We start from the raw sequence: 82,928 nt of genomic DNA, 5'->3' as shown, positions 1-82,928 counted from the left end.
AATCCGGTAGCGGCGTAAAAATCGCGGAAGGGATGAAAAAAACAGCGCCTGACGGCGCTGTGTCTGGCATGCCTGCAATCCGGGAAACCGGACCAGGAAAAAACTTGCAGGCCATAACAGTATCTACTTAGAACGATGACCTGATGCTGGTCAGCCAGGCGTAGCGCCAGTGAAAGTCCGGCTGCGCCGCTACCGATAATCAACACGTCACATGAATGTTCTGGGAGAGTATTCATTTTCTTTGTTTAATTTACTAAACACCGTTTGGTCAGCATAGCATCATGTTGTGCGAATAAACACCTGCTATTTTAATATTTGTTACAGTGGCTAAACACGCTGACGCAGGGCGGCGAGAAAAAGAGAAGTTACTGGCTGGTGGAGGATTAGGTGGTGAAATAAAAAGGCCGTTGGGTTACTCTTCAGGCAGTTAAATGGGCATTTCTACACAGATAATGCGATGTTCAGATTCTGTAGACTTATAATGATAGATAATGATCCGTCTACAGCATGACAAACAAAAACAGATGCGTTACGGAACTTTACAAAAACGAGACACTCTAACCCTTTGCTTGCTCAAATTGCAGCTAATGGAGTGGCGTTTCGATAGCGCGTGGAAATTTGGTTTGGGGAGACTTTACCTCGGATGAGCGAGCAGTTAACGGACCAGGTCCTGGTTGAACGGGTCCAGAAGGGAGATCAGAAAGCCTTTAACCTACTGGTAGTGCGCTATCAGCATAAAGTGGCGAGTCTGGTTTCCCGCTATGTGCCGTCGGGTGATGTTCCCGATGTGGTACAAGAAGCTTTTATTAAAGCCTATCGTGCGCTGGATTCGTTCCGGGGAGATAGCGCTTTTTATACATGGCTGTATCGGATTGCTGTAAATACAGCGAAAAATTACCTGGTTGCTCAGGGGCGTCGTCCACCTTCCAGTGATGTGGATGCCATTGAAGCTGAAAACTTCGAAAGTGGCGGCGCGTTGAAAGAAATTTCGAACCCTGAGAACTTAATGTTGTCAGAAGAACTGAGACAGATAGTTTTCCGAACTATTGAGTCCCTCCCGGAAGATTTGCGCATGGCAATAACCTTGCGGGAGCTGGATGGCCTGAGCTATGAAGAGATAGCCGCTATCATGGATTGTCCGGTAGGTACGGTGCGTTCACGTATCTTCCGAGCGAGGGAAGCTATTGATAACAAAGTTCAACCGCTTATCAGGCGTTGACGATAGCGGGATACTGGATAAGGGTATTAGGCATGCAGAAAGAACAACTTTCCGCTTTAATGGATGGCGAAACGCTGGATAGTGAGCTGCTTAACGAACTGGCTCATAACCCAGAAATGCAGAAAACCTGGGAAAGCTATCACTTAATCCGTGACTCAATGCGGGGTGATACTCCCGAGGTGCTCCATTTCGATATCTCTTCACGCGTGATGGCCGCCATTGAAGAAGAGCCAGTACGTCAACCGGCGACATTGATCCCGGAAGCCCAGCCTGCGCCGCATCAATGGCAGAAAATGCCATTCTGGCAGAAAGTACGTCCGTGGGCGGCACAGCTTACCCAAATGGGCGTAGCAGCATGCGTATCGCTTGCAGTTATCGTTGGCGTCCAGCACTATAATGGACAATCTGAAACGTCCCAGCAGCCCGAAACGCCGGTATTTAATACACTGCCGATGATGGGTAAAGCCAGCCCGGTAAGCCTGGGAGTACCTTCTGAAGCGACCGCAAACAATGGTCAACAGCAGCAGGTACAGGAGCAGCGTCGTCGCATTAATGCAATGTTGCAGGATTACGAACTGCAACGCCGACTCCACTCTGAACAGCTTCAGTTTGAGCAGGCGCAAACCCAGCAAGCCGCTGTACAGGTGCCAGGAATTCAAACTTTAGGAACGCAATCGCAGTAATGAAGCAACTTTGGTTTGCCATGTCATTAGTGACAGGTAGCCTGTTATTCTCTGCTAACGCCTCGGCCACTCCCGCGTCCGGGGCGTTATTACAGCAGATGAACCTGGCCAGTCAGTCACTGAATTACGAGCTGTCATTCATCAGCATCAATAAACAGGGTGTTGAGTCTCTGCGTTATCGACATGCACGCCTCGATAACCGCCCTCTTGCACAATTGTTGCAAATGGATGGCCCGCGCCGGGAAGTGGTACAGCGCGGCAATGAAATCAGCTATTTTGAACCGGGACTTGAACCGTTCACGCTTAATGGCGATTACATTGTTGATTCTCTGCCATCGCTTATCTATACCGATTTCAAACGCCTTTCTCCTTACTACGACTTTATCTCCGTCGGGCGCACGCGTATTGCTGATCGTCTTTGCGAAGTCATTCGCGTGGTTGCCCGAGATGGTACACGCTACAGCTACATCGTGTGGATGGACACCGAATCGAAATTACCGATGCGGGTTGATCTCCTTGATCGCGATGGTGAAACGCTGGAACAATTTCGCGTGATTGCTTTTAACGTCAATCAGGATATCAGCAGCAGTATGCAGACGCTGGCGAAGGCAAATTTGCCGCCGTTGCTTTCTGTTCCTGTAGGTGAAAAAGCTAAATTCAGCTGGACGCCAACCTGGTTGCCACAGGGTTTTAGCGAAGTTTCCAGTAGTCGACGTCCGCTACCGACGATGGACAACATGCCTATCGAATCACGTCTCTATTCCGACGGATTATTCAGCTTCTCGGTAAACGTTAACCGCGCTACGCCATCGAGCACCGATCAGATGTTGCGCACCGGACGCAGAACCGTCAGTACAAGCGTACGTGATAACGCCGAAATCACCATTGTCGGTGAACTGCCGCCGCAAACGGCGAAACGCATTGCCGAGAATATTAAGTTCGGGGCAGCGCAATGATCAAAGAGTGGGCTACCGTCGTCTCCTGGCAAAACGGGCAGGCGCTGGTCAGTTGTGATGTTAAAGCTTCATGCAGCAGCTGCGCTTCACGCGCCGGTTGCGGTAGCCGCGTGTTAAATAAACTTGGCCCGCAAACCACGCATACCATTGTCGTACCCTGTGATGAGCCGTTAGTGCCGGGGCAAAAAGTGGAATTGGGGATCGCCGAAGGCAGCCTGCTTAGCTCCGCATTACTGGTTTATATGTCGCCGCTGGTGGGATTATTCCTCATCGCTTCGCTATTTCAGCTACTCTTTGCTTCTGACGTCGCAGCATTATGTGGTGCGGTCCTCGGCGGTATTGGCGGGTTCCTGATTGCGCGCGGCTACTCGCGTAAGTTTGCTGCCCGGGCAGAATGGCAACCGATCATCTTAAGCGTGGCATTGCCGCCTGGCCTTGTGCGATTTGAAACATCTTCGGAAGACGCGAGCCAGTGATTTCACTGGCTTTGTTGCATTTTGCATAACAAATGCGAGGACGTTTCCAGATACCACAATCCATACGGTATGAACATTTCCTCGCCTCAATGTTGTAGTGTAGAATGCGGCGTTTCTATTAATACAGACGTTAAGCTCAGAACAGCGACTTCTAAAAGCCTGGTTAACCGGGCATTAAGGCACAATAATCATACTTTATGAAGAATATACGTAACTTTTCGATCATAGCTCACATTGACCACGGTAAATCGACGCTGTCTGACCGTATTATCCAGATCTGCGGTGGCCTGTCTGACCGTGAAATGGAGGCGCAGGTTCTCGATTCCATGGATCTTGAGCGTGAGCGTGGCATAACCATCAAAGCGCAAAGCGTGACGCTGGACTACAAAGCGTCTGACGGCGAAACCTATCAGCTGAACTTTATCGACACCCCGGGCCACGTTGACTTCTCCTATGAAGTTTCCCGTTCGCTGGCTGCCTGTGAAGGTGCATTGCTGGTGGTCGACGCCGGGCAGGGCGTAGAAGCGCAAACCCTGGCAAACTGCTACACCGCCATGGAAATGGATCTCGAAGTGGTGCCGGTACTGAACAAGATTGACCTGCCGGCAGCCGATCCTGAACGCGTGGCGGAAGAAATTGAAGATATCGTCGGCATCGACGCCACCGACGCGGTGCGCTGTTCAGCGAAAACCGGCGTTGGCGTGCAGGACGTTCTCGAACGTCTGGTGCGCGACATTCCGCCGCCGGAAGGCGATCCGGAAGGCCCGTTGCAGGCACTAATTATCGACTCATGGTTCGACAACTACCTGGGCGTTGTTTCACTTATCCGTATTAAAAACGGCACCCTGCGTAAGGGCGACAAAGTGAAAGTCATGAGTACCGGGCAGACCTATAACGCCGACCGTCTGGGCATCTTCACGCCGAAACAGGTTGACCGCACTGAACTGAAATGTGGCGAAGTAGGCTGGCTGGTATGTGCGATTAAAGATATCCACGGCGCTCCAGTCGGCGATACCTTAACGCTGGCGCGTAATCCGGCAGAAAAGGCGCTGCCTGGCTTTAAGAAAGTCAAACCGCAGGTATACGCCGGTCTGTTCCCGGTAAGTTCCGACGACTATGAAGCCTTCCGTGACGCGCTGGGTAAACTCAGCCTGAACGATGCTTCACTGTTCTATGAGCCGGAAAGCTCCAGCGCGCTGGGCTTTGGTTTCCGCTGCGGCTTCCTCGGCCTGCTGCACATGGAGATCATCCAGGAACGTCTGGAACGTGAATACGATCTGGATCTGATCACCACTGCGCCGACCGTAGTGTATGAAGTTGAAACCACGTCAAGAGAAGTTATTTACGTCGACAGTCCATCCAAGCTGCCAGCGGTAAATAACATCTACGAACTGCGCGAGCCGATTGCCGAATGTCACATGCTGCTGCCGCAGGCATATCTCGGCAACGTTATTACGCTGTGCGTAGAAAAACGCGGCGTGCAGACCAATATGGTTTACCACGGTAATCAGGTGGCGCTGACGTACGAGATCCCGATGGCGGAAGTGGTGCTCGACTTCTTCGATCGCCTGAAATCTACCTCGCGTGGTTATGCGTCTCTGGATTACAACTTCAAACGCTTCCAGGCGTCCGACATGGTACGTGTAGACGTATTAATCAACGGTGAACGTGTTGATGCGTTGGCGCTGATCACCCACCGTGATAATTCGCAAAACCGCGGTCGCGAGTTGGTGGAGAAGATGAAAGATCTGATCCCACGCCAGCAGTTTGATATCGCCATTCAGGCAGCGATTGGTACGCACATTATTGCGCGATCCACCGTGAAACAGCTGCGTAAAAACGTACTGGCTAAATGTTATGGCGGCGATATCAGCCGTAAGAAAAAGCTGCTGCAGAAGCAGAAAGAAGGTAAGAAACGCATGAAGCAGATCGGTAACGTCGAGCTGCCGCAGGAAGCGTTCCTCGCCATTCTGCACGTCGGCAAAGACAACAAATAACCCTTAGGAGTTGGCATGGCGAATATGTTTGCCCTGATTCTGGTGATTGCCACACTGGTGACGGGCATTTTATGGTGCGTGGATAAATTCTTTTTCGCACCTAAACGGCGGGAACGTCAGGCAGCGGCGCAGGCGGCTGCCGGTGACTCACTGGATAAAGCAACCCTGAAAAAGGTTGCGCCGAAGCCTGGCTGGCTGGAAACCGGTGCTTCTGTTTTTCCGGTGCTGGCTATCGTATTGATTGTGCGTTCGTTTATTTATGAACCGTTCCAGATCCCGTCAGGTTCGATGATGCCGACTCTGTTAATCGGTGATTTTATTCTGGTAGAAAAGTTTGCTTATGGCATTAAAGATCCTATCTACCAGAAAACGCTGATCGAAACCGGTCATCCGAAACGCGGAGATATCGTGGTCTTTAAATATCCGGAAGATCCAAAGCTTGATTACATCAAGCGCGCGGTGGGTTTACCGGGCGATAAAGTCACTTACGATCCGGTCTCGAAAGAGCTGACGATTCAACCGGGATGCAGTTCCGGCCAGGCGTGTGAAAACGCGCTGCCGGTCACCTACTCAAACGTGGAACCGAGCGATTTCGTTCAGACCTTCTCACGCCGTAATGGTGGGGAAGCGACCAGCGGATTCTTTGAAGTGCCGAAAAACGAAACCAAAGAAAATGGAATTCGTCTTTCCGAGCGTAAAGAGACACTGGGTGATGTGACGCACCGAATTCTGACAGTGCCGATTGCGCAGGATCAGGTGGGGATGTATTACCAGCAGCCAGGGCAACAACTGGCAACCTGGATTGTTCCTCCGGGACAATACTTCATGATGGGCGACAACCGCGACAACAGCGCGGACAGCCGTTATTGGGGGTTTGTGCCTGAAGCGAATCTGGTCGGTCGGGCAACGGCTATCTGGATGAGCTTCGATAAGCAAGAAGGCGAATGGCCGACTGGTGTGCGCTTAAGTCGCATTGGCGGCATCCATTAATAGCTCATCTTCGTTCACGTTGTCGCCGTTATGGCGACAACGTGAATTATTTATGAGATAAATCTCCCGTGGCTAACGACATCCCCCGTCGTTGTGTATAGAATATTCCCCCGAAGTTTAAGGTTGGCACCTCCAGGTTGCCACGGCACACGAAACAGCGTTGGTCCCCATATACCGGTAAACTGAAACTGCAGCGAAGCAGTTAGCAGAGCCATGTATATCAGGTCTGTTTCGTGTGCTGAATTGTTGACGCATTTATTTATTGGTATCGCATGAACCCCATCGTAATTAATCGGCTTCAACGGAAGCTGGGCTACACTTTTAATCATCAGGAACTGTTGCAGCAGGCATTAACTCATCGTAGTGCCAGCAGTAAACATAACGAGCGTTTAGAATTTTTAGGCGACTCTATTCTGAGCTACGTTATCGCCAATGCGCTTTATCACCGTTTCCCTCGTGTGGATGAAGGCGATATGAGCCGGATGCGCGCCACGCTGGTCCGTGGCAATACGCTGGCGGAACTGGCGCGCGAATTTGAGTTAGGCGAGTGCTTACGTTTAGGGCCAGGTGAACTTAAAAGCGGTGGATTTCGTCGTGAGTCAATTCTCGCCGACACCGTCGAAGCATTAATTGGTGGCGTATTCCTCGACAGTGATATTCAAACCGTCGAGAAATTAATCCTCAACTGGTATCAAACTCGTTTGGACGAAATTAGCCCAGGCGATAAACAAAAAGATCCGAAAACGCGCTTGCAAGAATATTTGCAGGGTCGCCATCTGCCGCTGCCGACTTATCTGGTAGTCCAGGTACGTGGCGAAGCGCACGATCAGGAATTTACTATCCACTGCCAGGTCAGCGGCCTGAGTGAACCGGTGGTTGGCACAGGTTCAAGCCGTCGTAAGGCTGAGCAGGCTGCCGCCGAACAGGCGTTGAAAAAACTGGAGCTGGAATGAGCATCGATAAAAGTTACTGCGGATTTATTGCCATCGTCGGACGTCCGAACGTTGGCAAATCCACATTGTTGAACAAACTGCTGGGGCAGAAGATCTCCATCACCTCCCGCAAAGCGCAAACAACTCGTCACCGCATTGTGGGGATCCATACTGAAGGCGCGTATCAGGCGATCTACGTTGATACCCCTGGCCTGCATATGGAAGAAAAACGCGCTATTAACCGCCTGATGAACAAAGCGGCGAGCAGCTCTATTGGCGACGTTGAGCTGGTGATTTTTGTCGTTGAAGGCACCCGCTGGACGCCGGACGACGAAATGGTGCTCAACAAACTGCGCGATGGCAAAGCGCCGGTGATCCTCGCGGTGAACAAAGTGGATAACGTGCAGGAAAAAGCCGATCTGCTGCCGCACTTACAGTTCCTGGCAAGTCAGATGAACTTCCTCGATATCGTGCCGATCTCTGCTGAAACCGGGCTGAATGTCGACACTATCGCAGCAATCGTGCGTAAGCACCTCCCTGAAGCGACCCATCACTTCCCGGAAGATTACATCACCGATCGCTCACAGCGTTTTATGGCGTCTGAAATCATCCGCGAAAAACTGATGCGTTTCCTCGGCGCTGAACTGCCGTACTCCGTGACCGTGGAGATCGAACGTTTCGTCTCTAACGAACGCGGTGGTTATGACATCAATGGTTTGATTCTCGTTGAGCGTGAAGGGCAGAAGAAGATGGTTATTGGCAACAAAGGGGCCAAGATCAAAACCATCGGGATTGAAGCGCGTAAAGACATGCAGGAAATGTTCGAAGCGCCTGTCCACCTTGAACTGTGGGTAAAAGTGAAATCCGGTTGGGCCGACGACGAACGCGCACTGCGCAGTCTCGGTTACGTTGACGATCTTTAAGAGTCACTCCGATGGAAGGCTGGCAGCGCGCATTTGTCCTGCATAGTCGCCCGTGGAGCGAAACCAGCCTGATGCTGGACGTCTTCACGGAGGAATCGGGTCGCGTGCGTCTGGTTGCCAAAGGCGCACGCTCTAAACGCTCTACTCTGAAAGGTGCATTACAGCCTTTCACCCCTCTCTTGCTACGTTTCGGCGGGCGTGGCGAAGTCAAAACGCTGCGCAGTGCTGAAGCTGTCTCGCTGGCGCTGCCATTAAGCGGTATCACGCTTTACAGCGGTCTGTACATCAACGAACTTCTCTCCCGCGTACTGGAATACGAGACGCGCTTCTCTGAACTCTTTTTCGATTACTTGCACTGCATTCAGTCTCTTGCAGGTGCCACTGGTACGCCAGAACCCGCGCTGCGCCGCTTTGAACTGGCACTGCTCGGGCATCTGGGCTATGGCGTCAATTTTACCCATTGTGCGGGTAGCGGCGAGCCGGTAGATGACACCATGACGTATCGTTATCGCGAAGAAAAAGGGTTTATCGCAAGCGTCGTTATCGACAATAAAACGTTCACCGGAAGGCAGTTAAAAGCGTTAAACGCGCGGGAATTTCCTGACGCAGACACACTACGCGCCGCGAAACGCTTTACCCGCATGGCGCTTAAGCCGTATCTTGGCGGTAAACCATTAAAGAGCAGGGAACTGTTCCGGCAGTTTATGCCTAAGCGAACGGTGAAAACACATTATGAATGATGAGGATTGTCATGGCTGAATTACTGTTAGGCGTCAACATTGACCATATTGCAACGCTGCGTAACGCACGCGGTACTGCTTACCCGGATCCGGTGCAGGCGGCGTTTATTGCTGAGCAGGCGGGAGCGGACGGCATTACCGTGCATTTACGTGAAGATCGCCGCCACATTACTGACCGTGATGTGCGCATCCTGCGTCAGACACTGGATACCCGCATGAATCTGGAGATGGCGGTGACCGAAGAGATGCTGGCGATCGCCGTTGAGACGAAGCCACATTTTTGCTGTCTGGTACCGGAAAAGCGTCAGGAAGTAACAACCGAAGGCGGCCTGGACGTCGCAGGGCAGCGTGACAAAATGCGCGATGCCTGCAAACGTCTGGCAGATGCCGGGATCCAGGTTTCTCTCTTTATCGACGCCGATGAAGAGCAGATCAAAGCTGCGGCAGAGGTTGGCGCACCGTTTATCGAGATCCACACCGGTTGCTATGCTGATGCCAAAACTGACGCCGAACAGGCGCAAGAGCTGGCGCGTATCGCCAAAGCCGCGACCTTTGCCGCTAGTCTCGGTCTGAAAGTTAACGCTGGTCACGGTCTGACCTATCACAACGTGAAAGCTATTGCCGCCATCCCTGAGATGCATGAACTGAATATCGGTCATGCCATTATTGGTCGTGCAGTGATGACCGGACTGAAAGATGCGGTGGCAGAAATGAAGCGTCTGATGCTGGAAGCGCGTGGCTAATGGCAATATTAGGTTTAGGCACGGATATCGTAGAGATCGCTCGCATAGAAGCAGTGATCGCCCGATCCGGTGAGCGCCTGGCACGCCGCGTATTAAGCGATAACGAATGGGCAATCTGGAAAACGCACCACCAGCCGGTGCGTTTTCTGGCGAAGCGTTTTGCTGTGAAAGAAGCCGCAGCAAAAGCGTTTGGCACCGGGATCCGCAATGGTCTGGCGTTTAATCAATTTGAAGTATTCAATGATGAGCTCGGCAAACCACGGCTACGGCTATGGGGTGAGGCATTAAAACTGGCGGAAAAGCTCGGCGTTGTAAATATGCATGTAACGCTGGCAGATGAACGCCACTATGCTTGTGCCACGGTAATTATTGAAAGTTAAAATAATACCGTTCTCTTTAAAAAGTAAAACCCCCGAACTGGTAAGGAACGGGGGTTTTACTTTTTAACTTTAATTTTGTGCAGCATGCACCCTCAACAACAGCGATTATGGATCAGTGTACTTATCTTTTACAAGCAACTTGCAATCTTTAGCATAAAAACTCGAGCCTTTACGAAGAAAGCAATATTGATGGAAAGATTAACGTGACCGCCAATTCGTAAGTACATTAAAATTGGCTTCGTTATTGAAGATTTTGCTGTGCTTTACACCATGCCACAGAATTCCCCCATTGAAACGAGTGGTGTCGTCAAAGCTCTGGTGTGGAGTGCAGCATGCACCCTCAATAACTCGCACGTTCAGTTTTGGGGAGATGTAAGGGCTAATCTGAACAGCTGCATTCCTTGTTTAAGGAAAAACGAATGACTGATTGCCGATACCTGATTAAACGGGTCATCAAAATCATCATTGCTGTTTTACAGCTGATCCTTCTGTTCTTATAACACAAGGAAACGTACTTAAGGTGCGTCCGGTGAGCCAATCGGACGCGCCTTTAATAACTATAAATAAGTGTCTTGGCAGATACTATATAAATTAACTTAGTGAATGATTATGCTAATGTCATCAATTAAATAAATATAATGGCGTTAAGGCTTCCCAGTAATATAATTAATACTCTACTTCCAGAGTAGAATATTAAATTTTATCCGCGTGGTGCATCAGCACAAATTTATCCCACAACTGTTCTTCTGTCTCGACATGCGCCGGATCTTTCACAATAGTATTGGGGATCGGGCACACCTTCTGGCAGGTTGGTGTCTCGTAGTGCCCTACGCATTCGGTACACTTATCGCTGTTAATCTCGTAGATATGATCTCCCATTGAAATCGCCTCATTCGGGCATTCGGGTTCACACATATCACAATTGATGCATTTTTTAGTGATTAACAACGCCATAAGGAAACTCTCAAAACAACACAAACCGGGCGGGCATTATACGCGCATTCTTTACTCAGACCAGTTTTTTCACCAGCGCTTCACTATGACGAATACGTTCTGGTGCCAGTTCCAGATCCTGCTGAATCAGCGCAATGAACAGCAAATCCGTTAACATTCCCTGAGCGTGACAAGCAGAGATTGAAGCACTGTTTGTCGCTTGTTCTTCGGCAATGGTATACAGGCAATGAGAAGCACGCTGTTGCAGGGCATTCGGAGTAAAGCCGGTAATCGCCAGCACTTTTCCGCCCACTCGCAGCATCTCATCTGCCGCCAGGTTTAACTCGCGTCGTACACCGGTGTAGGAAATGGCTAATAACAGATCGTCAGGGGACGACGCCTGTACTGTTGCGAGTAGCGCATGCATATCGCGCACTGCGGCAGCATTGAAGCCAATCTTCATCAGCTTCCAGGCAAAGTTTTGCGCCACCAGACCCGAAGCGCCAATACCGGTCAGAATTATCCGCCGCGCAGAGCGCAACATTGTTACGCATTCATGCAGTTTCTCTTCACTATTAACGTTTAGCGTTGCGTACATAGCGGCAGTATTTTCTTTAATCAGTTTTTCGCCGACCAGCCGTAACGGATCATCACCGCGGATTTGGTTATGAATGGGCACGGAGGGCGATTCCGGCTGGCTTGCCAGCGCTTCACTCAACGCCAACTTAAGCGCCGGAAAACCTTTATAGCCGAGTTTTTGCGCGAACTTCACGACGCTGGACTGACTGACTCCGGCTTCGTTGGCCAGTTGCTGAGAGCTTAAATGGCGCGCCGTATCAGGTTGTAGCAGCAGATAATCCGCCAGTTTTTTATCACTCTGGGCAAGCCCCTGGTAACGCTGACGGATACGAAGTAAGCCGTTCATATCTTTCCTCGCGATGAAATAGTGGCGACAACAGGCAATATGAGAGACACGCGAGTGAATTTTATATTCCATTGCCGCTAATTGCCATGAATTAAAAATTCCAGTTAGCCATGATGCGGTCGATTGTTGCCGGAAAAGTGATGATCTATCTGTTAGGCTATGTAGTAGCGAAAATTAATCAGGATGTTTCAGTCCAGAGGAGTATGGTTTGGCAACTCACGAGCGTCGTGTGGTGTTTTTTGACTTAGATGGAACATTGCATCAGCAGGATATGTTCGGCAGTTTTCTGCGCTATTTACTGCGTCGCCAACCGCTGAATGCGTTACTTGTCCTGCCGTTGTTACCGATTATAGCCATTGCGTTATTGATAAAAGGTCGTGCGGCACGCTGGCCGATGAGTCTGCTTCTGTGGGGGTGCACTTTTGGTCACAGCGAAGCACGTTTACAGACGTTGCAGGCCGATTTCGTGCGCTGGTTTCGCGACAATGTTACCGCCTTTCCGCTGGTTCAGGAGCGATTAACCACCTACCTGTTAAGTTCCGATGCTGATATCTGGTTGATTACCGGCTCTCCGCAGCCGCTGGTTGAAGCGGTTTATTTCGATACGCCCTGGCTGCCGCGGGTTAATCTTATCGCCAGCCAAATTCAGCGTGGCTATGGTGGTTGGGTATTGACGATGCGTTGTCTGGGACATGAAAAGGTCGCACAACTGGAGCGCAAAATCGGCACTCCGCTGCGGCTGTACAGTGGCTATAGCGACAGTAATCAGGACAATCCGCTGCTTTATTTCTGTCAGCATCGTTGGCGAGTAACCCCGCGCGGTGAACTCCAGCAACTGGAATAGAGTAAAGCATAGCGTCCGTGTATAATGCGCCGCGCTTTTATAACCGGAGTTTTCTTTTTGTCTGAAGTCGAATTTAGCCACGAATACTGGATGTGTCACGCGCTGACGCTGGCGAAACGTGCCTGGGATGAGCGGGAAGTGCCGGTCGGCGCGGTATTAGTGCATAACAATCGGGTAATCGGCGAAGGCTGGAACCGCCCGATTGGTCGCCATGATCCCACCGCACATGCAGAAATCATGGCCCTGCGGCAGGGTGGTCTGGTGATGCAAAATTATCGTCTGATCGACGCCACGTTGTATGTCACGCTTGAACCATGTGTAATGTGTGCCGGAGCGATGATCCACAGTCGCATTGGTCGCGTGGTCTTTGGTGCGCGTGACGCGAAAACTGGCGCTGCGGGATCTTTAATGGATGTGCTGCATCATCCGGGTATGAATCACCGAGTGGAAATTACGGAAGGAATACTGGCGGATGAGTGCGCGGCGTTGCTCAGTGACTTCTTTCGCATGCGCCGCCAGGAAATTAAAGCGCAGAAAAAAGCGCAATCCTCGACGGATTAATTTTGTTTCTCTTCACTCCCTTTCCTGGAAAACAGCAGAGAGGGAGAATGGGTCAAATAGTTTGATGACGACTGGGAAAGAAACGAGAGAAAAGGAAATTTCTCTTTGCCCAACTCCGTAGGCGATACCGCCGGATAATCCTGCGCCAGTTGCATCGCCGCTTCTGTAGCCTGCTTCTCTTTCTCTTGCAGATAACCCACCAGGCTAATCTGATACTTACGAATATTTTCGACATAAGCGTAGGCTTCATGTCCACGAGCGTAGCCGTAAGTCAGCTTGCTGTAATAGGGTTTCTGGCTAAGTAAAGGCAGACGCTGTTTTACGTCAGCCCAACTGTCAGGATTCCCTTTGGTTTTTGCCGTCAGGGCGCGGGCATCCAGCATATGCGCATAGCCCATATTGTACGCAGCGAGGGCAAACCAGATCCGCTCGTTCTCCGGCACACTTTCCGGCACTTTACTCATCATATCCTGCAAATAACGCACGCCACCGCTGATGCTCTGTTCGGCATCGGTACGATCCGTAATGCCGAGGCTTTGCGCGGTATTTTTGGTTAACATCATCATGCCGCGCACACCCGTCGGTGAAGTGGCCTGTGCATCCCAGTGCGATTCCTGATAAGCAATAGCGGCCAGCAAACGCCAGTCAATTTCTTCGGCGTATTTCTCAAACAGGGGCTTTAACTGCGGCAGTACCGCATCGACGGCGCGTAAAAATGTGCGCGTATCGACGTAATCAAAATCATCGCCATGCCCCAGGTATTTCTCTTCAATGCGTGCCAGCGTACCGTCTTCATTCATTTCGTTGAAGAAGTCGAGCAGGGCGGCGGAAAGGGTATTATCGCCATCTAACGGGCTAAACCAAGTCACCGGTTGTTCATCGGTGATATCGAGCGCTACGGCGAGCTCCGGGTGAACGCGCTGAAACAGGCTGATGGCGACAGAATCAGCAATGGTGTAATCGAGTTTTCCTTCGATGACATCTTCCATTAATTCCGCAGAGCCTTTTTTGTCGTCTACCTTCCAGCTTAATTCCGGGAATTTTGTGTCTTTCAGGGTTTGGAGATCGTTAACCACCACGTGACCCGGTGCAACGGTGAGTTGCTCCGCCGTCAGGTTGCCCAGTGTGCGCGGGCGATACTGACCCACTTTATAAACCAGTTGTTGTGACACGGAATAATAGGTAGGGCCAGGCTGATAATTTTTTACCCGCTCACTGTTATAGACCAGTCCTGCCGCCAGCAGGTCGGCGTTACCATTATCGAGGTCGTCAAACAGCTGGCTGATATTCTGCCGCACGGTCACTTTCAGTTTTACACCGAGGTAATCGGCAAACTGTTTCGCCAGTTCGTAATCCAGGCCAAAAGGTTTCCCGTTGATTTCGTTATAAGTCAGGGGAGTATGAATGGTGCTCACACGCAACTCTCCCCGCGCTTGAATGGCGGCGATACGGTTGTCGGCTTTACCAAACCAGGGAATGGATGGCCAGAGAGCGACCGCGAGCAGCAGTGCCAGAATGCCGATGAACAGATAATTAATCTTTAATTTTTTCAATTAGTTAATTCTCTGTGTCGTGCGCGTCCCAGCTTGAAAAAACGTAATAATAGTGAAAGGTTTACTCATAAATGAGCGGCATTTTGCGTAAACCTGCGCCAGATGGCAACTTATTACAGCCATTGGCGGCACGCGTTGCTAATTCACGATGGTGATTTTATTTCCACGCAAACGGTTTCGTCAGCGCATCAGATTCTTTATAATGACGCCCGTTTCCCCCCCTTGGGTACACCGAAAGCTTAGAAGACGAGAGACTTATGATGGAAATTCTGCGTGGTTCGCCTGCACTGTCGGCATTCCGAATCAACAAACTGCTGGCACGTTTTCAGGCTGCCAGGCTCCCGGTTCACAATATTTACGCCGAGTATGTCCATTTTGCTGACCTCAATGCGCCGTTAAACGATGATGAGCACGCACAACTTGAACGCCTGCTGAAATATGGCCCGGCACTCGCCAGCCACGCCCCGCAAGGCAAACTCCTGCTGGTGACCCCGCGTCCTGGCACCATCTCTCCCTGGTCTTCGAAAGCGACCGATATTGCCCATAACTGCGGGCTACAACAGGTAAACCGCCTTGAGCGCGGCGTTGCTTACTATATAGAAGCCGGTACGCTGACCAATGAACAATGGCAGCAGGTTACCGCTGAACTGCACGACCGCATGATGGAAACGGTCTTTTTTGCTTTAGATGATGCAGAGCAGCTGTTTGCACACCATCAACCGACTCCGGTCACCAGCGTTGATTTGCTGGGGCAGGGCCGTCAGGCGCTAATCGACGCTAACCTGCGTCTTGGCCTGGCACTGGCGGAAGATGAAATTGACTATCTGCAGGATGCTTTCACAAAGCTTGGTCGTAACCCGAACGACATCGAGCTGTATATGTTCGCCCAGGCGAACTCCGAGCACTGCCGCCACAAGATTTTTAACGCCGATTGGGTTATCGACGGTGAGCAACAGCCGAAATCGCTGTTTAAGATGATCAAAAACACCTTCGAAACCACGCCAGATTACGTTCTCTCTGCTTATAAAGATAACGCCGCCGTAATGGAAGGTTCTGAAGTGGGCCGCTACTTTGCTGACCACGAAACGGGCCGCTACGATTTCCATCAGGAACCGGCGCATATTCTGATGAAAGTCGAAACTCACAACCACCCGACGGCGATTTCTCCGTGGCCGGGCGCGGCGACCGGTTCCGGCGGTGAAATCCGCGATGAAGGTGCCACCGGGCGCGGCGCGAAGCCGAAAGCGGGTTTGGTTGGTTTCTCCGTTTCCAACCTGCGAATTCCTGGCTTCGAACAGCCGTGGGAAGAAGATTTCGGTAAGCCTGAGCGTATTGTCACCGCGCTGGACATCATGACCGAAGGCCCGCTGGGCGGCGCGGCGTTTAACAACGAATTTGGTCGTCCGGCACTGAATGGCTACTTCCGTACTTATGAAGAAAAAGTGAACAGCCACAACGGCGAAGAGCTGCGCGGTTATCACAAACCGATCATGCTGGCGGGCGGGATCGGCAACATTCGCGCCGATCACGTACAAAAAGGCGAGATCAACGTCGGTGCGAAGCTGGTCGTTCTCGGCGGCCCGGCAATGAACATCGGTCTTGGCGGCGGAGCGGCGTCTTCCATGGCGTCAGGTCAGTCTGATGCCGACCTCGACTTTGCTTCCGTACAGCGCGACAACCCGGAGATGGAGCGTCGTTGCCAGGAAGTGATCGACCGTTGCTGGCAGCTTGGTGATGCTAACCCAATTCTGTTTATCCACGACGTCGGTGCGGGCGGTCTTTCTAACGCGATGCCGGAGCTGGTGAGCGACGGCGGACGCGGCGGTAAATTTGAACTGCGCGATATTCTAAGCGACGAACCGGGCATGAGCCCGCTGGAAATCTGGTGTAACGAATCCCAGGAACGCTACGTGCTGGCGGTTGCAGCCGATCAATTACCGCTGTTTGACGAACTGTGTAAGCGTGAGCGCGCACCCTACGCGGTGATTGGTGAAGCGACCGAAGAACTGCATCTTTCTCTGCACGATCGTCATTTTGATAATCAGCCGATCGATCTGCCGCTGGACGTCCTGCTTGGTAAAACGCCGAAGATGACCCGCGATGTACAAACGCTGAAAGCGAAGGGCGATGCGCTGGTCCGTGAAGGGATCACCATTGCAGACGCGGTGAAACGCGTACTGCATCTGCCGACCGTGGCGGAGAAAACTTTCCTGGTGACCATCGGTGACCGCAGCGTAACTGGCATGGTAGCGCGCGATCAGATGGTGGGTCCGTGGCAGGTGCCGGTCGCTAACTGCGCGGTCACTACCGCCAGCCTCGACAGCTACTACGGTGAAGCGATGGCGATTGGCGAGCGTGCGCCGGTTGCGCTGCTGGATTTCGCCGCCTCTGCCCGTCTGGCGGTCGGTGAAGCGTTAACCAATATTGCCGCAACACAGATTGGCGATATCAAACGCATTAAACTTTCCGCCAACTGGATGGCGGCGGCAGGCCACCCTGGTGAAGATGCGGGCCTGTATGAAGCCGTTAAAGCCGTGGGCGAAGAGCTTTGTCCGGCGCTGGGCCTGACGATCCCGGTGGGTAAAGACTCTATGTCGATGAAAACCCGCTGGCAGGAAGGTAACGAAGAGCGCGAAATGACGTCGCCGCTGTCGCTGGTGATTTCTGCATTTGCCCGCGTGGAAGATGTACGTCACACCATCACGCCGCAGCTTTCTACCGAAGATAACGCACTGCTGCTGATTGATTTGGGCAAAGGCAATAACGCGCTGGGCGCAACGGCGCTGGCGCAGGTTTATCGTCAGCTTGGCGACAAACCGGCAGATGTACGCGATGTCGCGCAACTGAAAGGCTTCTATGACGCGATTCAGGCGCTGGTTGCACAGCGTAAGCTGCTCGCATACCACGACCGCTCTGATGGCGGCCTGCTGGTAACGCTGGCGGAAATGGCCTTTGCTGGTCATTGCGGCATTAACGCGGATATTGCCTCTCTGGGCGACGATCGCCTGGCGGCGTTGTTTAACGAAGAACTGGGTGCGGTGATTCAGGTTCGTGCCGCTGACCGTGAAGCGGTCGAGTCCGTACTGGCACAGCATGGGCTTGCTGATTGTGTCCATTATGTAGGGCAGGCGGTTTCCGGTGACCGTTTTGTGATTACCGCCAACGGGCAGACTGTATTCAGCGAAAGCCGCACCACGTTGCGTGTCTGGTGGGCAGAAACTACCTGGCAGATGCAGCGCCTGCGTGACAACCCGGAGTGTGCTGACCAGGAGCACCAGGCGAAATCAAACGACGCCGATCCGGGCCTGAATGTGAAACTGTCGTTCGATATCAACGAAGATGTGGCAGCACCGTATATTGCCACTGGCGCACGTCCGAAAGTTGCTGTGCTGCGTGAGCAGGGCGTGAACTCGCATGTTGAAATGGCGGCAGCTTTCCACCGTGCAGGCTTCGATGCAATCGATGTGCATATGAGTGACCTGCTGACTGGACGCACGGGCCTGGAAGATTTCCACGCCCTGGTCGCGTGCGGTGGTTTCTCCTACGGTGATGTGCTGGGTGCCGGTGAAGGTTGGGCGAAGTCAATCCTGTTCAATGACCGTGTACGCGATGAGTTTGCAACCTTCTTCCACCGTCCGCAAACGCTGGCGCTGGGGGTATGTAACGGTTGCCAGATGATGTCTAACCTGCGCGAACTGATCCCAGGTAGTGAGTTGTGGCCACGTTTTGTGCGCAATACCTCCGATCGCTTTGAAGCGCGTTTCAGCCTGGTTGAAGTGACCCAAAGCCCGTCGCTGCTGTTGCAGGGGATGGTGGGCTCGCAAATGCCGATTGCTGTCTCTCATGGTGAAGGGCGCGTGGAAGTGCGTGATGCGGCGCATCTGGCGGCACTGGAAAGCAAAGGGCTGGTGGCACTGCGCTATGTCGATAACTTCGGCAAAGTCACTGAAACCTACCCGGCTAACCCGAACGGTTCACCGAACGGTATTACGTCGATTACGACTGAAAGTGGTCGAGTCACCATTATGATGCCGCACCCGGAACGTGTTTTCCGTACTGTCAGCAACTCCTGGCATCCGGAAAACTGGGGCGAGGATGGCCCATGGATGCGCATTTTCCGCAATGCGCGTAAGCAGTTGGGGTAAGTCATCAGTTCATTGGTTTTGCAGCCCGGATGCGGCATTTACGCCGCATCCGGCATTAAGCACCAACCACTATCATAAGCTCCCAACTCCGGGAGCTTTTTTGTGTCTGTAAATCACGACAATGGGTGGTTTACCGTGTCGCTTTCTGGCGACACTTAACTCATTGATTTTAATATTATCTAATAAGTTTATCTTAAGTTGTCTCTTTTTAGCGACACAGTGGCTGATTTACATTCAAATAACGGAGAAGCCATAAACCCCTCAAAGCGACGTATAATCAGTACGTTACCAAACTATTTTCTTTATTGGCACAGTTACTGCATAATAGTAAGCAGTGGCTCATTCACCGACTTATGTCAGCCCCTTCGGGACGTGCTACATAAAATTCGAATGACGCACAACAAGGTGCCTGCCGTCCAACTTCTGATATCAGCGTAGCTATATCAACCATCGGGCGAAACGTCGAGTTAGGCACCGCCTTATTCCATAACAAAGCCGGGTAATTCCCGGCTTTGTTGTATCTGAACTTCCCCTCGGTTAGCATCAGGCTATTCGCGTCTGACGAGAGTAACACCTTGAAACGCTGGCCTGTTTTTCCCCGCTCATTACGACAACTGGTAATGCTGGCATTTTTGCTAATTCTACTACCCCTGTTGGTGCTGGCATGGCAAGCCTGGCAAAGCCTGAATGCGCTTAGCGATCAGGCGGCGCTGGTTAACCGCACTACGCTTATTGATGCCCGGCGTAGTGAAGCGATGACCAACGCGGCGCTGGAGATGGAGCGTAGCTACCGTCAGTATTGCGTGCTGGACGATCCTACGCTTGCGAAGGTTTATCAAAGCCAGCGCAAGCGTTACAGCGAAATGCTCGATGCCCACGCAGGCGTACTGCCAGACGATAAACTTTACCAGGCATTGCGTCAGGATTTGAACAATCTGGCCCAACTTCAGTGTAACAACAGTGGTCCCGATGCTGCCGCCGCCGCGCGTCTTGAAGCCTTTGCCAGTGCCAATACCGAAATGGTGCAGGCCACGCGCACAGTGGTGTTCTCTCGTGGGCAGCAACTTCAGCGTGAAATCGCCGAACGTGGGCAATATTTTGGTTGGCAATCGCTGGTGCTATTTCTGGTGAGTCTGGTGATGGTGCTACTTTTCACGCGGATGATTATCGGGCCGGTGAAAAATATCGAGCGCATGATCAACCGTCTGGGGGAAGGGCGTTCTCTGGGCAATAGCGTTTCGTTCAGTGGACCGAGCGAGTTACGCTCGGTTGGGCAACGTATTCTTTGGTTAAGTGAGCGCCTGTCATGGCTGGAATCCCAACGCCATCAATTTTTAAGACATTTATCTCATGAATTAAAAACGCCACTGGCGAGTATGCGCGAGGGCACTGAATTACTGGCTGACCAGGTTGTCGGGCCGCTTACGCCAGAGCAAAAAGAGGTGGTGAGCATTCTTGATAGCAGCAGCCGCAATTTGCAAAAACTGATCGAACAACTGCTTGATTACAACCGTAAACAGGCGGACAGTGCGGTGGAACTGGAGAATGTTGAATTAGCACCGCTGGTGGAGACAGTGGTTTCTGCTCATAGCCTGCCCGCACGGGCTAAAATGATGCATACCGACGTCGATCTCAAAGCAACAGCTTGCCTGGCGGAGCCAATGCTGCTGATGAGCGTACTGGATAATCTTTACTCCAATGCGGTGCACTACGGGGCTGAATCCGGTAACATTTGCCTTCGCAGCAGCTTACATGGTGCACGGGTTTATATTGATGTCATCAATACAGGCACACCCATTCCGCAAGAGGAACGCGCCATGATCTTCGAACCCTTTTTTCAAGGAAGCCACCAGCGAAAAGGGGCGGTGAAGGGCAGCGGTCTGGGATTAAGCATTGCCAGGGATTGTATTCGCCGTATGCAAGGGGAACTGTATCTGGTCGACGAGAGCGGGCAAGACGTTTGTTTCCGCATTGAATTGCCGTCGTCGAAAAACACGAAATAATGCTAACAGCCTATCCCATCAGGCTATTTTATTTGCCAGTTCGGCCCCGGGCAGTGCTCGAAATCCTCACGTACGACGTGTACGCTCCGGTTTCTCCGCGCTGTCCATGTCCAAACTGCCTGCAATAATTACGCCCACTGGGATAGGCATTAAGTCTGGTGAATATGCGACACATTTTTCAACGATTATTGCCCCGACGGCTGTGGCTGGCAGGGCTGCCATGTCTGGCATTGCTGGGTTGCGTGCAGAGTCACAATAAGCCAGCCATTGATACGCCAGCAGAAGAAAAAATTCCGGTTTATCAACTGGCTGACTATCTTTCTACTGAATGTAGCGACATCTGGGCGCTGCAAGGTAAATCAACCGAAACCAATCCGCTTTACTGGCTGCGGGCGATGGATTGTGCTGATCGTTTAATGCCTGCGCAGTCACGTCAGCAAGCTCGCCAATATGACGACGGCAGCTGGCAAAATACCTTTAAACAAGGGATTTTGCTCGCCGACGCCAAAATTACGCCGTATGAGCGCCGCCAGCTGGTCGCGCGCATTGATGCGCTAAGTACCGAGATCCCGGCACAGGTTCGCCCTCTGTATCAACTCTGGCGCGACGGTCAGGCGCTGCAACTGCAACTGGCGGAAGAGCGCCAACGCTACGGCAAGCTCCAGCAGGCCAGCGACAGCGAGCTGGATACATTGCGCCAGCAACATCACGTTCTACAGCAGCAACTGGAACTCACCACCCGCAAGCTGGAAAACCTGACTGATATTGAACGCCAGCTCTCGACCCGCAAACCGGCTGGAAATTTCTCGCCGGATACGCCGCACGAGGGTGAAAAGCCCGCGCCATCCACCCATGAGGTCACTCCTGATGAGCCATAAACCTGCGCATTTATTATTGGTCGATGACGATCCGGGATTGCTGAAACTGCTTGGCCTGCGCCTGACCAGCGAAGGCTACAGTGTGGTCACGGCGGAAAGTGGCGCTGAAGGATTACGGGTACTGAATCGCGAAAAAGTAGATTTAGTTATCAGCGACCTGCGGATGGATGAAATGGACGGTATGCAGCTGTTTGCTGAAATCCAGAAAGTGCAGCCGGGAATGCCGGTAATTATTCTTACTGCGCATGGTTCTATCCCCGATGCCGTTGCTGCAACACAGCAGGGCGTTTTTAGTTTCCTCACCAAGCCTGTCGACAAAGACGCGCTATATCAGGCAATTGACGATGCGCTGGAGCAATCCGCGCCAGCCACCGATGAACGCTGGCGCGAGGCAATTGTCACCCGCAGCCCGCTGATGCTGCGTTTGCTGGAACAGGCGCGGCTGGTGGCGCAATCAGACGTCAGCGTGTTGATTAATGGCCAGAGCGGCACCGGGAAAGAGATTTTCGCCCAGGCTATCCACAACGCCAGCCCGCGTAACAGCAAACCATTTATTGCTATTAACTGTGGCGCATTGCCCGAGCAGTTGCTGGAGTCGGAGCTGTTTGGTCATGCGCGTGGCGCGTTTACTGGCGCTGTCAGCAATCGCGAAGGTTTATTCCAGGCGGCGGAAGGCGGTACGCTATTTCTCGATGAGATTGGCGATATGCCCGCACCATTGCAGGTCAAACTGCTGCGCGTGTTGCAGGAGCGTAAAGTGCGCCCGCTGGGCAGCAACCGCGATATTGATATCGACGTGCGGATTATTTCCGCCACTCACCGCGACCTGCCAAAAGCGATGGCGCGCGGGGAATTCCGTGAAGATCTCTATTACCGCCTCAACGTTGTCAGCCTGAAAATTCCGGCTCTGGCAGAGCGCACAGAAGACATTCCGCTTCTGGCAAATCACCTGTTGCGCCAGGCGGCAGAGCGACATAAACCGTTTGTCCGCGCGTTCTCCACTGATGCGATGAAACGCCTGATGACCGCTAGCTGGCCGGGTAATGTGCGCCAGTTGGTCAACGTGATTGAACAGTGCGTGGCGCTGACCTCATCTCCGGTTATTAGCGATGCATTAGTAGAGCAGGCGCTGGAGGGTGAAAACACGGCGCTGCCAACCTTTGTTGAGGCACGTAATCAGTTTGAACTCAACTATTTGCGTAAGCTGCTGCAAATTACCAAAGGCAACGTCACCCACGCGGCGAGAATGGCGGGGCGCAACCGGACAGAATTTTATAAACTGCTTTCCCGACACGAGCTGGATGCAAACGATTTCAAGGAATGAATTGGCGTTATGTGTTACGTTTAGCAGATCAAAAGACAGGCGACCTTTTCAAGGAATAGCATGAAAAAGATTGATGCGATTATAAAACCCTTCAAGCTGGACGATGTCCGCGAAGCACTGGCCGAAGTCGGTATTACCGGCATGACGGTGACCGAAGTGAAAGGCTTTGGTCGCCAGAAAGGCCATACCGAGCTGTACCGCGGCGCGGAGTATATGGTGGATTTTCTGCCGAAAGTGAAAATTGAGATTGTCGTACCGGACGACATTGTCGATACCTGTGTCGATACCATTATTCGCACGGCGCAAACCGGCAAAATCGGTGACGGTAAAATCTTCGTCTTTGACGTGGCACGGGTCATTCGCATCCGTACCGGTGAAGAGGACGACGCGGCAATTTAAACCGCGTCAAGGGTTGCCGGATGTTTCCATCCGGCAACATCAAATTACAGCACCTTATGCGGGCCAAAGCATTCGTAATGAATGTTTTCCTGCTTCACGCCCAGATCCACTAACTGTTTCGCGGTAAACTGCATGAAGCCAACCGGGCCGCAGAGATAGAACTGCATTGTCGGATCGCTGAACGCACCTTCCAGTTTGCTCAAATCCATCAGACCTTCGCTATCAAACTGACCTTTAGCGCGATCGGCTTCGCTCGGCTGACGATACCAGGTGTGCGCGGTAAAGCGCGGCAGTGACTGCCCCAGTTCCTTAACTTCATCGGCAAAGGCGTGAACATCGCCATTTTCTGCCGCATGGAACCAGTTCACTTGTGCTGTGTGGCCTGCTTTTGCCAGCGTGTCGAGCATTGCCAGCATTGGCGTTTGACCAACACCGGCAGAGATTAACGTCACTGGTGTGTCATCTGCGACAGCCATAAAGAAATCACCTGCCGGAGCAACCAGTTTCACGACATCGCCAACATTGGCGTGATTGTGCAACCAGTTGGATACCTGCCCACCCTCTTCGCGTTTCACCGCAATACGATAGCCTTTGCCATCCGGTTTGCGAGTCAAAGAGTACTGACGAATTTCCTGATGCGGGAAACCTTCCGGCTTCAGCCAGACGCCGAGATATTGCCCCGGACGGTATTCTGCCACTGCGCCACCGTCGACCGGCTCCAGTTCGAAGCTGGTGATAAGCGCGCTGCGCGGTGTTTTAGCCACAATGCGGAAATCGCGAGTACCTTCCCAACCACCGGCTTTGCTGGCGTTTTCGTTATAGATTTCCGCCTCGCGATTGATAAATACATTAGCCAGTACACCATAGGCTTTACCCCACGCGTCCAGCACTTCCTGCCCCGGGCTGAACATTTCGTCCAGCGTTGCCAACAGGTGTTCACCGACGATGTTGTACTGTTCCGGTTTGATCTGGAAGCTGGTGTGCTTCTGCGCGATTTTTTCTACCGCTGGCAGCAGCGCAGGCAGGTTTTCAATATTACTGGCGTAGGCGGCAATAGCGTTAAACAGTGCTTCACGTTGATCGCCATTACGCTGGTTACTCATGTTAAAAATTTCTTTGAGTTCTGGGTTATGAGTAAACATACGGTCGTAGAAATGGGCGGTTAACTTTGGCCCCGTTTCCACCAGTAAAGGGATGGTGGCTTTTACTGTAGCGATGGTTTGAGCGTCAAGCATATGGTCTTCCTTTTTTTGCATCTTAATTGATGTATCTCAAATGCATCTTATAAAAAATAGCCCTGCAATGTAAATGGTTCTTTGGTGTTTTTCAGAAAGAATGTGATGAAGTGAAAAATTTGCATCACAAACCTGAAAAGAAATCCGTTTCCGGTTGCAAGCTCTTTATTCTCCAAAGCCTTGCGTAGCCTGAAGGTAATCGTTTGCGTAAATTCCTTTGTCAAGACCTGTTATCGCACAATGATTCGGTTATACTGTTCGCCGTTGTCCAACAGGACCGCCTATAAAGGCCAAAAATTTTATTGTTAGCTGAGTCAGGAGATGCGGATGTTAAAGCGTGAAATGAACATTGCCGATTATGATGCCGAACTGTGGCAGGCTATGGAGCAGGAAAAAGTACGTCAGGAAGAGCACATCGAACTGATCGCCTCCGAAAACTACACCAGCCCGCGCGTAATGCAGGCGCAGGGTTCTCAGCTGACCAACAAATATGCTGAAGGTTATCCGGGCAAACGCTACTACGGCGGTTGCGAGTATGTTGATATCGTTGAACAACTGGCGATCGATCGTGCGAAAGAACTGTTCGGCGCTGACTACGCTAACGTCCAGCCGCACTCCGGCTCCCAGGCTAACTTTGCGGTCTACACCGCGCTGCTGGAACCAGGTGATACCGTTCTGGGTATGAACCTGGCGCATGGCGGTCACCTGACTCACGGTTCTCCGGTTAACTTCTCCGGTAAACTGTACAACATCGTTCCTTACGGTATCGATGCTACCGGTCATATCGACTACGCCGATCTGGAAAAACAAGCCAAAGAACACAAGCCGAAAATGATTATCGGTGGTTTCTCTGCATATTCCGGCGTGGTTGACTGGGCGAAAATGCGTGAAATCGCTGACAGCATCGGTGCTTACCTGTTCGTTGATATGGCGCACGTTGCGGGCCTGGTTGCTGCTGGCGTCTACCCGAACCCGGTTCCTCATGCTCACGTTGTTACTACCACCACTCACAAAACCCTGGCGGGTCCGCGCGGCGGCCTGATCCTGGCGAAAGGTGGTAGCGAAGAGCTGTACAAAAAACTGAACTCTGCCGTTTTCCCTGGTGGTCAGGGCGGTCCGTTGATGCACGTAATCGCCGGTAAAGCGGTTGCTCTGAAAGAAGCGATGGAGCCTGAGTTCAAAACTTACCAGCAGCAGGTCGCTAAAAACGCTAAAGCGATGGTAGAAGTGTTCCTGGAACGCGGCTACAAAGTGGTTTCCGGCGGCACTGATAACCACCTGTTCCTGGTTGATCTGGTTGATAAAAACCTGACCGGTAAAGAAGCAGACGCCGCTCTGGGCCGTGCTAACATCACCGTCAACAAAAACAGCGTACCGAACGATCCGAAGAGCCCGTTTGTGACCTCCGGTATTCGCGTGGGTACTCCGGCAATTACGCGTCGCGGCTTCAAAGAAGCAGAAGCGAAAGAACTGGCTGGCTGGATGTGTGACGTGCTGGACAGCATCAATGATGAAGCCGTTATCGAGCGCATCAAAGGTAAAGTTCTCGACATCTGCGCACGTTACCCGGTTTACGCATAAGCGAAACGGTTAATCTGTTGAAAAAAGGCTTCCTTCGGGAAGCCTTTCTACGTTATCGCGCCATCAAATCTGTCGTAACTGCGCCTCAACATACAAATAGCCAATTCCCAGCACCTGTTGTGCGCGGCTTAATTGCCCGAAGCCAATTTGCGTCGCTTTCACGCTCGGTCCTTCGTCGCGGTCGAACGGGTTAAATCCCGTCTGGCGAATAATAGTATTAAGCCAGTTCTCACCAAAGGCACAACTGCGACCGTACAACCAAATCTGATTAATATTGAGGATGTTGAGGAAGTTATACAGACTCAAACCAATGGCATTGGCACTGCGGTCAACCCAGCTGGTGATCCACGGTTCTCCACTCTGCCAGGCAGCGATTAACTGCGCGGTAGTCAATTTTTCAGGATCAAGCTGAGTATTAACCGGTTGTGATTTTAGCCATACCCGCGCCTGTTTTTTTAATGCGCTTAACGAGGCGACGGTTTCCAGGCAGCCGTAACGTCCACAGTCGCAGACGACGCCATCCGGATTAACGATGGTGTGACCAATCTGTCCGCTACCATACAAACTGCCGCGATAAATTTGCTCGTTAATCACGAACGACGAGCCAATGCCGTAATCAACGTTGATCACGCAGAAATCCCGTTCCTGCGAATTATTTTGCCATTTTTCCGCCAGCGCCAGCATCACGCAGTCATTATCGACCATCACCCGAATGCCCAGCTTCTCTTCCAGCAGATACTTCACCTCAACCGGCGTTGTCCACGGCGCTTGCGGCATGGTTTGCGACACTCCTGTCACTGGATCAACCTGACCGTGGATTGCCAGCGCCAGATTGATGGTGCGGTCCGGCCACAATTTACGGTGGCGATGCCAGCATTTTTCGATTTCGGACAGCAGCGCCTGCGGCGTCGGTACATCAATCTGTAAATACTCAAATTCGCCTTTCGGACTTAAACAAGCATTAGCAACCTGACACTCAATACTGGTGGGCGTCACGTTCAGGCACAGCGTCCAGTCACCTTCCGGCGCAATCAGCCATGTACCGCTACTATGCCCGCGCGTCTGGCTTTCATCGTCGATATTCACCACCCGTTTTTCGCTTTCCAGTTCCTGCAAAATATTACTGACTGCCGGAATCGAAATTTGCGCCAGCCGGGCCAGCGTTGATTTATTGGCGCGCTTTTGCCGGTACAGCAGTTCCAGAATCACGCATTTGTTATGGTGGCGAATCTGTTGATTGTTAATGCAGGCTCTCATCTTCACTAAACCTTGTTTAGTTAATTGCGTGATTATTCCGCGAAAACATTGCCAGATTGTTCAATACACTGCCACAAATCTTTTAATTCAGTATGTCTTGTTAATATTGAGGGCACCATGACTCCAGTAAAAGTGTGGCAAGAGCGCGTTGAGATCCCGACCTATGAAACCGGGCCGCAGGATATACATCCCATGTTCCTGGAAAATCGCGTTTATCAGGGATCGTCCGGCGCGGTTTATCCCTACGGCGTGACCGATACGCTGAGCGAGCAGAAAACCCTGAAATCCTGGCAGGCGGTGTGGCTGGAAAACGACTACATCAAAGTGATGATCCTGCCGGAACTGGGCGGTCGTGTGCATCGCGCATGGGATAAAGTGAAACAACGCGATTTTGTCTATCACAATGAAGTCATTAAACCTGCGCTGGTGGGGCTGCTGGGACCGTGGATCTCTGGCGGGATTGAGTTTAACTGGCCGCAACACCATCGCCCGACCACCTTTATGCCCGTTGATTTCACCCTCGAAGCCCATGAAGACGGCGCACAGACGGTGTGGGTCGGCGAAACGGAGCCGATGCACGGTTTACAGGTGATGACAGGTTTCACACTGCGTCCTGAACGGGCGGCGTTGGAAATTGCCAGCCGCGTCTATAACGGCAACGCCACGCCGCGTCATTTCTTGTGGTGGGCCAACCCGGCAGTGAAAGGGGGGGAAGGGCATCAGAGCGTCTTCCCGCCGGATGTAACGGCGGTGTTTGATCACGGCAAACGGGCCGTCTCCGCTTTCCCCATCGCCACCGGCACTTACTACAAAGTGGACTACTCCGCCGGAGTGGACATTTCTCGCTATAAAAATGTGCCCGTTCCAACCTCATATATGGCTGAAAAATCACAGTACGATTTTGTTGGCGCGTGGTGTCACGATGAAGATGGCGGTTTGCTACACGTTGCCAACCACCATATCGCGCCAGGTAAAAAACAGTGGAGCTGGGGACACAGTGAATTCGGCCAGGCGTGGGACAAGAGTCTGACCGACAATAACGGCCCGTATATCGAACTGATGACCGGTATTTTTGCCGATAACCAGCCTGATTTTACCTGGCTTGATGCTTACGAAGAGAAGCGTTTTGAGCAGTATTTCCTGCCTTATCATTCTTTGGGCATGGTGCAAAATGCCTCCCGCGATGCGGTGATAAAACTCCAGCGTAGTGAGCGGGGGATTGAGTGGGGGCTGTATGCCATCTCTCCGTTGAACGGATACCGCCTGGCGATCCGCGAAATCGGCAAATGCAACGCGTTACTTGATGATGCCGTGGCACTGATGCCTGCGACCGCCATCCAGGGCGTGTTGCACGGTATCAATCCTGAAAGGCTGACCATTGAGCTCTCCGATGCCGACGGCAATATTGTACTGAGTTATCAGGAACATCAGCCGCAAGAGTTGCCGTTGCCGGACGTCGCCAAAGCGCCACTGTCAGCACAAGACATTACCAGTACAGATGAAGCCTGGTTTATCGGTCAGCATCTGGAGCAATATCATCACGCCAGCCGTTCACCGTTCGATTACTACCTGCGCGGCGTGGCGCTGGATCCGCTGGATTACCGCTGTAACCTGGCGCTGGCGATGCTGGAATATAACCGTGCCGATTTCCCGCAAGCGGTGGCGTATGCCACTCAGGCTCTGAAACGCGCACATGCGCTGAACAAAAATCCGCAGTGCGGACAGGCGAGTTTGATTCGCGCCAGTGCTTACGAACGTCAGGGACAATATCAACAAGCCGAAGAGGATTTCTGGCGTGCGGTCTGGAGCGGCAACAGCAAAGCCGGTGGCTATTATGGCCTGGCACGACTGGCGGCGCGTAATGGTAACTTCGACGCTGGTCTGGATTTTTGCCAACAAAGTCTTCGCGCCTGCCCAACCAATCAGGAAGTGCTTTGCCTGCATAATCTGCTGCTGGTGTTAAGTGGTCGTCAGGACAACGCGCGTGTGCAGCGCGAGAAACTGCTGCGCGATTATCCGCTGAACGCCACTCTGTGGTGGCTGAACTGGTTCGATGGTCGTAGCGAATCAGCTCTCGCGCAGTGGCGCGGTCTGTGTCAGGGACGCGACGTTAACGCCCTGATGACCGCCGGGCAACTGATTAACTGGGGAATGCCCACTCTGGCGACAGAGATGCTGAACGCACTGGACTGTCAGCGCACGTTATCGCTTTATCTACAAGCCAGCTTGCTGCCGAAAGCCGAACGCGGCGAACTGGTCGCAAAAGCCATTGATGTCTTCCCGCAGTTTGTCCGTTTCCCGAATACGCTGGAAGAAGTGGCGGCGCTGGAGAGTATTGAAGAGTGCTGGTTTGCCCGTCATTTACTGGCCTGCTTCTACTACAACAAGCGCAGCTACAACAAAGCCATTACTTTATGGCAACGTTGCGTAGAGATGTCGCCGGAGTTTGCCGACGGCTGGCGCGGGTTAGCGATCCATGCGTGGAATAAGCAACACGATTATGAGCTGGCCGCGCGTTATCTTGATAATGCTTATCAGCTTGCGCCGCAGGATGCACGTCTGCTTTTCGAACGGGATTTGCTTGATAAGTTAAGCGGAGCCACACCGGAGAAACGACTGGCGCGTCTGGAAAATAATCTGGAAATTGCGCTGAAACGCGACGACATGACAGCAGAGTTGCTCAATTTGTGGCATCTCACGGGTCAGGCAGACAAAGCGGCGGACATTCTCGCCACGCGCAAATTCCACCCGTGGGAAGGCGGGGAAGGGAAGGTCACCAGTCAGTTTATCCTCAACCAGTTATTACGCGCCTGGCAGCACCTTGATGCCAGACAGCCGCAGCAGGCCAGCGAACTGCTTCATGCCGCGCTGCATTATCCGGAGAATTTAAGCGAAGGCCGTTTACCGGGGCAAACTGATAACGACATCTGGTTCTGGCAGGCGATATGCGCCAACGCGCAGGGCGATGAAACTGAAGCGATGCGTTGTTTACGTCTGGCGGCGACCGGCGATCGCACCATTAACATCCACAGTTATTACAACGATCAGCCGGTTGATTATCTCTTCTGGCAAGGAATGGCGCTGCGACTGCTGGGCGAACAACACACCGCACAGCAACTGTTTAGTGAAATGAAACAGTGGGCGCAAGAGATGGCGAAAACCAGTATTGAGGCGGATTTCTTTGCTGTTTCACAACCTGATCTGTTGTCGCTGTATGGCGATTTACAACAGCAGCATAAAGAAAAATGCCTGATGGTGGCGATGCTGGCGTCCGCGGGACTCGGGGAGGTTGCGCAATATGAGTCTGCTCGCGCTGAATTGACGGCGATTAATCCGGCCTGGCCGAAAGCGGCATTATTCACCACTGTGATGCCTTTTATTTTTAACTACGTTCACTAAACCCTATTAACTGTAATATTTGAGCGGCACGCGCTGCCGCTCATCACAAAATAATTAGAATAAGCCGTTGTTAATAAAAACCCTACAGGAGGCTCTATGCCTAAAAAAATGAGAACAACCCGTAATCTATTATTAATGGCTACGCTATTAGGTAGCGCTTTATTTGCCAGGGCTGCGGAAAAAGAAATGACCATTGGCGCAATATACCTTGATACTCAGGGATATTACGCTGGAGTGCGTCAAGGCGTTCAGGATGCGGCAAAAGATTCTTCAGTACAGGTACAGTTAATTGAAACTAACGCCCAGGGTGATATTTCGAAAGAAAGTACCTTTGTTGATACCCTCGTGGCGCGTAATGTCGATGCCATTATTTTATCGGCAGTGTCTGAAAATGGCAGTAGCCGTACCGTTCGTCGCGCCAGTGAAGCGGGTATTCCGGTGATTTGCTACAACACCTGTATTAATCAAAAGGGTGTCGATAAATATGTCTCGGCGTATCTGGTCGGCGATCCGCTGGAATTTGGTAAAAAACTGGGTAATGCTGCCGCCGATTATTTTATTGCCAATAAAATTGACCAGCCGAAAATTGCCGTCATCAATTGCGAAGCCTTTGAAGTTTGTGTGCAGCGACGTAAAGGATTTGAAGAAGTATTAAAATCCCGCGTTCCCGGCGCGCAAATTGTCGCTAATCAGGAAGGGACTGTTTTAGATAAAGCGATTTCCGTTGGTGAAAAACTAATTATCTCCACGCCGGATCTCAACGCCATTATGGGTGAATCGGGCGGAGCGACACTCGGCGCGGTAAAAGCGGTACGTAATCAAAATCAGGCCGGAAAAATTGCTGTTTTCGGTTCGGATATGACCACTGAAATTGCTCAGGAGCTGGAAAACAATCAGGTGCTGAAAGCGGTAGTGGATATTTCCGGTAAGAAAATGGGCAATGCTGTTCTCGCGCAAACATTGAAGGTTATCAATAAACAAGCCGACGGTGAAAAAGTGATTCAGGTGCCAATCGATCTCTATACCAAAACGGAAGATGGTAAACAGTGGCTGGCAACGCACGTTGATGGTCTGCCCTAATCGCTGATTCGCAGAGGTCCCTATGTTCACGGCAACAGAGGCAGTCCCGGTAGCAAAAGTGGTGGCAGGAAATAAGCGTTACCCCGGCGTCGTTGCGCTGGATAACGTTAACTTCACGCTCAATAAAGGCGAAGTTCGTGCGCTGTTAGGTAAAAACGGCGCGGGCAAATCGACTCTCATTCGAATGCTTACCGGCAGTGAACGCCCGGATAGCGGTGATATCTGGATTGGCGAGACGCGACTGGAAGGTGACGAAGCTACGTTGACTCGCCGTGCCGCTGAACTGGGGGTTCGTGCGGTTTATCAGGAGTTAAGTCTGGTGGAAGGGCTGACGGTGGCGGAAAACCTCTGCCTCGGTCAGTGGCCCCGCCGCAACGGCATGATTGATTACCTGCAAATGGCGCAGGATGCCCAACGTTGCTTACAGGCGCTGGGCGTTGACGTTAGTCCTGAACAACTTGTTTCAACGCTAAGCCCGGCGCAAAAGCAACTGGTGGAAATTGCACGGGTGATGAAGGGCGAGCCGCGCGTGGTCATTCTTGATGAACCTACGAGTTCGCTTGCCAGTGCGGAAGTTGAACTGGTGATCAGCGCGGTGAAAAAGATGTCGGCACTGGGCGTGGCGGTGATTTATGTCAGCCACCGGATGGAAGAAATTCGCCGCATTGCCTCCTGTGCCACCGTTATGCGCGATGGTCAGGTGGCGGGCGATGTGATGCTCGAAAACACCTCCACGCATCATATTGTGTCGCTAATGCTAGGGCGCGATCACGTTGATATTGCGCCGGTAGCCCCTCAGGAAATTGTCGATCAGGCCGTGCTGGAAGTCCGTGCATTACGCCATAAGCCCAAGCTGGAGGATATCAGCTTTACGTTACGTCGCGGCGAAGTGCTTGGCATTGCTGGCCTGCTGGGGGCAGGGCGCAGTGAATTGCTGAAGGCGATTGTTGGGCTGGAGACGTATGAACAGGGCGAAATTGTTATCAACGGCGAGAAAATCATGCGCCCCGATTACGGCGACATGCTGAAACGCGGCATTGGCTATACGCCAGAAAACCGCAAAGAAGCGGGGATCATTCCCTGGCTGGGCGTTGACGAAAATACAGTGCTGACCAATCGGCAAAAAATCAGCACCAACGGTGTGCTGCAATGGTCCACCATCCGCCGCCTGACCGAAGAGGTGATGCAGCGGATGACGGTCAAGGCTGCCAGTAGCGAAACACCCATCGGCACGCTTTCTGGTGGCAATCAGCAAAAAGTGGTGATCGGTCGTTGGGTCTATGCCGCCAGCCAGATTTTGTTGCTCGACGAGCCAACGCGCGGCGTCGATATCGAAGCCAAACAGCAGATTTACCGTATTGTCCGTGAGCTGGCTGCCGAAGGAAAAAGCGTGGTGTTTATCTCCAGTGAAGTGGAGGAGTTGCCGCTGGTGTGTGACCGCATCCTGTTATTACAGCACGGCACGTTCTCGCAGGAGTTTCACTCGCCGGTCAATGTGGATGAGCTGATGTCCGCCATTCTGTCTGTGCACTGATGAATTTTACCGAGGAACCTGAAGATGTCTGCTTCGTCATTACCATTGCCGCAGGGCAAGAGCGTCTCGCTCAAACAATTTGTCAGTCGCCATATTAATGAGATCGGTTTGCTGGTGGTGATTGCCATTCTTTATCTGGTCTTCTCCCTGAACGCGCCTGGCTTTATCTCATTGAATAACCAGATGAACGTGCTGCGCGATGCCGCCACCATTGGGATTGCCGCCTGGGCGATGACGCTGATTATTATCTCCGGTGAAATTGATGTCAGCGTTGGGCCGATGGTGGCTTTTGTCTCGGTGTGCCTGGCATTTTTGCTGCAATTTGAAGTTCCGTTGGCGATTGCTTGTCTGCTGGTGTTGCTGTTAGGCGCGCTGATGGGAACGCTCGCCGGGGTGCTGCGCGGCGTGTTTAACGTACCAAGTTTCGTTGCCACACTGGGGCTGTTTATGACCAACGCACTGCCAGTGCCGATTGACGAAAACGAGGTGCTGGACTGGCTGGGCGGACAATTTCTCGGTGTGCCAGTATCCGCGCTGATCATGATTGTGTTGTTTGCGCTGTTTGTGTTCATCAGCCGCAAAACCGCCTTCGGGCGCTCGGTTTTTGCCGTTGGCGGTAATGCTACGGCGGCGCAGTTGTGCGGCATCAACGTTCGTCGGGTGCGCATTCTTATCTTTACCCTTTCGGGATTATTAGCGGCGGTGACCGGCATTTTGTTGGCGGCGCGCCTCGGTTCTGGTAACGCAGGTGCCGCAAACGGTCTGGAGTTTGACGTCATCGCCGCGGTCGTGGTCGGCGGTACGGCACTTTCCGGCGGTCGCGGTTCCCTGTTCGGTACATTGCTTGGTGTGCTGGTGATTACGCTAATCGGTAACGGTCTGGTGCTGCTCGGTATTAACTCCTTTTTCCAGCAGGTGGTACGCGGCGTCATCATCGTGGTGGCGGTGCTGGCGAATATCTTGCTGACCCAGCGAAGCAGTAAAGCGAAACGCTAAACCTTAACGCCCCTGGCGCGGGTGCGGCAGGGATGAAAATTAATCGTATTGTTAATGAGGGATTTATGAAAACGATGCTGGCAGCTTATTTACCAGGAAATTCAACCGTCGATCTGCGGGAAGTTGCGGTGCCGACGCCGGGGATTAACCAGGTACTGATCAAAATGAAATCCTCCGGGATTTGCGGAAGCGATGTCCACTATATCTATCATCAACACCGTGCCACGGCGGCGGCACCCGATAAACCGTTATACCAGGGATTTATCAACGGTCATGAACCGTGCGGGCAGATTGTGGCGATGGGGCAAGGCTGCCGCCATTTTAAAGAGGGCGACCGCGTGCTGGTGTATCACATTTCTGGCTGTGGTTTTTGCCCGAACTGCCGCCGCGGCTTTCCTATCTCTTGTACTGGCAAAGGAAAAGCGGCTTACGGCTGGCAGCGTGACGGCGGTCATGCCGAATATCTGCTGGCGGAAGAAAAAGATCTGATCCTCCTGCCGGATGCGCTGAGCTACGAAGATGGTGCGTTTATCAGTTGCGGCGTTGGCACGGCCTATGAAGGGATTTTGCGCGGCGAAGTTTCCGGCAGCGATAACGTGCTGGTGGTCGGTCTGGGGCCGGTCGGCATGATGGCGATGATGCTGGCGAAAGGTCGCGGTGCAAAACGGATCATCGGCGTTGATATGCTGCCGGAACGTCTGGCGATGGCAAAACAGTTAGGGGTGATGGATCACGGCTATTTAGCGACCACCGAAGGTCTGCCGCAGATAATTGCTGAACTTACCCACGGTGGCGCGGATGTTGCGCTCGATTGTTCCGGTAATGCCGCAGGTCGCTTGCTGGCACTGCAATCCACTGCTGACTGGGGACGGGTGGTTTACATTGGTGAAACCGGAAAAGTGGAATTCGAGGTCAGCGCCGATCTGATGCACCATCAACGGCGGATTATCGGCTCCTGGGTGACCAGTCTGTTCCATATGGAAAAATGCGCCCATGATCTGACGGACTGGAAGCTGTGGCCGCGTAACGCCATTACCCATCGCTTCTCGCTGGAACAGGCAGGTGATGCCTATGCGCTGATGGCGAGCGGCAAATGCGGGAAAGTTGTGATTAACTTCCCGGATTAAGGAGTTAGCGGATGACCATCTATACCTTATCCCACGGGTCGCTAAAGCTGGACGTTTCTGACCAGGGCGGCGTAATCGAAGGCTTCTGGCGCGATACGACGCCGCTCTTACGTCCTGGTAAAAAAAGCGGTGTGGCAACCGATGCCTCATGTTTTCCGCTGGTGCCATTTGCAAACCGGGTGAGCGGCAATCGTTTTGTCTGGCAGGGGCGTGAGTATCAACTGCAACCGAATGTTGAGTGGGATGCGCACTATCTACACGGCGATGGCTGGCTGGGCGAGTGGCAATGTGTCTCGCACAGCGATGATAGTTTGTGTCTGGTGTATGAACATCGCAGCGGTGTCTATCACTATCGGGTAAGTCAGGCGTTTCATTTAACGGCGGATACGCTGATGGTGACGCTCTCTGTCACCAATCAAGGGGCAGAGACGCTGCCATTTGGTACCGGCTGGCATCCTTATTTTCCGTTGTCGCCGCAAACGCGGATTCAGGCACAGGCGAGCGGTTACTGGCTGGAACGGGAGCAGTGGCTGGCGGGTGAGTTTTGCGAGCAGCTACCGCAGGAACTGGATTTTAACCAGCTCGCGCCGTTGCCGCGCCAGTGGGTGAACAATGGTTTTGCCGGATGGAATGGTCAGGCCCGCATCGAGCAGCCGCAGGAAGGTTATGCCATCATCATGGAAACGACGCCACCTGCACCGTGTTATTTCATCTTTGTTTCCGACCCTGCGTTTGATAAAGGATATGCGTTTGATTTCTTCTGTCTGGAACCGATGAGCCATGCGCCGGATGATCATCATCGCCCGGAAGGGGGTGATCTCATTGCGCTAGCACCAGGGGAATCAACAACCTCAGAGATGTCGTTGCGGGTAGAGTGGCTGTAATTTATAAAATGCCGGATAAGGCGTTCACGCCGCATCCGGCATCTTTCCTAACGCCGATCGAGAGAAATTGCCCCCGGCCCGGTAATTGCCAATAGCAAGAACGCGCCAGCGATACTGACATTCTTCCAGAAATTAATCAGATTTGGCCCAACCGCATCGCCGGTCATATCCCAGTAATGGTGACCAATCACCGCCGTACCCAGCGTGTAGAAAATAAACAGCACCGCCAGCGGACGGGTGAAAAAGCCAAGCACGATTAATATCGCGGCGGGCACTTCCATAACTACCGCAATAATCGCTGCCAGCATCGGCATTGGCGCGCCCAACGAGGCCATATATTGGACCGTACCGTCAAAGCCCATCATTTTGGGAAAACCAAAAATAATGAAAATTAAGACCACGGCGATACGGGCAATTAATAACAAAACGGGGCGGGCAGCTCCAAAATCAAAATAACGTAGTGTGTTCATAACCAATCCCTTTGCAAGATAATGTGATTTAAACGTAATACACACTCTTGCACCTCGCCACGCCCCAGGCATTGAGATATTCGCTAATTATCCTGGTTACAGTGATTTAAGCGCGATGTTCTCATCTATCAGCAGTTTCGCATCAAACGTTTTGCCGCTCTGGATCCATTTGCGAATTGGGCGAATCTCACGCCCCTGATTCAGCGTGACCGCACCGATAAGCACGCCGTTTTGCAGATTAAACCAAATCGCCTTCTGAGTTTCCGGGTTGCCACGACAAAGCCAGTCATCGCCACGCATATCGCCAATAAACTGTAAGTTATCACTGTACTGATCGCTCCAGAACCACGGCGGCGGCAGTAGCGGTAGCGGTAGCCCTAACATTGCGGCAGCGGCAATTTGCGCCTGGTTATTGGCGTTTTCCCAGCTTTCGCAGCGGTGTAGTGCACCATTATCAAGACGAGTGATTGCCACATCGCCACCGGCAAAGATCGCGGGATCGCAGGTGCGGCAAGCCTCATCAATGACAATGCCATTGGCAGTATCAAGGTTGGCCTCGCGAGCCAGTTGCTCGTTGGCGCTGATACCAATACCGTAAATCACCACATCAGCCTGAAGCGTTTCCCCACTTTGCAGCGTCAGTTCTACTTTTTCACCATCGACCACATGTTCAATGGCATTATTGAGCAGAATGCGCACACCAGCCTGCTGGTGGCGCTGTAAAAGATAGCGTTGCACGGGCGGTGGTGCATTACGGCCCATGACGGTTGCCGCCAGTTCAATCACTGTCACCTTACATCTGCGCTGCGTGGCGCTGGCAGCCAGTTCCAGACCAATAGTTCCGGCACCGACAATCACGACTGACCGTTCGGGCTGCAGAACTTCTCGCAGTCTGGCGGCATCACCGGCATGGCGTAGGGTAAAGCAGCGTTCTCCCAGTGCATCAAGCAACGGCAGCGGTCGAGCTGCCGCGCCGGTTGCTATAAAAAGCTGATCCCAGTGCCAGCTTTCGCCGTTGGTTAACACTAACTCTCGTGTGTCGCGACCCAGCGTTTTGATGGTTACACCGGAATGCAGATGAACATTGTTTTCCTGCCACCAGTTAGCGGGTAACACCTGCTGTAACTGCGGGGAATCTTCCAGCAACATGGATTTCGAGAGTGGAGGTCGTTCATAAGGAAGATGTCGCTCATCGGAAAACAGATGCAGCTCACCGGTGAACCCTTGCTGGCGTAGCGAGGCCGCAGCCATTGCCGCCGCTTGCCCGCCACCGACAATAATGATGGTTTTTTCTTTCATCGTGCTTCCTTAAAGATCCAGCCCAGCCGCTACGTGGCGAATGCCGCGAATCGCTAAACCCGCATCAGCGTTGATCATCACACCGCTTAATGCGCGATTATTGCGCCGCGATGCCAACATCACATACGGACCCGTAAAATCCGCCGGTTGCGGGAAAAATTGCAGCGGTAAAATGGCGGCAATTTTCTCCGGCGTCAGAGACTGCATTATCGAGGTTTCACTTTGCCCGAGCGCCTGTGGGCCGCGCAGGTCGCTGGCCATACCACACGGGCCGACGCCATTCACCCGCACTTTCGGTGCCAGTTCATAAGCCAGTTGGCGAATAAGTCCGGTTGCGGCATGTTTACTGGCGGTGTACAGCGGGCCACCGCCGCCAGGATACCAGGCGGCATTTGACAGTGTGAAAATCATGCTGCCTTCACTGGCGATTAACGCCGGAGCGCAGGCTTTTGCGCCCAGCAGGTAACCGAGTACGTTGACGTTAAACAGCTCGTGGAAGCCGGTTTCGAGCGTCTCTGCGGGAGTATTAACCAGTGAGGCATTGTGATCCCAGATGCCTGCATTGCCGATAAAACAATCCAGCTTGCCGGAACGAGTCAGGATCTGATCGACCGCGCGTTGATAATCGGCATAACAGGTCACGTTACCTTCCACCGCCAGAATATGTTCGCCAAATCGCTGACGCAGACTGGCGACTTTTGCCGCCGACAGTTCCAGCGTGGCAACCTGCGCGCCTTCTTCGATAAATCGCTCGACCAGCGCCAGCCCTAATCCCGATCCGCCGCCGGTAATAAAAATGGACTCGTTATGCAGATCGCTCATGGCTGCGCCTCCGGTAAGTCGATGAAAATGTCACCACCTTCAACGTGTACTGGATAAGTGGTGAGCGGATCGGTGGCGGGCAGGCATAACGCTTTCCCCGTTTTCAGGCAAAAACTGGCGGCGTGTAGCGGGCACTCCACCGTGGCGTCATCTTCCAGATACCCTTCTGACATCGACGCATTACCATGGCTGCAACGATCGTTAATGGCATAAAACTCGCCGCCAACGTTGAACAGGGCGATGACGGGCGAGGTATCGATCCGGAGAGCCTCACCCTCCGGCACATCCGCAACGGGACACGCATAAATTCGATTCATCAGAACAGTACACTCAGGTTATGGGAAGTGATTACCGCTTGATCCAGGACGATATCCCGTTCCAGCAAGCGCCAGTTGTCATCTTCCAGACGGCGAACTTTGTCGAAACGCGTTCCAACATAGAATGTTTCATCGCGCTCTTTTTGTGCCCGATAAAGCAGATAATTTACCCGCACAGCAAATACGTTTGGGATGTCGGTTTCGCTTATCTGGCAGTTGCTGATTAAGTGACGGGTGCGTGACGGCGGCTCTTCTGCCCAGGCCATGCCCGTTTCCAGACGGGCGATTCGCCGCTCCAGCTGGTCTTTGGTGTCATTAAAAATCCAGGTTGTCGGTGGCTGGACGCCTTTGCGGCGGTCGCGTGTTTGCGCGTTAACTGTGGTGCGCATGGTGTAACGAATCTCTTCGTCGAGCTGCGCCAGCCAGTCACGAAATTTCCAGTCGTCCAGTAAGCTGGCTTCGTGAAAGAGAAACTGGCTAATGCGGTGATGTAACTCTAGTGAAACTTGCGCACTCATTTCATCACCTCCTGCTGGTAAGCAGCGGTTTTATCGAGCACTTCCTGCCAGCTTTCGCTACTCAGAAGATCGGCCCAGCGTTGGTACATTCCACGAGCGGCAGTTTCTGAAAAGATATAGTTAGTAATGCCAGGAATGCCGTCGTCGCGGCGCTTTTCCTGACCAAGCCCCATTTCCAGACACAGTTTGCTGTTGCGGGCGCGGTGGCCTTTAAGCAATTTCTGGATTTCACACCAGTTCTCCGAGTCATCCTGCTCGAGAAAACCAGCAGGACCAAAAGCACGAGTGGCGCTGTTTTCAAAAGCGGCTTTAACTTCATCGGAGGCGGCTTTGTCAGTAATACAGAACGCCCACACTTCAACTTGATCAGGGCCGCGCGGATGCCAGACGCGGAGTGTGGCAGTGCCGTTTAGCCATGAAAGCGTGGGGAATATATTGTTATGACCCGCCAGGCGCAGGGCGCGAACTTCACCTAAACGTTGTTCTGCTTCGGCATAGGTTTCGCGGTAATAGCTTGAAACTGCGCCATCGACCCAGACATTAGCATCCGGTTTTTCAGTAAAGAAGAAACCGCTACCGTGACCGTCCTGACCAAATTGCAGCGCATCTTTGGCGGTTTCCCACACCGGGCGGGCGGTTTGTCCATCACCGAGGCGCTTATCGCTGCCATCATCTTTCGCCCCTAATACCTGAACGGCAGAAGCATGGCTGAACAGAGCATGATACTGGTCACTGGCGAACTGCTCTGCCGGGAATTTCCAGTTACAGTTGATCACCCACTTTTGTACGCCGCCGACAATTTCGGTGCCGCCTTCGCGACGATCCAGCATGCCATCCAGATACCAGGCAATGTCACCCAGGTAATCACGCAGGCCCGGTGCGCTGGTATCCCAGTTGCCAAAAATCAGCCCTTTATAACTCTCCACACAAGGAACTTCGTTTAGTCCCCAGTGGGATTTACACAACCCTTGTGGGTAGGCGCGAGGTTCCAGCGGTACATCGATCAACTCGCCGTTAATGCCATAAGACCAGCCGTGATACGGGCAGGTAAAGGCGCGAGTGTTGCCGCAATCTGCATAACTCACACGCATGGCCCGGTGGCGGCATTGGTTGAGAAACGCCTTGATGCTGCCGTCTTTCTGACGCACTACGACAACCGCATCTTCCCCCATGTAGGTGTTAAAGAAATCACCAGGTTTTGGGATCTGGCTTTCGTGGGCGAGAAATAGCCAGCAACGGCCGAAAATACGTTCAAGCTCCAGTTGGTAAATATCTGGGTCGGTATAAATACGCGGAGTGACCCGACCATTTTGGGTATCAATCAGTTGGTAAATGTTCAAATCTGAGGGTGTGGTCATATTTTTTAATCCTGAAAGATAAGATGTATTGACCTTCTATTTTTGTGCCATAAGGATGTTGCTGGTTGGTTGCTAATATGTGAAATAGTTAATTTCTACCAGCTGAGACGTTTTTTCGATAACAAGGGGAAGGTGATGGAACTACGGCATTTACGCTATTTCGTCGCAGTGGCGCAGGCACTGAACTTTACCCGTGCGGCGGAAAAACTGCATACCTCACAGCCTTCGTTAAGCAGCCAGATCCGCGATCTTGAAAACTGTGTCGGTGTTCCGTTACTGGTGAGGGATAAGCGCAAAGTCGCGTTGACGGCGGCGGGAGAATGTTTTCTCCAGGACGCGCTGGCAATCCTCGAACAAGCGGAAAATGCCAAATTACGGGCGCGGAAAATTGTTCAGGAAGACAGACAATTAACCATTGGCTTTGTGCCATCGGCGGAAGTGAATTTACTGCCAAAAGTATTACCGATGTTTCGTCTCAGACAGCCAGACACCTTGATTGAGCTGGTGAGTTTAATCACCACGCAACAGGAGGAAAAAATTCGCCGTGGTGAACTCGACGTCGGCTTAATGCGCCATCCTGTTTATAGCCCGGAGATTGATTATCTGGAGCTTTTTGACGAACCATTAGTGGTTGTGTTACCGGTTGATCACCCTTTAGCACATGAAAAAGAGATCACCGCCGCGCAACTGGATGGCGTGAATTTCGTCAGTACCGATCCGGCGTATTCCGGTTCGCTTGCTCCGATCGTTAAAGCGTGGTTTGCGCAAGAAAACAGCCAGCCAAATATCGTCCAGGTGGCAACGAATATTCTGGTGACCATGAATCTGGTGGGCATGGGGCTGGGCGTCACTTTGATACCCGGTTATATGAATAATTTTAATACCGGACAGGTTGTTTTTCGTCCCATTGCCGGAAATGTGCCTTCCATTGCTTTACTGATGGCGTGGAAGAAAGGGGAGATGAAGCCGGCATTACGCGATTTCATCGCCATTGTGCAGGAACGTTTGGCAAACGTAACGGCATAATTACGCATTATTTTTGCAACATGCGTCGCGGATCGCAGTTTTTTAGTGCTTGTGAACTGGCGTTACAGACATCGGGAAGCAGGCTCGAATATTCTTATTTTTCAACTTGCACCAACATTCGATTAACCCCAGACTAACGCCTCCTGACGGGAGGGACTCATGGTTTTGCAATCCACGCGCTGGTTGGCGCTCGGCTATTTCACATACTTTTTTAGTTACGGCATTTTTCTACCTTTCTGGAGCGTCTGGCTTAAAGGGATTGGTTTAACGCCAGAAACCATCGGCCTGTTATTGGGGGCAGGTCTGGTTGCCCGTTTTCTCGGGAGTTTGCTCATCGCGCCCCGCGTCAGCGATCCTTCCCGCCTGATTTCCGCCTTGCGCGTGCTGGCACTGCTGACACTTCTCTTTGCTGTCGCCTTCTGGGCGGGGGCGCACGTAGCGTGGCTGATGCTGGTGATGATTGGCTTTAACCTCTTTTTCTCACCGCTGGTACCGTTGACCGATGCACTGGCGAATACGTGGCAAAAGCAGTTCCCGCTTGATTACGGCAAAGTGCGACTGTGGGGCTCGGTGGCGTTTGTCATTGGCTCGGCGCTGACGGGCAAACTGGTCACTATGTTTGATTATCGGGTGATCCTCGCGCTGTTGACGTTGGGCGTGGCATCCATGCTGCTCGGCTTTCTCATCCGTCCGACGATTCAGCCACAAGGGGCAAGCCGCCAGCAGGAGAGCACCGGTTGGTCAGCGTGGTTGGCGCTGGTTCGCCAGAACTGGCGCTTTCTGGCCTGCGTTTGTTTATTGCAGGGGGCACATGCGGCCTATTACGGTTTTAGCGCCATTTACTGGCAGGCAGCTGGCTACTCGGCCTCGGCGGTGGGGTATTTGTGGTCGCTGGGCGTGGTGGCGGAAGTCATTATCTTTGCGCTGAGTAATAAACTTTTCCGCCGTTGTAGTGCACGCGATATGCTGTTGATCTCGGCGATTTGCGGCGTAGTGCGCTGGGGCATTATGGGAGCAACTACGGCGTTGCCGTGGTTGATAGTGGTGCAAATTCTGCATTGCGGCACCTTCACGGTCTGCCACCTGGCCGCCATGCGTTATATTGCTGCTCGCCAGGGTAGCGAAGTCATCCGTTTACAGGCGGTTTACTCTGCCGTCGCGATGGGCGGCAGTATCGCTATCATGACCGTTTTCGCCGGTTTCCTGTATCAATATCTGGGCCACGGCGTGTTCTGGGTAATGGCGCTGGTGGCGCTTCCGGCAATGTTTTTGCGCCCGAAAGTTGTTCCCTCATGCTGATTCGAGCATTTTGCGGATCTGCTCCTGTTGATGTGTTGTCAGCGTCAGGTCCGTATAGATCAGCGGTGGTGAAAAGAGCGGTAATGGCATGGTATAAGGCGCAATAATCAGTGCCGCGCCACGCGGAGCGCCTGTCTGCAAAAATGCCTTTACCGACATATGCTTAATGTTGAGCGGCAGTAACGTTAGTTCGCGTAACTGCTGCTCAATCTGCGCTTCTCGCTCGCTATCATTCCCGGTAAGAAGAATAATCTGTTTTTCATGCAGATCGTTTTCCTGCATTAGCCAGGCACCGAAAATCACCGCGACCAGACCACTTTCCTCATCAGAAAGATGGACGCCGTATTCACTTTCAAATCCGGCCAGCGCCGCGCGGGTGGTGCGCACCAGGCGTGGGTACAGTCTGGCGAACTCTTCCGGCAGGGTATTATCAATACCGATGGCAAACAAACTGCGATTTAACGCCTGGGCGAGGTGGGTATAAAGCTGATCACATAACCCCTGTTCATCATAAAAACGAACATTTCCCAGCTCACGAAAATGGTTTACCAGACGTTTGATAGACTGACGCAATTGTCTGTCTCGCTGATGCGCATCCCGCAGTGGATCGGGAACCCGCAACATGGAAAAAAGTAGTGCCATAAACAGTGGCTCATCAGGTGGTACAGGCTGGAGCGCCCGACGCTGCCAGTGGCGTCCAATTTCCTGCGCTACCTGAAATTCAAGGCAGGATTCCGCCCAGCGACGTTGGAGCGGATTAAACTGAGGCGTAATTCCAGCGTGGTGTTGCAGCAAACAATATTGCAGATACAGACACAGGAAATGAATATCGCGCGTTTCAAAGCGTTTTTGCAGCCGTCGGGAGCAGAGATTCACTAACGCTTGTAGATTGGTATCGTCGTAAAAGTTACGCGCAATTCCGCGCCGCTTCAGTTCACTCTTCAGGGCGGGGGTGAAATGGCTGGTAATAAATGATGGACACAGACGGAAACCACGTCGTAGCCAGTGAAATAAACACAAACGTTGGTTAAGCACTGTACCTTCAACCCGGTAGCTACCGTCATAACCAGCCGTCAGTGTGAGTTGATGATAGCGCAGGATCTCCTGTCCTGTTTCGCTGATATCAAGACTGGCAATATCATCATCCACACCATTAAGCTCGCTGAAAGTTGCCGTGGTGGCGGTCAACCCCGGCTGAAAGAGCGTCAGCAAGATCTGGCAGCGGCGCTGGGGAGCCGAAAGGACAGATGGTGGAGCAAGCGTAGGCATCATCTGTAGATCTCCCATAAGCATAATTGATAAGAATAGCTAAAGTTTGCTCAGGGAAATGACGAAGGGAATGCTAATCATCAGAAATGTTGGCAAGCGTCACAGAATTTTTCTCATCTTAAACTGTTCTGACCAGTGGATTAGCATGTCTTAAGGTGGTTTTGTGAATGATTATCGTGCTAGCGATCATGGGTTAGTTCTGCGGATTCAACGCGCTAAGGATAAAGTCCACCATCTGTTCGCGATAAACATCGCCGTGGCGATCGGAAAAAGCATCAATGTGTTCGCCATCCGGGATTAGGATCAACCGTTTTGGCTCTTTTGCCAGGCTATACAACTTTTCGCTGTGCTGCCATGGGATAACGTGATCAGCTTTACCGTGAATGAGTAAAAGCGGGATCGGGCTGACGCTGGCGATATAATTTTCGCCGCTGTAACTCTCATCAAGTAAGTAGCCACTGCCGGGGATCATCTGGTTGGCGATGGTTGCATAAGAGGCAAATGTGGAGTCGAGGATCACCGCACGTATGCCTTCACGATCACCCTGACCAATAACAGCAAGAATATTCGCCCCGCCAATACTCTGCCCGAACAGCACCAGCCGTTGTGGGTTTACATCACTGCGATGGCGCACCACATTGATGGCGCTTTGCGTATCGTCCAGCAATCCGGCCTGGGACGGCGTGCCTTTTGATTTACCAAACCCGCGATAATCAAACATAAAAACGTTGAAATTACGCTCGGGTAACCAACTGACCAGCGGCCAGTGGGCGGACATATTTCCGGCATTGCCGTGAGCATGAATGATGGTTGCGATGGCGTTGTCAGCAGGGCCCGTCGAAGAAGGAATAAACCAGCCTTGCAGACGAGTACCGTCCTTAGCCGTAAATTCGACGGATTCCGCCGACCAGGGGTCGGGACCGTAAATTTTATCGTCAGGATAATAGAAGAAGTTGATGGCAACGCGCGGCACTAAATAAACGCAGAAGGCAACAACAAAGAGAATAAACAGAATTTTGGGAACGCGTTTGTTCACTGGCAGTGCCATAACCTTTCCTTGCGACTTCTTTATCATCCATTAATCGGGGAAAGATGGTGGGAGAGTGACGAAAGAAAGTAAAGCGGTGAGGAAGTATTTCAGAATAGCGCCTGAAAGGCGAGGGCGGGTGAGTGACATCACCCGCCTGAGTCATTAACGCTTCAGAGCGTCGCTTAACTCGTCACGCATGTTCGCCAGCATGGCTTTCACAACACGTGGGTTACCAGCAACGATGTTACCGGTCAGCATATAGTTATGACCACCGGTGAAGTCGCTGACGATGCCGCCCGCTTCACGAACCAGCAGCTCGCCTGCCGCGAAATCCCACGGACGCAGACCGATTTCAAAGAAACCGTCAACACGACCCGCAGCGACGTAAGCCAGATCCAGCGCCGCAGAACCGGTACGACGGAAGTCTGCACATTCGTTGAACAGTTTGCCGACGATGTTGATGTAGGTAGTGGCGTACTGTTTTGCTTTGAACGGGAAGCCGGTCGCCAGAATGGTACCGTCGAGATCGCGAGCGGTGCTACCGCGCAGACGGTAGCCGTTCAGCTGTGCGCCCTGACCGCGAGTGGCGGTGAACAGTTCGTTACGCATAGGATCGTATACCACAGCAACTTCGGTGCGGCCTTTGATACGAACGGCGATAGATACCGCGAAGTGCGGCAGACGTTTGATAAAGTTGGTAGTACCATCCAGTGGATCGATAACCCATTGAACATCCTGATCAGTACCTTCAAGTTCACCGCTTTCTTCGGTGATGATGGTGTGCTGTGGGTAAGATTTACGAATCGTGTCGATAATCACCGCTTCGGCAGCTTTATCTACGTTGGTCACGAAATCGTTACTGCCTTTCTGGCTCGCTTCTACAGCGTCCGGGGTTTCATAGTTTTTGGCAATTAAATTACCCGCCTTGCGCGCTGCGCGCACGGCGATGTTCAGCATCGGATGCATCGGTCTCTCTCACTGGATGTTAAAGAACGGGAAAACGGCGCAGAGTATAGCAGCGAGATCGGCATCTGTCTTCGTTTTATGATAAGATGCGTGAATAATCTTTAGATGAAGAAAGACAATGCTGCAAAATATTCGAATTGTGCTGGTGGAGACGTCACACACCGGCAATATGGGTTCTGTTGCCCGTGCCATGAAAACAATGGGATTAACCAATCTGTGGCTGGTTAATCCACTGGTGAAACCCGACTCCCAGGCGATTGCCCTGGCAGCAGGGGCCAGCGATGTGATTGGTAATGCTCACATCGTCGATACGCTCGACGAAGCGTTAGCCGGTTGTAGCCTGGTGGTGGGCACCAGCGCACGCTCCCGCACGCTGCCGTGGCCGATGCTCGACCCGCGCGAATGCGGTCTGAAAAGCGTCGCTGAAGCGGCAAATACCCCGGTGGCGCTGGTGTTTGGTCGTGAGCGCGTCGGCTTGACCAATGAAGAGTTGCAGAAATGCCATTATCATGTCGCGATTGCGGCTAACCCGGAATACAGCTCGCTGAACCTGGCGATGGCGGTTCAGGTTATTGCCTATGAAGTGCGCATGGCCTGGCTGGCAACTCAGGAAAACGGCGAGCAGGTCGAGCATGAAGAGACGCCGTATCCGCTGGTCGATGATCTGGAGCGTTTTTATGGTCATCTGGAACAAACGCTGCTGGCAACCGGTTTTATCCGTGAAAACCATCCGGGGCAGGTGATGAATAAATTGCGCCGTCTGTTTACCCGTGCGCGCCCGGAAAGCCAGGAATTGAATATCCTGCGCGGGATTCTGGCTTCTATTGAGCAGCAGAATAAAGGTAATAAGGCCTGAGGGCTAAGCCAGATAAATGCACGGACGGTCCCCTCGCCCCTTCGGGGAGAGGGTTAGGGTGAGGGGAAGAGGCCAGCGCTAATGCGAATAATTGCCCTCAACCCGCCCATGGTCTGGAAGGACAACAGGTACAAACGCCACGATAAAAAAATGGCACTGAAGGTTAAATACCCGACTAAATCAGTCAAGTAAATAGTTGACCAATTTACTCGGGAATGTCAGACTTGACCCTGCTATGCAATACCCCCACTTTTACAATAAAAAACCCCGGGCAGGGGCGAGTTTGAGGTGAAGTAAGACATGAGACTGACATCTAAAGGGCGCTATGCCGTGACCGCAATGCTTGACGTTGCGCTCAACTCTGAAGCGGGCCCGGTACCGTTGGCTGATATTTCCGAACGTCAGGGAATTTCCCTTTCTTATCTGGAACAACTGTTTTCCCGTCTGCGTAAAAATGGTCTGGTTTCCAGCGTACGTGGACCAGGCGGTGGTTATCTGTTAGGCAAAGATGCCAGCAGCATCGCCGTTGGCGAAGTGATTAGCGCCGTTGACGAATCTGTAGATGCCACCCGTTGTCAGGGTAAAGGCGGCTGCCAGGGCGGCGATAAATGCCTGACCCACGCGCTGTGGCGTGATTTGAGCGACCGTCTCACCGGTTTTCTCAACAACATTACTTTAGGCGAACTGGTTAATAACCAGGAAGTGCTGGATGTGTCTGGTCGTCAGCATACTCACGACGCGCCACGCACCCGCATACAAGACGCGATCGACGTTAAGTTACGCGCTTAATAAAAAGAATTCAGAATCAGGCCGGGGCGTATCGCGCTCCGTAAACACGGTCGTACATCCAGCCGGTAGCCTGGTTCCTTGCATTGAGTGATGTACGGAGTTTATAGAGCAATGAAATTACCGATTTATCTCGACTACTCCGCAACCACGCCGGTGGACCCGCGTGTTGCCGAGAAAATGATGCAGTTTATGACGATGGACGGAACCTTTGGTAACCCGGCCTCTCGTTCTCACCGTTTCGGCTGGCAGGCTGAAGAAGCGGTAGATATCGCCCGTAATCAGATTGCCGATCTGGTCGGCGCTGATCCGCGTGAAATCGTCTTTACCTCTGGTGCAACCGAATCTGACAACCTGGCGATCAAAGGTGCAGCCAACTTTTATCAGAAAAAAGGCAAGCACATCATCACCAGCAAAACCGAACACAAAGCGGTACTGGATACCTGCCGTCAGCTGGAGCGCGAAGGTTTTGAAGTCACCTACCTGGCACCGCAGCGTAACGGCATTATCGACCTGAAAGAACTTGAAGCAGCGATGCGTGACGACACCATCCTTGTTTCCATCATGCACGTAAATAACGAAATCGGCGTGGTGCAGGATATCGCGGCTATCGGCGAAATGTGCCGTGCTCGTGGCATTATCTATCACGTTGATGCAACCCAGAGCGTGGGCAAACTGCCTATCGACCTGAGCCAGTTGAAAGTTGACCTGATGTCTTTCTCCGGTCACAAAATCTATGGCCCGAAAGGTATCGGTGCGCTGTATGTACGTCGTAAACCGCGCGTACGCATCGAAGCGCAAATGCACGGCGGCGGTCACGAGCGCGGTATGCGTTCCGGCACTCTGCCTGTTCACCAGATCGTCGGAATGGGCGAGGCCTATCGCATCGCAAAAGAAGAGATGGCGACCGAGATGGAACGTCTGCGCGGCCTGCGTAACCGTCTGTGGAACGGCATCAAAGATATCGAAGAAGTTTACCTGAACGGTGACCTGGAACACGGTGCGCCGAACATTCTCAACGTCAGCTTCAACTACGTTGAAGGTGAGTCGCTGATTATGGCGCTGAAAGACCTCGCAGTTTCTTCAGGTTCCGCCTGTACGTCAGCAAGCCTCGAACCGTCCTACGTGCTGCGCGCGCTGGGGCTGAACGACGAGCTGGCACATAGCTCTATCCGTTTCTCTTTAGGTCGTTTTACTACTGAAGAAGAGATCGACTACACCATCGAGTTAGTTCGTAAATCCATCGGTCGTCTGCGTGACCTTTCTCCGCTGTGGGAAATGTACAAGCAGGGCGTGGATCTGAACAGCATCGAATGGGCTCATCATTAATCGGTATCGGAATCAGGAGAATTTATAATGGCTTACAGCGAAAAAGTTATCGACCATTACGAGAATCCGCGTAACGTGGGTTCCTTTGACAACAACGACGAGAACGTCGGCAGCGGCATGGTGGGGGCACCGGCCTGTGGCGACGTGATGAAGTTGCAGATTAAAGTCAACGATGAAGGTATCATTGAAGACGCGCGTTTTAAAACTTACGGCTGCGGTTCTGCTATCGCTTCCAGCTCCCTGGTCACCGAATGGGTGAAAGGGAAGTCTCTCGACGAAGCGCAGGCGATCAAAAACACCGATATTGCTGAAGAACTTGAACTGCCGCCGGTGAAAATTCACTGTTCTATTCTGGCAGAAGACGCGATCAAAGCCGCCATTGCGGACTATAAAAGCAAACGTGAAGCAAAATAAGAGTTGAGGTTTGGTTATGTCGATTACACTGAGCGACAGTGCAGCAGCGCGAGTAAATACCTTTCTGGCTAACCGCGGCAAAGGGTTTGGCCTGCGTCTGGGCGTGAGAACCTCCGGATGTTCAGGTATGGCTTATGTACTGGAATTTGTTGACGAACCGACGCCGGAAGACATCGTGTTTGAAGACAAAGGCGTGAAAGTCGTGGTCGATGGCAAAAGCCTGCAATTTCTGGACGGTACGCAGCTGGACTTCGTAAAAGAAGGCCTGAATGAAGGGTTTAAATTCACCAACCCGAACGTTAAAGATGAGTGTGGTTGCGGCGAAAGCTTCCACGTTTGATGCGCATACCGATAACCCCACCGTGGTCGCCTGCGCGTGGGGTTTGTTTTACCTGATTCGCCGTTATCGCGGCGGATCGCAGCCCTGAGAATGTTATGGATTACTTCACCCTCTTTGGCTTGCCTGCCCGTTATCAACTCGATACCCAGGCGCTGAGCCTGCGTTTTCAGGATCTACAACGTCAGTATCATCCTGATAAATTCGCCAGCGGAAGCCAGGCGGAACAACTCGCCGCCGTACAGCAATCTGCAACCATTAACCAGGCCTGGCAAACGCTGCGTCATCCGTTAATGCGCGCGGAATATTTGCTTTCTTTACACGGTTTTGATCTCGCCAGCGAGCAGCATACTGTGCGCGACACCGCGTTCCTGATGGAACAGTTGGAGCTGCGCGAAGAGCTGGACGAGATCGAACAGGCGAAAGATGAAGCGCGGCTGGAAAGCTTTATCAAACGTGTGAAAAAGATGTTTGATACCCGCCATCAGTTGATGGTTGAACAGTTAGACAACGAGGCGTGGGACGCGGCGGCGGATACCGTGCGTAAGCTGCGTTTTCTCGATAAACTGCGGAGCAGTGCCGAACAACTCGAAGAAAAACTGCTCGATTTTTAATTTCTGGAAGCTAAACATGGCCTTATTACAAATTAGTGAACCTGGTTTGAGTGCTGCGCCGCATCAGCGTCGTCTGGCGGCTGGTATTGACCTGGGCACAACCAACTCGCTGGTGGCGACAGTGCGCAGCGGTCAGGCCGAAACGTTAGCCGACCATGAAGGCCGTCACCTGCTGCCATCTGTTGTTCACTATCAACAGCAAGGGCATTCGGTGGGTTATGACGCGCGTACTAACGCAGCGCTTGACACCGCCAACACCATTAGTTCTGTTAAACGCCTGATGGGACGCTCGCTGGCTGATATCCAGCAACGCTATCCGCATCTGCCTTATCAATTCCAGGCCAGCGAAAACGGCCTGCCGATGATTGAAACGGCGGCGGGGCTGCTGAACCCGGTGCGCGTTTCTGCGGACATCCTCAAAGCACTGGCGGCGCGGGCAACTGAAGCCCTGGCAGGCGAGCTGGATGGTGTAGTTATCACCGTTCCGGCGTACTTTGACGATGCCCAGCGTCAGGGCACCAAAGACGCGGCGCGTCTGGCGGGGTTGCATGTTCTGCGCTTACTTAACGAACCGACCGCTGCGGCTATCGCCTACGGGCTGGATTCCGGTCAGGAAGGCGTGATCGCTGTTTATGACCTCGGTGGCGGGACGTTTGATATTTCCATTCTGCGCTTAAGTCGCGGCGTGTTTGAAGTGCTGGCAACCGGCGGTGATTCCGCGCTCGGCGGCGATGATTTCGACCATCTGCTGGCGGATTACATTCGCGAGCAGGCGGGCATTCCTGATCGTAGCGATAACCGCGTTCAGCGTGAACTGCTGGATGCCGCCATTGCAGCCAAAATCGCGCTGAGCGATGCGGACTCCGTGACCGTTAACGTTGCGGGCTGGCAGGGCGAAATCAGCCGTGAACAATTCAATGAACTGATCGCGCCACTGGTAAAACGAACCTTACTGGCTTGTCGTCGCGCGCTGAAAGACGCGGGTGTAGAAGCTGATGAAGTGCTGGAAGTGGTGATGGTGGGCGGTTCTACTCGCGTGCCGCTGGTGCGTGAACGGGTAGGCGAATTTTTCGGTCGTCCACCGCTGACTTCCATCGACCCGGATAAAGTCGTCGCTATTGGCGCGGCGATTCAGGCGGATATTCTGGTGGGTAACAAGCCAGACAGCGAAATGCTGCTGCTTGATGTGATCCCACTGTCGCTGGGCCTCGAAACGATGGGCGGCCTGGTGGAGAAAGTGATTCCGCGTAATACCACTATTCCGGTGGCCCGCGCTCAGGATTTCACCACCTTTAAAGATGGTCAGACGGCGATGTCTATCCATGTAATGCAGGGTGAGCGCGAACTGGTGCAGGACTGCCGCTCACTGGCGCGTTTTGCGCTGCGTGGTATTCCGGCGCTACCGGCTGGTGGTGCGCATATTCGCGTGACGTTCCAGGTCGATGCCGACGGTCTTTTGAGCGTGACGGCGATGGAGAAATCCACCGGCGTTGAGGCGTCTATTCAGGTCAAACCGTCTTACGGTCTGACCGATAGCGAAATCGCTTCGATGATCAAAGACTCAATGAGCTATGCCGAGCAGGACGTAAAAGCCCGAATGCTGGCAGAACAAAAAGTAGAAGCGGCGCGTGTGCTGGAAAGTCTGCACGGCGCGCTGGCTGCTGATGCCGCGCTGTTAAGCGCCGCAGAACGTCAGGTCATTGACGATGCTGCCGCTCACCTGAGTGAAGTGGCGCAGGGCGATGACGTTGACGCCATCGAACAAGCGATTAAAAACGTAGACAAACAAACCCAGGATTTCGCCGCTCGCCGCATGGACCAGTCGGTTCGTCGTGCGCTGAAAGGCCATTCCGTGGACGAGGTTTAATATGCCAAAGATTGTTATTTTGCCTCATCAGGATCTCTGCCCTGATGGCGCTGTTCTGGAAGCTAATAGCGGTGAAACCATTCTCGACGCAGCTCTGCGTAACGGTATCGAGATTGAACACGCCTGTGAAAAATCCTGTGCTTGCACCACCTGCCACTGCATCGTTCGTGAAGGTTTTGACTCGCTGCCGGAAAGCTCAGAGCAGGAAGACGACATGCTGGACAAAGCCTGGGGACTGGAGCCGGAAAGCCGTTTAAGCTGCCAGGCGCGCGTCACCGACGAAGATTTAGTGGTCGAAATCCCGCGTTACACTATCAACCATGCGCGTGAGCATTAACAGAGGTTAGTATGGGACTTAAATGGACCGATAGCCGCGAAATTGGCGAAGCACTGTACGATGCGTATCCCGATCTTGATCCGAAAACGGTTCGATTCACCGATATGCATCAGTGGATTTGCGATCTGGAAGATTTCGACGACGACCCGCAGGCATCCAACGAGAAAATCCTCGAAGCGATTTTGTTAGTCTGGCTGGACGAGGCCGAATAATTTCCGCGTCATGCTTCACGCCGCAGATGCGTTGGCTGCGCTCGTTCACCCCAGTCACATAGTTATCTATGCTCCTGGGGCTTCACTCACTTGCCGCCTTCCTGCAACGCGAATCATTTAGCGGAAAAATCCTGGGGCTGCCAACTGGCGGCCCTTTTACAAAGAAGGATAACTAAAATGACAGAAGCGATGAAGATTACCCTCTCTACCCAACCTGCCGACGCGCGCTGGGGAGAAAAAGCAACTTACAGCATTAATAATGACGGCATTACCCTGCATTTGAACGGGGCAGACGATCTGGGGCTGATCCAGCGTGCGGCGCGCAAGATTGACGGTCTGGGCATCAAGCATGTTCAGTTAAGCGGTGAAGGCTGGGATGCGGATCGCTGCTGGGCATTCTGGCAAGGTTACAAAGCCCCGAAAGGCACGCGTAAAGTGGAGTGGCCGGATCTGGACGATGCCCAGCGCCAGGAACTGGATAACCGCCTGATGATCATCGACTGGGTGCGTGACACCATCAACGCACCGGCAGAAGAATTGGGACCATCGCAACTGGCACAGCGTGCTGTTGATCTGATCAGCAACGTCGCGGGCGATCGTGTGACTTATCGGATCACCAAAGGCGAAGATCTGCGTGAGCAAGGTTATATGGGGCTGCACACCGTCGGGCGCGGTTCAGAACGTTCTCCGGTATTGCTGGCGCTGGATTACAACCCAACTGGCGATAAAGAAGCACCGGTGTACGCGTGCCTGGTAGGTAAAGGTATCACTTTTGACTCCGGCGGCTACAGCATCAAACAGACTGCGTTTATGGACTCGATGAAGTCGGACATGGGCGGCGCGGCAACGGTTACCGGGGCGCTGGCATTTGCCATTACGCGCGGACTGAACAAGCGCGTGAAGCTGTTCCTCTGCTGTGCGGATAACCTGATTAGCGGCAATGCGTTCAAGCTGGGCGATATCATCACCTATCGCAACGGTAAAAAAGTTGAAGTGATGAACACTGATGCCGAAGGGCGTCTGGTGCTTGCCGATGGTCTGATTGATGCCAGTGCGCAGAAACCGGAAATGATCATTGATGCGGCGACCCTCACCGGGGCGGCGAAAACTGCGCTGGGTAATGATTATCACGCGCTGTTCAGTTTTGACGATGCGCTTGCCGGTCGTTTGCTGGCGAGTGCCTCACAAGAGAACGAACCATTCTGGCGTCTGCCGCTGGCGGAATTCCACCGCAGCCAGCTGCCGTCTAACTTTGCCGAACTGAACAATACCGGAAGCGCGGCGTATCCGGCAGGCGCGAGCACGGCGGCGGGCTTCCTGTCGCACTTTGTTGAGAACTATCAGCAAGGCTGGCTGCATATCGACTGCTCGGCGACTTACCGTAAAGCGCCGGTTGAACAGTGGTCTGCGGGCGCTACGGGACTTGGTGTGCGCACGATAGCTAATCTGTTAACGGCGTAAACTAATATGCCGGATGCGGCGTAAACGCCTTATCCGGCCTACAAATTCTGCAAATTCAACAAATTGCGAATCCCTTGTAGGCCTGATAAGCGTAGCGCATCAGGCATTTGCGCCCCGAACGTTGAATGAATTGTGGTTCATATGTCCGAAACAAAAAACGAACTTGAAGACCTGCTGGAAAAAGCAGCAACCGAACCGGCGCACCGCCCGGCCTTTTTCCGTACTCTACTGGAATCCACCGTCTGGGTGCCTGGTACGGCGGCGCAGGGCGAGGCTGTGGTTGAAGATAGTGCGCTTGATTTACAGCACTGGGAAAAAGAAGACGGCACCAGCGTCATTCCTTTTTTCACCTCGTTAGAAGCGCTTCAACAGGCGGTTGAAGACGAACAGGCATTTGTCGTAATGCCCGTTCGCACATTGTTTGAGATGACCCTTGGCGAAACGCTCTTCCTTAATGCCAAACTGCCGACCGGTAAAGAATTTATGCCGCGTGAAATCAGTTTGTTGATTGGTGAAGAGGGAAATCCGCTGAGCAGCCAGGAAATCCTGGAAGGCGGTGAATCGCTGATATTATCGGAAGTCGCAGAGCCGCCAGCACAAATGATTGATTCACTCACCACCTTATTTAAAACCATTAAGTCGGTGAAGCGTGCTTTTATTTGTTCAATTAAAGAGAACGAAGAGGCACAGCCTAATTTACTTATTGGCATTGAAGCCGATGGTGATATCGAAGAAATTATTCAGGCGACGGGAAGTGTAGCGACCGATACATTACCTGGCGATGAACCAATCGATATTTGTCAGGTGAAAAAAGGGGAAAAAGGAATTAGCCACTTTATTACCGAACATATTGTGCCATTCTATGAACGTCGCTGGGGTGGTTTTTTGCGTGACTTTAAACAGAATCGGATAATCTAAAATATGCCGCCCCAAAGGGCGGCATTCGGGCTTACTTGCTGCTCTGAAGGTTGTTAACCACCAGTAAATTGTCGCCGGAGAGACTCCGGTTATTATTTACTTGGGAAAACAGCGCACCAGAAACAATAAGTACGATACAGAAGCACCGTATCTTCATTGTGCGGTCCATGCGAAGACCGCATCACGACAGCACCACTGGCGATATTGCCGCGATAGCAAGCGCTGAGACGCGCTTGCTCTAACGGTCGCGGAACATCCTTTCCTTAAGCCAGCGCCCGCTTGCGAGACGGCGGAAAGGGCCGCAGTGGATAATACACTAACAGAACAATAATAACTCTCTTTTGCTTGACAAAAAGAGAGTTACTGGCGAGTATTGTCTCCGCTGAGACGCGCTTGCATTACTACGGTAATACAACCTGCTGGAAAGGCCGCGAACCAGACCAGCAATAAAAAACCGCCAAATTCGGCGGTTTTTTATTGCCTGTAAAATACTTATTTCACTGGCTCAACCGGTAAATCTGCCCGCGCGCCCCATTCACTCCATGCGCCGTCGTACAGTTTCACGTTTGGCACATCCAGCGTCGCGAGTGCTAACAAAACCACGGCTGCCGTTACACCAGAGCCGCAGCTGACGATAATTGGTTTGTCGTAGCTGACGCCGCGACCAAAAAATATCGCATCCAGTTCATCGGTCGTTTTTAGTTCGCCTTCGCGCACCAGTTCCGTCCACGGAACATTCAGTGCTCCGGGAATATGTCCGCGACGTAAACCTGGGCGAGGTTCATCAACTTCTGCGTTAAAACGTGCAGCCGGGCGGGCATCAATAATTTGCGCCGTATTTTCATGGCTTGCCAATAATACATCGGTTACTTTCACCACGGCTTCAGGATTAAACGCGGCGTTAAACTCTCCTTCCGGCAGCTCTACTGCACCTTCTTCTAACAGCAGATCATCGCGCTGCCAGCCTGCAAGTCCACCCCCCAGAATCGACACTTTCTCTACACCAAAGGTGCGCAGCATCCACCATGCTCGTGGGGCTGAGAAAAGATTACCTTCGTCATAGACAATCAGGTGCTTATCCTGGTTAACGCCTAATTCACGCATCGCCACGGCGAACGTTTCCGGGCGCGGCAGCATGTGCGGAAGCGGGGAAGTGTGATCAGAAAGCGCTTCGATATCAAAAAACACTGCGCCGGGAATATGTCCATTCAGATACTCCTGAGCAACGTTACGATCTTCCTGTCCAGGCGACGCCATGCGGGCATCGATAATCTGAATTTCCGGGTCATCAATATGTTCGGCGAGCCAGTCGGCTCCTACAAACCATGTCGTGGACATAGGCATCTCCATTTTTGCCGGGGTTAGGCTAAATTGTCGGATGTTTAGTGAAAAGCGACAAGCGAAAGAGGCTGATTTGGCTGTCTGAGCCACAATTCTCACTAAAATTCGGATTGTATGGGCGTGATACTGAATTACATAACGTAAATTCTCACGCATAATAATTATTCGACGTTGCTAACGGGCCATTGTGGCAGGGATGAAAAATGAAAAAGTTACGCGTAGCCGCCTGCATGCTAATGCTGGCGCTGGCAGGGTGCGACAACAACGATAACGCGCCAACAGCGGTGAAAAAAGATGCGCCTTCTGAAGTTACTAAAGCGGCCTCTTCAGAAAACGCGAGTTCAGCAAAACTCTCCGTGCCGGAGAGACAAAAACTGGCCCAACAGAGTGCCGGTAAGGTGCTGACATTGCTGGATCTCTCTGAAGTCCAACTTGATGGTGCAGCCACGCTGGTGCTGACGTTCTCCATCCCTCTCGACCCGGATCAGGATTTCTCACGCGTTATTCATGTCGTCGATAAAAAAAGCGGCAAAGTGGATGGTGCCTGGGAGCTGTCAGATAATCTTAAAGAGTTACGTTTACGCCACCTCGAACCGAAACGTGATTTGATCGTTACTATTGGCAAGGAGGTCAAAGCACTCAACAACGCAACCTTCAGTAAAGATTACGAAAAAACTATAACTACCCGCGACATCCAACCCAGCGTCGGTTTTGCCAGCCGTGGTTCGCTGCTGCCTGGTAAAGTCGTTGAAGGGCTGCCGGTAATGGCGCTCAACGTTAATAATGTCGATGTTAACTTCTTCCGCGTTAAGCCAGAATCTCTGCCAGCATTCATTAGCCAATGGGAATACCGCAATTCGCTGGCGAACTGGCAGTCAGACAAACTGCTGCAGATGGCGGATCTGGTCTACACCGGACGGTTTGATCTCAATCCTGCGCGTAACACCCGTGAAAAATTATTGCTGCCGCTGGGCGATATCAAACCGCTTCAGCAGGCGGGCGTGTATCTGGCTGTGATGAATCAGGCTGGACGTTACGATTACAGTAATCCCGCGACGCTGTTTACGTTAAGTGATATCGGCGTTTCAGCTCACCGTTATCACAATCGTCTGGATATCTTTACCCAAAGTCTGGAAAACGGCGCGGCCCAGCAAGGAATTGAAGTCTCTTTATTAAATGAGAAAGGGCAGACTCTGACTCAGGCAACCAGTGACGCTCAGGGGCATGTGCAGCTGGAAAATGATAAAAACGCGGCATTACTGTTGGCGCGTAAAGACGGTCAGACAACGCTACTCGATTTAAAACTTCCGGCGCTGGACTTAGCAGAATTTAACATTGCTGGCGCGCCAGGCTATAGCAAACAGTTTTTCATGTTTGGCCCACGCGATCTTTATCGCCCAGGTGAAACGGTAATCCTCAATGGTTTGCTGCGTGATGCAGACGGTAAAGCGTTGCCCAATCAACCCATCAAGTTAGACGTGATTAAACCCGATGGGCAGGTACTCAGGAGCGTCGTTAGTCAGCCGGAGAATGGCCTCTACCACTTTACCTGGCCACTCGATAGCAATGCGGCAACCGGTATGTGGCATATTCGCGCTAACACGGGCGATAACCAGTATCGGATGTGGGATTTCCACGTCGAAGATTTTATGCCAGAGCGCATGGCGCTGAATCTGACCGGTGAGAAAACCCCGCTAACGCCGAAAGATGAAGTGAAATTCTCCGTGGTGGGGTACTACCTGTATGGTGCACCTGCTAATGGTAATACTTTGCAAGGGCAACTTTTCCTGCGCCCACTGCGTGAAGCTGTGTCAGCCTTACCTGGTTTTGAATTCGGCGATATAGCTGCCGAAAATCTTTCCCGCACGCTGGATGAAGTTCAGTTGACGCTGGATGATAAAGGGCGCGGCGAAGTTTCTACAGAAAGCCAGTGGAAGGAAACGCATTCCCCATTACAGGTTATTTTCCAGGGTAGTTTGCTGGAATCGGGCGGTCGCCCGGTGACGCGCCGCGCTGAGCAGGCTATCTGGCCTGCCGATGCATTGCCGGGGATCCGTCCGCAGTTCGCCTCGAAATCGGTTTACGATTATCGCACTGACAGCACGGTGAAACAGCCCATTGTTGATGAAGGCAGTAACGCCGGTTTTGACATCGTTTATAGCGATGCGCAAGGCGTGAAAAAAGCCGTGTCGGGCTTGCAGGTGCGCCTGATTCGCGAACGCCGCGATTACTACTGGAACTGGTCAGAAGATGAAGGCTGGCAGTCACAGTTTGATCAAAAAGATCTGATCGAAAATGAACAAACTCTGGATCTTCAGGCGGATGAAACCGGTAAGGTCAGTTTCCCGGTAGAGTGGGGCGCTTATCGTCTGGAAGTCAAAGCGCCGAATGAAGCGGTCAGTAGCGTGCGTTTCTGGGCTGGCTATAGCTGGCAGGACAACAGCGACGGGAGCGGTGCCGTGCGACCCGACCGTGTCACGCTGAAACTGGATAAAGCCAGTTATCGCCCTGGCGATACCATTAAGTTGCATATTGCCGCGCCAACGGCGGGTAAAGGTTATGCGATGGTCGAGTCCAGTGAAGGGCCGTTGTGGTGGCAAGAGATTGATGTTCCGGCTCAAGGGCTGGATCTGACGATTCCGGTCGATAAAACCTGGAATCGTCATGATCTGTATTTAAGTACGCTGGTAGTACGTCCTGGCGATAAATCTCGCTCCGCGACGCCAAAACGCGCAGTTGGGGTGTTGCATCTGCCGCTTGGCGATGAAAACCGTCGCCTCGATCTGGCGCTGGAAACACCAGCAAAAATGCGGCCGAATCAACCATTAACCGTGAAAATTAAAGCCAGCACTAAAAATGGCGAGAAGCCTAAACAGGTGAATGTGCTGGTGTCTGCCGTTGATAGTGGTGTGCTGAATATTACTGACTACGTCACGCCAGATCCGTGGCAGGCGTTCTTTGGTCAGAAACGCTATGGCGCAGACATTTACGATATTTACGGTCAGGTTATTGAAGGTCAGGGGCGTCTGGCAGCTCTGCGTTTCGGTGGCGATGGTGATGAGCTGAAACGTGGTGGTAAACCGCCGGTCAATCACGTCAATATTGTCGCGCAGCAGGCGCTGCCGGTAACGCTCAACGAACAGGGCGAAGGCTCGGTTACACTGCCGATTGGCGATTTTAACGGTGAATTGCGCGTCATGGCGCAAGCCTGGACGGCAGATGATTTCGGTAGCAACGAAAGCAAAGTGATAGTTGCCGCACCGGTGATTGCTGAACTGAACATGCCGCGCTTTATGGCGAGTGGCGATACCTCGCGTCTGACGCTGGATATCACTAATCTTACCGATAAACCGCAAAAACTGAACGTTGCCCTGACCGCCAGTGGTTTGCTTGAACTGGTCAGCGATTCACCCGCAGCCGTTGAATTAGCGCCAGGTGTGCGTACTACGCTGTTTATCCCGGTGCGAGCATTGCCGGGTTATGGCGATGGAGAAATTCAGGCCACCATTAGCGGGTTAGCGTTACCGGGTGAAACCGTTGCCGATCAGCATAAGCAGTGGAAAATCGGCGTCCGTCCGGCGTTCCCGGCACAAACGGTTAATTACGGTACGGCGTTACAGCCTGGTGAGACATGGGCGATTCCGGCGGATGGATTGCAAAACTTCTCGCCTGTTACGCTGGAAGGGCAATTGTTGTTGAGCGGCAAACCACCGCTGAACATTGCACGTTATATCAAAGAGTTAAAAGCGTATCCGTACGGCTGTCTTGAGCAAACCGCCAGCGGCCTGTTCCCGTCACTTTATACCAACGCAGCCCAACTGCAGGCGTTGGGCATCAAAGGCGACAGTGATGAGAAACGCCGTGCATCGGTCGATATCGGCATTTCCCGTTTGCTGCAAATGCAACGTGATAACGGCGGCTTTGCGCTGTGGGATAAAAACGGTGACGAAGAGTACTGGCTGACGGCTTACGTGATGGATTTCCTGGTCCGCGCAGGCGAACAGGGTTACAGCGTGCCGACAGACGCCATTAACCGGGGTAATGAGCGTCTGCTGCGCTATTTACAAGATCCGGGCATGATGTCGATCCCGTACGCGGATAATCTCAAAGCCAGTAAATTCGCCGTTCAGTCTTACGCTGCGCTGGTGCTGGCCCGTCAGCAAAAAGCACCACTGGGTGCGCTGCGTGAAATCTGGGAGCATCGTGCAGATGCCGCTTCTGGTTTACCGCTGCTGCAACTTGGCGTTGCGCTGAAAACCATGGGTGATGCAACGCGTGGTGAAGAAGCGATTGTGCTGGCGCTGAAAACGCCGAGAAATAGTGATGAGCGGATATGGCTGGGTGATTACGGTAGTCCACTGCGCGACAACGCGTTAATGCTCTCCTTGCTGGAAGAAAATAAACTGCTACCCGATGAGCAGAACACTTTGCTGAACACGCTTTCGCAGCAGGCATTTGGTGAACGCTGGCTATCGACGCAGGAAAGTAACGCGTTGTTCCTGGCTGCCCGTACGATTCAGGATTTACCGGGTAAATGGCAGGCGCAAACCTCTTTCTCAGCTGAGCCGCTGACAGGCGAGAAAACGCTAAACAGCAATCTGAATAGCGATCAACTTGCCACCTTGCAGGTGAGAAACAGTGGCGATCAGCCGTTATGGTTGCGTATGGATGCCAGCGGTTATCCGCAATCCGCACCTTTACCGGCGAACAATGTGCTGCAAATCGAGCGTCATATTCTTGGTACTGATGGTAAGAGCAAATCGCTGGACTCGTTACGTAGCGGCGATCTAGTGCTGGTCTGGTTGCAGGTAAAAGCCAGTAACAGCGTGCCGGATGCGTTAGTCGTGGATCTGCTGCCTGCGGGTCTGGAACTGGAAAATCAGAATCTGGCGAACGGTAGCGCCAGCCTGGAGCAAAGTGGTGGCGAAGTGCAAAACTTACTGAACCAGATGCAGCAGGCGAGCATTAAGCACATTGAGTTCCGTGACGATCGCTTTGTGGCGGCGGTTGCCGTTGATGAATACCAACCGGTAACGCTGGTGTATCTGGCGCGGGCGGTGACGCCGGGAACGTATCAGGTACCGCAACCGATGGTGGAATCAATGTATGTTCCCCAATGGCGGGCGACCGGCGCGGCTGAAGATCTGCTGATTGTCCGACCGTAAATGCCTCGCTTGTTAACCAAACGCGGCTGCTGGATAACGCTGGCAGCTGCGCCATTTCTCCTTTTTCTTGCAGCGTGGGGAGCAGATAAACTCTGGCCTCTACCGCTGCATGAAGTCAATCCCGCACGAGTGGTCGTGGCGCAGGATGGTACGCCGCTATGGCGCTTCGCCGATGCTGACGGCATCTGGCGTTATCCGGTAACAATCGAAGATGTTTCTCCACGTTACCTTGAAGCGCTGATCAATTATGAAGATCGCTGGTTCTGGAAGCATCCGGGGGTGAATCCATTCTCGGTGGCGCGCGCAGCATGGCAAGATCTCACTTCGGGACGGGTTATTTCCGGTGGCAGCACGCTCACTATGCAGGTTGCTCGTCTGCTTGATCCTCACCCCAAAACATTTGGCGGCAAAATTCGCCAGCTCTGGCGCGCGTTGCAACTGGAATGGCATCTGTCTAAGCGTGAAATTCTGACCTTGTATCTTAACCGCGCTCCGTTTGGCGGTACGTTGCAGGGGATCGGTGCGGCAAGTTGGGCTTATCTCGGAAAGTCGCCTGCGAATTTAAGCTATTCCGAGGCGGCAATGCTGGCGGTTTTGCCGCAAGCGCCCAGCCGTCTTCGCCCGGATCGTTGGCCGGAGCGTGCCGAAGCCGCGCGTAATAAAGTGCTCGAACGGATGGCCGTGCAAGGTGCGTGGTCCCGTGAGCAGGTAAAAGAGTCAAGGGAAGAACCCATCTGGCTGGCACCCCGACAAATGCCGCAACTGGCACCGCTGTTTTCGCGCATGATGCTCGGTAAAAGCAAAAGCGACAAAATCGTTACTACGCTGGATGCCGGTCTTCAACGACGTCTGGAAGAACTGGCGCAAAACTGGAAAGGTCGGTTGCCACCGCGCAGCTCACTGGCGATGATCGTGGTTGATCATACCGATATGCGTGTTCGCGGCTGGGTGGGATCGGTTGATCTCAACGATGATTCACGCTTTGGTCATGTTGATATGGTCAATGCGATCCGATCGCCAGGATCGGTGCTCAAACCGTTTGTTTATGGTCTGGCGCTGGATGAAGGCTTGATCCACCCGGCATCACTGCTGCAAGACGTCCCCCGGCGCACCGGTGATTATCGACCAGGTAACTTTGATAGCGGTTTTCATGGCCCGATCAGCATGAGCGAGGCGCTGGTGCGCTCGCTGAACTTACCTGCTGTGCAGGTGCTGGAAGCCTATGGACCGAAACGGTTTGCGGCAAAGTTACGCAATGTTGGATTGCCGTTATATTTGCCCAACGGTGCTGCGCCGAATCTTTCACTCATTCTCGGCGGCGCTGGTGCAAAACTGGAAGATATGGCGGCAGCGTATACCGCGTTTGCTCGCCACGGCAAGGCAGGCAAATTGCGCTTACAGCCTGACGATCCGCTGCTTGAACGGCCTTTAATGTCGTCGGGGGCGGCGTGGATCATTCGCCGGATTATGGCTGATGAAGCGAAACCCTTGCCGGATAGTGCCTTGCCGCGCGTCGCCCCACTGGCATGGAAAACGGGCACCAGCTATGGCTATCGTGACGCCTGGGCGATTGGGGTTAACGCTCGCTATGTCATTGGGATCTGGACTGGCAGACCGGACGGCACGCCCGTTGTTGGTCAGTTTGGCTTTGCCAGTGCCGTACCATTGTTGAATCAGGTCAATAATATCTTACTGTCGCGCAGTGCGAATCTGCCGGAAGACCCGCGCCCGAACTCAGTCACTCGTGGCGTTATCTGCTGGCCGGGCGGACAGTCTTTGCCGGAAGGTGACGGTAACTGTCGCCGCCGCCTGGCAACCTGGCTGCTGGACGGGAGTCAGCCGCCAACTCTATTACTGCCGGAGCAGGAAGGCATTAATGGCATTCGTTTCCCCATCTGGCTGGATGAAAATGGCAAACGTGTTGCCGCTGATTGCCCGCAAGCGCGACAAGAAATGATAAATGTCTGGCCGCTACCGCTGGAACCCTGGCTGCCCGCATCAGAACGTCGCGCTGTGCGCTTACCACCGGCCTCGACAATTTGCCCGTCATACGGTCACGATGCCCAGCTCCCTCTGCAGCTGACAGGCGTTCGCGATGGCGCGATTATTAAACGTTTACCGGGCGCAGCGGAAGCGACTTTGCCGTTGCAATCAAGTGGAGGGGCAGGTGAACGCTGGTGGTTTCTGAATGGCGAACCGTTAACTGAACGCGGGCGCAACGTGACCCTGCATTTGACGGATAAAGGTGATTATCAATTGCTGGTGATGGATGATGTGGGGCAAATCGCGACAGTGAAATTTGTCATGCAATAGTCTGTTTTGTCCCTGATTGTTGCTAAAACTCATTTTATTTTAAAAAAATGTTACCTTCATCAATAGTCAACGGCCCTGTTGCTCATTATAATCCGCGCCATCTCGTACGCTGGTACAGACAACAACAGAACAATTTACAGAGGTAAAAATGGCTATTGAACGTACTTTTTCCATCATCAAACCGAACGCGGTAGCAAAAAACGTCATTGGTAATATCTTTGCGCGCTTTGAAGCTGCAGGGTTCAAAATTGTCGGCACCAAAATGCTGCACCTGACCGTTGAACAGGCACGTGGCTTTTATGCTGAACACGATGGAAAACCGTTCTTTGATGGTCTGGTTGAATTCATGACCTCTGGCCCGATCGTGGTTTCCGTGCTGGAAGGTGAAAACGCCGTTCAGCGTCACCGCGATCTGCTGGGCGCGACCAATCCGGCAAACGCACTGGCTGGTACTCTGCGCGCTGATTACGCTGACAGCCTGACCGAAAACGGTACCCACGGTTCTGATTCCGTCGAATCTGCCGCTCGCGAAATCGCTTATTTCTTTGGCGAAGGCGAAGTGTGCCCGCGCACCCGTTAATAATTTCGTAAATGCCGCGTGCAAACGTGGCATCCGTGCGCCAGAATTTGTACAATGCAGCGCCCCCGGACGAGCAGCCGCTCACCGGGGCGTTTCTTTTTTCAATCCTCCAGGGGCCATAACGTGTAATAACGAGGCCGGAATAGCATATGTCTGAACAATTAGTCACACCTGAAAACGTCACCACGAAAGATGGAAAAATCAACCTGCTGGATCTCAACCGTCAGCAGATGCGGGAGTTTTTTAAAGATTTAGGTGAAAAACCCTTCCGCGCCGATCAGGTGATGAAGTGGATGTATCACTATTGCTGCGACAACTTTGATGAGATGACCGACATCAACAAAGTGTTGCGCGGCAAACTGAAAGAGGTGGCGGAAATCCGCGCACCGGAAGTGGTTGAAGAACAGCGTTCATCCGACGGCACCATTAAATGGGCGATCGCCGTTGGCGATCAGCGCGTCGAAACGGTGTATATCCCGGAAGACGACCGTGCCACGCTCTGCGTCTCTTCGCAGGTGGGGTGTGCGCTGGAGTGTAAATTCTGTTCCACCGCCCAGCAGGGCTTTAACCGCAACCTGCGGGTATCGGAAATTATTGGCCAGGTGTGGCGTGCGGCGAAAATCGTCGGCGCAGCAAAAGTCACCGGTCAGCGCCCAATCACTAACGTAGTGATGATGGGCATGGGCGAGCCGCTGCTCAACCTGAACAACGTCGTTCCGGCGATGGAAATCATGCTTGATGATTTCGGTTTTGGCCTGTCTAAACGTCGCGTCACGCTTTCTACTTCCGGTGTAGTTCCGGCGCTGGATAAACTGGGCGATATGATCGACGTTGCACTGGCAATTTCCCTGCACGCGCCGAACGACGAAATTCGTGACGAAATTGTGCCGATCAACAAAAAGTACAATATCGAAACGTTCCTTGCTGCGGTGCGCCGTTATCTGGAGAAATCCAACGCCAATCAGGGCCGTGTCACTATTGAGTATGTGATGCTTGACCACGTTAACGACGGCACTGAACACGCGCACCAACTGGCGGAACTGCTGAAAGATACGCCATGTAAGATCAACCTGATCCCGTGGAACCCCTTCCCGGGCGCGCCGTATGGACGCAGCTCGAACAGCCGTATCGACCGTTTCTCAAAAGTGCTGATGAGCTACGGTTTCACCACTATTGTGCGTAAAACCCGTGGTGATGATATCGATGCTGCCTGTGGTCAGTTGGCGGGCGATGTTATCGACCGTACGAAACGTACCCTGCGTAAACGGATGCAGGGTGAAGCCATCGACATTAAAGCGGTCTGATAGCCATTACGCCACGGTTACTTTATGTACCGTGGCGTAATCTTTTATGAATGAAGTATTAAGTTGCAATTGTCTGGTCAATATTAACGGTGCGTTTTTGCTGACTTTAAGGCAGTATGTAACGATGCAACAGTAAGTTAGCCTTAGTGAATGTGGGCTTTGTCACGAGCACACAGACGGTCTTATACTGTATGATAACGGTTAACTTAACGGATGTTTCGCGGTGTGGGTGAGCATGATGGTTCACCGGCATCTCAATTCTCATTTAAACGTACCTGCAGCGAATGAATACTGAAGCCACGCACGACCAAAATGAAGCACTTACTACCGGCGCTCGCCTGCGTAATGCTCGCGAACAACTAGGACTTAGTCAGCAGGCCGTTGCCGAGCGACTTTGCCTGAAGGTTTCCACGGTACGCGACATTGAAGAAGATAAGGCACCCGCCGATCTTGCTTCAACATTCCTGCGCGGATATATCCGCTCTTATGCGCGTCTGGTACATATTCCAGAAGAAGAACTGCTGCCAGGGCTGGAAAAGCAGGCTCCACTACGGGCTGCAAAAGTTGCGCCTATGCAGAGTTTTTCCCTCGGTAAACGCCGCAAAAAACGTGACGGCTGGCTGATGACCTTCACCTGGCTGGTGTTGTTTGTGGTTATCGGCCTGAGCGGTGCCTGGTGGTGGCAAGACCACAAAGCTCAGCAGGAAGAGATCACCACTATGGCCGATCAATCTTCGGCGGAACTGAGCAGTAATAGCGAGCAGGGGCAGAGTGTTCCGTTAAATACGTCGACAACTACAGACCCGGCTACAACGTCCACGCCGCCAGCGTCTGTGGATACTACCGCAACCAACACGCAAACACCTGCCGTAACTGCGCCAGCACCAGCTGTTGATCCGCAACAGAATGCGGTTGTTTCGCCTTCGCAGGCAAATGTTGATACCGCCGCGACCCCGGCACCAACGGCAACAACAACGCCAGATGGCGCTGCGCCGTTGCCAACCGATCAGGCAGGCGTGACTACGCCGGCGGCTGATCCTAATGCGCTGGTGATGAACTTTACTGCCGATTGCTGGCTGGAGGTTACTGATGCTACCGGTAAAAAATTGTTTAGCGGTATGCAGCGTAAAGACGGTAATTTGAACTTAACCGGCCAGGCACCATACAAACTGAAAATTGGTGCGCCAGCCGCAGTACAGATCCAGTATCAAGGGAAACCTGTCGATCTGAGTCGTTTTATCAGAACTAACCAGGTTGCGCGTCTGACCCTCAATGCCGAACAATCACCGGCGCAGTAACAGACGGGTAACGCGGGAGATTTTTCATGCATAACCAGGCTCCAATTCAACGTAGAAAATCAACACGTATTTACGTTGGGAATGTGCCGATTGGCGATGGTGCTCCCATCGCCGTACAGTCCATGACCAATACGCGTACGACAGACGTCGAAGCAACGGTCAATCAAATCAAGGCGCTGGAACGCGTTGGCGCTGATATCGTCCGTGTCTCCGTACCGACGATGGACGCGGCAGAAGCGTTCAAACTCATCAAACAGCAGGTTAACGTGCCGCTGGTGGCTGACATCCACTTCGACTATCGCATTGCACTGAAAGTAGCGGAATACGGCGTCGATTGTCTGCGTATTAACCCTGGCAATATCGGTAATGAAGAGCGTATTCGCATGGTGGTTGACTGTGCGCGCGATAAAAACATTCCGATCCGTATTGGCGTTAACGCCGGATCGCTGGAAAAAGATCTGCAAGAAAAGTATGGCGAACCGACGCCGCAGGCGTTGCTGGAATCCGCCATGCGCCATGTTGATCATCTCGATCGCCTGAACTTCGATCAGTTCAAAGTCAGCGTGAAAGCGTCTGACGTCTTCCTCGCTGTTGAGTCTTATCGTTTGCTGGCAAAACAGATCGATCAGCCGCTGCATCTGGGGATCACCGAAGCCGGTGGTGCACGCAGCGGGGCAGTAAAATCCGCCATTGGTTTAGGTCTGCTGCTGTCTGAAGGCATCGGCGACACGCTGCGCGTATCACTGGCGGCCGATCCGGTCGAAGAGATCAAAGTCGGTTTCGATATTTTGAAATCGCTGCGTATCCGTTCGCGCGGGATCAACTTCATCGCCTGCCCGACCTGTTCGCGTCAGGAATTTGATGTTATCGGTACGGTTAACGCGCTGGAGCAACGCCTGGAAGATATCATCACTCCGATGGACGTTTCGATTATCGGCTGCGTGGTGAATGGCCCAGGTGAGGCGCTGGTTTCTACACTCGGCGTCACCGGCGGCAACAAGAAAAGCGGCCTCTATGAAGATGGCGTGCGCAAAGACCGTCTGGACAACAACGATATGATCGACCAGCTGGAAGCACGCATTCGTGCGAAAGCCAGTCAGCTGGACGAAGCGCGTCGAATTGACGTTCAGCAGGTTGAAAAATAATAACGTGATGGGAAGCGCCTCGCTTCCCGTGTATGATTGAACCCGCATAGCTCCCGAAACATTGAGGGAAGCGTTGAGGGTTCATTTTTATATTCAGAAAGAGAATAAACGTGGCAAAAAACATTCAAGCCATTCGCGGCATGAACGATTACCTGCCTGGCGAAACGGCCATCTGGCAGCGCATTGAAGGCACACTGAAAAACGTGCTCGGCAGCTACGGTTACAGTGAAATCCGCTTGCCGATTGTAGAGCAGACCCCGCTATTCAAACGTGCGATTGGTGAAGTCACCGACGTGGTTGAAAAAGAGATGTACACCTTTGAGGATCGCAATGGCGACAGCCTGACTCTGCGCCCTGAAGGGACGGCGGGCTGTGTACGCGCCGGCATCGAGCATGGTCTTCTGTACAATCAGGAACAGCGTCTGTGGTATATCGGGCCGATGTTCCGTCACGAGCGTCCGCAGAAAGGGCGTTATCGTCAGTTCCATCAGTTGGGCTGCGAAGTTTTCGGTCTGCAAGGTCCGGATATCGACGCTGAACTGATTATGCTCACCGCCCGCTGGTGGCGTGCGCTGGGTATTTCCGAGCACGTAACTCTTGAGCTGAACTCTATCGGTTCGCTGGAAGCACGCGCCAATTACCGCGATGCGCTGGTGGCATTCCTTGAGCAGTATAAAGATAAGCTGGACGAAGACTGCAAACGCCGCATGTACACTAACCCGCTGCGCGTGCTGGATTCAAAAAATCCGGAAGTGCAGGCGCTTCTCAACGACGCTCCGGCATTAGGTGATTATCTGGACGAGGAATCTCGTGAGCATTTTGCCGGTCTGTGCAAACTGCTTGAGAGCGCGGGGATCGCTTACACCGTAAACCAGCGTCTGGTGCGTGGTCTGGATTACTATAACCGTACCGTTTTCGAGTGGGTGACTAACAGTCTCGGCTCCCAGGGCACCGTGTGTGCAGGCGGTCGTTATGACGGTCTTGTGGAACAACTGGGCGGTCGTGCAACACCGGCTGTCGGTTTTGCGATGGGCCTCGAACGTCTTGTATTGTTAGTACAGGCCGTTAATCCGGAATTTAAAGCCGATCCTGTTGTCGATATATACCTGGTGGCTTCAGGTGCTGATACACAATCTGCGGCTATGGCATTAGCTGAGCGTCTGCGTGATGAATTACCGGGCGTGAAATTGATGACCAACCACGGCGGCGGCAACTTTAAGAAACAGTTTGCCCGTGCTGATAAATGGGGTGCCCGCGTTGCTGTGGTGCTGGGTGAGTCTGAAGTGGCTAACGGCACAGCAGTAGTGAAGGATTTGCGCTCTGGTGAGCAAACGGCAGTTGCGCAGGATAGCGTAGCCGCGCATTTGCGCACGTTACTGGGTTAAGGAAGGAGAAGGACAGCGTGGAAATTTACGAGAACGAAAACGACCAGGTAGAAGCGGTTAAACGCTTTTTTGCTGAAAATGGCAAAGCACTGGCTGTTGGGGTGATTTTGGGCGTTGGCGCACTGATTGGCTGGCGCTACTGGAACAGCCATCAGGTTGATTCTGCACGCTCCGCTTCTCTTGCCTATCAAAATGCGGTTACCGCAGTGAGCGAAGGCAAACCGGATAGCATCCCGGCGGCGGAAAAATTTGCTGCTGAAAATAAAAATACTTATGGTGCGCTGGCTTCTTTGGAACTTGCGCAGCAATTTGTTGACAAAAATGAACTAGAGAAAGCTGCCGCCCAGTTACAACAGGGGCTGGCAGACACGAGCGATGAAAATCTCAAAGCCGTGATAAATCTGCGTCTTGCTCGCGTTCAGGTACAGCTCAAGCAGGCTGATGCCGCGCTGAAAACCCTTGATACCATCAAAGGTGAAGGGTGGGCTGCCATTGTTGCCGACCTGCGTGGTGAAGCATTGCTGAGCAAAGGTGATAAGCAAGGTGCGCGTAGTGCATGGGAAGCAGGCGTGAAAAGCGATGTTACTCCGGCACTGAGCGAAATGATGCAGATGAAAATTAATAATTTGTCCATCTGAGAGGGACCCGATGCAATTGCGTAAATTACTGCTGCCAGGACTGCTTTCCGTTACCCTTTTAAGCGGCTGTTCGCTGTTTAACAGCGAAGAAGATGTGGTAAAGATGTCCCCATTGCCAACCGTTGAAAACCAGTTTACGCCGACCACGGCGTGGAGTACTTCCGTTGGTAGCGGCATTGGCAACTTCTATTCCAATCTTCATCCGGCACTGGCGGACAACGTTGTCTATGCAGCGGACCGCGCTGGTTTGGTAAAAGCGCTGAATGCGGATGATGGCAAAGAAATCTGGTCTGTCAGCCTGGCCGAGAAAGATGGCTGGTTCTCTAAAGAGCCTGCATTACTTTCTGGCGGTGTGACCGTGTCTGGTGGGCATGTCTACATTGGCAGCGAAAAGGCGCAGGTTTACGCGCTGAATACCAGCGATGGTACTGTGGCATGGCAAACTAAAGTCGCGGGTGAAGCACTTTCGCGCCCGGTGGTCAGCGACGGTCTGGTGTTAATCCACACCAGTAACGGTCAGTTACAAGCGCTGAACGAAGCTGACGGCGCTGTCAAATGGACAGTTAACCTCGATATGCCTTCGCTCTCTTTGCGTGGCGAGTCTGCGCCGGCAACGGCTTTTGGTGCGGCCGTCGTGGGGGGCGATAATGGTCGCGTCAGCGCAGTGCTGATGGAACAGGGCCAGATGATTTGGCAGCAGCGTATTTCCCAGGCGACCGGTTCTACCGAAATTGACCGTCTGAGCGATGTTGACACGACTCCCGTCGTTGTTAACGGCGTTGTTTTCGCGCTGGCCTATAATGGTAACCTGACGGCGCTTGATCTGCGCAGTGGTCAGATTATGTGGAAACGCGAACTGGGTTCGGTGAATGATTTCATCGTCGACGGCAATCGCATCTATCTGGTCGATCAAAATGACCGGGTGATGGCGTTGACCATTGATGGCGGCGTTACGCTGTGGGCACAAAGCGATCTGCTGCATCGCCTGCTGACTTCTCCGGTGCTGTATAATGGCAACCTGGTGGTCGGTGACAGTGAAGGTTATCTGCACTGGATTAACGTCGAAGATGGTCGTTTCGTTGCCCAGCAAAAAGTTGATAGTTCCGGTTTCCAGACTGAACCGGTTGCCGCTGACGGCAAACTGCTGATCCAGGCAAAAGACGGAACCGTGTACTCTATTACACGTTAATCGTCTCTGTCGTTCACTTTGAAAACGGCTCCTGGACAGGGGCCGTTTTCCTGTTTTTAACAACGACGCGAATATAGCGTGCGTTGTCTGATGATTTATAAAAATGAGGCTTTAAACATGGTACCTGTGGTCGCGCTTGTCGGGCGCCCTAACGTAGGAAAATCCACGTTATTTAACCGTCTAACTCGCACCCGAGATGCGCTGGTTGCGGATTTCCCGGGTCTGACTCGTGACCGTAAGTACGGTCGTGCGGAAATTGAAGGCCGTGAGTTTATCTGTATTGATACCGGCGGGATTGATGGCACAGAAGACGGTGTAGAAACCCGCATGGCGGAACAGTCGCTGCTGGCGATTGAAGAAGCGGACGTCGTACTGTTTATGGTGGATGCGCGCGCGGGCCTGATGCCGGCAGATGAAGCGATTGCCAAACATCTGCGCTCCCGTGAAAAACCGACCTTCCTGGTGGCAAACAAAACTGACGGTCTGGATCCCGATCAGGCAGTGGTTGATTTCTACTCGCTTGGTTTAGGTGAAATCTACCCGATCGCCGCGTCTCACGGTCGTGGCGTATTAAGTCTGCTGGAGCATGTGCTGCTGCCGTGGATGGAAGATCTCGCACCGCAAGAGGAAGTCGACGAAGACGCTGAATACTGGGCGCAATTTGAAGCGGAAGAGAACGGCGAAGAAGAAGAGGAAGACGACTTCGACCCGCAAAGTCTGCCGATCAAACTGGCGATTGTGGGTCGTCCGAACGTAGGTAAGTCTACACTCACTAACCGTATTCTTGGTGAAGAGCGCGTTGTTGTTTATGACATGCCTGGCACGACGCGTGACAGTATCTACATTCCAATGGAACGCGATGGACGTGAGTATGTGCTCATTGATACCGCTGGCGTACGTAAACGCGGCAAAATCACCGATGCTGTAGAGAAATTCTCCGTAATCAAAACGTTGCAGGCCATTGAAGATGCCAACGTGGTGATGTTAGTGATTGATGCGCGCGAAGGTATTTCCGATCAGGATCTCTCGCTGCTGGGCTTTATTCTCAATAGTGGGCGCTCACTTGTCATTGTGGTGAATAAGTGGGATGGCCTGAGCCAGGAAGTGAAAGAGCAGGTGAAAGAAACGCTGGACTTCCGTCTGGGCTTTATCGATTTTGCTCGTGTGCACTTTATCTCTGCCTTGCACGGCAGTGGTGTTGGTAACTTGTTTGAATCAGTACGTGAAGCGTATGACAGCTCCACCCGTCGTGTGGGGACCTCTATGCTGACGCGCATCATGACGATGGCTGTTGAAGATCACCAACCGCCGCTGGTACGCGGTCGTCGTGTGAAGCTGAAATATGCCCACGCTGGTGGTTATAACCCGCCGATTGTGGTGATTCACGGTAATCAGGTGAAAGACCTGCCTGATTCCTACAAGCGCTACTTGATGAACTACTTCCGCAAATCGCTGGACGTAATGGGATCGCCGATTCGTATTCAGTTCAAAGAAGGGGAAAACCCGTATGCGAACAAGCGTAACACCCTGACGCCAACCCAGATGCGTAAACGTAAGCGTCTGATGAAGCACATCAAGAAAAATAAATAATTATCCGTAAGTATTTTATCTGCCATTCCCTCTATGAATGTAGAGGGATGGCTACCGGAGGAATTCATATGGAACTGCATTGTCCACAATGTCAGCATGTGCTTGATCAGGATAACGGCCATGCGCGTTGCCCATCCTGCGGGGAAATTATTGAAATGAAAGCTCTTTGTCCAGACTGCCATCAACCGTTGCAGGTGTTAAAAGCCTGCGGTGCAGTAGATTACTTCTGTCAGCACGGGCATGGCTTGATATCGAAAAAACGCGTTGAATTCGTGCTGGCTTAATGCACCTTTTTACGCGATTTTTTTACTGGCTGGATGTTTTTAACTTCACTTTCTATCCAGCCGTCTTCCAGACGTGTGGTTAGCATTTCACCCGCTTTAACTTGCTTCACTTTTTTCAGTACATTGCCGTCAGTAGCAGTAGTAACGCTGTATCCACGCGCCAGCGTTGACAGTGGGCTTACGGCTTCGAGGTGCGTTACTGCATTACCGAAACGTTCACGCGTGGCGCTAAGCTGTACGCGCAGGGTTTCTGCTAAACGATATTCCAGTTGCTGAATGCGCGTTTGCGCGCGATGAATCTTCGGCTGTGGATTTTGCTGATTCAGCCGCTGTGTTAACCGCTGCTGCTGTTGCCCGGTACGCTTAAGTTGATTTTCCAGCGCAAAGCTCATCCGCTTTTGCAGGCGCTCAAGCATGGTTTGCTGGCGTGCCAGCCGGAGCTGCGGATGCTGTTGCTGTAATCGGTGATGGATCTGCGTAAAGCGACGCGTGCGGTTGGCGAGATAATAATCCATCGCCATCTCCAGCCGTTGACGGGTCGATTGCACCTGGCGCAGTAACTCTTGCTGATTACGGCTCACTACTTCAGCGGCGGCAGACGGCGTTGGCGCACGCAGATCGGCAACAAAATCGGCAATGGTCACATCCGTCTCATGCCCGACGGCGCTGACGACCGGAATGCGGCTGGCAAAAATCGCCCGCGCTACGCGTTCGTCGTTAAAACTCCATAAATCTTCCAGCGAACCGCCGCCGCGCCCAACGATCAACACGTCGCACTCATTGCGCTGATTCGCCAGTTCAATGGCGCGAACAATTTGCCCCGGTGCGTCATCGCCCTGAACGGCGGTGGGGTAGATGATCACCGGTAGAGAAGGATCGCGACGTTTTAACACATGCAAAATATCATGTAGCGCAGCACCGGTTTTTGAGGTGATCACACCAACGCAATGCGCAGGGGAGGGAAGTGGTTTTTTGTATTGCTGATCGAACAAACCTTCAGCCTGCAACTTCGCTTTGAGCTGTTCGTACTTCTGTTGCAGCAGCCCTTCACCGGCCGGCTGCATACTCTCAACGATTATCTGGTAGTCACCGCGCGGCTCGTAGAGCGTAATATTGGCGCGAACTAAAACTTGTTGTCCATGCTGTGGACGGAAGGTCACCCGGCGGTTGCTGTTGCGGAACATCGCGCAGCGTACCTGGGCGGTGTCGTCTTTGAGTGTAAAGTACCAGTGACCGGAAGCCGGTTGTGTGAAATTAGAGATTTCGCCGCTGATCCAAACCTGTCCCATCTCATGCTCAAGCAGCAGACGAACCGTTTGATTCAGGCGACTAACGGTAAAAATTGCAGGGGATTGAGAAGGTAACATGTGAGCGAGATCAAATTCTAAATCAGCAGGTTATTCAGTCGATAGTAACCCGCCCTTCGGGGATAGCAAGCATTTTTTGCAAAAAGGGGTAGATGCAATCGGTTACGCTCTGTATAATGCCGCGGCAATATTTATTAACCACTCTGGTCGAGATATTGCCCATGCTACGTATCGCTAAAGAAGCTCTGACGTTTGACGACGTTCTCCTCGTTCCTGCTCATTCTACCGTTCTGCCGAATACTGCTGACCTCAGCACCCAGCTGACGAAAACTATTCGTCTGAATATCCCTATGCTTTCCGCAGCAATGGATACCGTAACGGAAGCGCGCCTGGCTATTGCTCTGGCTCAGGAAGGCGGTATCGGCTTTATCCACAAAAACATGTCCATTGAACGCCAGGCAGAAGAAGTTCGCCGTGTGAAAAAACACGAATCTGGTGTGGTGACTGATCCGCAGACTGTTCTGCCAACCACGACGCTGCGCGAAGTGAAAGAACTGACTGAGCGTAACGGTTTTGCGGGCTATCCGGTCGTTACCGAAGAAAACGAACTGGTGGGTATTATCACCGGTCGTGACGTGCGTTTTGTTACCGACCTGAACCAGCCGGTTAGCGTTTACATGACGCCGAAAGAGCGTCTGGTCACCGTGCGTGAAGGTGAAGCCCGTGAAGTGGTGCTGGCAAAAATGCACGAAAAACGCGTTGAAAAAGCGCTGGTGGTTGATGACGAATTCCACCTGATCGGCATGATCACCGTGAAAGACTTCCAGAAAGCGGAACGTAAACCGAACGCCTGTAAAGACGAGCAAGGCCGTCTGCGTGTTGGTGCTGCAGTTGGCGCAGGTGCGGGTAACGAAGAGCGTGTTGACGCGCTGGTTGCCGCTGGCGTTGACGTTCTGCTGATTGACTCCTCCCACGGTCACTCAGAAGGCGTTTTGCAGCGTATCCGTGAAACCCGTGCTAAATATCCGGATCTGCAAATCATCGGCGGCAACGTGGCAACAGCTGCAGGTGCACGCGCTTTGGCAGAAGCTGGTTGCAGCGCGGTTAAAGTCGGTATCGGCCCTGGTTCTATCTGTACGACTCGTATCGTTACTGGCGTAGGTGTTCCGCAGATCACTGCCGTTGCTGACGCAGTTGAAGCCCTGGAAGGCACCGGTATTCCGGTTATCGCAGATGGTGGTATTCGCTTCTCCGGCGACATCGCCAAAGCTATCGCCGCTGGCGCAAGCGCGGTGATGGTAGGTTCCATGCTGGCGGGTACTGAAGAATCTCCGGGTGAAATCGAACTCTACCAGGGCCGTTCTTACAAATCTTACCGTGGTATGGGTTCCCTGGGCGCGATGTCCAAAGGTTCCTCTGACCGTTATTTCCAGAGCGATAACGCTGCCGACAAACTGGTGCCGGAAGGTATCGAAGGTCGCGTAGCTTATAAAGGTCGCCTGAAAGAGATCATTCACCAGCAGATGGGCGGCCTGCGCTCCTGTATGGGTCTGACCGGCTGTGGTACTATCGACGAACTGCGTACTAAAGCGGAGTTTGTACGTATCAGCGGTGCGGGCATTCAGGAAAGCCACGTTCACGACGTGACCATTACTAAAGAGTCCCCGAACTACCGTCTGGGCTCCTGATTCTCTTCGCCCGACTTCATGTCGGGCGATTTATATTATCTGTTTCACTTGCCTCGGAATAAGCGTCAATGACGGAAAACATTCATAAGCATCGCATCCTCATTCTGGACTTCGGTTCTCAGTACACTCAACTGGTTGCGCGCCGCGTGCGTGAGCTGGGTGTTTACTGCGAACTGTGGGCGTGGGATGTGACAGAAGCACAAATTCGTGACTTCAATCCAAGCGGCATTATTCTTTCCGGCGGCCCGGAAAGCACCACCGAAGAAAACAGCCCGCGTGCGCCGCAGTATGTCTTTGAAGCAGGCGTACCGGTATTCGGCGTTTGCTATGGCATGCAGACCATGGCAATGCAGTTGGGCGGTCACGTTGAAGCCTCTAACGAACGTGAATTTGGCTACGCGCAGGTTGAAGTCGTAAACGACAGCGCACTGGTTCGCGGTATCGAAGATGCGCTGACCGCAGACGGTAAACCGCTGCTCGATGTCTGGATGAGCCACGGCGATAAAGTTACCGCTATCCCGTCCGACTTCGTCACCGTAGCCAGCACCGAAAGCTGCCCGTTTGCCATTATGGCTAACGAAGAAAAACGCTTCTATGGCGTACAGTTCCACCCGGAAGTGACTCACACCCGCCAGGGTATGCGCATGCTGGAGCGTTTTGTGCGTGATATCTGCCAGTGTGAAGCCCTGTGGACGCCAGCGAAAATTATCGACGATGCTGTAGCTCGCATCCGCGAGCAGGTAGGCGACGATAAAGTCATCCTCGGCCTCTCTGGTGGTGTGGATTCCTCCGTAACCGCAATGCTGCTGCACCGCGCTATCGGTAAAAACCTGACTTGCGTATTCGTCGACAACGGCCTGCTGCGTCTCAACGAAGCAGAGCAGGTTCTGGATATGTTTGGCGATCACTTTGGTCTGAACATTGTTCACGTACCGGCAGAAGATCGCTTCCTGTCAGCGCTGGCTGGCGAAAACGATCCGGAAGCAAAACGTAAAATCATCGGGCGCGTTTTCGTTGAAGTGTTCGATGAAGAAGCGCTGAAACTGGAAGACGTGAAGTGGCTGGCGCAGGGCACCATCTACCCTGACGTTATCGAATCTGCGGCTTCTGCAACCGGTAAAGCACACGTCATCAAATCTCACCACAACGTGGGCGGCCTGCCGAAAGAGATGAAGATGGGCCTGGTTGAACCGCTGAAAGAGCTGTTCAAAGACGAAGTGCGTAAGATTGGTCTGGAGCTGGGCCTGCCGTACGACATGCTGTACCGTCACCCGTTCCCGGGACCAGGCCTTGGCGTTCGTGTGCTGGGTGAAGTGAAGAAAGAGTACTGTGACCTGCTGCGCCGTGCTGACGCCATCTTCATTGAAGAACTGCGTAAAGCGGACCTGTACGACAAAGTCAGCCAGGCGTTCACTGTGTTCCTGCCGGTACGTTCCGTTGGCGTAATGGGCGATGGTCGTAAGTATGACTGGGTTGTCTCTCTGCGTGCTGTCGAAACCATCGACTTTATGACCGCACACTGGGCGCATCTGCCGTACGATTTCCTCGGTCGTGTTTCCAACCGCATTATCAATGAAGTGAACGGTATTTCTCGCGTGGTGTATGACATCAGCGGCAAGCCGCCAGCTACCATTGAGTGGGAATGATTCCCCAACCAGAAACGTCTGGCACTAACAAGCACTAAACCATGCTTAAGTCCGCGTAATTGCGGACTTTTTTTGTTTTTGGCTTAGTCATTTTTGGCAATGTCTGGCAACGCCAAGCACGGTTTGACCGTGGTATTTTGATGGGTATGATTCATTGGTAATGCCATGGATTACGCCCGATACCATGCTGAGAGTTTTTGATGGGGCATGGTATTAATTTTTTATATCTATTTGTTTTATAAGTATAAAACTCCAGTTATTTAGAGGTTTTTCAGCATGGTATCAAACAAGAATAATAGGTTGAAACATGCTAACTGATACTAAGCTACGCAATCTCAAACCCAAAGATAAACTTTACAAAGTCAATGACCGTGATGGCCTCTATGTTGCCGTCACAACCGCAGGGTCAATCTCCTTTCGCTACAACTACTCGATCAATGGCAGGCAAGAAACCATTACCTTTGGCCGCTACGGAGTAGGAGGCATAACGTTAGCTGAAGCACGTGAGCGTCTCAATGAAGCGAAGCGAATGGTTACTGATGGAAAGTCTCCGGCCAAAGAGAAAGCCCGAGCTAAGGCGAGAACGAAAGATGCTGAAACTTTTGGTGCCTGGGCTCAGAAATGGCTGCGTGGCTATCAGATGGCCGACTCCACCCGGGATATGCGTCGCTCAGTCTATGCCCGAGAGCTAGAGAGAAAATTTGGCAACCAAAAGCTAACAGAAATTACCCATGAAGACTTAAGAGCGCTTACTGATGCGATAGTGGAGAGAGGGGCACCTGCAACAGCAGTGCATACGCGTGATATTGTGCTCCAGGTATATCGATGGGCAATAGAAAGAGGGCAGAAAGTCGAGAATCCCGCTGATTTGGTTCGGCCTGCAAGTATCGCTCGATTTGAGCCGAGAGACCGAACATTAACGCCGGCTGAGATCGGTTTGATGTACCGGTACATGGAAAAAGTAGGAACAACGCCTCAGATTCGTGCTGCGGTAAAGCTTCTCTTGTTGACTATGGTACGTAAAAGCGAATTAACTAATGCAACCTGGAATGAAATTAACTTTACTGAAGCGTTGTGGACGATCCCTAAGGAGCGAATGAAACGGCGTAACCCACACTTGGTATTTTTGTCTCGCCAGGCTATGGATATTCTGATTGCTTTGAAAACATTTGCCGGTGGTTCTGACTACATTCTTCCTTCTCGTTATGATTCCGATGCTCCAATGAGCAGTGCGACGATGAACCGCGTAATGACTTTAACATACAAGGCAGCGCAGAAAGAAGGCCAGTCACTCATTAAATTTGGACCTCATGATCTCCGTAGAACTGCGAGCACTCTGCTGCATGAGGCCGGGTACAATACTGACTGGATCGAAAAATGCCTGGCACATGAACAGAAAGGGGTGAGGGCAGTCTACAACAAAGCTGAATATCGAGAGCAAAGAGCATCAATGCTACAGGATTGGGCTGATATGATAGATGAGTGGGTTGCGTAATGTGTGAGCTTAGACTTAATCTGACACACTATGGAGAGAGCTAAACTAAATTTGACAGGCAGCTCTGTGCTAAAAGTGGAAGTTACTGAGAACAATCTGTGTCAATCAACGGGGGGTGCTGGCCAAGTCACGGTTCGGCTGGGGCAGAGAGCATCGCCACCATGGCAACCCGGAGAGGCTATCAGATGTGGCGCTGGCTGCTGGCAGACTCATGAAAGAACTGGGACTGGTCAGCTGCCTGCAACCCGCTCACGCAATAATGGACTATATCGTTAGGTATTACAGCACGCTCAGGCCACATGAGTATAACAGTGGGTTACCACCAAACGAATCGGAAAACGATACCGGAAGAACTCTAAAGTGGTGACCAGTTTTAGTTAAACACTACAGATAACTCTCTGCACATCATCGAATAAATAATAATTCTGCTCTTGCCGCCAGACTGTCATCCGGCCCCTGCCGTACGCGTATCAAGACACTAGGATAAAGCGGGTCAGCTCTATTGCCAGATTATACAATAGAGCCGTAAAAAAACAGTATCTTCAGCTTGCAAGGATTTCTAACTTTCTGATTTCATCATCTATTATACTTATCTGGTGACTGATGCCATCACGTATGCTCATTAAAATATCAATACAGTTCCCAGCCTCAGGGTAATCCCATGCCGGTATGACTCCTGCCTTGTACTTCCTGAAACCCATGCTATATTTTTCAGCTATATCGGTTTCAGCAGCCATGATCAGTTTTATTATTTCCATGAAGGCTTCAGAAACAATGACATCAGCCTTATTCATGACGCCTCCTTTCTGAATGGCTATCCTTATTTCCCTGAGCGAATTCAGCATGTCTTCAGGTGTTTCTAAAACCCTGTTGGCGTGGAAAACCTGACGATCAAGTTCATTTCTTGAGACAAGAATACAGTCAAGCATTGCCTGATGCTTTGCTTTTACATCAGTATAAAGACGCGGCATCGCCTTTTTGAGCAGTGTTTCAGCGCGGGACAGTCTGTCTGCATCTTTAGACAGCAGTCTTGCAAGATCGTCAAAATCCAGTATGTTTTTCACCACCGTGCACAATCCAGGGCACTGCGCTTTAATGGTGTATTTTTTTTGTTTCCTGGAGGTGATGAAGAAATAAAGAACGTCAATCGCTTTATTGACATTATTATTCCTGATGACATCGATAGTTTCATTTATTTTTTTACTTGTATTTTCATGGGATATCTGAAGTCCCAGCCTTTTATTTTCATCTAGAGCATCGATCCCTGGGAAGTTGGATTTTATTTCAGCCGTGCATAGGAATTTTGTGTCTTTGAGTATATTGACCAGTTCACTGACAAGTTCTTCAGCGGTCACGTTTGCATCCTGCAGGTTGTTTTTCGAATTGAAACGGAGGTAATATTTCAGTACGGCAAGCCCGAAGGAAACGTTATCCTGACTGGCTTTTTTATGTAACATATCGCATCCTTTTTATTAAACGTTAAACACGGAAATTAAGTCAATGCCACGCAAGAGATGGTAATAGTGCTGGCCATCCCTCTCCCAGCAAAAAAAGTTACAGACGCTGTCACAGGAAGTGACGCCGTGCCTGACTGATTTCACTCACCGTATCAGCGACGGACAGTGCCTGCCAGTATGAACAGATTACAGCGCATGCTTACGGACAGCGCAACCCCCTTCAAGTTTTGATTTTCTCATTTAAACACTGAGCGCATATAAGCACTGAGCGTATATTACCGAACTGCCGCCCAGCCCTGGCGACTTATCCTCCGTTTCAGTGGATAACGCTAAATGTTGTGGTTTCCCCAACCGATGCTGATACCATTTATAGCGGATGCGTGCGAACTGATGATCCCACACCAAGGTAGAACAAGCTTGTTTTCCCGCGGCTCCGTTCTGTAAAACTCCGGTGAGAGCGGGTTTAACCGAATTCGATTCTACACCAGTGGAGTTTTTATGCTTGCTTTTGTATAGATTTCATAATAATGAGGTTCAATCACAAATCGTCATTTCTGAAATTAAGCTAATGTCTGATTCTCGCTCTAAGCAGCCGTCCGGTTGCTGCAGAATGAAGGCCATCAAACAGGGGCGTTCTGCTGGGCCACGAACATCTCCTGCCTGTTAGGAGCGGACAATGATAACGACATTGATAACATTGAGATATGTTGCTTATGGGGAGCAGGTCAATCCATCTGTGGTCGGATAGGGTCCATGGTTTTTAGACTGGCCCCCTGAATCTCCAGACAACCAATATCACTTAAATAAGTGATAGTCTTAATACTAGTTTTTAGACTAGTCATTGGAGAGCAGATGATTGATGTCTTAGGACCGGAGAAACGCAGACGGCGTACTACACAGG

At 52.3% G+C, this 82,928-nt stretch carries 73 protein-coding genes and 1 pseudogene; 55 read left to right on the top strand and 19 right to left on the bottom strand.

The window, feature by feature from the left end; translation table 11 throughout:
- Positions 1-236: FAD-binding protein (locus ACJHXA_RS16650; protein ID WP_231202668.1), on the bottom strand; the 236-nt coding region annotated here is incomplete at its 3' end.
- Positions 237-491: 255 nt separating this feature from the next.
- Here ACJHXA_RS16650 and rseD point away from each other — a divergent pair.
- The 13 genes from rseD (at position 492) to shoB (ending at position 10,539) form a co-directional block, all read left to right on the top strand.
- Positions 492-647 carry a rpoE leader peptide RseD gene (gene rseD, locus ACJHXA_RS16645; RefSeq protein ID WP_001303621.1) on the top strand — a complete coding sequence of 52 codons (156 nt, stop codon included), beginning with the start codon at positions 492-494 and terminating at the stop codon, positions 645-647.
- Positions 644-1,219: an RNA polymerase sigma factor RpoE gene (gene rpoE, locus ACJHXA_RS16640; protein ID WP_001295364.1), complete on the top strand. Its 576-nt coding sequence runs from the start codon at positions 644-646 to the stop codon at positions 1,217-1,219. The genes rseD and rpoE overlap by 4 nt, the downstream gene beginning before the upstream one ends.
- Before the next feature lie 32 nt (positions 1,220-1,251).
- Positions 1,252-1,902 carry an anti-sigma-E factor RseA gene (rseA, locus tag ACJHXA_RS16635; protein WP_001168459.1) on the top strand — a complete coding sequence of 217 codons (651 nt, stop codon included), beginning with the start codon at positions 1,252-1,254 and terminating at the stop codon, positions 1,900-1,902.
- The gene (gene rseB / locus ACJHXA_RS16630) at positions 1,902-2,858 is read left to right on the top strand and encodes a sigma-E factor regulatory protein RseB (protein ID WP_000812053.1); all 957 of its coding nucleotides are present in this window, start codon (positions 1,902-1,904) and stop codon (positions 2,856-2,858) included. Before rseA ends, rseB begins: the two co-directional genes overlap by 1 nt.
- Positions 2,855-3,334, top strand: a complete 480-nt coding sequence (gene rseC / locus ACJHXA_RS16625) for a SoxR-reducing system protein RseC (RefSeq protein ID WP_000589070.1) — start codon at positions 2,855-2,857, stop codon at positions 3,332-3,334. The genes rseB and rseC overlap by 4 nt, the downstream gene beginning before the upstream one ends.
- A 197-nt stretch (positions 3,335-3,531) precedes the next feature.
- The gene (gene lepA / locus ACJHXA_RS16620; protein ID WP_000790168.1) at positions 3,532-5,331 is read left to right on the top strand and encodes a translation elongation factor 4; all 1,800 of its coding nucleotides are present in this window, start codon (positions 3,532-3,534) and stop codon (positions 5,329-5,331) included.
- Positions 5,332-5,346: 15 nt separating this feature from the next.
- Entirely contained in the window at positions 5,347-6,321 is a 975-nt protein-coding gene (gene lepB / locus ACJHXA_RS16615; RefSeq protein WP_000002542.1) for a signal peptidase I, read from the top strand.
- Positions 6,322-6,593: 272 nt separating this feature from the next.
- Positions 6,594-7,274 (top strand): ribonuclease III, encoded by a 681-nt coding sequence (gene rnc, locus ACJHXA_RS16610; RefSeq protein ID WP_001068343.1) that lies wholly within the window; start codon positions 6,594-6,596, stop codon positions 7,272-7,274.
- A complete protein-coding gene (gene era, locus ACJHXA_RS16605; protein WP_000020737.1) occupies positions 7,271-8,176 on the top strand; it encodes a GTPase Era in 906 nt (301 codons plus the stop codon). Before rnc ends, era begins: the two co-directional genes overlap by 4 nt.
- Positions 8,177-8,187: 11 nt before the next feature.
- A complete protein-coding gene (recO, locus tag ACJHXA_RS16600; RefSeq protein ID WP_000399393.1) occupies positions 8,188-8,916 on the top strand; it encodes a DNA repair protein RecO in 729 nt (242 codons plus the stop codon).
- Positions 8,917-8,927: 11 nt separating this feature from the next.
- Positions 8,928-9,659: a pyridoxine 5'-phosphate synthase gene (gene pdxJ / locus ACJHXA_RS16595; RefSeq protein ID WP_001297412.1), complete on the top strand. Its 732-nt coding sequence runs from the start codon at positions 8,928-8,930 to the stop codon at positions 9,657-9,659.
- Entirely contained in the window at positions 9,659-10,039 is a 381-nt protein-coding gene (gene acpS / locus ACJHXA_RS16590; RefSeq protein WP_000986029.1) for a holo-ACP synthase, read from the top strand. The genes pdxJ and acpS overlap by 1 nt, the downstream gene beginning before the upstream one ends.
- A 419-nt stretch (positions 10,040-10,458) precedes the next feature.
- Positions 10,459-10,539, top strand: a complete 81-nt coding sequence (shoB, locus tag ACJHXA_RS16585) for a type I toxin-antitoxin system toxin ShoB (RefSeq protein ID WP_000128776.1) — start codon at positions 10,459-10,461, stop codon at positions 10,537-10,539.
- Between the two features lie 193 nt (positions 10,540-10,732).
- Here shoB and yfhL read toward each other — a convergent pair whose 3' ends face one another.
- Together yfhL and ACJHXA_RS16575 are read right to left on the bottom strand one after the other, a co-directional pair.
- On the bottom strand, positions 10,733-10,993 hold the full coding sequence (yfhL, locus tag ACJHXA_RS16580; protein WP_001196283.1) for a 4Fe-4S dicluster ferredoxin YfhL: 261 nt from the start codon (positions 10,991-10,993) through the stop codon (positions 10,733-10,735).
- Between the two features lie 55 nt (positions 10,994-11,048).
- Positions 11,049-11,897, bottom strand: coding sequence for a MurR/RpiR family transcriptional regulator (locus ACJHXA_RS16575; protein ID WP_001013779.1), 849 nt, complete (start codon positions 11,895-11,897; stop codon positions 11,049-11,051).
- A gap of 208 nt (positions 11,898-12,105) precedes the next feature.
- On the opposite strand from ACJHXA_RS16575, the gene yfhb reads away from it, so the two are divergent.
- Together yfhb and tadA are read left to right on the top strand one after the other, a co-directional pair.
- Positions 12,106-12,741 (top strand): phosphatidylglycerophosphatase C, encoded by a 636-nt coding sequence (yfhb, locus tag ACJHXA_RS16570; RefSeq protein ID WP_000190655.1) that lies wholly within the window; start codon positions 12,106-12,108, stop codon positions 12,739-12,741.
- Between the two features lie 57 nt (positions 12,742-12,798).
- A complete protein-coding gene (gene tadA / locus ACJHXA_RS16565) occupies positions 12,799-13,302 on the top strand; it encodes a tRNA adenosine(34) deaminase TadA (protein ID WP_213081079.1) in 504 nt (167 codons plus the stop codon).
- Here tadA and mltF read toward each other — a convergent pair.
- Positions 13,299-14,855, bottom strand: a complete 1,557-nt coding sequence (mltF, locus tag ACJHXA_RS16560) for a membrane-bound lytic murein transglycosylase MltF (RefSeq protein ID WP_000734193.1) — start codon at positions 14,853-14,855, stop codon at positions 13,299-13,301. The genes tadA and mltF overlap by 4 nt on opposite strands.
- Before the next feature lie 257 nt (positions 14,856-15,112).
- On the opposite strand from mltF, the gene purL reads away from it, so the two are divergent.
- The 5 genes from purL to glnB all read left to right on the top strand — a co-directional run bounded on the left by purL (position 15,113) and on the right by glnB (position 23,604).
- Positions 15,113-19,000 carry a phosphoribosylformylglycinamidine synthase gene (purL, locus tag ACJHXA_RS16555; protein WP_000970122.1) on the top strand — a complete coding sequence of 1,296 codons (3,888 nt, stop codon included), beginning with the start codon at positions 15,113-15,115 and terminating at the stop codon, positions 18,998-19,000.
- Positions 19,001-19,575: 575 nt separating this feature from the next.
- Positions 19,576-21,003 (top strand): two component system sensor histidine kinase QseE/GlrK, encoded by a 1,428-nt coding sequence (qseE, locus tag ACJHXA_RS16550; RefSeq protein WP_001297612.1) that lies wholly within the window; start codon positions 19,576-19,578, stop codon positions 21,001-21,003.
- 164 nt (positions 21,004-21,167) lie between these two features.
- Positions 21,168-21,881: a two-component system QseEF-associated lipoprotein QseG gene (gene qseG, locus ACJHXA_RS16545; protein ID WP_001215888.1), complete on the top strand. Its 714-nt coding sequence runs from the start codon at positions 21,168-21,170 to the stop codon at positions 21,879-21,881.
- Positions 21,871-23,205: a two-component system response regulator GlrR gene (glrR, locus tag ACJHXA_RS16540; RefSeq protein ID WP_001298983.1), complete on the top strand. Its 1,335-nt coding sequence runs from the start codon at positions 21,871-21,873 to the stop codon at positions 23,203-23,205. The genes qseG and glrR overlap by 11 nt, the downstream gene beginning before the upstream one ends.
- Before the next feature lie 60 nt (positions 23,206-23,265).
- Positions 23,266-23,604, top strand: a complete 339-nt coding sequence (gene glnB, locus ACJHXA_RS16535; RefSeq protein ID WP_000717694.1) for a nitrogen regulatory protein P-II — start codon at positions 23,266-23,268, stop codon at positions 23,602-23,604.
- Between the two features lie 44 nt (positions 23,605-23,648).
- Here the strand turns inward: glnB and hmpA are convergent, their stop codons facing one another.
- Complete coding sequence (gene hmpA, locus ACJHXA_RS16530) at positions 23,649-24,839, bottom strand: NO-inducible flavohemoprotein (protein WP_000883122.1); 1,191 nt, start codon at positions 24,837-24,839, stop codon at positions 23,649-23,651.
- 327 nt (positions 24,840-25,166) lie between these two features.
- Here hmpA and glyA point away from each other — a divergent pair, with 327 nt between their 5' ends.
- Complete coding sequence (gene glyA / locus ACJHXA_RS16525; protein WP_000919159.1) at positions 25,167-26,420, top strand: serine hydroxymethyltransferase; 1,254 nt, start codon at positions 25,167-25,169, stop codon at positions 26,418-26,420.
- A 63-nt stretch (positions 26,421-26,483) separates the two neighbouring features.
- On the opposite strand, the gene ACJHXA_RS16520 is transcribed toward glyA, so the two are convergent.
- Complete coding sequence (locus tag ACJHXA_RS16520; protein WP_001297610.1) at positions 26,484-27,677, bottom strand: ROK family protein; 1,194 nt, start codon at positions 27,675-27,677, stop codon at positions 26,484-26,486.
- Positions 27,678-27,794: 117 nt separating this feature from the next.
- On the opposite strand from ACJHXA_RS16520, the gene ACJHXA_RS16515 reads away from it, so the two are divergent.
- From ACJHXA_RS16515 to ACJHXA_RS16490, 6 genes are all read left to right on the top strand, one after another.
- The gene (locus ACJHXA_RS16515) at positions 27,795-31,076 is read left to right on the top strand and encodes a DUF5107 domain-containing protein (protein WP_001297611.1); all 3,282 of its coding nucleotides are present in this window, start codon (positions 27,795-27,797) and stop codon (positions 31,074-31,076) included.
- Between the two features lie 96 nt (positions 31,077-31,172).
- Positions 31,173-32,156, top strand: a complete 984-nt coding sequence (locus tag ACJHXA_RS16510; RefSeq protein WP_001124909.1) for a substrate-binding domain-containing protein — start codon at positions 31,173-31,175, stop codon at positions 32,154-32,156.
- A 22-nt stretch (positions 32,157-32,178) separates the two neighbouring features.
- A complete protein-coding gene (locus ACJHXA_RS16505; RefSeq protein ID WP_000493473.1) occupies positions 32,179-33,690 on the top strand; it encodes a sugar ABC transporter ATP-binding protein in 1,512 nt (503 codons plus the stop codon).
- A gap of 24 nt (positions 33,691-33,714) precedes the next feature.
- Complete coding sequence (locus tag ACJHXA_RS16500; protein WP_103262058.1) at positions 33,715-34,686, top strand: ABC transporter permease; 972 nt, start codon at positions 33,715-33,717, stop codon at positions 34,684-34,686.
- 32 nt (positions 34,687-34,718) lie between these two features.
- Complete coding sequence (locus ACJHXA_RS16495) at positions 34,719-35,813, top strand: zinc-dependent alcohol dehydrogenase family protein (RefSeq protein WP_000700809.1); 1,095 nt, start codon at positions 34,719-34,721, stop codon at positions 35,811-35,813.
- 11 nt (positions 35,814-35,824) lie between these two features.
- Positions 35,825-36,697 (top strand): aldose 1-epimerase, encoded by an 873-nt coding sequence (locus ACJHXA_RS16490; protein WP_000158540.1) that lies wholly within the window; start codon positions 35,825-35,827, stop codon positions 36,695-36,697.
- 47 nt (positions 36,698-36,744) lie between these two features.
- Here the strand turns inward: ACJHXA_RS16490 and ACJHXA_RS16485 are convergent, their stop codons facing one another.
- From ACJHXA_RS16485 to hcaE, 6 genes are all read right to left on the bottom strand, one after another.
- Positions 36,745-37,167 (bottom strand): DoxX family protein, encoded by a 423-nt coding sequence (locus tag ACJHXA_RS16485; protein WP_001094724.1) that lies wholly within the window; start codon positions 37,165-37,167, stop codon positions 36,745-36,747.
- Positions 37,168-37,263: 96 nt separating this feature from the next.
- Positions 37,264-38,466, bottom strand: coding sequence for a phenylpropionate dioxygenase ferredoxin reductase subunit (hcaD, locus tag ACJHXA_RS16480; RefSeq protein WP_000660797.1), 1,203 nt, complete (start codon positions 38,464-38,466; stop codon positions 37,264-37,266).
- A 9-nt stretch (positions 38,467-38,475) separates the two neighbouring features.
- The gene (gene hcaB, locus ACJHXA_RS16475; RefSeq protein ID WP_001281377.1) at positions 38,476-39,288 is read right to left on the bottom strand and encodes a 3-phenylpropionate-dihydrodiol/cinnamic acid-dihydrodiol dehydrogenase; all 813 of its coding nucleotides are present in this window, start codon (positions 39,286-39,288) and stop codon (positions 38,476-38,478) included.
- Positions 39,285-39,605 carry a bifunctional 3-phenylpropionate/cinnamic acid dioxygenase ferredoxin subunit gene (locus tag ACJHXA_RS16470; RefSeq protein ID WP_001080102.1) on the bottom strand — a complete coding sequence of 107 codons (321 nt, stop codon included), beginning with the start codon at positions 39,603-39,605 and terminating at the stop codon, positions 39,285-39,287. The genes hcaB and ACJHXA_RS16470 overlap by 4 nt, the downstream gene beginning before the upstream one ends.
- On the bottom strand, positions 39,605-40,123 hold the full coding sequence (hcaF, locus tag ACJHXA_RS16465; protein ID WP_001276072.1) for a 3-phenylpropionate/cinnamic acid dioxygenase subunit beta: 519 nt from the start codon (positions 40,121-40,123) through the stop codon (positions 39,605-39,607). Before hcaF ends, ACJHXA_RS16470 begins: the two co-directional genes overlap by 1 nt.
- Positions 40,120-41,481 (bottom strand): 3-phenylpropionate/cinnamic acid dioxygenase subunit alpha, encoded by a 1,362-nt coding sequence (gene hcaE, locus ACJHXA_RS16460; RefSeq protein WP_000211172.1) that lies wholly within the window; start codon positions 41,479-41,481, stop codon positions 40,120-40,122. Before hcaE ends, hcaF begins: the two co-directional genes overlap by 4 nt.
- Positions 41,482-41,616: 135 nt before the next feature.
- Here hcaE and hcaR point away from each other — a divergent pair, with 135 nt between their 5' ends.
- Positions 41,617-42,507, top strand: a complete 891-nt coding sequence (hcaR, locus tag ACJHXA_RS16455) for a DNA-binding transcriptional regulator HcaR (protein ID WP_000423256.1) — start codon at positions 41,617-41,619, stop codon at positions 42,505-42,507.
- A gap of 159 nt (positions 42,508-42,666) precedes the next feature.
- Positions 42,667-43,806 (top strand): 3-phenylpropionate MFS transporter, encoded by a 1,140-nt coding sequence (locus ACJHXA_RS16450; protein WP_000244193.1) that lies wholly within the window; start codon positions 42,667-42,669, stop codon positions 43,804-43,806.
- On the opposite strand, the gene csiE is transcribed toward ACJHXA_RS16450, so the two are convergent.
- The 3 genes from csiE to suhB form a co-directional block, all read right to left on the bottom strand.
- Positions 43,798-45,078, bottom strand: a complete 1,281-nt coding sequence (gene csiE, locus ACJHXA_RS16445) for a stationary phase inducible protein CsiE (RefSeq protein WP_000983009.1) — start codon at positions 45,076-45,078, stop codon at positions 43,798-43,800. The genes ACJHXA_RS16450 and csiE overlap by 9 nt on opposite strands.
- 190 nt (positions 45,079-45,268) lie before the next feature.
- The gene (locus tag ACJHXA_RS16440; RefSeq protein ID WP_001299515.1) at positions 45,269-46,123 is read right to left on the bottom strand and encodes an alpha/beta hydrolase; all 855 of its coding nucleotides are present in this window, start codon (positions 46,121-46,123) and stop codon (positions 45,269-45,271) included.
- Between the two features lie 144 nt (positions 46,124-46,267).
- A complete protein-coding gene (suhB, locus tag ACJHXA_RS16435; RefSeq protein ID WP_000553451.1) occupies positions 46,268-47,071 on the bottom strand; it encodes an inositol-1-monophosphatase in 804 nt (267 codons plus the stop codon).
- A gap of 118 nt (positions 47,072-47,189) precedes the next feature.
- Here suhB and trmJ point away from each other — a divergent pair, with 118 nt between their 5' ends.
- From trmJ to sseB, 11 genes are all read left to right on the top strand, one after another.
- On the top strand, positions 47,190-47,927 hold the full coding sequence (trmJ, locus tag ACJHXA_RS16430; RefSeq protein ID WP_000940018.1) for a tRNA (cytosine(32)/uridine(32)-2'-O)-methyltransferase TrmJ: 738 nt from the start codon (positions 47,190-47,192) through the stop codon (positions 47,925-47,927).
- Positions 47,928-48,227: 300 nt separating this feature from the next.
- Positions 48,228-48,716, top strand: coding sequence for a Fe-S cluster assembly transcriptional regulator IscR (gene iscR / locus ACJHXA_RS16425; protein WP_001241356.1), 489 nt, complete (start codon positions 48,228-48,230; stop codon positions 48,714-48,716).
- A gap of 111 nt (positions 48,717-48,827) precedes the next feature.
- On the top strand, positions 48,828-50,042 hold the full coding sequence (gene iscS, locus ACJHXA_RS16420) for a cysteine desulfurase (RefSeq protein ID WP_001295373.1): 1,215 nt from the start codon (positions 48,828-48,830) through the stop codon (positions 50,040-50,042).
- A 27-nt stretch (positions 50,043-50,069) separates the two neighbouring features.
- The gene (gene iscU / locus ACJHXA_RS16415) at positions 50,070-50,456 is read left to right on the top strand and encodes a Fe-S cluster assembly scaffold IscU (RefSeq protein ID WP_000331707.1); all 387 of its coding nucleotides are present in this window, start codon (positions 50,070-50,072) and stop codon (positions 50,454-50,456) included.
- Positions 50,457-50,472: 16 nt separating this feature from the next.
- A complete protein-coding gene (gene iscA, locus ACJHXA_RS16410) occupies positions 50,473-50,796 on the top strand; it encodes an iron-sulfur cluster assembly protein IscA (RefSeq protein ID WP_000028953.1) in 324 nt (107 codons plus the stop codon).
- 95 nt (positions 50,797-50,891) lie between these two features.
- Entirely contained in the window at positions 50,892-51,407 is a 516-nt protein-coding gene (gene hscB / locus ACJHXA_RS16405) for a co-chaperone HscB (protein WP_000384411.1), read from the top strand.
- 16 nt (positions 51,408-51,423) lie between these two features.
- The gene (hscA, locus tag ACJHXA_RS16400; RefSeq protein WP_001196613.1) at positions 51,424-53,274 is read left to right on the top strand and encodes a Fe-S protein assembly chaperone HscA; all 1,851 of its coding nucleotides are present in this window, start codon (positions 51,424-51,426) and stop codon (positions 53,272-53,274) included.
- Between the two features lies 1 nt (position 53,275).
- A complete protein-coding gene (fdx, locus tag ACJHXA_RS16395) occupies positions 53,276-53,611 on the top strand; it encodes an ISC system 2Fe-2S type ferredoxin (RefSeq protein ID WP_001124469.1) in 336 nt (111 codons plus the stop codon).
- 11 nt (positions 53,612-53,622) lie between these two features.
- A complete protein-coding gene (iscX, locus tag ACJHXA_RS16390) occupies positions 53,623-53,823 on the top strand; it encodes a Fe-S cluster assembly protein IscX (protein WP_000523616.1) in 201 nt (66 codons plus the stop codon).
- Positions 53,824-54,000: 177 nt separating this feature from the next.
- Positions 54,001-55,284: an aminopeptidase PepB gene (gene pepB / locus ACJHXA_RS16385; RefSeq protein ID WP_000133582.1), complete on the top strand. Its 1,284-nt coding sequence runs from the start codon at positions 54,001-54,003 to the stop codon at positions 55,282-55,284.
- Positions 55,285-55,425: 141 nt separating this feature from the next.
- Positions 55,426-56,202, top strand: a complete 777-nt coding sequence (gene sseB, locus ACJHXA_RS16380) for an enhanced serine sensitivity protein SseB (protein ID WP_001297328.1) — start codon at positions 55,426-55,428, stop codon at positions 56,200-56,202.
- A 31-nt stretch (positions 56,203-56,233) separates the two neighbouring features.
- On the opposite strand, the gene timP is transcribed toward sseB, so the two are convergent.
- Both timP and sseA read right to left on the bottom strand, forming a co-directional pair.
- Positions 56,234-56,359: a small toxic inner membrane protein TimP gene (timP, locus tag ACJHXA_RS16375; protein ID WP_001385884.1), complete on the bottom strand. Its 126-nt coding sequence runs from the start codon at positions 56,357-56,359 to the stop codon at positions 56,234-56,236.
- A 335-nt stretch (positions 56,360-56,694) separates the two neighbouring features.
- Positions 56,695-57,540 carry a 3-mercaptopyruvate sulfurtransferase gene (gene sseA, locus ACJHXA_RS16370; RefSeq protein WP_000108626.1) on the bottom strand — a complete coding sequence of 282 codons (846 nt, stop codon included), beginning with the start codon at positions 57,538-57,540 and terminating at the stop codon, positions 56,695-56,697.
- Positions 57,541-57,746: 206 nt separating this feature from the next.
- Between sseA and yfhM the strand changes: the two genes are divergently transcribed.
- The 11 genes from yfhM (at position 57,747) to ACJHXA_RS16315 (ending at position 74,434) form a co-directional block, all read left to right on the top strand.
- Positions 57,747-62,708: an alpha2-macroglobulin gene (yfhM, locus tag ACJHXA_RS16365; RefSeq protein WP_000736323.1), complete on the top strand. Its 4,962-nt coding sequence runs from the start codon at positions 57,747-57,749 to the stop codon at positions 62,706-62,708.
- Positions 62,709-65,021 (top strand): peptidoglycan glycosyltransferase PbpC, encoded by a 2,313-nt coding sequence (gene pbpC, locus ACJHXA_RS16360; RefSeq protein WP_001137667.1) that lies wholly within the window; start codon positions 62,709-62,711, stop codon positions 65,019-65,021.
- Positions 65,022-65,169: 148 nt separating this feature from the next.
- Positions 65,170-65,601, top strand: a complete 432-nt coding sequence (gene ndk / locus ACJHXA_RS16355) for a nucleoside-diphosphate kinase (RefSeq protein ID WP_000963837.1) — start codon at positions 65,170-65,172, stop codon at positions 65,599-65,601.
- Between the two features lie 149 nt (positions 65,602-65,750).
- Positions 65,751-66,905, top strand: coding sequence for a bifunctional tRNA (adenosine(37)-C2)-methyltransferase TrmG/ribosomal RNA large subunit methyltransferase RlmN (locus ACJHXA_RS16350; protein WP_000003317.1), 1,155 nt, complete (start codon positions 65,751-65,753; stop codon positions 66,903-66,905).
- 284 nt (positions 66,906-67,189) lie between these two features.
- Positions 67,190-68,203, top strand: a complete 1,014-nt coding sequence (gene rodZ / locus ACJHXA_RS16345; RefSeq protein WP_001090850.1) for a cytoskeleton protein RodZ — start codon at positions 67,190-67,192, stop codon at positions 68,201-68,203.
- 26 nt (positions 68,204-68,229) lie between these two features.
- Positions 68,230-69,348 (top strand): flavodoxin-dependent (E)-4-hydroxy-3-methylbut-2-enyl-diphosphate synthase, encoded by a 1,119-nt coding sequence (gene ispG / locus ACJHXA_RS16340; RefSeq protein ID WP_000551807.1) that lies wholly within the window; start codon positions 68,230-68,232, stop codon positions 69,346-69,348.
- Between the two features lie 110 nt (positions 69,349-69,458).
- Complete coding sequence (gene hisS, locus ACJHXA_RS16335; protein ID WP_001107180.1) at positions 69,459-70,733, top strand: histidine--tRNA ligase; 1,275 nt, start codon at positions 69,459-69,461, stop codon at positions 70,731-70,733.
- A 17-nt stretch (positions 70,734-70,750) separates the two neighbouring features.
- Positions 70,751-71,371, top strand: a complete 621-nt coding sequence (yfgM, locus tag ACJHXA_RS16330; RefSeq protein WP_000409205.1) for an ancillary SecYEG translocon subunit YfgM — start codon at positions 70,751-70,753, stop codon at positions 71,369-71,371.
- A gap of 10 nt (positions 71,372-71,381) precedes the next feature.
- Complete coding sequence (gene bamB, locus ACJHXA_RS16325) at positions 71,382-72,560, top strand: outer membrane protein assembly factor BamB (RefSeq protein ID WP_001177043.1); 1,179 nt, start codon at positions 71,382-71,384, stop codon at positions 72,558-72,560.
- Positions 72,561-72,677: 117 nt separating this feature from the next.
- The gene (gene der, locus ACJHXA_RS16320; RefSeq protein ID WP_000249410.1) at positions 72,678-74,150 is read left to right on the top strand and encodes a ribosome biogenesis GTPase Der; all 1,473 of its coding nucleotides are present in this window, start codon (positions 72,678-72,680) and stop codon (positions 74,148-74,150) included.
- A 68-nt stretch (positions 74,151-74,218) separates the two neighbouring features.
- Positions 74,219-74,434 (top strand): zinc ribbon domain-containing protein, encoded by a 216-nt coding sequence (locus ACJHXA_RS16315; RefSeq protein WP_001297332.1) that lies wholly within the window; start codon positions 74,219-74,221, stop codon positions 74,432-74,434.
- Here ACJHXA_RS16315 and xseA read toward each other — a convergent pair.
- Positions 74,431-75,801 (bottom strand): exodeoxyribonuclease VII large subunit, encoded by a 1,371-nt coding sequence (gene xseA, locus ACJHXA_RS16310; RefSeq protein ID WP_000937933.1) that lies wholly within the window; start codon positions 75,799-75,801, stop codon positions 74,431-74,433. The two genes, ACJHXA_RS16315 and xseA, sit on opposite strands and share 4 nt — an antisense overlap.
- 161 nt (positions 75,802-75,962) lie before the next feature.
- Here xseA and guaB point away from each other — a divergent pair, with 161 nt between their 5' ends.
- The 4 genes and pseudogenes from guaB to ACJHXA_RS16290 all read left to right on the top strand — a co-directional run.
- Positions 75,963-77,429 carry an IMP dehydrogenase gene (gene guaB / locus ACJHXA_RS16305; protein ID WP_001299507.1) on the top strand — a complete coding sequence of 489 codons (1,467 nt, stop codon included), beginning with the start codon at positions 75,963-75,965 and terminating at the stop codon, positions 77,427-77,429.
- Between the two features lie 68 nt (positions 77,430-77,497).
- Positions 77,498-79,075, top strand: coding sequence for a glutamine-hydrolyzing GMP synthase (gene guaA, locus ACJHXA_RS16300; RefSeq protein ID WP_000138282.1), 1,578 nt, complete (start codon positions 77,498-77,500; stop codon positions 79,073-79,075).
- 307 nt (positions 79,076-79,382) lie between these two features.
- Positions 79,383-80,570, top strand: a complete 1,188-nt coding sequence (locus tag ACJHXA_RS16295) for a tyrosine-type recombinase/integrase (protein ID WP_038989153.1) — start codon at positions 79,383-79,385, stop codon at positions 80,568-80,570.
- Positions 80,571-80,695: 125 nt separating this feature from the next.
- Positions 80,696-80,817 (top strand): annotated as a pseudogene (locus tag ACJHXA_RS16290) (IS3 family transposase); the annotation flags it as partial.
- A gap of 295 nt (positions 80,818-81,112) precedes the next feature.
- Here ACJHXA_RS16290 and ACJHXA_RS16285 read toward each other — a convergent pair.
- Positions 81,113-82,027: an SMEK domain-containing protein gene (locus ACJHXA_RS16285; protein ID WP_068868417.1), complete on the bottom strand. Its 915-nt coding sequence runs from the start codon at positions 82,025-82,027 to the stop codon at positions 81,113-81,115.
- Positions 82,028-82,928: the final 901 nt, after the last annotated feature.

Origin of the sequence: Escherichia sp. WS33 (genome assembly GCF_046486385.1) — a bacterium.
In the GTDB taxonomy this organism is placed as follows: Bacteria; Pseudomonadota; Gammaproteobacteria; order Enterobacterales; family Enterobacteriaceae; genus ECMA0423.
The sequence above is the reverse complement of the archived record's forward strand: the minus strand, read 5'-3'. Positions and strand labels throughout refer to the sequence as shown.

Bases quoted from the DNA above. Each gene is read 5' to 3' on its own strand.
- ACJHXA_RS16515 (WP_001297611.1), top strand. From the start codon at position 27,795: ATGACTCCAGTAAAAGTGTGGCAAGAGCGCGTTGAGATCCCGACCTAT.
- iscS (WP_001295373.1), top strand. From the start codon at position 48,828: ATGAAATTACCGATTTATCTCGACTACTCCGCAACCACGCCGGTGGAC.
- recO (WP_000399393.1), top strand. From the start codon at position 8,188: ATGGAAGGCTGGCAGCGCGCATTTGTCCTGCATAGTCGCCCGTGGAGC.
- iscR (WP_001241356.1), top strand. From the start codon at position 48,228: ATGAGACTGACATCTAAAGGGCGCTATGCCGTGACCGCAATGCTTGAC.
- acpS (WP_000986029.1), top strand. From the start codon at position 9,659: ATGGCAATATTAGGTTTAGGCACGGATATCGTAGAGATCGCTCGCATA.
- ndk (WP_000963837.1), top strand. From the start codon at position 65,170: ATGGCTATTGAACGTACTTTTTCCATCATCAAACCGAACGCGGTAGCA.
- sseA (WP_000108626.1), bottom strand. From the start codon at position 57,540: ATGTCCACGACATGGTTTGTAGGAGCCGACTGGCTCGCCGAACATATT.
- ACJHXA_RS16440 (WP_001299515.1), bottom strand. From the start codon at position 46,123: ATGGCACTGCCAGTGAACAAACGCGTTCCCAAAATTCTGTTTATTCTC.
- ACJHXA_RS16575 (WP_001013779.1), bottom strand. From the start codon at position 11,897: ATGAACGGCTTACTTCGTATCCGTCAGCGTTACCAGGGGCTTGCCCAG.
- guaB (WP_001299507.1), top strand. From the start codon at position 75,963: ATGCTACGTATCGCTAAAGAAGCTCTGACGTTTGACGACGTTCTCCTC.
- hscB (WP_000384411.1), top strand. From the start codon at position 50,892: ATGGATTACTTCACCCTCTTTGGCTTGCCTGCCCGTTATCAACTCGAT.
- ACJHXA_RS16520 (WP_001297610.1), bottom strand. From the start codon at position 27,677: ATGAGAGCCTGCATTAACAATCAACAGATTCGCCACCATAACAAATGC.
- rseC (WP_000589070.1), top strand. From the start codon at position 2,855: ATGATCAAAGAGTGGGCTACCGTCGTCTCCTGGCAAAACGGGCAGGCG.
- ACJHXA_RS16485 (WP_001094724.1), bottom strand. From the start codon at position 37,167: ATGAACACACTACGTTATTTTGATTTTGGAGCTGCCCGCCCCGTTTTG.
- pdxJ (WP_001297412.1), top strand. From the start codon at position 8,928: ATGGCTGAATTACTGTTAGGCGTCAACATTGACCATATTGCAACGCTG.
- sseB (WP_001297328.1), top strand. From the start codon at position 55,426: ATGTCCGAAACAAAAAACGAACTTGAAGACCTGCTGGAAAAAGCAGCA.
- ACJHXA_RS16350 (WP_000003317.1), top strand. From the start codon at position 65,751: ATGTCTGAACAATTAGTCACACCTGAAAACGTCACCACGAAAGATGGA.
- ACJHXA_RS16315 (WP_001297332.1), top strand. From the start codon at position 74,219: ATGGAACTGCATTGTCCACAATGTCAGCATGTGCTTGATCAGGATAAC.
- qseG (WP_001215888.1), top strand. From the start codon at position 21,168: ATGCGACACATTTTTCAACGATTATTGCCCCGACGGCTGTGGCTGGCA.
- trmJ (WP_000940018.1), top strand. From the start codon at position 47,190: ATGCTGCAAAATATTCGAATTGTGCTGGTGGAGACGTCACACACCGGC.
- rseA (WP_001168459.1), top strand. From the start codon at position 1,252: ATGCAGAAAGAACAACTTTCCGCTTTAATGGATGGCGAAACGCTGGAT.
- ACJHXA_RS16470 (WP_001080102.1), bottom strand. From the start codon at position 39,605: ATGAATCGAATTTATGCGTGTCCCGTTGCGGATGTGCCGGAGGGTGAG.
- rodZ (WP_001090850.1), top strand. From the start codon at position 67,190: ATGAATACTGAAGCCACGCACGACCAAAATGAAGCACTTACTACCGGC.
- rseD (WP_001303621.1), top strand. From the start codon at position 492: ATGATCCGTCTACAGCATGACAAACAAAAACAGATGCGTTACGGAACT.
- iscX (WP_000523616.1), top strand. From the start codon at position 53,623: ATGGGACTTAAATGGACCGATAGCCGCGAAATTGGCGAAGCACTGTAC.
- pbpC (WP_001137667.1), top strand. From the start codon at position 62,709: ATGCCTCGCTTGTTAACCAAACGCGGCTGCTGGATAACGCTGGCAGCT.
- bamB (WP_001177043.1), top strand. From the start codon at position 71,382: ATGCAATTGCGTAAATTACTGCTGCCAGGACTGCTTTCCGTTACCCTT.
- suhB (WP_000553451.1), bottom strand. From the start codon at position 47,071: ATGCATCCGATGCTGAACATCGCCGTGCGCGCAGCGCGCAAGGCGGGT.
- ispG (WP_000551807.1), top strand. From the start codon at position 68,230: ATGCATAACCAGGCTCCAATTCAACGTAGAAAATCAACACGTATTTAC.
- ACJHXA_RS16510 (WP_001124909.1), top strand. From the start codon at position 31,173: ATGCCTAAAAAAATGAGAACAACCCGTAATCTATTATTAATGGCTACG.
- guaA (WP_000138282.1), top strand. From the start codon at position 77,498: ATGACGGAAAACATTCATAAGCATCGCATCCTCATTCTGGACTTCGGT.
- rseB (WP_000812053.1), top strand. From the start codon at position 1,902: ATGAAGCAACTTTGGTTTGCCATGTCATTAGTGACAGGTAGCCTGTTA.
- ACJHXA_RS16500 (WP_103262058.1), top strand. From the start codon at position 33,715: ATGTCTGCTTCGTCATTACCATTGCCGCAGGGCAAGAGCGTCTCGCTC.
- hcaF (WP_001276072.1), bottom strand. From the start codon at position 40,123: ATGAGTGCGCAAGTTTCACTAGAGTTACATCACCGCATTAGCCAGTTT.
- hcaB (WP_001281377.1), bottom strand. From the start codon at position 39,288: ATGAGCGATCTGCATAACGAGTCCATTTTTATTACCGGCGGCGGATCG.
- iscU (WP_000331707.1), top strand. From the start codon at position 50,070: ATGGCTTACAGCGAAAAAGTTATCGACCATTACGAGAATCCGCGTAAC.
- glrR (WP_001298983.1), top strand. From the start codon at position 21,871: ATGAGCCATAAACCTGCGCATTTATTATTGGTCGATGACGATCCGGGA.
- yfhL (WP_001196283.1), bottom strand. From the start codon at position 10,993: ATGGCGTTGTTAATCACTAAAAAATGCATCAATTGTGATATGTGTGAA.
- hcaR (WP_000423256.1), top strand. From the start codon at position 41,617: ATGGAACTACGGCATTTACGCTATTTCGTCGCAGTGGCGCAGGCACTG.
- ACJHXA_RS16450 (WP_000244193.1), top strand. From the start codon at position 42,667: ATGGTTTTGCAATCCACGCGCTGGTTGGCGCTCGGCTATTTCACATAC.
- lepA (WP_000790168.1), top strand. From the start codon at position 3,532: ATGAAGAATATACGTAACTTTTCGATCATAGCTCACATTGACCACGGT.
- fdx (WP_001124469.1), top strand. From the start codon at position 53,276: ATGCCAAAGATTGTTATTTTGCCTCATCAGGATCTCTGCCCTGATGGC.
- iscA (WP_000028953.1), top strand. From the start codon at position 50,473: ATGTCGATTACACTGAGCGACAGTGCAGCAGCGCGAGTAAATACCTTT.
- lepB (WP_000002542.1), top strand. From the start codon at position 5,347: ATGGCGAATATGTTTGCCCTGATTCTGGTGATTGCCACACTGGTGACG.
- timP (WP_001385884.1), bottom strand. From the start codon at position 56,359: ATGAAGATACGGTGCTTCTGTATCGTACTTATTGTTTCTGGTGCGCTG.
- ACJHXA_RS16295 (WP_038989153.1), top strand. From the start codon at position 79,383: ATGCTAACTGATACTAAGCTACGCAATCTCAAACCCAAAGATAAACTT.
- glnB (WP_000717694.1), top strand. From the start codon at position 23,266: ATGAAAAAGATTGATGCGATTATAAAACCCTTCAAGCTGGACGATGTC.
- glyA (WP_000919159.1), top strand. From the start codon at position 25,167: ATGTTAAAGCGTGAAATGAACATTGCCGATTATGATGCCGAACTGTGG.
- ACJHXA_RS16285 (WP_068868417.1), bottom strand. From the start codon at position 82,027: ATGTTACATAAAAAAGCCAGTCAGGATAACGTTTCCTTCGGGCTTGCC.
- hscA (WP_001196613.1), top strand. From the start codon at position 51,424: ATGGCCTTATTACAAATTAGTGAACCTGGTTTGAGTGCTGCGCCGCAT.
- pepB (WP_000133582.1), top strand. From the start codon at position 54,001: ATGACAGAAGCGATGAAGATTACCCTCTCTACCCAACCTGCCGACGCG.
- era (WP_000020737.1), top strand. From the start codon at position 7,271: ATGAGCATCGATAAAAGTTACTGCGGATTTATTGCCATCGTCGGACGT.
- ACJHXA_RS16505 (WP_000493473.1), top strand. From the start codon at position 32,179: ATGTTCACGGCAACAGAGGCAGTCCCGGTAGCAAAAGTGGTGGCAGGA.
- ACJHXA_RS16490 (WP_000158540.1), top strand. From the start codon at position 35,825: ATGACCATCTATACCTTATCCCACGGGTCGCTAAAGCTGGACGTTTCT.
- csiE (WP_000983009.1), bottom strand. From the start codon at position 45,078: ATGATGCCTACGCTTGCTCCACCATCTGTCCTTTCGGCTCCCCAGCGC.
- ACJHXA_RS16495 (WP_000700809.1), top strand. From the start codon at position 34,719: ATGAAAATTAATCGTATTGTTAATGAGGGATTTATGAAAACGATGCTG.
- xseA (WP_000937933.1), bottom strand. From the start codon at position 75,801: ATGTTACCTTCTCAATCCCCTGCAATTTTTACCGTTAGTCGCCTGAAT.
- hcaD (WP_000660797.1), bottom strand. From the start codon at position 38,466: ATGAAAGAAAAAACCATCATTATTGTCGGTGGCGGGCAAGCGGCGGCA.
- hcaE (WP_000211172.1), bottom strand. From the start codon at position 41,481: ATGACCACACCCTCAGATTTGAACATTTACCAACTGATTGATACCCAA.
- rnc (WP_001068343.1), top strand. From the start codon at position 6,594: ATGAACCCCATCGTAATTAATCGGCTTCAACGGAAGCTGGGCTACACT.
- hmpA (WP_000883122.1), bottom strand. From the start codon at position 24,839: ATGCTTGACGCTCAAACCATCGCTACAGTAAAAGCCACCATCCCTTTA.
- der (WP_000249410.1), top strand. From the start codon at position 72,678: ATGGTACCTGTGGTCGCGCTTGTCGGGCGCCCTAACGTAGGAAAATCC.
- purL (WP_000970122.1), top strand. From the start codon at position 15,113: ATGATGGAAATTCTGCGTGGTTCGCCTGCACTGTCGGCATTCCGAATC.
- yfhM (WP_000736323.1), top strand. From the start codon at position 57,747: ATGAAAAAGTTACGCGTAGCCGCCTGCATGCTAATGCTGGCGCTGGCA.
- shoB (WP_000128776.1), top strand. From the start codon at position 10,459: ATGACTGATTGCCGATACCTGATTAAACGGGTCATCAAAATCATCATT.
- rpoE (WP_001295364.1), top strand. From the start codon at position 644: ATGAGCGAGCAGTTAACGGACCAGGTCCTGGTTGAACGGGTCCAGAAG.